Genomic DNA, 114,980 nt, shown 5'->3' with positions numbered 1-114,980 from the left:
GGGCGTCGCCGAGCGCCTCGGCCTCATCGGGGGTCAGCTCGACGACGAGTCGACCGCCGCCTTCGAGCGGAACGCGCATGACGATGCCCCGCCCCTCCTTGGTCACCTCGAGCGGACCATCGCCCGTCCGCGGCTTCATGGCCGCCATGCTCGTTCCCCTTCCTGAAACCAGCTCATCGTCTGCCGACGGCCCCCTGAAGGGCGGCCGCGCACCGAAACGGACACACGACACCGGCATCGAACACATTGCTTCCCAGCCATTATCCCGCATCCCCGGACCCGATGACCAACATCAGTAGGCATCGCTTGGGCAACGCGCGCGAGCAAAACCACCCAATTCGGGGATGTGGCTGCGATACTTCGCCACCGCGTGGACGCCCACGGCCGGAATCCGCCCCGGTTTTCTTTGACGCAGGTCACACGTCCGATCCGGGCCCCGGGCCGCGATCTCCGCCATGCTGTCCTTCACAGAGGTCGTACCGAGCGGTACGTCACCGCGTACTCACCACCCGCGACACCGGAGGGGACCCCATGGCCGACACCGTGCTCTACGAGGTGAGCGACGGACTCGCGACGATCACGCTGAACCGCCCAGAGGCGATGAACGCGCTGAACATCGCGACCAAGGTCGCTCTCCGGGACGCGGCGGAATCCGCGGCCGGGGACGACGCCGTACGGGCGATCCTGCTGACCGCCGCCGGGGACAGGGCCTTCTGCGTGGGCCAGGACCTCAAGGAACACATCGGGCTGCTGGCGGCGGACCGCGAGACCGGTTCCGGGCAGACCATGAGCACGGTCAAGGAGCACTACAACCCGATCGTCAAGGCGCTGGCCGGGGCGCCCAAGCCGGTCGTGGCCGCGGTGAACGGCGTCGCGGCCGGGGCCGGCTTCGGCTTCGCGCTCGCCGCGGACTACCGGGTGGTCGCGGAGACCGCGGCGTTCAACACCTCCTTCGCGGGGGTCGCGCTGACCGCCGACTCGGGCATCTCCTGGACGCTCCCCCGGGTCGTCGGCCCGGGCCGCGCCGCCGACCTGCTGCTCTTCCCGCGCAGCATCAGTGCGCAGGACGCGCTGGAGCTGGGCATCGCCAACCGGCTCGTTCCCTCCGCCGAGCTGCGCGCCGAGGCCGAGAAGGTGGCGCGGGCGCTGGCCCAGGGCCCGACGGTGGCGTACTCGGCGATCAAGGAGGCGGTGTCCTACGGGATGACGCACTCGCTCGCCGAGACCCTGGAGAAGGAGGACGAACTCCAGACCCGGGCCGGGCAGTCGGAGGACCACGCGATCGCCGTGCAGGCGTTCGTGAACAAGGAGAAGCCCAAGTACCTGGGCCGCTGAGGTTCGCCGCCCGCCTCCCCCGCGCCCCTCAGGGGGCGGTTCTGCTGACGCAGGTCGCCAGGTGGTCGTCGACCAGGCCGCAGGCCTGCATCAGGGCGTAGGCCGTGGTCGGGCCGACGAAGCGCAGGCCGCGCTTCTTCAGGTCCTTGGAGAGGGCGGTGGACTCGGGGGTCACGGCGGGCACGTCGTCCAGGGTCTTCGGGACCGGGCGGCCGGCCGGGTCGGGGGCGTGGGACCAGATCAGCCGGTCCAGGTCGCCCTCGGCCCAGTCGGCGAGCACGCGCGCGTTGGCGAGGGTGGCGTCGATCTTGGCGCGGTTGCGGATGATGCCCGGGTCGGCCAGCAGGCGCTCGCGGTCCTCGTCGGTGAAGGCCGCCACCTTCTCGATGTGGAACCCGGCGAAGGCCGTACGGAATCCGGGGCGGCGGCGCAGGATCGTGATCCAGCTCAGACCCGACTGGAAGGCCTCCAGGCTGATCCGCTCGAAGAGGGCGTCATCGCCGTGGACGGGGCGGCCCCACTCCTCGTCGTGGTACGTCACGTAGTCCTCGGTGGACAGGGCCCACGGGCAGCGCAGCGCCCCGTCGGCCCCGGCGAGGGCGCCTCGGGTGCTCACCGCTCCTCCTCGGGGCGCCGGTCCCGCGGGGCCTCGGCGGCCGCGCGGGCGCCTGCCAGCGCGGACTCCAGGTCGGCGATACGGGCGTCCCGCTCGGCGAGTTCGGCGGCGACGCGGCTCAGCACGTCGTCGACGTCCGCCATGCGGTAGCCGCGCGGGGCGACCGGGAAGCGCACGCTCTCCACGTCCGTTTCGCGCACCGGGCGGTCCGGGGGCAGCGGGTCCTGGAAGCGCTCCGGGGCCACCTCGGGCAGCGGGCCGCTCTCACCGCCGCCCAGCACGGCGAGGGTCACCGCGGCGACCACCACCACGAGGGCGACGACCAGGAACAAGAACATAACCATCGCTGAGGTCCCCACGCTCGATGTACCGGAAGCCGAATGTGTCAGGCTCCGATCGTGCCATGCGAGTCTGACAGTTAGGGTCACAGGCGGCCGTACCGCGGGACGGGACGGCACGCGAGCGGGACGCACGAGGAGAGGTCACAGGGGATGCTCAGGCTGGGCAAGCGGGAATTCGGGCCGCAGGAGCCGGTGATCATGGCGATCGTGAACCGGACCCCGGACTCCTTCTACGACCAGGGGGCCACGTTCCACGACGAGCCGGCGCTCGCGCGCGTGGAGCAGGCGGTGGCCGAGGGTGCGGCGATCGTCGACATCGGCGGGGTGAAGGCCGGGCCGGGCGAGGAGGTCTCCGCCGAGGAGGAGGTCCGGCGGACGGTCGGGTTCGTGGCCGAGGTACGGCGCCGGTTCCCCGAGGTGATCATCAGCGTGGACACGTGGCGGGCCGAGGTCGGCGCGGCGGTGTGCGAGGCCGGGGCGGACCTGCTGAACGACGCGTGGGGCGGGGTGGACCCGGGGCTCGCGGAGGTCGCCGGGCGTTACGGGGTGGGGCTGGTGTGCACGCACGCGGGAGGCGCCGAGCCGCGTACACGTCCGCACCGGGTCGCGTACGACGATGTCATGGCCGACATTCTGGACGTGACCGTCTCACTGGCCGAGCGTGCGGTGTCGCTCGGGGTGCCCCGGGAGTCCGTGCTGATCGATCCCGGGCACGACTTCGGGAAGAACACGCGGCACAGTCTGGAGGCGACGCGGCGGCTGGACGAGATGGTGGCCACCGGGTGGCCGGTGCTGGTGTCGCTGTCCAACAAGGACTTCGTCGGGGAGACGCTGGACCGGCCGGTGAAGGAGCGGTTGCTGGGGACGCTGGCGACGACAGCGGTGTCGGCGTGGCTCGGGGCGCGGGTGTACCGCGTCCACGAGGTCGCCGAGACCAGGCAGGTCCTGGACATGGTGGCATCCATCGCCGGCCACCGCCCGCCCACGGTGGCCCGACGGGGTCTGGCCTAGCCGGTCCGGGCAGCCCACCAACCGAAGCGCATACCTGCACAGCGGACCGAAACGCCCGTCGCCCGCTTCTCGACCGGCCGAGTCGGGTGGTGGGCGGGCAAAGGCCGGGGGTCCGGGGGCGGAGTCCCCCGGGGCGGGGGCGGCAACGCCGGGGCGGGGGCGGCAACGCCGGTGCCGGTGCCGGTGCCGGTGCCGGTGCCGGTGGAGCGAGGGTGCCCGGAACTACGGCGTGACCGCCGGAGGCCTCAGCGGCCCGCTTCCTTGGACATCAGGGCCACCGCCTCCTCCACCTCGTCCGTGACGTGGAACAGCAGCAGGTCCTTCTCCGCCGCCTTGCCCTGGGCGACCAGGGTGTCGCGGAGCCAGGACACCAGCCCGCCCCAGTACGCGGTGCCGAACAGGACGATCGGGAACCGGGTGACCTTCTGGGTCTGGACCAGGGTCAGCGCCTCGAAGAGTTCGTCGAGGGTGCCGAGCCCACCGGGCAGCACGACGAACCCCTGCGCGTACTTCACGAACATCATCTTCCGGACGAAGAAGTACCGGAAGTTCAGCCCGATGTCGACGTACGGGTTCAGCCCTTGCTCAAAGGGGAGTTCGATGCCGAGGCCGACCGAGGTGCCCCCGGCCTCCCAGGCGCCCTTGTTGGCGGCCTCCATGGCGCCCGGGCCACCGCCGGTGATGACGGCGAACCCGGCGTCCACCAGCCCTCGCCCGAGCCGCACCCCGGCGTCGTACTCCGTCGAGTCCACCGGCGTACGCGCCGAGCCGAACACACTGATCGCGGGCGGCAGTTCCGACAGCGTGCCGAAGCCCTCGATGAACTCCGACTGGATGCGCAGGACCCGCCAGGGGTCGGTGTGCACCCAGTCGGTCGGCGCCCGCTCGTCCAGCAGCCGCTGGTCCGTCGTGCTGGCCGACACCTGCCCCCGCCGTCGGAGGACCGGTCCGAGTCGCTGCTCGTCCGGCGGCTGCTTCTTCCCCTCGGGGTTGCCGGTAGGCATGTGCGCTCCCTCCGTTTGCCGGTAGTTCGACCTCAGCGTAGATCCACCCGGGTTACGGTGGGGGGAAGCCGCACTGCACGGCGCATGACCTTGCTGACCTTCCTCAGGCGGTCAGCCAGTTCCGGAGCCGTTCCTCGCCCGCGATGATCTTCGCCGTCTCCACCCGCTCGTCCCGCTTGTGCGCCAAGTGCGGGTTGCCGGGACCGTAGTTGACGGCGGGGATGCCGAGCGCGGAGAAACGGGACACGTCCGTCCAGCCGTACTTGGGCATCGGGGTCCCGCCGACCGCCTCGATGAAGGCCGCGGCGGCCGGCTGGGAGAGGCCGGGCAGCGCGCCGGGGCTGTGGTCGTCGACCACGAACTCCTCCACCCCGCAGTCGGCGAACACCTCGTGGACGTGCGCGAGCGCCTCCTCCTCGGAGCGGTCCGGGGCGTAGCGGAAGTTCACGGTCACGACGCACTCGTCCGGGATGACGTTGCCCGCCACTCCCCCGGAGATCCGCACGGCGTTCAGGCCCTCGCGGTACTCCAGCCCGTCGATCACCGGCCAGCGGGGCTCGTAGGAGGCCAGGCGGGCCAGGATCGGGGAGGCGGCGTGGATCGCGTTGGAGCCCATCCAGCCGCGCGCGGAGTGGGCGCGCTCGCCCTTCGTCCTCAGCAGGACCCGCAGGGTGCCCTGGCAGCCGCCCTCCACCTGGCCGTCGGAGGGCTCCAGCAGGATCGCGAAGTCGCCTCGCAACCAGTCGGGGTCGGCCTCGGCCACGTGTCGCAGACCGTTCCGCTCGGCCTCGACCTCCTCCTGGTCGTAGAAGACGAAGGTGAGGTCGCGGTTGGGAGCCGGCACGGTGGCCGCGATCCGCAGCTGGACCGCGACCCCGGACTTCATGTCGCAGGTGCCGCAGCCCCAGAGCACGCCGTCCTCGTCCAGCCGGGACGGCACGTTCCCGGCGATCGGGACGGTGTCGATGTGACCGGCCAGGATCACGCGCTCGGCGCGGCCCAGGTCCGTACGGGCGATCACGTTGTTGCCGTACCGGTCGACGGTGAGGTGCGGCAGTGCGCGCAGGGCGGTCTCGATCGCATCCGCGAGGGGCTTCTCGGAGCCGCTCTCGGAGGGGAAGTCGACGAGTCGCGCGGTGAGCGCGGCGGCGTCCAGCGTGAGGTCAAGCGAGGTGTCGGCCATGCCACCGACCCTAGCGCGCCCTCTCCTGACGGCCGTTTTTCCGAATCCCGTGGCACCGGAGGTGAGCGTTCCGGGGGGCTCAAGTACCTTGTACCGCGTGTCAGAGACGTCCCCCAACCGTCCCAAGCGCCGCGGCCGCCTCTTCCGTTTCGGCGCGGCCCTGTTGGTCCTGTGCGCCGTCGCCGCCTACCTCGTGGTGCAGTACGTCACCGGGGGCCCCGGCATGCGCGGGTGCAAGGTGGTCTCGGGCGCGACGACGGGCACGGGGTCGGGGTCGGGCACGGGGTCGGAGACGTCGTACGAGTTCACGCCCGAGCAGGCAGCGAACGCGGCGACGATCGCCGCCGTCGGCACCGGGCGCAACATGCCGGAGCGCGCGGTCACCATCGCGCTGGCGACCGCCCTGCAGGAGTCCGGGCTGCGCAACCTGGAGCACGGCGACCGGGATTCGCTCGGCCTGTTCCAGCAGCGGCCCTCGCAGGGCTGGGGCACCGAGCGGCAGATCATGGACCCGGCGTACGCGGCGGGCATCTTCTACGCCCATCTCGCCAAGGTGCCCGACTACACCCGGCTGCCGCTGACCGTGGCCGCACAGCGCGTGCAGCGCAGCGGTTACCCGGAGGCGTACGCCAAGCACGAGCCGGACGCCACGCTGCTGGCCGCCGCGTTGACCGGCCGCTCGGCGGCCGCGCTGACCTGCGACGGGCGTCCGGAGCGCACGGCGGAGGCGACCGGTCCGAACGCGGTGCGCGCCGCGCTGGTACGCGACTTCGGGCGGGACGCGCTGCAGGAGACGGGCGCCGAGGTGGGCGGCACGCCGGTGCCCTCGCCGACACCCGCACCGAGTGTCACCGCGACCGCGCACGGGCGGACGGTGACCGTCCCGGTGCCGCAGGGTGCCAAGCGGGACGCGGCGGGCCGCAGTGAGCGGGAGCGGGGCTGGCAGCTGGCGCAGTGGGCGGTGGCCAACTCCTCGGCGCTGCACATCCAGCGGGTGGCGTACGCGGGGCGGGAGTGGAGCGCCGGGAACACGGACACGCGATGGCGTGCCTCCGGCGGGCCGTCCGCGGCGGGGACCGGCACCGGGAGCGGGACGGGCAGTGGGGGCGGGTCCGGGGGTGCGGAGTCGTCCTTGGACGCGGTCCGGATAGTGACCGGACAGTAGTACGGGGCTTCACTCCGCCGGGTTGCGCGGGGGCGGTCGGCGCGGGTTCGCGGGCCGGTGCCGGGTGGCGCTCGGGATGCCTTGGGAATCAAGGGCCGGAAGGATTCTGCAGGGCTTTCCGTGGACGGTCTTTGCCCGTTTTTATCCACACCTGATAATGCGATGCGTTATCCATTCTTTACCTGAGGGGTCCGCAACCTTCGTCGGCTTCGAGCGGTAGTCACGGCGTCCGACCACGGACGACATCACGTTCTCTCCCGTCGAATGGAGCATCATGTCCCTCCCTCTGACCCGCCGGATCGCCCGTGCCGCGCTGCTTGTCGCAGCGGGAGCGGCTGCCGGGGTCGGTGCGGCCGGCTCCGCCAGCGCGGCCGCGAACCTTCCGACCGCCACTCCGAACCTGGGTGGTCTGAGCACCCTGGACACGGCGCACGTCGGTGACACCGTCGACGGTGCCGCCCAGAACGTCAGCGGGCTCGCGGGCAACGCGGGCAGCAACGCGCTGAAGCAGGCCGTGCCGGCGACGGGGCTGGCCGGTGGCGGTGCCGTGAAGAAGGCGGCGCCGACGGCGCAGCAGGCGGCGGGGGCCGCGGCTGGGGTGCTCGGGGGTGCCACGTCCAGTGCGAAGGGCGGGCTGCCGGTGCAGGGGTTGCCGCTGGGCGGCTGAGCGCCTGGCTTTGGCCACGCCGACGGGGTCCAGGGTGTTTCCTGGACCCCGTCGGCCTTTTGTTGTTCTACGTCGGTCCCGTCAGCGTCGATGGGACGGCACCCGGCGCCGCGGGCCGTGCCCAGCCGTTCCGCCCTGCGGAACGCCTGCCCACGGCGGGGGGGCGGGTTCGGCCGGCTCGGCGCGTGACGCCCCGCCGAGCCGGCGGGGGGCGGCGGCCGGCGGGGGGCGGTGGTCGGCGGGGGCGGCGGTCGGCCGGGGGGGGGCGGCAGCCGGCGGCGGGCGGCGGGCGGCGGGCGGCGGGCGGCGGGCGGCGGGGGCTGATTACTTTGTGAGGCGGTGGGCTGCTGTCTGGATTCGTTCGTCTGTTGCTGTCAGGGCTACTCGGACGAAGGTGGCGCCTGCGGGGCCGTAGAAGTCGCCGGGGGCTACCAGGATGCCCAGGTCGGCCAGGTGGGCGACGGTGGTCCAGCAGGGTTCGTCCCGGGTGGCCCAGAGGTAGAGGCTGGCCTCGCTGTGTTCGATGCGGAAGCCGTGGGCGAGGAGGGCGTCGCGCAGCGCCGTGCGGCGGGCCGCGTAGCGCGCGCGCTGCTCGTGGACGTGGGTGTCGTCCGCGAGGGCCGCCATGGTGGCCGCCTGGGTGGGCGCCGACGTCATCATGCCGCCGTGCTTGCGGATCTCCAGCAGCGGGCCGAGGACGGCCGGGTCACCGGCGGCGAAGGCGGCGCGGTAGCCGGCCAGGTTGGAGCGCTTGGAGAGCGAGTGGACGGCCACGATGCCGTCGTACGAGCCGCCGTTGACGTCGGGGTGCAGCACCGAGACAGGGTCGGCCTCCCAGCCCAGCTCGATGTAGCACTCGTCGGAGACGACCAGCACGCCGTGGGCGCGGGCCCAGCTGACGATCTCCGTCAGTTCTCGCTGGGACAGCACCTTGCCGGTGGGGTTCGACGGCGAGTTCAGCCACAGCAGCCTGAGGTTCGCCGGATCCAGGTCGCGCGGGTCGTCGTAGGCCTCGTACTCGGCGCGGGCGAGGCGGGCGCCGACCTCGTAGGTGGGGTAGGCCAGGCGCGGGTAGGCCACCTTGTCGCCGGGTCCCAGGCCGAGCTGGGTCGGCAGCCAGGCGACGAGTTCCTTGGAGCCAACGATCGGCAGCACGTGGTGGTGGGTGATTCCGCGGGCGCCCAGCCGGCGCTCCAGCCAGCCGGTGATCGCGTCGCGCAGCGCGGGCGTGCCCCAGACCGTCGGGTAGCCCGGCGAGTCGGCCGCGTCGACCAGGGCCTTCTGGACCAGTTCGGGGACCGGGTCGACCGGGGTGCCGACGGACAGGTCCACGATCCCGTCCGGGTGAGCGGCGGCCGTCTGCTTGTACGGGGCCAGCTTGTCCCAGGGGAAGGTGGGGAGCCGGTCGGAGACTGCGGACACGGTTCTTGCTCGCTTTCGTGGGTACGGCGCTCGCCGTCGGTACGGCGAACGCCTCGGTCCCGTGCGGCGGTGATCAAGGTGATCGGGCCGTACGGGACCGAGGCGGCGCGGTGTGCGGGGCCGCCGGGCGGTTACTCGGCCTGCGGCGGCAGCGCGGCGATGAAGGGGTGGTCCCGCTCGATCAGACCCAGCTTGCTGGCGCCGCCGGGCGAGCCGAGCTCGTCGAAGAACTCGACGTTCGCCTTGTAGTAGTCCTTCCACTCCTCCGGAGTGTCGTCCTCGTAGAAGATCGCCTCGACCGGGCAGACCGGCTCACAGGCACCACAGTCGACGCATTCGTCCGGGTGGATGTACAAGGACCGCTGGCCCTCGTAGATGCAGTCGACCGGGCACTCCTCGATGCACGCCTTGTCCTTGACGTCGACACAAGGCTGCGCGATGACGTAGGTCACGCTGTCGTTCCTCCTCGATTGGGCGCTGGCGGGCCTCCTCAGGCTCCGCCGCCTGGCGCGCGGGAGCGCGGCGTCGTCGATGCCCGCCCCTAGTATCTCCGTTCCGGGACATGATCCGAACAGGAGGGGTGAACTGACCAGTGGAAATCTCGGCGACAGGACGGCTTGAGGTCCGTATCACCCCTGCTGACGTGGGGAAACGAGTCTCGGTGCGGCGTTTGACCGAACTTGGGGGCGGGGCTGAGAAGTTCACCGACACGGTGGGTGTTCTCACATCATGGGACGACGGCGTGCTCATGATCACACGTCGGGACGGCGCGGGTGTCCGGATCGCGGAATCCGCGGTGGTCGCGGGCAAAGTCGTACCGGCCGCTCCGGCGCGTCGCCGCGGTCCGGCGGCGAGCTACCCGGAGCTGGCCCGGGTCACCGCGCGCGGCTGGCCGCCGCTGGAGAGCGAGCGGCTGGGCGACTGGGAGCTGCGGGCCTCCGGCGGGCACACGCGGCGGGCCAACAGTGTGCTGCCGCTGGGCGACCCCGGCATGCCGCTCGGCGAGGCGCTGGAGGTCGTACGACGCTGGTACGGCGAGCGGGGCCTACCCGCGTACGTGCAGGCCGCGACGGGTGCCGAGGGCACGCAGGAGCTGCTCTGCGCGGAGCTGGAGCGGCGCGGGTGGGTGCGCGAGGTGACCACCGACGTGTGGATCGGCGCGCTGGCGCCGCTCGCCGACCGGGCGGAGGGCTCCGGTGAGGGTGTGGTGCTCTCCCGGGAGGCCGACGAGGCGTGGCTCGCGCGGTACCGGAGCGGAGAGGTGGGCGAGGCGGCCCGGCAGGTGCTGGCCGGTGGGCCGTCAGTGGTGTTCGCGCAGGTGCCCGGCGCGACCGGTGCGGCTCCGGGCCCCGCGGCCCCGGCCGGTGCCGTTCCCGCGGCGATCGGGCGGTGCGTGGTGGACGGCCGTTGGGCGGGCTTCGCCGCGATCGAGGTGGATCCCGTGCGGCGCCGTGCGGGGCTGGCGACCCGGGTGATGGCGGCCCTGGCCGGGCGGGCCCTGGAGGAGGGCGCCTCTGCGGCCTGGCTGCAGGTCGAGCGGGACAACGAGGCGGCCCGGGGGCTGTACGCCGGTCTGGGTTTCACGCGGCACCACAGCTACCACCACTACCGCGCGCCCGAACCCTCCGGCACAGGGAGCTAGGAAGCCTCGTGGAAGGGCATGAGCCTGGCATGGGCCATCCGTACCTGCCGCCCCCGTACCCGCCCGGTCCCGAGCGGGCCGCCGAGGTGCGGCGGAGGTTCGGCGAGGAGGCGCGCTCCGAGCGGCCCGACCTGTCCGCCCTGTGCCTGCTGATCGGCGCGGCGGCGGACGGCTCGCTGGACGACGCCGGCCTCGACGCCGCGCAGCTGGAGCTGGACGAGCTGGCCGGGCAGCTGCCGTACCGGCCGGGCGGCCCGCGCGCGTGGGCGGAGGCGGTACGGCGGCTGCTGGGGACGCGGTACGACTTCGGCGGGACCCCGGCGGACTACCAGCGCCTGGAGTCCTCCCTGCTGCACGAGGTGCTGCGACGCCGGCGCGGGCTGCCGATCCTGCTGTCGGTGGTGTGGCTGGAGGTGACCCGCAGGGCGGGCGCGCCGGTGCACGGGGTCGCGCTGCCGGGGCACTTCGTGGTCGGTTTCGGGCCGCCGGAGGAGCAGGTGCTGGCCGATCCGTTCGAGGGCGGGCGGGTGCTGAGCGGGCCGGACGCCGAGGTCCTGGTGGCGGGGGCGACGGGGACGCCGCTGGAGCCCTCCATGCTGGTGCCCGCGACGCCGTTGCAGGTGGTCCAGCGGGTGCTCAACAACATGCGGGCGTGGGCTTCGGCCCGGCCCGAGCGGTCGGACGTCGCGCTGCTCGCCGTCGAGTTGGGCCTGCTGCTGCCGGCCCACCCGGCCCGGCTGCGCTACGAGCGGGGTCAGCTGCTCGTGCAGCGCGGCGAGTTCGTCGCGGGGGCGGCGGAACTGGAGGCGTACGCCGAGCTGGTCGGGGTGGTCGATCCGCACACCGAGGAGCGTGCCCGGGCGCAGGCGCGCGAGGCGCGGGCCCTGCTCAACTAGGAGCCGTTCCCACCAGGAGCAGTTCGCACTGGGCGCAGTTCCCACCGGGCACCGCTCTCACAGCCAGCCCTTCTCCCGCGCTATCCGTACCGCCTCCGCCCTGTTGCGTACGGCGAGTTTCTGGATGGCCGTGGAGAGGTAGTTGCGGACCGTGCCCTGGGAGAGGTGGAGGGCCGCCGCGAGTTCCGCGTTGGTGGAGCCGTCGGCCGCGGCGCGGAGGACCTCGCGCTCGCGGTCGGTGAGGGGGTTGGCGCCCTCGGCGAGGGCCGCCGCGGCGAGGGTGGGGTCGATGACCCGCTCCCCGGAGAGGACCTTGCGGACGGCCTCGGCGAGCTGGGCGGCGGGGGCGTCCTTGACGAGGAAGGCGTCGGCGCCGGCCTCCATGGCGCTGCGCAGGTAGCCGGGGCGCCCGAAGGTGGTGAGGACGACGAGCTTGACGTGCGGGAACGCGCGGTGCACCTGGGCCGCCGCCTCGATGCCGGTGCAGCCGGGCATCTCGATGTCGAGCAGGGCCACGTCCACGCCGTGCTCCCCGACCGCGGCCAGCACCTGGTCGCCCCGCGCGACCTGGGCGACGACCTCGATGTCGTCCTCCAGGCCGAGCAGGGCGGCCAGGGCCTCGCGGACCATCGACTGGTCCTCGGCGAGGAGAAGCTTGATCGCGCTCGTCATGCCCCGGATCCTACGTCCACCGACGTGGCCGTAGGGACGCGGGCGACCAGCCGGAATCCGCGCCTGGCCCGGCCCGCCTCCAGCGTGCCGCCGGCCTTCTCCAGGCGCTCGGCGAGGCCGGTCAGACCGTTGCCGGGGCCCGTGCCGGAACCGCCGGATCCGTTGTCCTCGACGCTGAGTTCGAGGCGGGGACCGTCCAGGGTCTGCCGGTGCAGGAGCTGTACGACGCACCGGTCGGCGCCGCTGTGCCGGACCACGTTGGTGACCGCCTCGCGCAGCACCCAGGCGAGCGCGGACTCGGCGTCCTCGCCGACGCCGGTGAGGTCGGGTTCGGCGGGCACCTCGGCGGTGACCCCGGCGGCGGTGAGCGCGACCCTGGTCCCGGCGAGTTCGGCGGCGAGGCGGGGGCGCCGGTAGCCGGTGACGGCCTCGCGGACGTCGACCAGGGCCTGTCGGCTGACCTGCTCGATGTCGGCGACCTGCTGGGCCGCCTTCGCCGGATCGCCGGGCAGCATCCGGCCGGCCAGCTCGCTCTTCAGCGTGATCAGCGACAGCGAGTGGCCGAGCAGGTCGTGCAGGTCGCGGGCGAGGCGCAGGCGCTCCTCGTTGGCGGCGAGCTGGGCGACGGTGGCCCGGGCCTCGCGCAGTTCGACGGTCGTCCGCACCAGCTGGCGGATGCCGGTCATCGCGAACCCGATGAGCAGCACCAGCACGACCAGGCCGATCGCCTGGTCCTCCCCGGCGTACAGGCCGACCAGGTACATCAGGGCCGCCGAGCCGGGGATGGCCCAGTAGGCGGCCCGCAGGGGCAGGGTGGCCCCGCAGGCGACCGAGAGGTAGACGAAGAGTCCCAGCCAGGGGGTGCCGAGTGTGCCGGCCAGGAAGACGGCGAGGACGCAGAGGACCGCGAGCAGGACGATCACGGCACGGGCGGAGAACGGCCGGCCCATGTTGCGGAACACGAGCGTCAGGTAGAACCCGACGAACGCGGTCAGGCCGGCCGAGCCGGCCACGGTGGCGCCGGTACCGTGGTCGCCGCTGATCAGGTCCTGGAGGGGAGAGCTGAGGAAGACCAGCCAGACGCCGATCCACAGCAGCTTGATCAGCAGGTCGCGCCGGTTGCGGGGCGGCCGGCCCACCCACATCCGGTCTTCCGGCCGGTGGGTGCCGGTGCGCGGGTCTTCCGTCATGGTGCTCACGCCTTCAGCGTGTCCTTCCGGTACAGCCAGGCCGCGCCGCCCGCGAAGAGGACGAAGGAGACGGCGAGGACGGCGATGTCCTGGGCGCTCGGCGACTGGCTCTGCTCGACCGCACGCCCGAGGGAAGCGTACGCGTGACTGGGCAGCCACTTGGCGATGTCCTGCAGCCACTGCGGGAAGTTCGTGGACGGCATCCACAGGCCGCCGAGCAGCGACAGACCAAAGTAGATGATCATCGTGATGGGCCGGACCGCGTCCCCGGAGGCGAGGTAGCCGATGGCGACGCCGAGCGCGGCGAAGACGAGGCTGCCCGCCCAGATGACCCCGGTGAGCGCGAGCCACTGCCAGGTGTCCAGGCGTACGTCCTTCACGACGGCGGCGACGACGAACACGAAGACGATGGACGGCAGGCTCACCACGGCGGCGCTGGCCGTCTTGGCGAGGACGTAGCCGCGCCCGGGCAGGGAGGTCAGCCGCAGCTGCCGTACCCAGCCGCTCTCGCGCTCCTTGGCGATGCGCTCGCTGTTGCCCATCAGCACTGCGGTCAGCGCGCCGAAGGAGGCCATGGAGACCATCAGGTAGGTGGCGACGGTCAGCCCGGTGCCGTCGACCTTCTCGCTCGTGCCGGCGCTGCCGCTGAAGATCAGGAACAGGATCGAGGGGTAGAGGACCGAGAAGAACAGGAACTTGCGGTTGCGCAGGGCGCGGGCGAGTTCGAGCTTGATCAGACTGTTCATGACTGCTTGGCCTCCTCGGCCTCCGTGATGGCGACGAAGGCCTGCTCCAGACCGAGGCCGGCGACTTCGAGGTTGCGGGGGTAGACACCGGAGCCGTACAGGGCGTGGACGGTGGCGTCGGCGTCGGAGGACTGGATGCGGACGGTCTGGCCGGAGACGTCGAGGGAGGTGAGGAAGGGCAGGTCGCGCAGGGCGGCGTGGTCGATGGTCCCCTCCAGGTCGAAGGAGACCCGGCGGGCGCCGGCCTTGGCCTTGATCTCCGCCGCGGTGCCGTCGGCGAGGAGCCGGCCCCGGTGCAGCACGAGCACCCGGTCGGCGATGGCGTCGGCCTCTTCGAGGTAGTGGGTGGCGAAGAGGACCGTACGGCCCTGGTCGGCCTGTTCCCGCATGGTGGCCCAGAACGCCTGGCGGGCGCTGACGTCCATGCCGGTGGTCGGCTCGTCCAGCACGATCAGGTCGCTGTCGCCGGCGGTGGCGAGGGCGAAGCGGACACGCTGGGCCTGTCCGCCGGACAGCTTGTTGACCTTGCGGTCGGCGATCTGGGTGACGCCCGCGCGGGCCATCACGTCGGCGGCCCGGTACGGCTTCGGGTGCAGGGCGCAGGCCAGCTTCACCAGCTCCTCGACCGTGACCTCGTCCATCAGGCCGCCGCTCTGCAGCATGGCGCCGACGTGGCCGCGGACGATGGCGTCACGCGGGCTGGTGCCGAACACCTCGACCGTGCCGCTGTCGGCCTGCTTGAGGCCGAGCAGCAGGTCCAGTGTGGTGGACTTGCCGGCGCCGTTCGGCCCCAGCAGGGCGACGGTCTCACCGGGGTGCAGGCGGAGGGAGAGCCCGTCGACGGCCCGTACGTCGCCGTACGTCTTGGTCACCTGGTCGAACCCGACCACAGCGGTGGCGGTGTCGGGTACGGCTGTCGTTGTCATGCGGTAATGCTCGCTGCTGAGCTCTGCGTGCGTGCAGTGTCGGGGGTCCTGAGTGCGGGATGACGAATGTCATGGTGCGCGGGGGTCGGGTGTCATCCGCGGGCCGGTGGGGCTTCTCGCGCCCACGCGGCGGAGCCGCATATGGACCGGGCCCCGCGCCCCTTTCAGGGCGCCGCCGTCGAGCCCCGTAAGGGGCGCGGGGAACTGCGCGATCGGCCACGACGCGGCCGCAGCCGACCGACCACGCAGCGCCCCCCTAGTTGGGCGTCGTGCTGATGACCGCAACCCTGTTGGTCTTGCTGACCAGCGCCTGCCGCAGCGCCACATACACGTCCTGCGGCGTCACAGCCGTCTTCTTGCCGCTGGCCCGCGTGATCAGCACGTTGTCGAACGCGTGGCCGTACAACTGCTGGAGCGCGTTCAGGTCGGGCTTGTCGGTCAGCTTGCCGTCGGGCGTGGCCGCCACCCTGAGGAACTTCCACAGGGACTTCTGCGGGCTCATCCGGACCGAGTGCGCCGCGTCCGTCTGCACGGTCACTATCCCCGACATGGCCGGCTCGGCGAACGCCTTCATCTCGCGGTCGACCTCGACCTTGGAGACCGTCGGCTGCTTGGTGGTCGTCGGGACGGTCACCGGCGTCACCGTGCCGGTCTCCACCTGCGTGCGGTACGCCTGTTCGACCGCCCGGGTCGACTGGGCCGCGTCGATGGCCTTGCCGGCCTTGCCGTACACGGCGACGGCCTGGCCCGACTTGAACTCGATGCCGCCCTCGGTGACGGAGCCCGAGCCGCCGCCCGCCTGCTGGAGCGCGACCTGGAGCTTCTCCTCGTCGACCGGCATGGCGGGGTCGACGGTCCGCTGCTGCCCGAAGAGGTTGCCGATCACGGAGACCGGGTTGTAGTCGTTCGTCGCGGCCTTGCCGACCGTGGCCTGGAAGTCGAACTGCAGGCCCGCGTTCTCCGGGGTGAGGGAGACGGTCTTGCCGCCCACGGACAGCTTCAGCGGCTTGTTGACCCGGCTGCCGAAGGCGTCGTCGAGCTTCTTGACCGCGTCGTCCCGGGTGCCGCCGCCGATGTCGACACCGAGGACGGTCGTGCCCTTGGGCACGTCGGTGTGGTTCATCAGCAGCCCGGCGCCGTAGGCACCGCTCGCGAGGACCACCACGCCGACGCAGAGCAGGACGAGCTTGCTGCGGCCCTTCTTCTTCTGCGGCTTGGCCTCCGCCTTGGGCGGCGCGACCGGCTCGGGCAGCTTGGGCGCGGTGTGCGGGCCCTGGCCCTCGGCGCGGGCGCCCTGGCCGAACGGGGAGTTGCCCGCGGACGGGACGACCGGGATGCCGCTGGTGACGGTGTGCCCGGAGACGTTGTCCGCCGGGGAGCCGTAGCCGGGGGTGCCGTCCGGGGCCGGCTTCTGGGGCGTGAGGATCGCGGTGTCGTCGCTGAGCGCGGCGCCGGGGGCGAACGGGCCGCCGTGGCCGCCCAGTCCGTTCGCCTCGCCGGGAGCGTCGTACGCGCCGGAGCCTGCCGGGGCGTCGAAGCCTGAGGGGACGTCGAAACCACCCATGTCGGTGAAGGACTCGCCGGACCGCAGGTCGATGTCGCCGGTGTCGCCGAGGCCGCCCGGGCCGCCGACGGGCGGGATGACGGGGCCGTCGCCGGTGACCGGGCCGCTGGTCGGGCCCGTGGGGCCCTGCGGGCCGCCGGAACCGCCCAGGCCGTTCGGGCCGTTGAAGCCGCTGCGGCCGCCGGTACCGCCCGCGCCGCCACCCGGCACACCGGGTCCAGGGGCACCGCCAGGTCCGCCGGCCGGGCCGAAGCCCGCGGTGCCGGACGGCGCGCCGGGCAGGCCCGGACCGTCGCCGCGGCCGGTGCCGCCGTTCTCGGCGAAGTACGGCAGGTCGTCGCGGCGCGGTTCGTCGCCGCCGCTCGCGCCGGGGCGGGAGCCGCCCAGCGGTCCCGCGTTCAGTGCCTCGGTCACGTCGAAGGAGCCGGTGCCGCCGCCGTGCCCCGGGGCCACGGGGCCACCGGTGGCGCCGGGCAGCCCCGCGCCGTTCGTGCCGCCCGGGCGGGAGGTGCCCGGCACGCTCATGGAGCCGACCACGCCACCGGGACGGCCGCCGCCCGGGCGTGCTCCGGTGCCGCCGGCCGTGGGAGCGGAGGCGGGGCCCGCCTTACCCGGCGAGCCGGGCGCCCCCGAGGCGCTCGACGTGCCGGTCGTGCCGGATCCCGCGGCCGAACCGCCGGGCATCCCTGCCCCGTTCGTACCGCTTCCGCCAGGACCGCCCTTGTTCGCGCCGGACTTGCGGGGAGCGAACCAGTCGCTGGTCCGCTCCTCGGCCGGGGCCGCGGGCTCGTCGGGAACCTCGGGAGCGGCGGCGGGCGCGGGGGCCGGGGTCTGAGGACGCGGGTCGGCGCCGGTGTCGACGGCGGCGGCGCCTTCGGTGTCCCCCATGGGCTTGCGCACGACGACCGGCGGAATCGGCCGGGACCCTGGGATGTTGATCCGGATCCGGGTCGTCAGCGTCGTCTCGGTCTTGCGTTCCTCCGGCTGCGCGGGCGAAGGGCCCGCGTCCGAACCGTCGCCGGAAGCCATGGGGGTCCCGTACGGCGGGGTGCCGGAGGGGTATGCGGCTCCGCCGCGCCCGTTGGGCCCGGAGGACGGAGTGTCAGTTTCACGACTCAAGGCAGGTTCTCCCGGTTGGCTCCGCCGCCCGTCACGACCTCACGCGGGCACCTCGGCGGCGCGCACCACCATACTGGCCGCGTCTGCCGGGTATCCCGGGACCGATGCGGAAACCCACACCGGACTCGCACCTGAGCGGTACGGCGAGGTTGCGGCGAAGTGGTACGTCACTTGCCAAGTCGGGCAGGGCCGGCCCCGGGCCGCCCCACCGGAGCAAGGGTGGCGCAGATCACAGCCGAGGTCATGCCGCCGAGCAGGAAGAGGTACGAGCTGATCCCCGCCCCGTACAGGAAGTCCCCCTCGGGCCGGGAGGCGACGAGCAGAAGCGCGGCGATGATCCAGCCCGCCACCGGCGCGACCGCCCCGGCGCGGCGCCCGGTCGCGTACGCCCCGCCGAGGAACAGTCCGGTGGCACCGGCGAGGGCCAGCAGCAGCCCGCCGGGGAGCCAGGCGGCCTGCACCAGGGCCCCGGCGAGGGCGACGACCGCGCCGAGCAGGAACAGCCCCGAGTAGGCGGCGGCCCGGCCCGCGGAGGGGGGCTTCAGCGGCTGGGCCATCATCGGTCCGCGGCCTGCCGTACTCATGACGCCTCCTGGGTGCTGCCGTGGGTTGCGGTACCCGTGCCCGCGTCCGTGCCGAGGCCCGCGAACAGGTCGGTCTCGCCGGCTCCGGCCGCCTCGCCGCGGACCAACTCGTAGTACTCGGTGGTGAACAGGGGCTGGGCCAGCTCGTTGGAGAGCACGAAGTACCGTCCGGCCACGGTGATCTGGGTGGCGTGGGCGCGCATCGCCGCCGCCTTGGCGTCCGCGTGCGCGGTGCCGTCGACCGTGGCGGTGATCCTCGCGTCGTCCACGACTCCGGGTACGTCGTCCACGGCGGCGCTCTTCTCGAACGGCAGGGCGGGCAGCTCGTCCCGGAGGCGCGCGAAGGCGGACTCGGCGACGGAGCGCGGCACGCGGTTGACGTACACCTTGTCGATCCGGTGGCCGGCTTCGGCGGCCAGTTCGACGGCCCGCAGGGCGACGCGGTGGGCCTGGATGTGGTCCGGGTGGCCGTAGCCGCCGTCGTCGTCGTAGGTGACGAGGACCTGGGGGCGGGTCTCCAGGATCACCTCGACGAGGTGTCCGGCGGCCTCGTCGACGTCGGCCTGCCAGAAGCAGTCCGGGTCGTCGTTGTCGGCGATGCCCATCATTCCGGAGTCGCCGTAGCGGCCCGCGCCGCCGAGGTGGCGGACGTCCGTCACGCCCAGCTCTCGGGCGGCGGCGGCCAGCTCGCCGCGGCGGTGCGCGCCCAGCGCGGCACCGCCGAGGTGCCGCAGCCGGGGCGGGATGACCTCGCCGCGCTCACCGAGCGTGCAGGTGACCAGGGTCACGTGGGCGCCCTCGGCCGCGTACTTGGCCATCGTCGCGCCGTTGTTGATCGACTCGTCGTCCGGGTGCGCGTGCACCAGGAGCAGACGGCGAGCTGGGAGTTCCGTCATGGGCCCAGCCTACGAGGCGGGACCGACAGCGCCGCGCACCCGGGGGCGGCCCCGGTCAGAACTTGATACTGCCGATCATGCTGGCGACGTTCGTGGTCAGGTCGGTGATCGTGGGCGCGACGGTCGAGGAGGCGAGGTAGAACCCGAGCAGCATGCAGACCACCGCGTGGCCGCCCTTCAGCCCTGACTTCTTGATGAGCAGGAAGACGACGATCGCCAGCAGCACCACCGCCGAAATCGAGAGTGCCACGGCGGCTCACCTCCAAAGTTCCCGGGGACGAGGGCGGGTACGCACACGGGGGTTGCGTCTCGGTTGTGTCGTGGTTGTGGACCGGCAAGGCAAAGCCATGCGGATGCCAGCAGGTTCATACCCACTCAGCGGTAGTGATCATAACTATCCGTGCTCGCGCATCGCTCGGCGCACGGCCGCACAAGGGGGCGCATGGCCAATATGGTCGAGGCATGACGACCGAGGCTGACTCCTTCCCCCGTCGGCACGCCCGCACCCAGCGGTTCACGCTCGGCGCGCCGCGCGCGTTCACCGTGGCGCCCGACGGTTCACGTGTCACGTTCCTGCGCTCCTCCTCCGGCACCGACCGGGCCAACTCCCTGTGGGTGCTGGACCTTCCGGACGGCCCGGAGCGGGTGGCGGCCGACCCCGGCGCCCTGCTCGGGGGCGCCGCCGAACAGCTCTCGCCCGCGGAACGGGCACGCCGGGAGCGCAGTCGCGAGGGAGGCGCCGGCATCGTCGGCTACGCCACCGACGCGGCCGCGGAGTCGGCGGCCTTCGCCCTGTCCGGACGGCTGTTCACGGCCGATCTGCGCGCCGGCGCCGAGGCCGGCGCGACCCGCGAACTGCGGGTCCCGGGACCGGTGATCGACCCGCGTCCGGCCCCGGACGGGCGGCACGTCGCGTACGTCTCCGGCGGCGCGCTGCGCGTGGTGGAGGCCGGAGGCGAGGGCGACCGGGCGCTGGCGGAGCCGGAGTCGGACAACGTCACCTACGGTCTCGCCGAGTTCGTCGCGGCCGAGGAGATGGGGCGCGCGCGGGGCTTCTGGTGGGCGCCGGAGTCGGACCGGCTGCTGGTGGCGCGCGTCGACGACACGCCGGTGAACCGGTGGTGGATCGCGGACCCGGCCCATCCCGGCCGGGAGCCGAACCTGGTCGCGTACCCCGCGGCGGGCACGGACAACGCGGAGGTACGGCTGTTCGTGCTGGGCCTCGGCGGGGAGCGCACGGAGGTCGCGTGGGACCGGGCGCGCTACCCGTACCTGGCGCGTGTGCACTGGTCGGGGGCGGGTGCGCCGCTGCTCCTGGTGCAGTCCCGGGACCAGCGCGGCCAGGTGTTCCTGGCGGTCGACCCGGAATCGGGCGCGACCCGGATGGTGCACGCCGACGAAGATCCGGCTTGGCTGGAACTGTTCCCCGGGGTGCCGTGCTGGAGCCCGTCGGGGCAGCTCGTGCGGATCGCGGACGAGGGCGGTGCGCGCCGCCTGGCGGTGGGCGAACGGCCGCTGACCGGCCCGCAGTTGCACATCCGTGCGGTGCTGGACGTGACCGCCGACGACGTCCTGGTGTCGGCGTCCGCGGGCCAGGAGGCGCAGTCCCCCGAGACGGGCGAGATCCATGTGTACCGGGTGAACGAGCTGGGCGTGGAGCGCGTGTCGCAGGAGCCCGGTGTGCACTCGGCGGTGCGCGCCGGGGGCGTGACCGTGCTGGTGTCCTCGGTACTGGACAGTCCGGGCGCCCGTGTCCAGGTGCTGCGTGACGGAAAACTGACGGCGACTGTCCGGTCTTACGCCGAAGATCCCGGTATGTCCCCCCGCGTGACGCTCACCCGCGGGGGCGCACGCAAAATTCCGTGCGCCGTGCTTATGCCTACGGACTACTCCGGCGACACTCCCCTCCCGGTCCTGATGGATCCCTACGGCGGCCCGCACGGCCAGCGGGTGGTGGCCGCGCACAACCCCCACCTGACCTCGCAGTGGTTCGCCGACCAGGGCTTCGCGGTGGTCGTCGCCGACGGCCGGGGCACCCCCGGCCACTCCCCCGCCTGGGAGAAGGCGGTCCGGGACGAGGTGGCCGCGGTGGCCCTTCAGGATCAGGTCGACGCCCTCCACGCGCTCGCCGGCGACTTCCCGCTGGACCTGGGCCGGGTGGCGATCCGGGGCTGGTCCTTCGGCGGCTACCTCGCGGCACTGGCCGTGCTGCGGCGCCCCGATGTCTTCCGCGCGGCAGTGGTGGGCGCACCGGTCACGGACATGCGGTTGTACGACACGCACTACAAGGAGCGTTACCTGGGGCACCCGGACGAGCAGCCGGAGGTCTACCGCCGCAACTCGGTGATCGACGACGCGGGCCTGGTCGACGCGGCCGAGCCGCACCGCCCGATGATGATCATCCACGGGCTGGCCGACGACAACGTGGTCGTCGCGCACTCCCTGCGGCTGTCCTCCGCCCTGCTGGCCGACGGCCGCCCGCACGAGTTGCTGCCGCTGTCCGGGGTGACCCACATGACCCCGCAGGAGACGGTCGCGGAGAACCTGCTGCGGCTGCAGCTGGACTTCCTCAGGCGCTCGCTGTCCCTGAACACGCCCACGGGGCAGACTGGTTAAGCGGGACAGGCCGGTTAACACGCGGGCAACGCGCCCGACGCCGTACCGATATAAGGACCGGAAAGGCTGACGGGCGTACGGCTGGTGCGGATGCCGTAGCGAGCGGGCCGGGGCGGCACCACGCACCCCGGCCCGCGGCCGCACGGCGAAGCCGTCTCGCTTAGGCCCTTCGCCGGTCTCACGCCGGCCCGTCACCCTTCCACGCCGTCGATCCGTTGCCCGGCTCCCGCGGCCGGTCGGCCGGGGCGTCGGGCGGGGGCTGTGTCGTCTCCTCCGGTGGCACCACCCGCTTCTCCTCGGCGAAGTGGCAGGCCGAGGGGTGGACGGCCGGGCCGCTCGCGCCCCGGAACGCCTCCGGCACGGCCAGCAGCGGCACCTCCTCCGCACAGCGCTCCCGCGCCTTCCAGCAGCGGGTGCGGAAACGGCACCCGGACGGGATGTTCGTCGGCGACGGCACGTCACCCGTGAGGATGATCCGCTCCCGGTGTTCGCGGGCCTCGGGGTCGGGAACGGGCACCGCGGAGAGCAGCGCCTGGGTATAGGGGTGCGTCGGATGGTCGTAGATCTCGGCGTCGCGGCCGATCTCCACGATGCGGCCCAGATACATGACGCCGACCCGGTCGGAGATGTGCCGGACGATCGAGAGGTCGTGCGCGATGAAGACGTAGGAGAGGTCGAAGTCCGACTGGAGCCGGTCCAGCAGGTTGATCACCTGGGCCTGCACGGAGACGTCCAGGGCGGAGACCGGCTCGTCGGCGACGATCACCTCGGGGCGCAGGGCCAGTCCGCGCGCGATGCCGATGCGCTGGCGCTGGCCGCCGGAGAACTGGTGCGGGTAGCGGTTGACGTACTCCGGGTTGAGGCCGACCACGTCCAGCAGTTCCTGGACCCGGCGGCGCCGGTCGCCCTTGGGCGCGACCTCGGGGTGGATGTCGTACGGCTCCCCGATGATGTCGCCCACGGTCATGCGGGGGTTGAGGGAGGTGTAGGGGTCCTGGAAGACCATCTGGACGTTGCGGCGCACGGCCTTCAGGGCCCGCCCGGACAGCTTGGTGACGTCCTCGCCCTTGAAGCGGATCGCGCCGGCCGTGGGCCGCTCCAGGTGGCAGAGCATCTTGGCGACGGTCGACTTGCCGCAGCCGGACTCGCCGACGATGCCGAGGGTTTCGCCGCGGCCGAGGGTGAAGTCGACGCCGTCGACCGCCTTGACCGCGCCGACCTGCTTCTTGAACAGGATGCCCTGGGTGAGCGGATAGTGCTTGACGAGGCCGCTGACCTCCAGGACGGGCTCACCGGTCGACGTCATGCAGGCACTCCCTCCAGAAGTGGCAGGCGCTGCCGCGGTCGCCGGACACCTCGTACAGCGGGGGCACGTCGGTGCGGCACACGTCCTGGGCCATCGGGCAGCGGGGGTGGAAGGCGCAGCCGGGCGGGATGTGCATGAGGTTCGGCGGCAGTCCCTTGATGGCGTACAGTTCCTGGCCCTTCTGGTCGAGGCGCGGGATGGAGTCCAGCAGACCGCGGGTGTAGGGGTGGGCGGGCGCCTTGTAGATGTCGAGGACGGGGGCCGACTCGACGATCTTCCCCGCGTACATGACCGCGATCCGGTCGGCGACGTCCGCGACGACGCCGAGGTCGTGGGTGATGAGGATGAGCCCCATGTGGTACTCGCGCTGCAACTCCGCGAGCAGGTCCATGACCTGGGCCTGGACGGTGACGTCGAGGGCGGTGGTGGGCTCGTCGGCGATGATGAGGGCGGGCTCCAGGGCCAGCGCCATGGCGATCATGATGCGCTGGCGCATGCCGCCGGAGAACTGGTGGGGGTAGTCGCGGACCCGCTGGGCGGCGGCCGGGATGCGCACCCGGTCCATCAGCTCGACGGCCTTGGCCCGCGCGTCCTTCTTCGACATGCCGCGGTGGACGGTGAACATCTCGCCGAGCTGCTCGCCGACGGAGAGCACGGGGTTGAGGGACGACAGCGCGTCCTGGAAGATCATCGCCATTCCGGCGCCCCGGACCTTCCGCCGCTCCTCCCCCTTCATCTTCAGCAGGTCCTTGCCCTGGAAGAGGATCTCCCCGCCGGTGATCCGTCCCGGCGGCATGTCGAGGATGCCCATCACGGCCTGCGCGGTGACGGACTTCCCGGAGCCGGACTCGCCGAGCACCGCGAGGGTCTCCCCCGCGTCGACGGCGTACGACACCCCGTTGACGGCGTGGGCGACGCCGTCCCGGGTGCGGAACTCCACGTGCAGGTCGCGGACGTCGAGCAGCATGGCGCTCTCACCTCAGCTTCGGGTCGAGGGCGTCGCGCACCGCGTCGCCGAGCATGATGAAGGCCAGGACGGTGATCGCGAGCGCGCCGGCCGGCCACAGCAGGGCGTGCGGGGCGTTGCGGATGTAGGGGGAGGCGGCGGAGATGTCGATGCCCCAGGAGACGCTGGGCGGTTTGAGACCGACGCCGAGGTAGGACAGGGTCGCCTCCAGGGCGATGTAGGTGCCCAGCGCGATGGTCGCGACGACGATGACGGGGGCGACGGCGTTCGGGGCGATGTGCCGCAGCAGGATGCGGGTGTTGGAGGCGCCGAGGGCGCGGGCGGCCTGGACGTAGTCGTTCTGTTTGGCGGTGATGACGGAGCCGCGGGCGATGCGGGAGATCTGCGGCCAGCCGAGCAGGACGATGAACCCGACGACCGGCCAGACCGTGTTGCTGGTGACGACGGACAGCAGGACGAGTCCGCCGAGGACGACCGGGATGGCGAAGAAGATGTCGGTGCCCCGGGACAGCACCGAGTCCCAGATGCCGCCGACGTATCCGGCGAGCCCGCCGAGCACGGACCCGAGGATCGCCACCCCGAGGGTGCTGCACACACCCACCGTGACGGACGCCCGGGCGCCGTACACGGTCCGCGTGTAGACGTCGCAGCCCTGGCCGTCGAAGCCGAACGGGTGGCCCGGCTGGGAGCCCTGCTGGGCCTTGGCGAGGTCGCACTTGAGGGGGCTGCCGGAGGCGATGACCGAGGGCCACAGGGAGATGAAGATGAGGAACAGGATGACGAGGGCGGAGATCAGGAAGACGGGGTTGCGTCTGAGGTCCCGCCAGGCGTCGGACCACAGCGACCTCGGCTTCTCGGCCGGCCCGGTGCCCTCCGGTCCTCCTGGTGCCCGTCCGCCGGAGGCGGCTGATGGATGCTGCTCCAGGGTGATGGCCTCGCTCGCCCCGAGGTCCATGGCCCCGCCCATGCCGGTGCCCGCGATGGCGCGCTCGGGCTCGTAGGGCTCTTCAGGCATAGCGGATCCTCGGGTCGAGTACGGCGTACAGGAGGTCCACGAGCAGGTTGGCGACCAGGAAGATCAGCACGAGGACGGTCACGAAGCCGACCACGGTCTGGCTGTTCTGCCGCAGGATGCCCTGGTAGAGCTGGTAGCCGACGCCGTGGATGTTGAAGATCCGCTCGGTGACGATCGCGCCGCCCATCAGCGCGCCGATGTCGGTGCCGATGAAGGTGACGACGGGGATGAGGGAGTTGCGCAGCAGGTGCCGGGTGATGACCCGGCGCCGGGGCAGGCCCTTGGCGATGGCGGTGCGGACGTAGTCGGAACGCCGGTTCTCCGCGATGGAGGTCCGGGTCAGCCGGGTGACGTAGGCGAGCGAGACGGAGGCCAGGACGAGGCCGGGCAGGATCAGCTCGTCGAAGGTGGCCTCCGGGGACACCGAGGGGCTGATCCAGCCCCACTCGACGCCGAGCAGCAGCTGGAGCAGCAGACCGGTGACGAACGTGGGGACGGAGATCACGACGAGGGTGGTCAGCAGTACGCCCGTGTCTACGGGCCGGCCTCGCCGCAGACCGGTGACGACACCGAGGGCGATGCCGATGACGATCTCGAAGATGATCGCCACGATGGTCAGCCGGATGGTGACGGGGAACGCCGTTCCCATCAGCTCGGTGACCTTCTGCCCGTTGAACGCCGTACCGAAGTCACCGGTGAACACGTTCCCCATGTAGGTGAGGTACTGCTGGGGGAAGACCGGCTGGTCGAGGCCGAACTGGTGCTTCAGCTGGCCGGCGGTCGCCGGGTCGCACTGCCGCTCCCCGCAGAGTCCCGCGATGGGGTCGCCCATCACGTTGACCATGAGGAAGATCAGCAGGGTGGACCCGATGAACACCGGGATCATCTGGAGCAGTCGCCGGACGACATAGCGTCCCATGGCGGGTCAGCTGACCTTGATCTCGTTGTAGACCGGGACGCTGAACGGGTTGAGCGCCACGTTGGACAGCCGCTGGGAGTAGCCCGCACTGCCGTTCTGGTACCAGAGCGGGATGGCGGCCATGTTGTCCCGGACGACTCCCTCGGCCTTCTGGAAGGTGGAGACGGCCTTGGAGATGTCGGTCTCGGCGTTGGCCTGGTCGACGAGCTGGTCGAACTGCTTGTTGGACCACTTGCCGTCGTTGGAGGAGGCGTCGGTGTAGTAGAGCGGCTGCAGGAAGTCCTGGATGAGCGGGTAGTCCATCTGCCAGCCCGCCCGGAACGGGCCGGTCATCTTGTGCTGCCCGATCTGGTTGCGGAAGTCGGCGAAGGTACCGATCGGGTTGCCGACGCAGGCCTTGTCGTTGCCGAGCGCGTTGTTGATGGAGTTGCAGACGGCGTTGACCCAGTCGCGGTGCGAGCCGGTGTCCGCGTTGTAGGAGATCTTGACCTGGCCGCCGGGGAGCCCGCCGCCCTCGTTGATGAGCTTCTTGGCCTCGGTGGGGTTGTAGTCACAGGCCTTGCCGCACAGGCCCGACTGGTAGCCGCCGGCCGAGCCGAGGACCGGCGAGGTCCAGTCGGTGGCCGGGGTGCGGGTGTTGTTGAAGATCGTCTGCGTGATCTGTTTGCGGTCGATGGCCATGGACAGGCCGGTGCGCACCTTCTGGGCCCCGGAGGTGTTCCAGTTCTTGTCGTAGAAGGGGAAGGCGAGGGTCTGGATGATGCCGGCCGGGGTGTTGATGTAGCGGTCGCCGAGATCGCTCTTGACGTTCTTCAGCTGGGAGGCGGGAATGTCGTCGACGAGGTCGAGGTTGCCGGCCATGAGGTCGGTGTAGGCGGTGTTGTTGTCGGTGTAGACCTTCAGGGTCACGCCGTCGTTCTGGGCGGCGTCCGGGCCCTTGTAGCCGGTCCACTTCTTCAGCTGCATCTGCGAGCCCTTGGTGTAGGACTCGATCGTGTAGGGCCCGTCGCCGACCGGCTTGTTCAGCCAGGCCGCGTGGTCGGTGAAGAACGTCTGGGGCAGCGGGGCGAAGGCCGCGTAGCCGAGGGTGACCGGGAAGCCGGAGAACTTCTGGTTCAGCTTGACGGTGAAGGTGTGGTCGTCGACGACCTTCAGGCCGGACAGGGTGTCGGCGCTCTGCTTGCCGCTCTCGGGGTGCACCTTGTCGTAGCCGTCGATGTAGCCGAAGAAGTACGCGTTCTTCTGGTTGTTCTTCAGGCTCGCGCCGTAGTTCCAGGCGTCCACGAAGGAGCGGGCGGTCACCTTCTCCCCGTTGGAGAAGGTCCAGCCGTCCTTGAGCTTGATGGTGAAGTTCTGCGAGTCCTTGGTGTCGATGGACTGGGCGATCATGTTCTCGGCCTTGGCGGTCTTCGGGTTGTACCGCACCAGCCCCCGGAAGATCATGTCGAGCACCTTGCCGCCCTGCACCTCGTTGGTGTTGGCCGGCTCCAGCGGGTTCTGCGGGTCGCCCCAGGAGGAGCTGAGCACCCCGCCGCCACTGCCGCTCCCGCCGCCGCTGTCGCTCGAACCACCCCCGCAGCCCGTCGCGGCGAGCGCGACCGCCACCGCGCCGGCGGCCCATCGGGCGTGCGTGATTCCCCGCATGGCGTGCCTCCTCCGTGATCACCGAACCGTTACCGGTAAATATCAACCCATAAGGTGCACATCGCACGCGCGCCGCCCCCTTGAGGGGGCCCTCGTACGGCCTTTAGGGGGACGTCGGGGTGACCCCGGGGGATGACTCACCCGAACGCGGGCACGATCTTGGGACGTCTTTGGTGATCTTGAGACCGAGGCGCAATGGATCTCCGGGCAACGATGCCGAAACGTTGGATTCCGGCGCGCTCGTGTACGCATTTCGACACATCGGCGTCCGCATATCGAACTCCTTGCCGGAATTGTCTAGTTAGTCCGATGTGAAGCACAGTTTGGTTACATCGCGCTACCTGCCCCACTACGGAACGGTCAAGCCCGAGCAAAAAAGGTAAAGACGCAACCAAGGCGACCGAGAATTTATTGACCTTGAATGAATTGCGTTGAAAAAGTCCGGCGTAGCCCGTAGGGGAGTGCCCTGCGGAGTCATCAGACCCTCCCTTGGGCCAGGAGCACCATGACCCTCCCAACTCCATCTGCGGCTGTACCCCTCGAAGTCACCGAAGGGACCGTTGAGAAGTCGACCACTTCCGGCGGCCCGAAGGGCGGCGAGGGGCGTTCTCCCGGGCGTCTCGCCTGGAAGCGCTTCAAGCGCGACAAGACCGGCGTCGTATCCGCGTACATCGTGATCTTCTTCTTCGTGATCGGGATCGCGGCGCCGCTCATATCCAAGCTGTACGGCAAGAACCCGTACACCACCTACGCGAGCCAGGACCCGAGCCTGCTCAACGCCTTCGCCTACCCCTCGGGGCCGAACGGCGGCATGAGCGGCGACTTCTGGTTCGGCATCGAGCCCCAGCTCGGCCGGGACGTGTTCTCGTTCCTGCTCTACGCGATCCGCAACTCCCTCGGCATCGCCGTCGCCGCCGCCCTGCTCACCACGATCCTCGGTGTGGTCATCGGCGTCACGGCCGGCTACCTGGGTGGCAAGACGGACTACCTCGTCGGCCGGGTCATCGACATCCTGCTGTCGTTCCCGTCCACGCTCTTCTTCATCGCGTTCATGCCGGTCGTCTACGGCATCTTCATCAAGCCCGACGACAACGTGCCGACGTGGCTGACGGCGTTCGCCCTGATCGTCGTGCTGTCCGCCTTCGGCTGGGCCTCCCTCGCCCGTCTGCTGCGCGGTCAGGTACTCGGCCTGCGCGAACGGGAGTTCGTCGAGGCGGCGAAGGTCACGGGTGCGTCTCCGATGCGCATCGTCTTCAAGGAACTGCTGCCCAACCTGTGGACTCCGATCATCATTCAGTCCACGCTGATGCTTCCGGCGTACGTGACCGCCGAGGCGGGCCTGTCCTTCCTCGGTGTCGGTGTGACCGACCCCACCCCTGACTGGGGCGTGATGATCGCCCGGGGTGCCCAGTTCTACACCGAGGACCTCACCTTCATGCTCTTCCCGGGCCTGGCCATGGTGATCTTCGTTCTCGCCTTCAACCTGCTCGGCGACTCGGTGCGCGACGCGCTCGACCCGAAGTCAAAGCGGTAACAACGCAGTTCCACCCGGCACGGGGCGGTGACACCCGGCTGGTCCATCAAGATCCGACCAACCTCCTAGGCAGGCTCAAGCATGTCTTTTTCCCGTAGAAACTTCATGATCGCCACCGGTGTGGCCGCGGCCTCCACCACGGTGCTGAGCGCCTGCAGCAGCGGTGACTCCAAGGGCTCCGGCAGCGACAAGGTGCCCTCGGTGTCCGGCTCCAAGGCCGTGAACATCACGGTCGGCACCAAGGCGGACTCGGTCGGTCCGGCTCCCGAGGTCAAGGGCGCGGTCAAGGGCGGGACGATCTACTCGCTCGACCAGTTCGACATGGACCACCTGGACCCGGCGCAGGTCTACGTCTCCACCGAGATCTGCATCACCGCCCCGATCATGCGCGGCCTGACCAACTACAAGATCGACGAGAAGGGCGGCTGCACCCTCGTCGGTGACGCGGCCACCGACGCCGGCACCATGAAGAACGGCGGCAAGACCTGGTCGTTCACGCTCAAGGACGGGCTGAAGTGGGAGGACGGCTCCGACGTCTCCATGGACGACGTCCAGCACACCTTCGAGCGCCTCTTCGCCGACTTCGTCACCGAGGGTCCGCGCTACGTCCAGCAGTTCCTGGTCGGCGGCGACAAGTACAAGGGCCCGTACGAGGGCAAGCACCTCGACTCGGTCGAGATCTCCGGGAAGACGATCACCTTCCACCTCAACGAGGCGCGCACCGACTTCAACTTCACGCTCGCCGAGCGTGCGTACTCCCTGGTGTCCAAGAAGCAGGACACCAAGCAGAAGTACGACAAGCGTCCGTTCTCCTGCGGTCCGTACAAGATCGGTGACCGCAAGATCGGCAAGTCGATGACCTACGTGCGCAACGAGCACTGGGACGCGAAGACGGACCCGATCCGCAACGCCTACCCGGACAAGTACCTCTTCCAGTTCGGCTTCGAGCTGGTCGCCTCCACCGACCGCTACATCGCGGACCAGGGCAACGACCAGTACACGATGTCGGTCTTCAACGAGGTCGCGCCCGAGCGCATCGCGCAGGTCCTCACCAACGCCAAGCTCAAGCAGCGCGTGCTCACGCAGGTCGACACGGTCACCTACTACTGGCCGATCAACATGACCCGCGTCAAGGACGTCAAGGTCCGTCAGGCCATCAACTGGGCCTGGCCGCACCAGCAGCTGCAGACCATCCGCGGCGGCAAGGCCACCAGCGAGCTGGCCACCACGATCCTCAGCCCGGTGACCCCCGGCTACCAGAAGTTCGACCTCTACGGGACGGACAAGAAGCCCGGTGGCGACCCGGCCAAGGCCAAGGCCCTGCTGAAGGAGGCCGGCAAGCTCGGTCAGAAGCTGGTCATCGCCTACCAGCACTCCGACAACTCGGTGAAGCAGGCCGTCGCGATCAAGAACGCCCTGGAGGCCGCCGGCTTCACGGTCGTCAACAAGCAGGTCGACAAGTCGACCTTCTACACCCAGATCGGCAAGATCGACAACGGCTACGACCTGTTCGCCGCTGGCTGGAGCCCGGACTGGCCGGGCGGCTACTCGGTGTTCTACCCCTGCTGGGACGGCAAGAACATCGGTGACGGCCGCAGCAACTACGCGCAGCTGAACGACCCGAGCGTCAACAAGGCGATCGACGCGGCGTCGAAGATCGGTGACCCGGAGCAGGCCAACAAGGCCTGGGGCGACATCGACCGCCAGATCATGGAGCTGGCCCCCGTGGTCCCGGACTACCACTCCATCCGCAACTGGATGCACGGCTCGAAGGTCGGCAACGTCATCTTCGACCCGGGCAACACCTGCATCGCGGTCTGCAAGATGTACGCGATGAAGTAAGAGCGTTCGACGCTCCGGGGGCGGCCACGATCTGGCCGCCCCCTCCGGCCCACTCCCCTCACCCCGGCGACGGCGCCCCGTCCGGAAAGTCACGCCCTCATGCTCCGCTTCCTTGTCCGCCGAGTCCTCGGCGCGCTGGTCATCCTGTTGATCATCAGCGCAGTCACCTTCTGGCTCTTCTACGCCATCCCGCGTGACCCCGCCATGATGTCGTGCGGCAAGAACTGCACGCCCGACATGCTCGCCAAGGTCCGGCACAACCTGGGCATCGACCACCCGGTCCCGGTCCAGTACTGGTACTGGCTCAAGGGCATCTTCGTCGGCCGCAGCTACGGCGACTTCGGCGATTGCAGCGCGCCGTGCCTCGGCTACTCGTTCGCCAACAACCAGCCCGTCCTCGGCACGATCATGGACCGGCTGCCCCTGACCCTCTCCCTCGCCTTCGGCGCGGCCGTGGTCTTCCTCATCATCGGCGTCGGCGCGGGCATGATCGCCGCCGTCAGGCAGGGCAAGTGGCAGGACAAGCTGGCCACCTCCGCCTCCCTGCTCGGTGCCTCCCTGCAGATCTACTTCGTCGGGTACATCGCGCTGTACTTCCTCGTCTTCAAGCTGGGCGTTCTCGACAACCCGTCGTACACCCCGCTCACCGAGAACCCGGCCAAGTGGATCTCCGGTCTGCTGCTGCCGTGGATCGTCCTCGCCATCATCTTCACTGCGAACTACACCCGTATGTCCCGTTCGCAGCTCGTCGAGCAGCTCAGCGAGGACTACGTGCGCACCGCCCGCGCCAAGGGTCTGTCCCGCGCCAACGTCTTCTTCCGCTTCGCCTGGCGCGGCGCGATGGGCCCGATCGTCACCATCTTCGGTGTGGACCTCGGCACGCTCATCGGCGGCGCGATCATCACGGAGACCGTCTTCAGCCTCCAGGGCGTGGGCCGGCTCGCACTCGACTCCGTGAACAAGAGCGACCTGCCCATGGTGCTGGGTGTGACCGTGCTGGCGGCCGGGGCGATCGTGATCTTCAACATCATCGTCGACGCCGTCTACGCCCTCATCGACCCGCGGATCCGGCTCGCCTGACCTCCGCCCCACCCCCGACCCTCGCATCACCCCCAGGAGCGTCCCCGTGACGAGCACCGATCAGCAGCCGTTCCTCTCCGTCAAGGACCTCAAAGTCCACTTCTCCACCGAGGACGGCACCGTCAAGGCCGTCGACGGACTCAGCTTCGACCTCGCCAAGGGGCAGACCCTCGGCATCGTGGGTGAGTCGGGCTCGGGCAAGTCCGTCACCAACCTGACGATCCTGGGTCTGCACGACCCGGCGCACACCTCGATCGACGGCGAGATCGTGCTGGACGGCAAGGAGCTTCTCACCGCCAGCGAGAAGGAGCTGGAGCGGCTCCGCGGCAACAAGATGGCCATGATCTTCCAGGACGCCCTGGCCTCGCTGTCGCCGTACCACACCATCGGCACGCAGATCGCCGAGACGTACCGCAAGCACACCGGCGCCTCCAAGTCCGAGTCCCGCAAGCGCGCGATCGAGATGCTGCGCCGGGTCGGCATCCCGCAGCCTGACATGCGGGTGGACGACTACCCGCACCAGTTCTCCGGCGGTATGCGCCAGCGCGCGATGATCGCCATGGCCCTGGTCTGCGACCCCGAACTGCTGATCGCCGACGAGCCGACGACCGCCCTCGACGTGACGGTCCAGGCCCAGATCATGGACCTCCTCAAGGACCTCCAGCAGGAGTTCGGCACCGCGATCATCTTCATCACGCACGACCTCGGCGTCATCGCCGACATCGCGGACGACGTGCTGGTGATGTACGGCGGCCGGTGCGTGGAGCGCGGCACCAAGAAGGAGGTGCTGAGCGACCCCCAGCACCCCTACACGGTCGGCCTGCTCAACTCCATGCCGAGCCTGAACGGCCCGGTGGACGTGCCGCTGTCGCCGATCCCCGGCTCGCCGCCCTCGCTGCTCAACCCGCCGTCCGGCTGCCGCTTCCACCCCCGCTGTGCCTTCACCGAGCAGGTGTCGGGCAACCGGTGCTCCGGTGAGCAGCCGGCGCTGGAGGTCATCGAGGGCCGGGGCTCCGCCTGCCACCTCACCCAGGAGCAGAAGCAGGAACTTTTCACCGACTACGCCGCGACCCGGCACAACTGACGGACACGAGACGGGACTTCACGACCATGAGCAACAACCCCCTCCTGGACGTCTCCGGGCTGACGAAACACTTCCCCATCAAGGGCGGCTTCCCGATCCGGCGGACCGTCGGTGCGGTGCAGGCGGTGGACGGCCTGGACTTCCAGGTCGCCGAGGGCGAGAGCCTGGGCCTCGTCGGTGAGTCGGGCTGCGGCAAGTCGACCACGGGCCGGCTGATCACGCGCCTGCTGGAGCCGACCGGCGGCAAGATCCTCTACAAGGGCCAGGACATCACCTATGCGGGCCGCAAGGGTCTGGCGCCGATCAGGTCCGAGATCCAGATGATCTTCCAGGACCCGTACGCCTCCCTGAACCCCCGCCAGACGGTCGGCAAGATCATCTCCGGGCCGATGGAGATCAACGGCATCAACCCGGCCGGGGGCCGGGAGGCGCGCGTCCGTGAGCTGCTGGAAATCGTCGGCCTCAACCCCGAGCACTACAACCGCTTCCCGCACGAGTTCTCGGGCGGCCAGCGCCAGCGCATCGGTGTGGCCCGCGCGCTCGCCCTGGAGCCGAAGCTGATCGTGGCGGACGAGCCGGTCTCGGCCCTGGACGTCTCGATCCAGGCGCAGGTCGTCAACCTCCTCCAGAAGGTCCAGAACGAGCTGGGCATCGCCTTCGTCTTCATCGCCCACGACCTCGCGATCGTCCGGCACTTCTCCCAGCGCGTCGCGGTCATGTACCTCGGCAAGATCGTGGAGATCGCCGACCGCGCGGACATCTACGACAACCCGCGCCACCCGTACACCCGGGCCCTGCTCTCCGCGGTCCCCGAGGCGACGGTGGACGAGGAGCCCCGTGAGCGCATCCGCCTGGTCGGTGACGTCCCGTCCCCGATCAACCCGCCGTCCGGCTGCCGCTTCCGCACCCGCTGCTGGAAGGCGACGGAGAAGTGCGCGACCGAGGCCCCGCCGCTGGTGCAGGTCGAGGGCAACAAGCCGGGCCACCTGACGGCCTGCCACTACCCCGAGACCGGCGAGACGGTTCCGGCCCCCCGCGCCTCCACGGAGACTCTGGGCAAGACCCTCTCCTAGAACCCCGAGGCGGCGGCCGGCACACCCCTTTACCGCCGGCCGCCCCTTACGGAACGGACCTTCCCGGCCCATTGACCCGAGCCCAAGAACGTCCGCTCCAGGGGACGAAGACCCGCGCTTACCCAGGCGCGGGTCTTCTTCTTGTCCGGGCGGCGGCCACGCACATTCTTGAACGCGTTCAAAAATTCTGGGATGCTGGGGCGCGAGAGGGCGGTACGAACGGTAGGAGCCGGTCATGGTGAGTTCGCTGTTGATGCCGCGCGGGCAGGTCCGGGCGGTCGGCGTCGCGGGCCGTGCGGTGCCCGGCGGTACGGTGCCGACGCCGGTACTCGACTGGGAGCATCCCCGGGTCCTGGCCGCCGTACGGAGCATCGGGGGCCCAGCGGACGGTGAGCCCACCGTGGCCACTCTCCGCCGTGCGCACCGGTGGATATCCGCGGAGGTACGGCCGGTGTACTCGGTGGAGGAGGCACGGCCGGTCTCGGAGGTCCTGCGGCTCGGACGGGGCTCGTGCAGTCAGCGGATGGCCGCCCTGGAGGCGGTGGCCAGGGCCTGGGGCGTGCCCACCCGGGTTCGCGGTCTCGTCGTGGACGGCACGTTCTGGTACCCCCGTTTTCCCCGGCTCCGCCGCCTCGTCCCCCGTCAGGTGCTGCTGGCCTGGCCCGAGTTCCGAGTCGACGGGGAATGGCTGCCTGTGTCCCAGCTCTTCGCCGAGACCGCCGCCGCCCGACCCACCGGGGGCTTCACGAACTCCGGCACCGAGACCCTCTTCGAGGCGCTGTCGCGGACCGGTATCGACTGGGACGGGGACGGATCGAGCGCCTGCCCGGCATCAGCCGGCCGCTGCGACCTCTCGGCCCATCTCCGCCTCGACCTCGGCCGGTTCGACTCCCGCGACGAACTCTTCACCCGACACGGCCAGACGCTGTGCGGCACAGCGCGCTTCCTGGCCGAACCGGTCCTGGGCCGACGGGCGGCCGGCGTGTGAGAGGAAGGTCTGGGCCGGCCCTGACTCCCCCGGTGGTGTCGATCCCGGCGTACCCCGACGCCCCTGCCCGGTCCACGTGCACCTCGGCCCCGAGAGTCTCCCCCCACCACCGGGCGGAAGTTTCGGGGTCGTCGGCGAACACCATGACGGCCCGCACGCCTCGGACTGTGATGGTCGATGCCTCATTAGTCGTGATCAGATCATCGGGCCTGGCCGCCTCCACCGGCCAGTTGATCGGCTCGCGGCATCGGCGCCGGGCCCTCGTGGTATCCCCCGTCCGCGAACAGGAGGGTCCGGCTGGTCGTGCGGGAGTGGTGTTCGACCGTGCCCAGGATCAGGAGGTGGTCGCCGGCCGGTACGACGTCGTGGCGGCGGCAGCAGAGCAGGGCGGCGGTGCCGGGGAGGAGGGGTTCCCCGTGCGGGCCGGGACGCGTCACCAGGTCCCGGAAGCGGTCGCCGGGGGCGGTGAAGCGGGCGGCCAGGGGGCGTTGGTCCGCCGCCAGGACGTTGACCGCGAAGTACTCGGCCGTCGTGAAGGCGGATCTGCTGCGGGAGGACAGGGCCAGGCACCAGAGGATGAGGGGCGGGGTCAGGGACACCGACGTGAAGGAGTTCACCGTCACCCCGGCGGGGGCGTGCTGCGGACCGCCCGCGCAGGTGACGACGGTGACTCCGGTCGCGTACCGGCCGAGGACGTCACGCAGTGCCCGCGCGCCCGTACCCCCCGGCGCGACCCGCCGCGGCGCGACCGAGCCGGTCCCCACCACCGAGCCGGTCCCCTGCGCCGGCTGGGTCGCGGTCCCGGCCTCCACCCCCGCCGCCGCCTCGGGCGCCGCCCCCGCCTCCACCCCCGGTGCCGTCGTCACGCCGCGTCCGGGGCGCGCAGTGCGGCCAGGGCCTCGGTGATCTCCGGGTCCTCCGGGTCGAGTACGGCGGCGAGTTCCAGGTCGGCGAGGGCCTCGTCACGGTGGCCGGCCTCCTGGTGGAGCAGGGCCCGGTTGTAGCGCAGGGCGGGGTCCTTGGGGTCGAGGTCGACGGCCCGGGTGAGGTCGGCCAGGGCCTTGTCGCGGTGGCCCGACTCGTAGTGTACGGCGGCCCGGCCGGAGAGGGCGCTGACCAGCGTGGGGTCGGCGTCGATCGCGCGGTCGTACGACGCCTCCGCCTCGGCGAGTTCACCGGTCTCGGCGAGGGCCTGGCCGGCGGCGGCGTGCAGGTAGGCGTTGGCCGGGTCGAGGAGGAGGCCGGTGCGGGCGTCGGCGAGGGCCGCGGCCTGGTCGCCGGCGTCGAGGTGGATGCCGGCGCGGTTGATGTAGGCGTCCACGAACTCGGGGTCCTGCTCGATGACGTAGCTGAAGTCGGCCAGCGCGCCCTCCACGTCCCCTTCGGTCAGGCGCAGGTCGCCCCGGTTGTAGTAGATCTCCGGGAAGGGCGGGGAGAGCGTGAGCGCGCGGGTGTAGTCCGCGAGCGCCTCCTCGCCCCGGCCCTGGCGGCGGTACAGGTTGCCGCGTTCCAGGTAGTGCTCGGCGTGGTTCGGGTCCTGCTCGATGACGACCGCGTAGTCGGTGAGGGCTTCTTCGATCCGGCCGAGGCCCGAGTAGACCCTGGCCCTGTTGTTCCGCAACACCGAGCGGTGCAGGCGGTGTTCGTCGGGGGTGAGGCGGCGGTCGAGGTCGTCGATGCACTCGGTGACCAGCCGCAGTGCCTCCAGCGGGTCGCCCAGGTTGACCTCCACGAGGGCGCGGCCGTTCTTGTAGAAGGCGCTCTGAAAGGCCCGGGCCACCCGGTCGGGCAGCAGCGAGGCGGTGGCGATGGCGCCGTTGAGCAGGGACTTGGCCTTGTTCTCGTCCCGGTCGGCGGGGTCGTTGTGGCGGGTGTAGAGCATGGCGGTGGAGTAGGCGCACGCCATGTGCACGGCCGGGTCGGTCGACAGCAGCCGCGCCTTGTCGTAGACGGCCTCGGCCTCCTTGGTCTCGCCGAGGATGGACAGGGCGAGGCCCAGTTGGACGGCGAACTTCCACCACTGGGCGGTGTCCTCGCGGCCGTCGACGAGTTGGTGGCCCCTGCGGTCGTAGTCGACGACGGCGGTGTAGAAGCCGTTGACGAGGCAGTGGTCCGAGGCGGCCCAGAGCGCGGGGAGGGCCTCGGTGGCCGGTGCGGTGCCGCGCTCCAGGTGGTACGGGAGCGCGCCCAGGGTGAGGGTGAACTCCGCCGCCTCGCGGAGTTCGGCCGCCCTGCGGTCGTGGAGGGCCGCGCGGTCGCCGGCCGGGAGTGCCTCGTAGGCGGTGCGGGCGGCCTCGCCGGAGGGGCCGTCGAGCAGGCCGTCGGCGGCCACCCACTGCAAGGCGGGGGCGTCCGTCGGCTGCGCCGGACCAGGCCCTGCCGGGGGTACCGGTACGGCCGTCGTGTGGCGCTCCAGCGCGGGCGCCAGGTCGCCGTCCGGGTCGGGGGCCTCGGCGCCGCACAGGACGACGGTCAGGGTGTCCGGGGCGACCCGGCGGATCAGCGTGGCCAGGAACTCCTGGTCGGTGGTCTCGGCGTGCTCGGCGTTCTCCAGCACCAGGCGGCGGGGGCCGTCGTGGCCGAGGGCCGGCAGGGCGTCGCGGACGAACTCCGCCAGGCCGTTGGCGATGCGCCGGGTGCGCAGGCGGGCGTAGAAGCGGGTGCGCTCGGCGGGCAGCGCCATCGAGGTCAGCGTCTCGCGGGAGTTGGGCACGATCGACGACAACTCGGGTGCTGCCGACAGGAGTTCGATGTCGTGGCGGCGTACCAGGTCGGGGTCGGCGGCGAGTACGGCGGGCACGAGGGCGCGGGCGATGGTGCCGGCCGCGGTGTACGGGCCGCGCAGCCGCCGGTGGCAGTCGACCGGGGGCAGCAGCGCGGGGAGGACCGGGGGCGGGAGCGGGAGGCCGTCGACAGCGGCGGCCCGGTCGTGCCGCGTGCCGCCCTGGAGCCTGAGGTGGGCGAGGGGCGCCGAGTCAGCCTGCTGCATGTGCGGTCTCCTTTGCGGTGGTGGCCGGGGCCTGTGTGCGGCGCCGCCATGCGCGGAGCGCCAGGTAGGCGGCGAAGACCGGCTCCCAGAAGTTGAGGGTGAGGAAGGTGAGGACGTCGGCGACGTTGGCCGGGGAGAGGTCGCTGCCGAGCTTGTGCACGGCCACCTCGGTCAGGCGGATCCCGGTGGGGATCGCCGCGGTCAGCAGCGTGACGGTGAGGAAGAGGTAGCCGGCCGGCAGCAGCCACTGGTACCAGCGTGCGATCTGCCGGTCGCGTGTCCCCCAGGTGCTCTCGTCCACGAGCCGGTCGGGCCGGCGGAGCAGGCGCATCACGCGGTTGCGCAGCATCTGGCGGGCGGTGGTCTGCAGGTCGTTGCAGCCGAGCACGGTGATGGCGAGGTAGTACAGGTCGGTGCGCAGGAAGAAGTAGAACTGCCAGACGAGCCGGAGGACGACGGCGAACGCCATGGACAGCAGCAGCCGGTGGACCACCCCCGCGGCGCCGCCGCTGTCCGGTACGGCGGCCGCTCCGAGGGTCAGGCCGCTGATGACGAGTACGTCGACGATCATTCCGGCGAGCATCGGCAGGTACCGCTTGCGGCGGGGTACGGCGACCAGGCCGTCGAGCGCGGTCACGAAGACGACGTAGTAGAAGCGGCGGCTGATCGACAGGGTGGAGTTGAGGCCGAGGCGGCGTCCGGCGAGTGCGTGGGCGGCCTCGTGCAGCAGGATCCACGGCACCTGGCCGAGGACGATGCCGAGCGTGAGCAGCACCAGTGAGCTGCGGGTGAAGAACAGGTTCTGGTAGTGCGGTGCCAGTTCGGGCCGGCGGACCATGGCGACGAGGGCGGCGATCACGAGGGCGCCGTAGAGGACCCAGGCCACCGGGGAGAACACGGCGGCGCCGAGGCGCTGCCAGCGCACCGGGCCCGTCGGCGCGGCCACTTGTTCGCCGTCCTTGACCACGAGTTCCAGTTCCTCCAGTACTTCGAGGAACTCGGCCATGTCGACCTGCTCGCCGTACTGCTCGGTGTACCACCGCGCGGCCTCGTTGGGCGGTGTGCCGGCCTCCAGGCGGCGCAGCAGTTCGGCGCCGTCGGGCGGGAAGAGGCCGTAGGAGTCGATGTCGGCCCGGCCGACGGTGACTTCCTCGCCCTCCTCCAGGTAGGTGAGCGGGTGCAGTCGCACGGGCTGGTCGAGATCCGGGGACGGCGTGGTGGTCACTGCCTCACCTCACTGGTCGGGGGCCGGTGCGCGGTGCGCGCCGGGCCCGGGGGCCCGGCGCGCACCTGCCTGGGATCAGGCGGTCTGGGTACCGCAGCAGTACGTCGACGCGGCGGCGGAGGTCAGACGGACGGTCCCGGCCTTGCGCACGGCGATCTTCTTCATGGGGATCTCCTTCTCTGTGAAGTGGTGCACAGCGCCGCCGGGGTTCCGGACGGCGTACCCGATGTCTCGGGTGCTCTTGGGAGTTGGCGAGAAGGAGTACCGGGAATTACACGGAAGCCGCACGGACACTTGCGCTGGAGAATCCGCTCGGGTATTGAACGAAGTGAACTCATCGAACGAGCCGAATGCAATGCGCAGGAGCCGAAATAACCACCGGGATTCCCGCCCCCCGATTCAACGTTCGACAGCTTTGCACCGGCTGGACAGGCATGTCAACGGGCCGAACGCGCAGTCGTGAGCGCAGCGTTAGGCGCCTGAACCACCCTCGCGGAAAAGGGGAATTCAACGTTCAGTTAAGGGCGCAGGTGGCCGGTTCGCATACGACGGCCGTCTCATGTGGTTTCACGGAAAGCACGGAGGGCCGGGGATACGGAATAGGGGAATCCCGGCTCGGAATGGGGGGCGATGATGAAATACGAGCTGGCCGGGCGGCTGGTGCCGGACGGAATGTGGAGCCTGGTCGAGCCGCTGCTGCCCGGGTTCGCCGGGCGCCGGCAGGGAGGCGGCACGGCGCCGCTGGACGAGCGGCGGACGTTCACGGCGGTGGTCTACGTGCTCTCGTCGGGCTGCGCCTGGCGGGACCTGCCGCCGTGGTTCGGGGTCTCCACGGCCACGGCGCACCGGCGGTTCACCCTGTGGACCCACGCCGACCTGTGGGGTGACCTGGAGCGGGCCGCCGTCGGTCATGCCGACGAACTGTGGATCGGTGACGTCGCGGCCGCCGCCCACCGGAGGGCCGCCTCGCGGCCGCTTCGGACCGCCCCGCACGCCACCACGTGAGATGCCCGTTATGGGCAGTGGTGCCGGACTCTCGAACAGGCGCCGGAGGCGGTGTGCGCCGGGCGGCCGCCGGGAGTCGGCCACCTCGTCACCATCCGTGGCCGGTTCCGATCGGTCGGGCGGCCGGCGGGAGCGTCTCCTACCCTCAACCGCCTGTCCACATAGAGAGATTGAGAACTGGGTGGATCCTGACGCGCCGATCAGCAAGGTGTGTCAGACTGCCGCGGTGGTAGATCATTCGTTCGCCGATCTTTCGCTCGCCGCGTTGTACGACAGTCTCAATCCCTGGGGACCGGGGGACGACTTCTACCTGGGCCTGGTGCGGGACGCCGGGTCCGTGCTGGACGTCGGCTGCGGCACCGGGCAGGTGCTGCGCAGGGCCCGGGGCGAGGGGCACGGGGGCCGGCTCGTCGGGCTCGATCCGGCCGCCGCCATGCTCGTACAGGCGCGTCGGGCGGAACCGGGCGTCGAGTGGGTGCTCGGGGATCTGCGGACGCGGTTATGGGAGGCCGAGTTCGACCTCGTCGTCATGACCGGGCACGCGTTCCAGGTGCTGGTCGGTGACGAGGAGTTGCGGGACGCACTCCAGGCCGTGCGGGGCGCGCTCGCGCCGGGCGGCCGGTTCGTGTTCGAGACCCGGAATCAGGCCGCGCGGGCGTGGGAGGCGTGGACGCCGGACCGGGTGCGCGAGGTGACCACGCCGGACGGGGCCGTCGTACGCGTCCGGCACGAGGTGCTCTCGGCTCCCGCCGGGGACGGGGACCGGTTGACATTCTGCGAGACCTACACCGGCGAGGGCTGGGACGGGGACCGGGTGAGTACGACCACCCTGCGCTTCCTGGGCGCACCAGCCCTCGGTGACTTCCTCAGCGAGGCCGGGCTCACCGTCGTGGAACAGTACGGGGACTGGGGGCGTACGGCCCTCTCCCCCACCTCACCCGAGATCATCACGGTGGCCGAGCGGGCGTGAGTCCGGTGCGGACGTGAAGCGGCGCCCTCGCTCCGCCCCCGGCGAGGGGCGGGCAGGGGCGCCGCTGTCCATCAGGGGCTACGGCCGTTCAGTGGCGGCCAGGACGGCCCCGCTTCGCACGGAACAGGACGACGCCGGCCGCCAGGAGCACCGCGGCGGCGGCTGCGGCGAGCCCGATCTGGGTGCCGGTGTCGGCGAGGCCGCCTCCGTCACCGTTCGATCCGCCGTCGCCCCGGGGCGGGACGGTGGCCGGCGGGCTCTGGTGGCCGGGGCTGCTCGGCGCCGGGCTGCCCGGGGTGTGCGAGGGCTGCGGGGTCGGCTTGCCCGAGGGGGTCGGGGTCGGCGTCGGGCTGGGCGGTGTCGTACCGCCGTGGTCGCCCTTCGCGGCCCCGTTGCCGCCGAAGTACCCGGTGTAGGTGCTGCGGTAGCCGGTCTCCTCGCGCAGCGAGCGCTTGGTGGTCTTGTCCAGGGACGGGTGCTCCACCGTGAAGCGGGCCTTGCTGATCTTCTTCTCGGGCTGCTTGGAGAAGTCGACGCCGCCCACGCCCTGGTTGTAGACCTTGCCGCCGTAGCGGAGTTCGAACCAGTCGATGCCCTCGCGCAGGGACTTCAGGTACTTCTGGTAGGTGTCCTGCTTGGTCCAGTTCTGGTTGGGGGCGCGCAGCGGCCACCGGCCCACGTTGTTGCTGTTGATGATCGGCCGGAAGTCGGTGGCCTTCTTGGCGTCCTGCTGGCGGATGAACTCGGCGGCCACGCGGGACTTGTAGACGCGGCGCAGGTCGGCGTACCCGGCGCCGGTGTTGACCTCCTTGTCGACCCGCGGGATCACGAACTGGCGCAGCAGGGCCTCGCTGGCGCGCTTCTCCGGTGCGGTGAGGTCGCAGACGCGGGCGCCCGGCGGGTGGTACTTGACGTCCATCCACTCGGTGGACACCTTCAGCGGGGCGTCGAGGATGTAGATGCCGCCGTCCTGCTCACGGACCTTCGCGGGCTTGGGCTCGATCCACAGTCGTACGGAGGGGAAGCAGGGTGTGCCGTCGCGGCGCGGTGCGGTGTCCCAGAACTTCTTCGCGTCCGGGTTCTTGTTGGGGTTCATGGCGTGCGCGAAGTCGGCCTTCATCGCGAAGTCGGACTCCAGCAGGACCCGGCCGGCGTCGGTCTTCGCGAACGTGGAGTCCATGATCTTGTCGGGCTGGTCCGGGTTGAGGTTGACCCAGAACTTGTCCGGTGTGAGGGCGAGCCAGGTGAACATGGCGTCGGAGGCGAGCTGGAGCTTGGCCCGGCCGCCGTAGCCCGGGGTGGTGTCCTCGTCGTCCACGTAGTCGGCCTTGAACGAGTAGTCCAGGGCCTTGCCCTTGACGGGGTTGCCGACGTACTGGAGTTCCAGGGTGGTGAAGTCGACGCCGCCGGGTCCGCGGCCGAGCGCGGAGCGGGTGTTGACGGCCTGGTACTGGCGCTGGATGGCCTTCGCCTCGGCCGGGGTCTTGCCGGAGCCGAACGCGAGGTCGTCGATGGGACCGGCCGACCCCTGCTTGGGGTTGGGGTTCATCACGTCGTACGTCTTGGAGTACTTCGTGGTGGGGTAGACGCCCTGGCCGGTGGCGTTGCGCTGGTAGATGCGGACCGGGTTGCCGGTCGTGCCGCGCTCGGCCTGCAGTTCGCGGTTCAGCTGCCCGTACTTGCTGACGGTGCCCTTGCTGGCCTTCTCACCGCCGTAGACGGTGAGCTTGCTCTTGGTGAAGTCGTGGTTGGCGTCCTTGTGCCGCAGGACGACGCTGTCGTCGCGGAACTGCTTGGACCGGTACTTCGCGGTGGACTTGAACTCGCCGAAGTCGACCTTCGTCCGCTGGTTGTACGTGTCGTACTTGCGGCGGGCGATGACCTTGCCGTCCTTGTCCTTGATCTCGACCGTGACCTCGCACAGCCAGTCCGGGCCGATCAGGTTGTAGTCGCGGACGGTCTTGGCCTCGAAGGAGGAACCCTTGCGGTTGTTCTTCTGGTTGAGGATGAGCCGGTTCTTCAGCCAGTTGCCCCAGCCGATGTTGGGGTTCTTCGCCGTCGCCTTGAACCGGCCGTAGCGGGCGTAGATGGCCCGCTTCATGTCGTCGGCGTCCTTGGACTTGGCGTACTCGGCGTCCCACTTGTCGATGTCGGCGTCCGTGTTGCCGGCCTCGGAGAGGTCGCCGGGGCTGGGGGCGGGGAGGTTGTCCCAGCCCTTGAAGGTGTTGTCGTAGAAGTACTGGCCGGGCGGGCCGCTGTAGGCCTCCTCGAACTGGCCGCCGCCGACGGGCGCGCCGGAGTTCGGCGGGGTCGTGGCGTACCTCTTGCCGAGGTGGTATTCGTCGCAGCGTTTGCCGCCGATGATCTGCGCGGTGTCGCCGGGTGCGGCGTGGGCGAGAGTGGGCGGCAGTCCGACCAGCATCATGCCGGCCGCCGAGGCGACCGCGAACGCGGTCGCCAGCCGGCGGCTCAGCCGGACTCTGATGGGTGTGCTCAATGTCTGTCCCGGGTGGGGGGCACAGGGGACGTGGTCGGTGGGCGGGGATAGGGCCCCCGTGACATGTCTCCGCCCACTTCACCTCCCACACTAGAACCACAGCCAACGCACAGCGCAACGATTTCCGGCGCTTCGGCGCGTCAACTCACAAATAATTCACGGGTGTTGATCGTCAACGGATCGTCAGCCCGGACGGTTCGCTACGGTGGCCCACCATGACCACCTCCGCGCATCACGGCATGGACCCCATCCGGCACCCCTCGCTCCTCGCCTGGCTGACCGAGCGCCGCGAGGCGTTCGAGGCATGGGCGAAGCAGACCGGCGCCGCCGGCCGACTCGACTTCGGCGCCGGCTCCCTGGACGCGCTGGAGGCCCGCCTCCGGGACACGTTCACCTCGGACGTCGAGATCCGCGCCCGCCGGCTCGACCCCTTCGTCCAGGGCGCCGTCTGGTACCTCGGCGAAGCGATCTGCCGCACCAGGGGCACGGTGTGGAAGTACGAACGGGACGCCGACCTGCCCGCCGACGCCCCGATGCCGCCCCTGTTCGCCCCGGGCGCGCCTACGGGCGTGCTCGACACCCCCTGCGTGGCGCTCCCGGAGAACGGACCCGACCGTGCCCTGTATCCCCTGAACATCCTGTGCCGGGCCCTTGTCACTCAGGATGAGCTGGGCGAGCCGCTGGAGGAACACTTGCGGGACGCGCTCGCAGAAAACTACCTGGACGAGGAGGAGAACGAGGACGAGGTCGACCTCGGCGAGGAGTGAGGTTCGCTGTAACGTGCCGCGCCGTTGGGGCTGGCCGCGCAGTTCCCCGCGCCCCTTCGGGCGCCCCTCAGCCGGTCTTTCCAGGCTCGGCTGGGTCCTCGAGTGCCGCCAGTGCCGGGTCCAGGATGATGTCCTCGGAGCGGGCCTCCGTGGTGGGGTCCTCGGGGAAGTGGCAGGCGGTGAGGTGGGTGGGGCCGTTGCCGGAGAGCTGGATCAGGGGGGGTTCCTCGGTGGCGCAGCGGTCCTGGGCCTTCCAGCAGCGGGTGCGGAAGCGGCAGCCGGAGGGCGGGGAGATGGGGGACGGGACGTCGCCGGCCAGGCGGATGCGTTCGCGGCGTTCGTCCTCGCCGTCGGTGAGGTTGACCTCGGGTACGGCGGACAGCAGGGCGTGGGTGTAGGGGTGGCGGGGGCGGGTGTAGATGGACTCGCGGTCGCCCACCTCGATGATCTTGCCGAGGTACATCACCGCCACGCGCTGGGAGAAGTGCCGGACGACGGCCAGGTCGTGGGCGATGAAGAGGAACGCGATGCCCAGCTCGTTCTGGACCTTCTGGAGGAGGTTGACCACCTGGGCCTGGATGGAGACGTCCAGGGCCGAGACGGGTTCGTCGGCGATGATCAGTTTCGGTTCGAGGGCGAGCGCGCGGGCGACGCCGATGCGCTGGCGCTGGCCGCCGGAGAACTCGTGCGGGAAGCGGTTGTAGTGCTCGGGGTTGAGGCCGACGATCTCCAGGAGTTCGCGGACCCGCTTCTCGCGGCCGCCGGGCGGATTGATGCCGTTGATCTCCATCGGCCCGGAGATGATCTTGCCGACCGTCTGGCGGGGGTTCAGGGAGGAGTACGGGTCCTGGAAGATCATCTGGATCTCGGAGCGGATCGGCGCCAGCTCCCTGCGGGAGGCGTGGCTGATGTCGCGGCCCCGGTAGGAGATCGTGCCGCTCGTCGGCTCCATGAGGCGGGTGATCAGCCGGCCGGTGGTCGACTTGCCGCACCCGGACTCGCCGACCAGGCCGAAGCTCTCGCCGACGTGCACGGTCAGGTCGATGCCGTCGACGGCCTGGACGTGGCCGACGGTCCGGCGGATCGGGAAGCCGCCCTTGACCGGGAAGTGCTTCACCAGGTGCGAGACCTCCAGCAGCGGCTCGCCGTCCGCGCCGGCGGCCGTCTCCCGCGGGGCGGGGAGGACCAGGTCCTCTTTCATGCGGTGTCCTCCTCGGACAGAGGGACTGACGGACAGGCCAGGAGAAGGGGTCAGCCCAGGCGGGGTCTGATCTCCTCGGTGAAGATGGTCCGCTTCTGCTCGGCGGTCAGATGGCAGGCCGACGCCCGGTCGGGAGCCAGCAGGGGCTGCTCCGACACACAGCGCCCGCTGCCCTCCACCCGGTCCTGGAACGTGCAGCGCGGATGGAAGCGGCACCCGGACGGCGGGGTGAGCAGGGACGGCGGGGTGCCCGGGATGGGCGCCAGCGGGGCGGTGAGGTCGGAGTCCAGGCGGGGCATGGAGTTGAGCAGGCCCCAGGTGTACGGGTGCTGGGGTGCGCGCAGCACCTCCTCCACCGTGCCCCGCTCCACCGCGCCGCCCGCGTACATCACCATGATGTCGTCGGCCATGTCCGCGATCACCCCCAAGTCGTGGGTGATGAAAATGATGCCGGATCCGAACTCCTGTTGCAGGTTCTTGAGCAGATCCAGGATCTGGGCCTGGACGGTCACGTCCAGCGCGGTGGTCGGCTCGTCGGCGATCAGCAGGTCGGGGTCGCAGACCAGGGCCATGGCGATCATCGCGCGCTGGCGCATACCGCCGGAGAACTGGTGCGGGTAGTCCTTGGCCCGCTCGCGCGGGTTGGGGATGCCGACCTTGCCGAGCATCTCCACGGCGCGTTCCCAGCCCTCCTTCTTGGAGGCCCGGTTGTGCTTGATGTACGGCTCGGCGATCTGCCGGCCGACGGTGTAGTAAGGGGAGAGCGCGGTCAGCGGGTCCTGGAAGATCATGGCGACCTTGTTGCCGCGCAGCTTCTCCAGTTCGGACTCGCGTGCCGTCGTCAGCTCCTGGCCGTCGAGCAGGATCTCGCCCTCGACGGTGGTGAACACGGGGTTGTGCAGGCCGAGGATGGTCAGGTTGGTGACCGACTTCCCCGAGCCCGACTCCCCCACGATCCCGAGGGTCTTGCCGCGCCGGACGTCGAAGGAGAGCCCGTCCACGGCCCGCACGACGCCGTCCTCGGTCTTGAAGCTGACGTGCAGGTCCCGTACCGAGAGCAGGGGGCCGGTGCCGGCCGGGTCCGTGGTCCCGGACTCCTTGGTCACAGTGGTCACGACAGCGCTCCTAGGACAGCCGCACGCGCGGGTCGATGAAGGCGTAGGCGGCGTCGACGATGATGTTGAACAGCAGGATCATGGCGGCGGAGAAGAGCATGACGCCGAGCAGCAGCGGCAGGTCGCTGAAGAAGACCGCCTGAACGGCGAGCTGGCCGAGTCCGGGCAGGCTGAACGTGGTCTCGGTGATGATCGCGCCGCCGAGCAGGGAGCCCAGGTCGATGCCGAAGATGGTGACGATGGGGATCAGCGAGCCCCGCCAGGCGTAGCGGAAGAAGACGTACCGCCGGGACATGCCCTTGGCGCGGGCGGTGCGGACGTGTTCCTCCTGGAGCTGTTCGATCATCGAGGAGCGGGCCATACGGGTGTACTGCGCGGCGAAGATCGTGGAGAGGACCACCCAGGGGATGATCAGTCCGCTGAACCAGGTGACGGGGTCGGCGGTGAAGTTGTTGTAGGCCGGCTTGTCGAACCAGTGGGTCTGGTAGACGAGGACCGCGAGGGCCAGCGGGCCGAGGAAGTAGATCTGCATCGAGCTGAGCACCATCGCGCCGGCGGTGGCCGTCTTGTCGATGACCGTGCCGCGCCGCCAGGCCGCCAGCAGGCCGGCCCCGAGGCCGACGATCAGGAAGCAGATCGCGCCGCCCAGCGTCAGCGAGAAGGTGGTGGGCAGGCGGTCCATCAGGGTCGCCCAGACCTGCTCGTTGGTGTGGTACGAGTACCCGAAGCAGGGGGCGGGACAGGGACCCTGGGCGAACTGGCTGCTGCCCAGGACGAGGTTGTGCAGGAAGATCCAGTACTGCTCGGGGATCGACTTGTCCAGGCCGAGCACATGGTGGATGTTCGCGATGGCGCCGGGGTTGCAGGTCTTGCCGCACATCAGCAGCGCCGGGTCCCGGGGCATCCCGAAGAAGATGAGGAACGCGACGATGCTGAGCAGGAACAGGATGACGACGGCACCGAGGGTCCGGCGGACGAGGAAGCGCAGCATGGCAGGGGCAGCTCTCTGACGTCGGCGGTCCGGCCGGTACCCGGCGCTCCCCCTGGTGGGCGGTGCGCCGGGTACCGGGCGGGGACGGTTACTTGATGTAGAGGCGACGCGCGTCGACGCCGCCGATCACGTCGTCGTAGACGAGGCCGCCGACCTTGGAACCGGCGATCTGGGTCTGCTTGTAGTACGCGGTCGGGACGACGTTGACGACGTCCTTCACCAGGTACTGGTCGACCTTCTCCCACTCGGCCGCCGACTTGACCGGGTCGGTGATCTTGTTGATCCGGTCGATGTCGCTGTTGACCTTCGGGTCGTTGATCTGCGAGTAGTTCGTCGCGCCGTCGGCGATCGCGCGGCCGTCGTACAGCGGCGGGATCACGGTGGAGGCGGACGGCCAGTCGGCACCCCACGCGGTGTGGAAGATGTCGTAGTTGTTGTTCAGCTTGGAGACCTGGTCGTAGAAGGTCTCGGCGGGGATCTCCTGGCGCTGGACGTCGAAGCCGGCCTTCTTCAGGCCCGCCGCCATGGCGGTGGAGTACTGCTGGCCCTCGGGGGTGTTGATGTAGCCGAAGGTGAGCTTCATGCCGACCTTGCCGGCCTTCTTCAGCAGCGCCTTGGCCTTGGCCGGGTCACCGGCGGGCTTCTTCTTCTTGCCCCACGGGTCGAACGTCGGGTCGTAGCCGGAGACGGTCGGCGAGATCAGTCCGCCGGCGACCTCCATCGCGTCGGTGCCGCCGTAGGCGCGGACGAACGGGGTGATGGGCAGCGCGTAGGCGATGGCCTCGCGGACCGTCTTGTCCTGCATGGCCTTGTGGCTCATGTTGATGTTCATCTGGCCGACGTACGGCTGGTAGCCGGAGACCGTGCGGGACTTCATCTTCGGGTCGCGCAGCACCTGGGACAGGTTGCCCGCGTCGACCTGGTTGTTGAAGCTGATGCCGGTCCTGTCGGCGCCGGTGTCCGCCAGCAGGGCCTTGGTGGAGGTCTCGAACTGCTGGTTGAACGTGAAGTTGAACTGGTTGATGTACTGGTGGCGGATCGGGTCCGTCTTCGGGTCCCAGTTGGTGTTCTTCACCAGCACCATGGACTTGCCGGACTTGAACGACTGGATCTTGTACGGCCCGGTCGCCAGCGGCGCGCGGTCGTACTTCTGCTTGGTGTCGCCCTTCTCGGAGACGATCGAGTAGCCCGCCATGGCCAGCGCGTACGGCAGGTCGGGGTGCGGGGTCTTGAAGTGGAAGACGATCGTCTTGGCGTCGGGGGTCGACAGGACCGAGTCGGGCAGGTGCTTGCCCTTGTACGGGCCGTCCTTGAGGAGCGAGCGGTACTTGGCACCCGGGGTGTCCGCCAGCCACTGCTGGAGGTAGGTGGGGCCCTGGTTGATGAAGGGGGCGAAGAGGCGCTCGACGGTGTGCCGGACGTCCTTGGAGGTGATCGGCGTGCCGTCCTGGAACTTGATGCCGTCCTTGAGGGTGTACTTCCAGGTCCTGCCGCCGTCGGTGGTGGTGCCGGAGTCGGTGGCGAGGTCGCCGACGACCTCGTGCTCGTGGCCGTCATTGCTCGTCGACTTGTAGCCGGTGAGGCCTCTGTGCAGCAGCTGCGCGACCGACATCTCGTCGGAGACGTAGATCTGCCCCGGGTCCAGGTGCGCGTAGCTGTCGCGCTGGAGCACCTCCATGGTGCCGCCCGGTTTGGCCCCGGGCACGGCGGCCGCGGGGCCCGTGGAGTCCGACGCGTCGCCGAACTTGATGGAGGCCTGCTGGCGTTTGGCGCTCTGCTGGTCCTTCTTGCTGTCACCGCCGGTGTCGCTGCCGCCCTTGCTGCAACCGGTGAGCACAAGAGCTCCGGCCGCGAGCACGGAGAGCGCGCCGTATGCGTGGCGTCCGCCCCTACTCATCACGAGGATTCCCACCCATCTGTGTGTCACCAGTGCGATCTGCGTGTCACCAGTGCGAATGAATGACGTGCGAATGAATGACGTGCGCGTGAAACGACGTGCGCACGAACGAGTTGCCGTGCGATCCGAGCCGGTCTGCGGTGCAAGTGCCGGGTCAGCGAGCCGACTTGGGGTCGAAGGCATCCCTGACCGAGTCCCCGAGCAGGTTGAACGCGACGATGAAGATGATCATCGAGACGCCGGGGAAGAACATGTAGGTGATGTCGTTCTGCATCACCAGCTCCGTGGAGGCCTTGGAGAACATCTGGCCCCAGTCGGGCGTGGGTTCGACGATGCCCACCCCCAGGAAGGACAGCCCCGCCTCGGCGGTCACGAAGCCGGGCAGCAGGTACGTCGCCTGCACCAGCAGCGGGGTGACCACGTTGGGCAGCATCTCCCTGCGGATGATCCGCCAGGGGGAGGCGCCGCTCACCTTGGCCGCCTCGATGAACTCCCGTTCCCGCAGGGCGAGCGCGGTGCCGCGCAGGATGCGGCCGAGGCCCATCCAGCCGAGGAACCACTGGACGAGGATCAGGGCGACCACCCGGACGTAGGTGGGTGTCTCGTCGCGCGGGCTCACGAAGAGGGAGACCACGACCGGCATGCTCGCGATGAAGAACAGCTGGGCCGGGAAGGCGAGGAGGAAGTCGATGACCCGGCCGATGAAGTAGTCGGTCTTGCCGCCGGCGTAGCCGGCCGTGACGCCCAGCAGGATGGCGGTCACGACGACCGCGATGGTGACGGCGACCGAGATCATCAGCGAGGTGCGGATGCCGTAGATGAGCTTGGTGAAGACGTCGTAACCGTTGCCGGGTTCGAGGCCGAACCAGAACTCGCCGCTGATGCCGCCGTTGGGCTGCACCGGCACACCCGCGCTGTCGAACAGTTCCGGACGCTCGTCGGCGTAGACGGTGTAAGGATTCTTCCCGTAGAGCTTGGCGATGAGCGGTGCGCAGAGCCCGACCAGGAAGAAGAAGCCCACGACGTAGGCCGAGATGACGCCCGTGCGGTCACGTTTGAAGCGCGTCCACATGAGCCGGCCGGGAGACCGGCCTTCGAGCTTGACGTCCTCGGGCTTCGTCTTCGGCTGTGGTTCGCCGTCGACGACGACCGAAGTCCCGCCGCCCTCAATGTCGATAGGACTTGTCACGGTTCATCCGTTTCACAGGTATGAGTGTGAGAGGTGCCCGGGTACTCCGAGTACGCGCGAAATCCCTGTCGGACGCGCGTAGTTGAACGGCCGCACTAAACGGCCGGGCTACTCCTCACCCACCTGGCGTTCGTGACACCGCGCATGGGGGTTCCTCCTCATGACTTCACGTGTTCACCGACAGGAGGGGGTTCGACGTCTGCCCTCCGTCACCCCTGACGGAGGGTCAAACACCCCCTGGTGCTCGTGAGTCGGCGCTGTCCCCACAGCGCGAGACCCATTGACCCGAGCGCTACGCGGCTAACTATCTGCCATGAGCCAGGTGGCGACCACCGGTCGTAGATCTCAATTCAGTCACAGCTGACGCCTGGATCTTCCGAAAAATGGACAAACTGTTCGCCGGGAGAAGGCCACGAAACGGACGTGTTGCCTGACTAGCGGGCCTGGAAGTCCGCATTCCGGACAATGATCGCGTGCCGGGCGCGAAAAACGGGTTGCAAAAAGCCCGGGCACCCCCATCATGGGGGCACCCGGGCTCAGGGGCCTGGTCGATCAGCCGTGCTTGGCGCGGCTCGCGGCGCGGGCGCGCTCGCGGGCGTCCAGGTTCACCTTGCGGATGCGAACGGCCTCCGGGGTCACCTCGACGCACTCGTCGTCGCGGCAGAACTCCAGCGACTGCTCCAGCGACAGCTTGCGCGGCGGCACGATCGACTCCGCCACGTCGGCCGTCGAGGACCGCATGTTGGTGAGCTTCTTCTCCTTGGTGATGTTGACGTCCATGTCGTCGGAGCGGGAGTTCTCTCCGACGATCATGCCCTCGTACACCTCGGTGCCCGGCTCCACGAACAGCACGCCGCGCTCCTGAAGGTTCGTCATCGCGAACGCGGTGACGGCACCGGCGCGGTCGGCGACCAGCGAGCCGTTGTTGCGCGTCGTCAGCGTGCCGAACCAGGGCTCGTGACCCTCGTGGATCGAGTGGCCGATGCCGGTGCCGCGCGTCTGGGTCAGGAACTCGGTCCGGAAACCGATGAGACCGCGCGACGGCACGACGAACTCCATGCGCACCCAGCCCGAGCCGTGGTTGGACATGTTGTCCATCCGACCCTTGCGGACGCCCATGAGCTGGGTGACCGCACCCATGTGCTCCTCGGGCACGTCGATCGTCATGCGCTCGACCGGCTCGTACGTCTTGCCGTCCACGTCCTTGGTGACGACCTGCGGCTTGCCGACCGTCAGCTCGTAGCCCTCCCGGCGCATGGTCTCCACCAGGATGGCAAGCGCCAGCTCACCGCGGCCCTGCACCTCCCAGGCGTCGGGGCGGTCGGTCTCCAGCACGCGCAGCGAGACGTTACCGATCAGCTCGCGGTCGAGGCGGTCCTTGACCTGGCGGGCGGTGACCTTGCGGTCCTTGACGGCGGACTTCGCGTCGGCGCCCTTGCCGGTGCCGCCCCGGCCGACCAGCGGCGAGGTGTTCGTGCCGATCGTCATCGAGATCGCGGGCTCGTCGACCGTGATCAGCGGCAGCGGGACCGGGTTCTCGGTGTCGGCCAGGGTCTCGCCGATCATGATGTCCGGGATACCGGCGACCGCGCAGATGTCACCCGGGCCGGCCTTCTCGGCGGGCTTGCGGGTGAGCGCCTCGGTCATCATCAGCTCGGAGATGCGGACGTTGCTGACGCTGCCGTCCCGCTTGATCCAGGCGACCGTCTGGCCCTTGCGCAGCTCGCCCTGCTCGACGCGGAGCAGCGCGATACGGCCGAGGAAGTTGTCGGCGTCCAGGTTGGTGACGTGCGCCTGGAGCGGAGCGGCCTCGTCGTAGGTGGGGGCCGGGATGTGCTCCAGGATCGTGGAGAAGAACGGCTCCAGGCTGGTGGAGTCGGTCGGCACCGTGCCGTCGTCCGGCTTGGTCAGCGAGGCGACGCCGTCCCGGCCGCAGGCGTAGACGATCGGGAACTCGATCTGCTCCTCGTCCGCGTCCAGGTCCAGGAACAGGTCGTACGTCTCGTTGACGACCTCGTCGATCCGGGAGTCGGGGCGGTCCGTCTTGTTGATGCACAGGATGACGGGCAGGCGCTGCTGGAGCGCCTTGCGCAGCACGAACCGGGTCTGCGGGAGGGGGCCCTCGGAGGCGTCCACCAGCAGCACGACACCGTCGACCATCGACAGGCCGCGCTCGACCTCGCCGCCGAAGTCGGCGTGGCCGGGGGTGTCGATGATGTTGATGGTGATGACATCCCCGCCGTCCTTGGGGTGATACTTCACCGCCGTGTTCTTGGCGAGGATCGTGATGCCCTTCTCACGCTCCAGGTCGTTCGAGTCCATCACCCGGTCGTCGACCTGGTCGAGCTGGTGGGCGGCGAACGCGCCGGCCTGCTTCAGCATGCCGTCGACGATGGTGGTCTTGCCGTGGTCGACGTGGGCGACGATGGCGACGTTGCGGATGTCGTGGCGCGTGGCCATAGTGCGGCGAACTCCCAGAGTGGTGAGGAGGCCCTGCTGAGTACGTCCGTGTGACGCGGGCCTGCCGGGCTGGACACGCCACGGCCTCACCCCATGGTACGGGTCCGCCGCCGCGGGGGCTCGCCGGGTGGGGTCTTCCCAGTTCAGCCCTGTTGTACCGGCACCCGGCGCTGATGGCTGTGCCCACCCTCCCCCACTCTCGGCTTCGCTCGAGCGGGGGACCCCCATCGCCCTGCGGAACGATTGCCCACAGCGGTGGCGAGCACCTGTCAGCGCCGGTCAGCTGCACCCACCCAGGGGCGCGGGGAACTGCGCGAACGGCCCCCACCGGTCCGCACCCGGCGACGAAACCGCACCCTCTACTTCTTTGCCGGGCCGGCGGCCGGAATCTTCGCGCCCTTCTTCAGGAAGCCCATGTCCTCGTACACCGGCGTCTGGAAGCCGAACGCGCCCACGTTGACCAGAGTGGCGCGGGCCGCGACGAGTTGGGGCCGCTGGTAGAGGGGAATCGACCCCGCCTCCGCCCAGATGCGGGAGTCCGCCTTGCGGATCAGGTCCCGCGCCTCGTCCTCGTCCAGCGTCGCCCCCGCCTGTTCGAACAGTTGATCGACCTGGTCGGTGCCGACCCGCGTGTAGTTCTGCCCGATGTTCACCGAGCCGTCGGCCGCCGGCACCGGCTTCGCGAAGATCGGCCGGGCGTCGGTCGCCGGGAACGCGGAGGCCGGCCAGGAGAACAGGGCGAGGTCGTAGTCCCCTGCGGCGATGTGGTCCTTGAAGTAGCTGTCGTCCGGCACCTTGCTGATCGTCGTGCGGATGCCGACCTGCTCCAGCATCGCCGAGATCCGCTCGGCCACCGTGTTCAGCGTCTGCGAGCCCGGTCCGGACGGCAGCACGAACCGCAGGTTCAGCGCCTTGCCGTCCTTGGCGAGCGGCGCGGCCGGGGCGCCGGCCGGGGCCGCGGTGCCCTTCGGGGCGTACGCGCCCGGCGCGCCCCCCTTCTTCAGGTCCCCGGAGTACTGCTTGCCGTCCTGCGCGAGGTGCTTGCCGCCCTCGTCGCCTCGCTCGCCCTCGTCGCCTCGCTCGCCCTTGTCGTCCTCGCCGACGATGTACGTGCCGTCGTCGTCGCCGGACGCCTTGGAGCCCTTCTTGCCGGACGCCTTGGAGTCCTTGTCCTCCGGGCCGGCCGCCTTCTCGCCCTTCTTCTCCTGCTTCACCGGCCCGCCGGACACCCAGCCCGCGTCGGCGAGGAGCGCCGCGGCCTGCTTGGTGTCCTGGTCGCCGAGGGCGTCGCTGTCGTCGGCGTAGTCGTACTGGCCGGACAGCGCGAGGTGGCTGCCGACCGGGACGGCGGGCAGGCCCAGCGGGGTCAGCACCACCTTGGCCAGTTCCTCGCGGTCCAGGGCGCGGGCGACGGCCCGGCGGACCCGCTCGTCGGTGAGGGGTCCCGCGGAGCCGTTGAGGGCGAGCTGGGTGTAGGCGGGCGCCAGCGACTTGCGCACGTCGACCGCGCGCAGCGCGTCCTGCTGCTCGAGGTAGGTGCTGATGGTGTGCCGCAGCTTGTCGGTGCTGTGCGGGATCCTGTCGGAGTCGAAGCCGTGGGCGAGCGCCCAGGAGCGGAGCTTCTTCGCGGAGGTCTTGCCACCTCCCGTCAGCGGGCCCTGGTTGCCCTTCTTCCCGGCGGCGAGGTTGATCCGCTCGGCGTCGGCGGCGTCGATGTCGGCGACGTCCACGGTGCCGTCGGCGAGCGCGGCGGCCCGCTTGTCGCGGGGCACGGCGTGCAGCACGATCTCGGACAGTTTCGGGGCCTCGCCCCACCAGCGCGGGTTGCGGGTGAGGACGACGTCCTTGTCGGCGGTGTCGACCTTGTCCACCTTGAAGGGTCCGGCGGTGACCTTCAGCTTGCGCCGGGCACCGTCGTTGAAGGCGTCCGGGGTGCCCATGACGTCCTTCGGGTACAGCGGGGAGAACAGCGACTTCCAGTCGGCGTAGGGGCGGCTGAAGGTGACCCGGACCTCCAGGGCGCTGGCTCCCTGCTCGATCTTGGAGATGCGGTCGTACCCGGCGTTGCGGGCGGTCCAGTAGGCGCTGTCCTTGCCGGACAGGGCGCGCCACTGGGCGACGAAGTCGGCGGCGCCGATCTCGCGGCCGTCGCTCCACACCGCCTGCTGGTTCAGCTTGTACAGGACGACCTGGCGGGGTTCGGTCTCGATGACCTTGGCGGACTCCAGGTAGTCGGCGTCGCGCACCGGCCGGCCGCTCGCGTCGGTGCGGAACATGGCCGGCAGCACGGCCTGGGCGATCCGGGTGGTGCCGGCGTCGGCGTCGGCCTGGAAGGCGTTGAGGGTCTCCGGTACGGCGTCCACGGCCCACTTCAGCGTGCCGCCGTCGGCGACCAGGTTGCGGGCCGCGGGCACGATGTCCTGGGCGGCGAGCGGCTTGCTCGTCTCCTCGTCGGAGCCGCAGCCGGCGAGCAGGGGCACCGCGAGCGCTCCCGCGGTGAGGAAGGCGACCGAACGCGAGACCGCGCGCAGGCCGACGCCGTCGTGGGACATCTCTGCTACCTCCGGAGAACCGCTTCCGCCGCTGTCATGGGTGGGTTATGTTCACATTTGGCGGTATTTTGGAGTTGATCAGATCTATGGACGGGACCTACTGAAGGGGAAGGGGTTCGTCCGCCGGGCGCGACACGGCGACGGCGGGCCCCGAAGCCACCCGTGCGGCGCAACGCGGCGCACGGACGGAGGGAAGTGGCGCAAGGCGGAGGCACGGGACGGATGTGCGATCCGCCAATCGCTGCACATCCCTTCACAGCGGCAGGTGTGGCGCGCAACACTCGCAGGCGCATGAACGTCGCCACGTAGGGCCGAGAGGTCCGCGGAAATGAGGTACGTCATGTCCGTGCACGACGAACTGACATCGGTCCAGCGCAGTCTCGACGAGCTGTCCCGGTCCGTCAGCCGCCTCGAACAGCAGCTCGGGCGCGGTGGGCTGGAGATGCGCCGCGTCCGCGCCGACGCCGACCGGCTGCGCGAGAGCGTGGCGCTGTTGCGGGACGCGGCCCCGGGCCCGTCCCAGCCCCGGCGCCCCGAACTCGTCACCATCTCCGACACGCCGTACGACATCAGCCTGTGGACGGACTCCGACGACGAGGGTCTCGGCGCCCGCGACCGTCACGCTCCCTGAGCGCTGACCGCAGGCGGCCCCCAACCCCTCGCCCGACCGGAGTCAAAGAGTTGGCCACTGGTACGGAACCCCAACAGAACAGCGGCGGCGTACGGTCCGCGACCCGCGCCGCGATCGACGCACCCCATCTGCGGACCGACCGGTGGTGGCTGGCGCCCGCCGCCACCGCGGCCGGTCTGCTCGCCTTCGTCGTCTACTCGACGTGGCGGGCCTTCGCGAACGCGGACTACTACTCGGCGCCCTACGTGTCGCCGTTCTACTCGCCGTGCCTGGCGGACAACTGCCGGACGATGCACGCGGGCCCGAACTACGACCTGTTCGGGGCGTGGTGGGCGATCTCCCCGGCGATCATCATCCTGATCTTCCCGCTGGGCTTCCGCCTGACCTGCTACTACTACCGCAAGGCCTACTACCGGGGCTTCTGGGCCTCGCCCCCGGCCTGCGCGGTCGCCGAACCGCACGCGAAGTACTCCGGTGAGACCCGCTTCCCGCTGATCCTCCAGAACATCCACCGGTACTTCTTCTACGCCGCGATCCTCGTCGCCGCCGTCCTGACCTACGACACCGTGCTGTCCTTCCGGGACACGCACTACCACTGGGGCCACATGGGCCTCGGCACCGTCGTCTTCCTGGTCAACATCACGCTGATCTGGGCGTACACCATCTCCTGCCACTCCTGCCGGCACATCGTCGGGGGCAAGCTCAAACACTTCTCCAAGCACCCGGTGCGGTACAAGGCCTGGCAGTTCGTGGGGAAGCTCAACGCCCGCCACATGCAGCTGGCCTGGGCGTCGCTGCTGAGCGTGGCGCTCGCCGACTTCTACGTGTACCTGGTGGCGTCCGGTGTCTTCGACGATCCGCGCTTCTTCTAGACGAGTGGGGCTGTACTGATGTCCGTGGTGGACCGGCAGGAGTGGGACGTCGTCGTGGTCGGTGCCGGGGGCGCCGGGCTGCGGGCCGCGATCGAGGCGCGCGAGCGGGGCGCCCGTACGGCGGTGATCTGCAAGTCCCTGTTCGGCAAGGCGCACACGGTGATGGCCGAGGGCGGCATCGCGGCGTCGATGGGCAACGCCAACCCGCACGACAACTGGCAGGTCCACTTCCGCGACACGATGCGCGGCGGGAAGTTCCTCAACCAGTGGCGGATGGCCGAGCTGCACGCCAAGGAGGCCCCCGACCGGGTGTGGGAGCTGGAGACCTGGGGCGCGCTGTTCGACCGTACGAAGGAAGGAAAGATCTCCCAGCGCAACTTCGGCGGCCACGAGTACCCGCGCCTCGCCCATGTGGGTGACCGCACGGGCCTGGAGCTGATCCGCACCCTCCAGCAGAAGATCGTCTCGCTCCAGCAGGAGGACCACCGGGAGACCGGCGACTACGAGTCCCGGCTGAAGGTCTTCCAGGAGTGCACGGTCACCCGGGTCCTCAAGGACGGTTCGCGGGTCTCCGGAGTGTTCGCCTACGAGCGCGAGACCGGCCGCTTCTTCGTCCTGGAGGCCCCCGCCGTGGTCCTCTCCACCGGCGGGATCGGCAAGTCCTTCAAGGTGACGTCGAACTCGTGGGAGTACACCGGCGACGGCCACGCGCTCGCGCTGCTGGCCGGGGCACCGCTGCTGAACATGGAGTTCGTGCAGTTCCACCCGACGGGCATGGTCTGGCCGCCGTCCGTGAAGGGCATCCTCGTCACCGAGTCGGTGCGCGGCGACGGCGGGGTGCTGCGCAACTCCGAGGGCAAGCGGTTCATGTTCGACTACGTCCCGGACGTCTTCAAGGAGCAGTACGCCGAGTCGGAGGACGAGGGCGACCGCTGGTACGACGACCCCGACAACAACCGGCGCCCCCCGGAGCTGCTCCCTCGCGACGAGGTGGCCCGCGCCATCAACGCCGAGGTCAAGGCGGGCCGCGGCTCGCCGCACGGCGGGGTCTTCCTGGACGTGTCCACGCGGATGCCCGCCGAGGTCGTACGGCGCCGGCTGCCGTCCATGTACCACCAGTTCAAGGAGCTGGCGGACGTCGACATCACCGCGGAGCCCATGGAGGTCGGGCCGACCTGCCACTACGTCATGGGCGGCATCGCCGTCGAGTCGGACACGGCCGCCGCGCGCGGGGTGCCCGGCCTGTACGCGGCCGGTGAGGTCGCCGGCGGCATGCACGGCTCCAACCGGCTCGGCGGGAACTCGCTGTCCGACCTGCTGGTCTTCGGGCGCCGGGCCGGCTGGCACGCGGCCGAGTACGCGCAGGGACTGGCGTACGAACGGCCGCCCGTCGACGACGCCCAGGTCAACACGGCCGCCGCGGAGGCCCTGCGCCCCTTCTCGGCGGAGAACGAGGGCGAGGAGGGCCCGCCGGAGAACCCGTACACCCTGCACCAGGAACTCCAGCAGACCATGAACGACCTGGTCGGCATCATCCGCCGCGAGGGCGAGATGGCCGAGGCGCTGGAGCGGCTGGCGGCGCTGCGGGTCCGGGCGCGCCGGGCCGGGGTGGAGGGGCACCGGCAGTTCAACCCCGGCTGGCACCTCTCCCTGGACCTCAGGAACATGCTGCTGGTCAGCGAGTGCGTGGCGCGGGCCGCGCTGGAGCGCACCGAGTCGCGCGGCGGCCACACCCGCGAGGACTTCTCCGCGATGGACCGCGCCTGGCGCAACGTGAACCTGCTGTGCACCCTCACCGATCCCACCGGCGGCCTGGCCGCCACCGACCCGCGCCGGGGCCAGATCACCCTGACCCGCGAGACCACCGATCCCGTCCGCGCCGACCTGCTCGCCCTCTTCGAGAAGGAGGAGCTGGTCAAGTACCTCGCCGAAGAGGAGCTGTACGAATGAGCAGCTACGAGGCCCGCTTCAAGGTGTGGCGGGGCGACGACGAGGGCGGCGGCCTGGAGGACTTCGAGGTCGAGGTGAACGACGGCGAGGTCGTCCTCGACATCATCCACCGGCTCCAGGCCACCCAGGTCCCCGACCTCGCCGTCCGCTGGAACTGCAAGGCCGGCAAGTGCGGTTCGTGTTCGGCGGAGATCAACGGGCGGCCCCGGCTGATGTGCATGACCCGCATGTCGGTGTTCGAGCGCGACGAGACCATCACGGTGACGCCGATGCGCACCTTCCCGGTGATCCGGGATCTGGTGACCGACGTCGGCTTCAACTACTCCAAGGCCCGCGAGATCCCCGCGTTCGTCCCGCCGGCCGGGGTGGGGCCCGGTGAGTACCGGATGATGCAGGAGGACGTGGACCGCCCGCAGGAGTTCCGCAAGTGCATCGAGTGCTACCTGTGCCAGAACGTGTGCCACGTCGTCCGTGACCACGAGGACAACAAGGAGGCCTACGCCGGCCCCCGCTTCCTCATGCGGATCGCCGAACTGGACATGCACCCGCTGGACGCGGCGGCGGACACCGGCCTGGACCGCAGGGCCACCGCCCAGGACGACCACGGGCTCGGCTACTGCAACATCACCAAGTGCTGCACGGAGGTCTGCCCCGAAGGCATCAAGATCACGGACAACGCGCTGATCCCGCTCAAGGAGCGGGTCGCGGACCGCAAGTACGACCCGCTGGTGTGGCTGGGCTCGAAGATCAGGCGCCGCTGACCCAGCCGTCCCGGTAGGCCCGCCAGTCCGCTTCGGTCGCCGCGAAGTCCACGTACAGGGCGACGCCGAAGCGGGCCCGGTCCGCGTCGGTGCGGGACAGGCCGAGGCGTACGCCGCGCACGGCGGCCGGGACGGTCTCCGCGTGACCCCAGTGGCCGAACCGGTTCTCGTGGTAGAAGGGCAGGCCCATCAGCAGGTCGGTGCTCTTCGGGGTGACCTCCAGGGCGAGGCTGGTCTGCTCGGCGACGTACCCGCCGTAGAGGCTCTGCAGCGGCTGCATGGTGTCGTACGACATCACCGCGATCTGGTCGACCCTGCGGGCCACCTGCCCGAAGTAGGCCTGCGACCACCACTTGGGATGGCCGGTCGTCGTGCCCCAGAAGGAGTGGAAGGCGGGCAGCGGGTCGATCTGGTGGGCGGCGACGGAGAGGAGGGCGTGCCGGGAGTGGGTGAGGGCGTGCAGGCGGTCGAGGAGGTTCAGGTAGTTCCGGTCGCCTGAGTGCAGGGGCTCCAGGTCGAAGTGGGTGCCCTGGAAGCCGGCGTCGAGGATGTCCTTCGCCGAGGCGACGATCGCGTCCCTTGTGGCCTCGCGCTCCAGGTGCATGCCGTCGGGGCTCTCGGTGGCGAGGACGTCGCCGAGCCAGGCCTGGACCCTGATGCCGGGGAGTTCGCGGTGCAGGGTCTCTATCAGCCATGGCGCCTTCCGGTACGCCTGCTGCGGGAGCGTTCCGTCGTGTTCGAGGGGGCCCGCGTGGACGTACAGGTCCTTGATTCCGGTGGTTCTCAGGCGGCCCGCGAGCTTCTTGACGTCCTTGTCGGTCTTCCGGCCGTCCACCCAGGCGTGGCCCAGCCAGAGGGCGTCGCGGTGGCGGGTGTGTGTGCCGGGTCTCGGGTCGCCGGTGTAGTTGAGGCGGAGGGCGGTTTCGGCGGTGAGGAGGGGGAGGAGGAGAGCCAGGAGGGCGGCGAGGAGGGTACGGCGCGTTCGGCGCGGCCAGTGCCGGGTGCGTGTCGCCTCCGCTTCGCCTTCGGCTCGTTCTTCGTTCCCGCCCGCTCCACCCGTGCCACTTTCGTCGTCGGGTGCGGGTGGTCCCGGTGGGGACTGCTCGCCGTCGGCGGGTGCGGGTGGGTGGGGAGGCCTTTCGTTGTCCATTGCGTCTCCCTTTGCTGCGTCCCCCGGGCGTATCCGTCCCGGTCGCGGTGGCGTCTGGCTGGTCATACGCTCCGGAATGTGACGTCCTCCCAGTTCCGGGGCCGGTCCCGGTGTGCCGCACTGGGTGTCGTCGTCGGAGCCGGGTGGCTGGTGTTGCCGGTGATGACGATCAGCGCCCAAGATCCGGTTCCCGTCGCCGCGGCGGGGCCGGTCGCCGGTGCGGCCGCACCGCGGCAGGACGAGACGTCCGGTACCGACTACGTCCTGCCTGTCGCCGTGGTCGCCGCGGCCGGCGTGCTGGCCGGATACGGCTACCTGAGGCGCACCCGGCGGGCCCGGACCCGGACGACCCCCGGGCTCGTGTCCGCGCGGCCCGCCACCCCCACCCCCGCCGAGTCCGAACGGCAGGCCCGGGCCGCGCTGGTCCTCGCCGACGACTGCGTGCGCACCAGCCGGGAGGAACTGTCCTTCGTGGCCGAGCGGTTCGGCGAGGCGGACACCGAGCCGTACCGGCACGCCCTCGGGAGCGCCGGGACCGAGCTGTCGGCCGCGTTCGCGATATGGCGGCGCTACGAGGAGGGCACACCCGAGGACCCGGCGGCCCGGCGGCAGGCGCTGGTGGGTGTCGTCGGGCGGTGTGCGGAGGCGGGGCGGCTGCTGGACGCGGAGGCGGACGGTCTCGACCGGCTCCGGGGGCTGGTGGAGGACGTGGGGGCGGCACTGGAGGTCTGCGAGGGGCGGTTCAGGGAGCTGACCGTGCGGACGGCACGCGCACGGGAGACCGAGGCGGAGCTGCGTGGACGATTCAAGCCCTCGGGTGTCGCCGCCGTCACCGGGTACGTCGAACAGGCCCAGGACCGGCTGGTGTTCGCCACCACCCACCTCAACGCCGCCCGGCAGAGCACCGATTCCGGTGACTTCCGGCGCGCGGCCCGGGATCTGCGCGCCGCGGAGGGCGCTGTCGCGCAGGCCGGGGTGCTCGTCGGCGGGGTGGAGCGGCTCGCGGCCGAGCTGCGAGAGGCGGCCGCACTGGTGCCGGCGGCACTGACGGGCGGGGAGGCGGCGATCGCTGCGGCGCGGAAGGGGGGTGCGCCGGCGTCCCTGGCGCCGGGTGAGCTGCACGCCCGGCTCGCCCGCGCCGACGGCGTGCTGGGTGCCGTACGGGAGGAGCTGACCGGGGGGCCGTACGACCCGCTGGACGCGCTGCGCCGGATCGCGCGGGCGGTCGAACGGCTGGAGACAGGGGCGTCCGGGGTGGTGGAGGCGGCGGCGCTGCTGGTGGCACGGAGTGCGGTCGCGGGGGCGGAGGAGTTCGTCACGGTGCATCGGGGGCCGGTGGACGCGGAGGCGCGGGCGCTGCTCGCGGAGGCGGCGCGGGGGGTCGGGGCCGGCCGGGCTGACGAGGCTGACGTTCTCGCACGTCGGGCGCGGGAGCTGGCCGAGCGGGACGTGCGGGCCCACGGGAACCCGTATGCCGGGGGCGGGGCGGACTCCGTCGGGATCGGTGGGGCCGTACTGGGCGGGGTCCTTCTGGCCGAGGATCCCTGCGGGGGGCCGCCGGCGAGTTTCGGTGGGCCGGGGACTCGTGGGCGCCGCGGGGTCACTGAGCCTCCGGGGGCCTAGCGTCGTCCGTTCGGATGCCGCGCCGTCGTGGCCGGTCGCGCCCACGCGGCGGAGCCGCACATAGACACAGCCCCGCGCCCCTACCGGGGCCCGCAGCGTCCTCGTTCGGATGCCGCGCCGTCGTGGCCGGTCGCGCCCACGCGGCGGAGCCGCACATAGACACAGCCCCGCGCCCCTTCGGGGCGCTGGTCAGAACAGGCTCAGCAACGCCTCCGCCGGGTCTGTCAGGGTGGTTTCTGCTCCGGGGAGGGGGAGTTCGAACCAGACTGTTTTGCCTCGGGGGGTGCGGCGGGAGCCCCACGCGGCGCTGAGGAGGCCGACGAGTTGGAGGCCGCGGCCGCCCTCGTCGGTGTCGCGGGCGCGGCGGCGGCGGGGCTGGACCAGGCCGGAGTCCCAGACCTCGCAGACCAGGGTGCGGTCGAGGAGGAGACGGAGTCTGATCTCACCCTCGCCGTAGCGCAGGGCGTTGGTGACCAGTTCGCTGACGAGGAGTTCCGTCGTGTCGACGAGGGGCTCCAGGTCCCAGTCGAGGAGTTGTGCGCGGGCGTACTCGCGGGCGCGGCCCACGCTGCGCGGTTCGCGCGGCAGCGTCCAGTCGCCGACGGACTCGGCGGGCAGACCCTGGACGCGGGCCATCAGGAGGGCGATGTCGTCCTCGCCGTGGTGGGTGTCGAGGGTGCTGAGGACGTGGTCGCAGACGTCCTCCAGGTCGCGGTGGGTGGCCGTGCGCGACGGTGACGCCGGGGTCGAGGGGTGGGCGGGGTCGGTGAGCGCCCCCACGAACGCCTGGAGGCCCTCGTCCAGGGGGTGGTCGCGGGACTCGACCAGGCCGTCGGTGTAGAGGGCGAGGAGGGCGCCCTCGGGGAGTTCGACCTCCACCTCCTCGAAGGGTTCGCCGCCGACACCGAGCGGCATCCCGGGCGGCACGTCGAGCATGAGCGCGGCCTCGCCGGGTTCGACCAGGACGGGCGGCAGGTGGCCCGCGTTGGCGAAGGTGCACCGCCGGGTCACCGAGTCGTAGACGGCGTACACGCACGTCGCCAGGTAGACCTCGGACAGGTCTGCGTCGCGGGGCTGGCGGGCGGTGCGGGTGGCCTGCTGGACGCCGCCGGGGGTGCCGAGGCCGCGGGCGATCTCGTCCAGCGCGGAGAGTACCTCCGCCGGTTCGAGGTCCAGCAGGGCCAGGGTGCGTACGGCCGTGCGGAGTTCGCCCATGGCGACGGCCGCGCGCAGGCCGCGGCCCATCACGTCGCCGACGACGAGGGCGGTGCGGTGGCCGGGGAGTTCGATGACGTCGAACCAGTCGCCGCCGACCTCGGTGGCCGCGTTGCCGGGGAGGTAGCGGCAGGCGATGTCCAGGCCGGAGGCCTCGGGGTCGCCGGGCGGCAGCAGGGACCGTTGCAGTATCAACGCCCGTTCGTGCTCGCGGCGGTACAGGCGCGCGTTGTCGATGCAGACGGCGGCGCGCGCGGCCAGTTCGACGGCGAGGTCCCGGTCGCGGTCCCCGAACGGTTCGCTGCCCTTGGTCCGGGAGAACTGGGCGAGTCCCACGACGGTGTCGTGGGCGACCATCGGCACGGCCAGCGTGGACTGCACGAGCCCGCCCTCCTCGGCGGGGATGCGCTGCGGGCGTGCGGTGCGCAGGGCGTCCGCGCAGGGCGAGTTGAAGGGGTAGTGGTGGACGGCGCCGACCCTGACCGGTTCCCCGGAGGCGCTGAAGGGCGCGTCGGAGACGGCGCTGGCGAAGGCGACCCGGCGCAGTTCCGCGCTGCCGTCGGCGCGGCCGGGCGGGTTCTCGTCGCCGGCCAGCAGTCCCTGGTAGAGGTCGACGGTGGCGAGGTCGCAGAAGCCGGGGACGACGACGTCGAGGAGTTCCCGGGCGGTGGTCTCCAGGTCGAGGGAGTTGCCGATGCGGGCGCCGGCGTCGTTCAGCAGGGCGAGGTTGCGGCGGGCGGCGGCGGCCTCGCGGGCGGCGGCGCGGCGGGCGGTGATGTCGGTGCCGAGCCAGGCGATGCCGATGGGCCGGCCGCTGCCGCTGTGCACGCGGTAGAGGTTGACGGACCAGTGCCGGCGTTCGTCGGAGCCCGGGACGTGCCCGGTGACGTGCATGTCAGTGATGGAGTCGCCGGTGTCCAGCACCCGCCGTAGCGTGGCCGAAACCCGCTCGGCCTCGGGGCGCGGCAGGTAGTCGTGAACTCCCTTGCCGCGGTGGTCGTCGGGGGTTCCGCCGAAGGTGGAGGCGAACCGCATGTTGGCGCGGCGCACCCGCAGGTCCGGGTCGATCAGCAGGAAGCCGAACGGTGATTGGCCGAATATGGCCTGTGAGGCGGCGAGGTCAGTCTCGATGCTGCGCAGGGTGCGGACGTCGACGACGATGCAGACGGCGGCCTTCTCGCCCTCCACGGTCCGGGTCGGCATGACGTAGACCTCGGCGAGCCCTTCCTCGCCGCGCTGCCCGTCGGGCCGGTCCGGCATCCGGAACGGGACGACTCCGGTCCACTCCCGGCCGTCGAGGATCTCGGCCATCTTGCGCTGGCCGCGCTCGCGCAGGTCGGGATCGATGAACGCCTCTATGGGGTCCGTGCCGACGGCGCGTTCGGCGGGGATGCCGAAGAGCTGCTCGGCGCGCAGGCTCCACTGCTCGACGAGGCCGTCGGAGCCGATCGCGAACGAGGCGACCTTGATGTAGTCGTAGATCGAGCCGGGCGGACTGCTCTGCCACATGGCTTCGCCGGGTGCCGCGGCAGCCTCCGCGGCCCGCGTCCTCGCGCCGTCCGACGGGTCCTCGGACTCCGTGGCCTTCGCTGGTATCTCGCTCACGCGAACCGTCCCCTCCAGCTCACCGCGTCCGGTACCGGTCACCGAAAGGCGGCTGCCCGCAGTATCCAGCACTACGGGGCCGCACGACACGGTGTTCACGATCACAGCTCGGTCCAGGCTTTTTTCGGACCGTGCCGCGACAACACTTCCAGTCTTCTAACCAGGGAACACGCCCTCGAATCTCCTACGGGGTCCCTGTTGTGGACCTTGTTGCCGGCCCGGTGCGCGCCGGGGACGGTCCGCGGACGTCCGTGACAGCGCGCCGGGGCCGGGAGGGCGGCCCTTTCTCACTCCGGGACCGCCAGCTCGAACCACACGGTCTTGCCGTTCGTGCCGGGCCGGGTGCCCCAGCTTTGGGAGGCGCCGGCGACCAGTTGCAGGCCGCGCCCGCCCTCGTCCTCGGGGCGGGCGACGCGTTCGCGCGGCGGGTCGGGAAGCGGGTCGGAGACCTCCACGCGCAGGGCGTCGGCGAGTGCGGCGGGGCGGACCAGCCGTACGCCGATGGGCCCGGTGGCGTGCCGCAGGGAGTTGGTCACCAGCTCGCTGACCAGCAGGGCCGTCAGATCGGCGAGGCCGTCGAGGTCCCAGCCGCGCAGTTGGTCGCGGACGGCGACCCGGGCGGAGCGCACGGCACCCGGTTCCGCGGGGAACGTCCACTCGGCGCAGTCGCCTTCGGTGTCGATCACGCCGATCACTTCCCTGGCCGGCCGGCCCACCCATGTCCGTTTTCATGGGATTAATGGGCACATACCCGATATCCGGGGCGCAGTACCGCGCGAAGGGGCACACTGTGGCGCGAACGGCGTACGACTGGTTCGGCACCCGCCGGGGTGCGCTCAGTACGCCTGCGCGGCGAGGCGGGCGGCGACCTCGCGGACGGCCGGGACGTCCTGGTCGAGCCAGGGCACGTCCCAGAGTTGGGCGGGGTTGAGCCAGCGCAGTTCGTCGTGGTCCTGGAGGGGGCGGGGCGCCTCGGACCCGGGGAGCAGCCGGACGATCCAGACCTGAAGGACGTACGGCGGCTTCAGCGGCCACTCCCCCGGCACACGCTCGACGGCTTCCGTCTCGACGCCGAGTTCCTCCCGGAGTTCGCGTACGACCGCGTCCTCGGTCCGCTCACCGGCCTCGACCTTGCCGCCCGGCAACTCCCAGCGTCCGGCCAGTTCGGGGGGCGCGCTGCGGCGCGCGGCGAGCAGGCGGCCGGCGTCGAGCAGGGCGGCTCCCACCACCACGATCCGTTCCGTCATGAGGCGGAGCCTACGGCAGCGCCGCACACCGCAGTTGCGCCCACAACCCGGACACCCGCGCCCGGGCCACCGACATCGCCCGGGTCACCGAGCGGCCCCGTCCCGCCTCCGGGTCCGGGCGGGGCGCGACGGTCAGCAGCGGTTCCGATCGCGTCCCCGTGCCGGCCCGATGGGCAGCGCCGGCCCCGATTCCGGGTCCGAGTCCGGGCGCTGTCGGATCGGATGGCGGCACCGGCGTCCGTTCCCGGCGTGATCGGTCGTCGGCCGCCTTCCGGCTGCCGGTCCCTTCCGGCTGCCGACCCCTTCCGGCTGCCGGTGCGTCCCGGCTGCCGGTCCGTTCCGCCGGCGGTCAGTTTCGGCTGCCGTCTCCGTTGTGGGTGATTCGCTCGACCCAGTAGAGCTGCTTGTGGCCCCGGTCGTCGAGGCTGTCGGCGATTCTCTGGGCCTCGGCGCGTGTCGCGTACCGGCCGACCCGGTAGCGGTTGCCGTTGTCGTCCTGCCGTATCACGAGCCAGGGCAGCGAGACCGTGCCCTCACTCATCGCCCCCACCGTTCCTTCTCGCACCGCCCCACCCTCCCCCGGGCCCCCGCCCCGTCCGGCCTAAGGAAACCCCAATCCGCATATGCCCGAGCGTACGCCCAACCTTTACGGAGCGAATACGCCTTTTCACAAAGAGGTACGCAACCAGCCAGAACAGTGGGGGCGCACGTGACCGAATGCGCCGTCTCCCACCCCGCTGCCTTCAGCGGAGGCGTGACGGAGGGACGGCGGGTCACCTGCGAGAACGGCTGGATTCCAGCGGCCCGGCGGGACGCCGGACAGGGTCGCGCACGGGTGCGGCGAAGAAGGGGGTGCGCGGTGTGTGCGCTACCTCACGCGGGTGACCCGGTTCCGGTCGGCCCGCGCGGCGCTCACTTGACGGGCAGGTGGTACGCCACCCGGTACCGGTCGGCCGGGATCACCACGTCGGCCGCCTCGACGGGACGTCCGGAGGCGAAGTAGGTCCGCTGGATCACCAGGACCACGTGTCCGGGGACGCCTCCCAGCAGGTGGAGTTCCTCGGCGAGGCCGGGACGGGCGCCGACCTCCTCGGTGACGTTGTCCACGATGACATCGATGGCGCGCATGCGTTCGACGACACCCATGCCGCCGAGCGGCCCCTCCTCGGGCAGCATCACCGGGGTGCGGCCGGTGACGGCGAGCGGCTCCCATGAGGTGGAGAGCATCATCGGCTCACCCGCCTCGCGGAAGACGTACTTGGTGCGCATGACCCGGTCGCCTGGTCTGATGCCCAGCCGGTCGGCCAGGGCGACCCCGGCCTCGGCCTGCTCACTGCTGGACTCCCAGGTGCCCCGCACCCCGGCGTCGGCCTGCTCCTGACGGAACGGCGTGGCTCCGGCGGCCGGCCGGTATCCGGAGCGGGCAACCCGCCTGGGCACGGGCCGCTCGCGCACATAGGTGCCCGACCCCGAACGGCCCTCGACCAGCCCCTCGGCCATCAGCACCTTGCGCGCCTCCAGCGCGACGGTGTCCGAGACGCCGTACTCCTCGCGGATGCGGGCCTGCGAGGGGAGGCGCGTGTGGGGCGGCAGTGAACCGTCGACGATCTTCTTGCGGAGATCACCCGCGACGCGCAGGTACGCCGGCTGCTCACCGAATGTCACGGGCCGCTCCCATCAGGTTGTACAGACAGCAACAGCGTGGCAACCGTGGGTTGGCCATGCAAGCAAAGGCCAGAGAATCACTCGATGTGATGACATGCGCCCCCGGAGGGCTTTACGCAGGCACTTCTTTCCGCTTATAGCCGCGATCACACCTCCATTACGCCGCCCGCCCCGGCCCGGCCGCCGGTACCGTGTCCCTCCGGGGAACGGGGGGCGGAATGCGGGTGGGGACAGCCACGGTCCGGGCGGTCAACGGACTCACGGCGCGCTGGGCGGCGACCGCGGGCGACGGCGGCACGGTGTTCTCGGCGGCCGGTGTGTGGCCGCTGCTGGGATTCCTCGCGGACGGCGCTGCGGGCCCGGCGCGCGCGGAGCTGGCGGAGGCACTGGGCATGCCAGCGGACCGGGCGGCCGACGCGGCACGGGAGTTGCTCGCCGGGCTGGGGGCGACGCGCGGTCTTCACAGCGCCGTGGGCCTGTGGACCAGGAGGACCCTGGAACTGCGCGAGGCCTGGTCGGCGGGGCTCCCGGCCGACGCGCACGGCGTGCTCACCGGCAACGAGACGGCGGACCGGCGGGCCCTGGACGCCTGGGCGAAGACCCGTACCGGCGGGCTGATCGAGCGGATGCCGGTGCGGTCGACGGAGAAACGTCGACCTAATCCTCGCGAACGCGCTGGCGCTGCGCACGCGGTGGCAGAGCCCGTTCGACGAGGTCGCGCTCGACACGGCGTACGAGCCCTGGGCCACCACGGAGCGGCAGGGCCTGCGGCGCCGTTCCGCCGTACTGGACCGGATCGGCGTGGCCGGCACCCCGCAGGGCCACGTCACCGAACTGAAGGTGCTCGGCGACAACGCCCTCGACGTCCATCTGCTGCTCGGCGAGGAGGGGATGACACCGGGCCAGGTGCTGGGGGCGGGAGTCGGCGTCCTCGCGGGCGCGCACCCGGTCGTGTCCGGCCCGCTGCTCCCCCAAGGCGAGGTGGGACCGGGAATCACGGTGCGCAGGGGGCGCAGTACGACCCCGGACCCGCCCCTGCTCGACGTGACGACGGTGGCGTACGACATGACGGCGCGCCACGATCTGCTGGCGCTGCACGGGTTGTTCGGGCTGACCACGGCACGGGACGACAGCCGCGGCCACTTCCCCGGCGTCAGCGCGTCTCCGGCGGCCGTCGGGGCGGCCGAGCAGGCGGCCATGGCCCGGTTCGGGACGCTGGGCTTCCGGGCGGCGGCGGTGACGGCGTTCGCCGCGGTCCCCGGCGGCATGCCTCCTCCCGTCCGCTACCTCACCACCACGGTCGAGGCCCGTTTCGACCGGCCATTCGGCTTCCTCGCCCTGGAGCGCCACTCTCGGCTGGTGCTGGCGGCCGGCTGGGTGACGGATCCGCTGCCGCTGCGCGCGGAGCCGTAACGAGGCTTCCCCACGCCCTATCCACGCCCCCGCCCCGCCGTCCGGTGACGTGGGGGCAGGGGCGCGGCGCGGGCGGGCCTCTCAGCCCTCGAAGCCCTGGTCGCGAAGGATCTTGTCGATGCGGATGCGGTGGGCCTCTTCCCAGGCGTCGAGGCTCTCGCCGGCCTCCTTGGCCAGCTTGGCCCGGGCCGCATCCATGACCTCCGCCGCGCGCTGCGCGGGAACGGCCACGACGCCCTCCTCGTCGGCGACCACGATGTCACCGGCGTTCACCGCCACCCCGCCGCAGCGGACCTCGGTGTTGAGCGGTTCGACCGCCTTCTTGCCGCCCGGGATGGGGATCACACCGCGCGCGAAGACGGGGAAGGCCATCTCGCGGACCTCGCCGAGGTCGCGGATCAGACCGTCCGCGACGAAGCCCACGACGCCCCGGCGCCGCGCGACCGCGCACACGTTGCCGCCGGCCAGCGCGTGGTCCAGGTCGCCCGACTCGACGACGATGACCGAGCCCGGCGCGGCGCGGTGGATGGCCGCGTGCAGCATGAGGTTGTCGCCCACCGGGCACCGCACGGTGAACGCCGGTCCGGCGATGCGGGGCACCGGCTGCCACAGCGGGCGGATGCCGATGTCCATGACCTTCTCGCGGCCCAGGACGTCGGCGAGGGTGGTGGTCGGGATGTCCGCGAATTCGAGGTCGGCGGCTTCGTTGACGTCTGCCATGTCTCCCCTGTTCATCGTTGCTGTCGCTGCGGACGCGCGGCCGCGTCCTTCTCCGGGCTGTAGAAGTGCTGTTCCCAGGTGGCCCCGCCGTCCGGCGTCGACAGTACTGTGCCCTCGTCGCCGACGATCCACGTGCGCAGCGGGGAGGCGACGTGCACGGCCCACAGGGACATGCCCGAGCCGGTGGTGCCGGTGCGCCAGGTCTCGCCGCCGTCGTCGGTGAGCAGCACGGTGTCGCTGCGGCCCACGGCCCGTCCGGTGCGGCCGTCGGGTGAGAAGTGCACGGCGTTGAGGCTCTGGACGGTGCCGGTGGTCCGGCGGCGCCAGGTGCGGCCGGCGTCGTGGCTGCCGAGGACGGTGCCGTCGTCGCCGACGGCCCAGCAGGTGTGCCCGTCGAGGACGCACAGGCCGATGAGGTCGGCGGTGGTTCCGCTGTCCTGCGGCCGCCAGGTGCGGCCGGCGTCGTCGGTGGTGAGGACGGTGCCGCCCGCGCCCACCGTCCAGCCGGTGCGGTCGTCGGCGAACTGCACGGCCCACAGGGCGGCTTCGCCCGGTCCGCCGGCCTGGGGGCGCCAGGTCTGCCCGCCGTCGCCGGTGTGCAGGATCGTGCCCTGGTCGCCGACGACCCAGCCGGTGCGGCCGTCCGGGCGGACGTGCACCGACAGCAGGTCCTTGATGGTGTCCGTCCGCTGGGTCCGCCAGGTGGCGCCCGCGTCCCGGGTGGCCAGCACGGTGCCGCCGCGTCCGGCCACCCAGGCCCGGTCGGGGTCCGGTGCCGCGATGCCGTACAGGTTGGTGGCGACGCCCGGGGGCCGCGGGGTCCACCGTCCGCTCGCGCGGCAGGAGAGGACCGTACCGCCGTCGCCGACGATCCAGCCGCCGCTCGCGTCGGGGAAGACGTGCACGCCGTAGAGGTTCTTGCCGGTGCCGGAGACGTGCGCCCGCCAGGTCCGCCCGGCGTCCTCGCTGCCGAGGACCAGTCCGCCGTCGCCGACGGCCGTGACGCCCTTGCCGTCGGGTGCGGCCCACACGCCCTTGAGGTTGTTGGCGACGGCGGCGTCCTGGGTGTGCCAGGTGGCGCCGGAGTCGGAGGTGGCGAGGACGGTGCCCGAGTCGCCCACCGCCCAGCCGTGTTCGCCGGACGCGGTGAAGGCGACGCCCCACAGCACGGTGTCCGTGCCGCCGGCACGGCGTTCCCAGGTGGCGCCGCCGTCGTGCGTGACCAGGAGCGTGCCGGCGCGGCCCGACGCCCAGGCCGTCGCCGCGTCCACGGCGTGCACGCCGGTCAGGGTGGGCGTGCCGGCCGGGGTGTCGCACAGCCGCCAGGTGGTGCCGCCGTCGGCCGTGGCGAGGACGGTGCCGGACTCCCCCACCGCCCACGCGTGCCGCCCGTCGGCCGTGCCGTGCACGGCGTGCAGGTGAGCCGTGGCCGGGGTGTCCCGAAGCTGCCAGGTCAGGCCCTCGTCGGCCGTGACGAGAACGGTGCCGGACTCGCCCACCGCCCAGCCGGCCGGTCCGGCGAGGTGGACGGCGTGCAGCGCGGCGCCGGTCGGGACGTCCCGGCGCTGCCAGGTCGCGCCGCCGTCGGCGGTGGCGAGGACGGTGCCGGACTCGCCCACCGCCCAGGCGCGCAGCCCGTCGTCGAGGCCGTGCACGGCCCACAACAGGCAGGCGGCATCCGCGGGGCCGGCGGCGGTGCCGCTCTGCCAGGAGGCGCCGCCGTCGGTCGTCACGGCCACGGTGCCGTCCTGGCCGGTCACCCAGCGGACCGGGCCCGCGCCGTGCACGCCGACCAGGTCCTTGTGCATGCCGTTGAGCTGCGGGTGCCAGCTGCGGCCGCCGTCCTCGGTGGCCAGGACGAGGCCGTCGTCGCCGGCGGCCCAGCCGCGCAGCGCGTCCGGGGTGAAGGCGAGCGTGACGACGTCCTTGCCGGTGCCGCTGCTCTGCGGCGCGAAGGTGCGGCCGCCGTCCTCCGAGGCGAGGATCATGCCGTCGTCGCCGGAGACGCGTACCGTGCGCCCGTCGGGTGCCGCCCAGAGGCCGTAGACGTCCAGTTCGGTGCCGCTGTCACCGTGGTTCCAGGTGGTGCCGCCGTCGGTGCTCCACAGCACGGTGCCGCCGCGTCCCACGGCCCAGCACAGGTCGCGGGTGAGCGCGAAGACACCGCGCAGGTCGGCGTCGGTGCCGGTGTGCTGCGGCGTCCAGGTGGCGCCGCCGTCGGTGGTCGCGAGGACGTGGCCCTTCTTGCCGGCGATCCAGGCCGCATCGTCGCCCAGGGCGAAGCAGCGCGTGAAGTGCGCGCCGGCCGGGGCGGTCTGCGGCCGCCAGCTAACCCCGCCGTCGCGCGAGACGAGGACGGTGCCGCCGTCGCCGACGGCCCAGCCCGTGCGTCCGGACGGGGCGAACGCGATGCCGTAGAGGTTGCGTTCGGTGCCGGAGTCCTGGCCGTGCCAGTGCGCGCCGCCGTCGTCGGTGCGCAGGATCGTGCCGTCGCGTCCGGCCACCCAGCCGCGCCGGGTGTCGGCGAAGGCGACCGCCCGCAGGTCCTTGTCGGTGTCCCCCTGGGGAGTCCAGCGGGTGCCGCCGTCGCGCGTGGCCAGGATCATGCCGCCGTCGCCGACGGCCCAGGCGTGCGCCCGGCCCACCCGGCAGACGCCCTGGAGGTTCACACTGCGCGGTGCGACGTTCCACATGGTCATGACGCAGCTGCCCACCTTTCGCACGTGGTGCTCGGAAGTCGTACGTCGTACTGGGAGTTCGTACGTCGTACGCGGAGTCGGTACGTCGTACTGGGAGTTCGTACGCCGTACGCGGAGTCGGTACGTCGTGCTCGGAATTCGTACGGCGTGCCCGCCGACGGAGTGGCGAGCGGTCCCCGGCGCCGGCGCGGGCCGCTCAGCCGGCCGGGGTCACCTCGCCGGCCGTGCTCCCGGCACCCTCGCCCTCGCCCTCGCCCGCGGCGGCGCGGGTGCGCAGGCCGCGGGAGACGACGGCCGGCATGGCCGCACCCAGGAGGGCGAACGCCCCGGCCAGCACGACCCAGCCGAGCGCCCCGTGGTCGAGGACCAGCCAGGTGAAGACGGCCGGCGCGATCATCTTGCCGATGTCGGCGCCCATGGCGTGGGTGGCCTGGTACTGGCCCTGGGCGTGGTCCGGGGCCAGCTCGAACGCGATGCCCCAGCTGCCCGCCGCCTGCCGCACCTCGCCCAGCGCGTGCCCGACGGCGCCCACCACCAGCAGCAGGCAGGCCGGCAGCAGGGCCGCCCCGTCGCTCAGCGCGAACACCAGGCAGGCGCCGGCCACGCAGCCCGCGCCCTGGAGGCTCACCCGGGCGGCCGACCGCGGATCGTCCGCGCCCCGGGCCGCCCAGGTCTGCACGGTCACCACCAGGATGGTGTTGACCAGCAGGATCACCGCGCTCATCCAGCGCGGCGCGCCCGTGTGCCGCAGCACCCACAGCGGCAGCACCACGTCGAGCAGGATGGCGTGCGTGGTCAGCAGCCCGTCCAGCGCGGCGAAGCTGAGGAACGGCACGTCCCGCAGGACCCCGAGGGCGGGGCCCGCCGAGGCCGGGACCGGCGGCACGGCCGGCTCCTTCATGGTGAGCAGGCCGGTGATCAGGAAGGTGAGCGCGATGAAGCCCACGGCCCCCTGGTAGGCCACGCGGGAGCCCACGGCGAGGACGAGGCCGGCCAGGCACGCGCCGACCGACACGCTCGCGTTGGAGGCGGCCCGGATCTGGGCGAGCACGGTGACCCGGTTCGCCGACGGGATGAGGCCGGCCAGCATGGCCTTGCGGGCGCTGCGGCCGGACCGGTAGGCGATGCCCTGCAGGGAGACGACGACCAGATATGGCCAGAAGTCGGTGGCGAACAGCAGCGCGCAGGTCAGTACGGTCAGCACCAGGAACGACCACATCTGGACCGTGCGCGGGCCGGCCCGGTCGGCCAGGTGCCCGAGCGGGATGCTGCACAGCAGGACGATCGCGGCGGCGACGCTCACACTGATGCCGAGCTGCCCCGTCGTCAGGTGCAGCACGGTGACGGCGTAGATCGCGCTGAGCGCCATCCACAGCCCCTGACCCAGTGTCATCACCATCGTGATGACCGCGAGGAGTCGCGCGGGGCCGGGCGGCGGCAGGAGGGATCTCATCGTGGGGGCACTCCTCGCTGGTTCGTCCCGGCGAGGCTAGGTCACCCGGTCCCGGCGGGGCGGTCTTGCGCGCACAAACGGAATTGACCGCGAAAAGCCGATTCTGCTCACTGTGCGCGTTGATTGCGTGGCGGAAGCACAAAGCCTGTGCGCAGAAGGGGATTTGCTGGCTTAAGGAGCAGTGCGCTCGCAACGGCGCGGACGGCCCGGGGCACGGCTAGCGTCTGTCCGGCTTCCCGTCACCGTCAGTTCGGACCGACATGACCACAGCACTCGACCGGCGTCTCGGCGCCGGCCTGCTCCACCACGCGAGCACCCAGCCGGGCCGCGTCGCCCTGACCCTCGGGCGCCGCGCCTACACCTACGAGGAGACCGCGCTCACCGCGCGCCGCTGGGCCGCCGCCCTCGTCGACGCGGCCGGGCGCCGGCCCGAGCGGGTCGGGGTGTTCGCCCACCGCAGCGAGGTCTCCTACCTGGGCGTGGCCGCGGCGCTGTTCGCGGGCGCCGCGTTCGTCCCGCTCAACCGGAAGTTCCCGCAGGAGCGGACCCGGACCATGCTGGAACGCGCGGACGTCGACGCCGTCCTGGTGGACGCCGCCTCCGCGCCCCAGCTCGCCGAGCTGCTGCCGCGGCTGCCGAAGCCGCCGGTTGTGCTGCTGCCGGACGCCCGCCGCGCCGACGTGCCAGGGTTCGCCGGGTACCGGGTGCTGGACGCGGCGGACCTCGCGGCGTTCTCCCCGCTCGACGAGCTGCCCGCGCCCGGGCCGGACGACCCCGCCTACCTGCTGTTCACCTCGGGCAGCACCGGGGTGCCGAAGGGGGTGCCGGTCACGCACGCCAACGCGCGGGCGTTCCTCGACGTCAACCAGGACCGCTACCGGCTCACCCCCGACGACCGGCTCACCCAGACGTTCGACCAGACCTTCGACCTGTCGGTGTTCGACCTCTTCATGGCCTGGGAGAACGGTGCGGCGGTCTGCGCGATGGACCCCATCGAGCTGCTCGCCCCCTTCCGCTACCTGGAGCGCAACGGCGTCACCGTCTGGTTCTCCGTGCCCTCGGTGGCGGCCGTGCTGCGCCGGCGCGGGGTGCTGGGGCCCGGCACCATGCCGACCCTGCGCTGGAGCCTGTTCTGCGGGGAGGCGCTGCCCCGGGCCACCGCCGAGGCGTGGCAGGCGGCGGCGCCGTACTCCACGGTGGAGAACCTGTACGGGCCGACCGAGCTGACCATCGCCTGCACCGTGCACCGCTGGGACCCGGTGACGTCGCCGGCCGCGTGCGTCCACGACAACGTGCCCATCGGGCGCCCCTACCCGGGGCTGCACGCCCTGGTGGTGGACGAGGGGCTGGCCGAGGTCGGCGACGGCGAGGCGGGCGAGCTGTGCGTGGCCGGCCCGCAGACCACGCCGGGCTACTGGCGGGCGCCGGGGCTGACGGCCGAGCGGTACTTCGAGCGCGACGGCCGCACCTACTACCGCACCGGCGACCTGGTACGGCACCTGGACGGGCAGTACGTCTGCCTCGGCCGCAACGACCAGCAGGTCAAGGTCGGCGGTCACCGGGTCGAGCTGGGCGAGATCGAGGCCGTGCTGCGCCGGGCCGGGGCCACGGAGGCGGTCTGCCTGCTCTCGCCGGCCGACCAGGCGATCACGGCGGTGGTCTCCGGCACCGGGGACACCGAGGCGCTGGCCGCGGCCTGCGCCGCCGGTCTGCCGTCGTACATGGTGCCGAAGTCCCTGCGGGTCGTCGCGGAGATGCCGGTCAACGCCAACGGCAAGGTGGACCGCGCCGCGCTCCGCGACCGGCTCGGGGAGCACACGGCCGACGACCGCCCCGCCCCGCCGGAGGAGACGGCCGGCCACCGCTGAGCCCCGCCCCGGCACGGAGCCGGCCCAACACGGTCCCGCACGCTCCGGTCCCGGCGCGGTCCCGTCGGCGCACGCGGCCGACCGCCGCCGGCCCGACGGGCACCGCCCACGACACCCGCGCACGACCCCCGCACACGACCCCACACAGGAGGGGAACCATGAGCAGCGTCGACGCCCTCATCGCCCACACCCTGGGCATCGGCGAGGACCGCGTCACCAGCGCCCTCGAATACCAGTCGATCCGGGAGTGGGACTCGCTCGGCCACGTCTCGCTGATGGCGGCGCTCGAAGCGGCGTACGGGGTGACGATCGACGACGAACTCACCCTCGCGCTGCGCTCGGTGCCGGCGATCCGCGCGTTCGCCGAGGGCAGCACCCCCGGCACGGCACCGGCACCGCTGTCCGCGGCCGCGTCCGAGGCCCCGCAGGCGCACACCGTGCACCGGGGCCTGGACGGCGTCCGCTTCGACCGGACGACCATCACCCGCATCGACGGTGCCGAGGGCGTCCTGGAGTACCGCGGCTACAGCATCCACGACCTCGCCGGGCGCGCCTCCTTCGAGGAGGTGGCGTACCTCCTGGTGTACGGCCGGCTGCCCGACGCCGACGCCCTGAGGGCGTTCGAGAAGGAGCTGCGGGCCGCCCGGGAGCTGCCCCGGCCGGTGCTCGACCTGGCCCGCTCGCTGGCCGGCGCCCACCCCATGGACGCGCTGCGCACGTGTGTCTCGGCGCTCGGCGCGTTCGGCCCGCGGCGCCCGGCGGACACCGACGAGTCGCTGGAGGAGGCGCGGGAGACCGGCATCGCGCTGATCGCCCGGATCCCGATGATCGTCGCCGCCCACCACGCCTACCGCAGCGGGCGGGAGCCGTCGATCCCGGCGGAGGAGACCTCGTACGCGGACGCCTTCCTCACCGCGCTGCTCGGCGAGCGGCCCACGGCGGCGGCCGTGCGGTTCATCAACAAGGGCTTCATCGTCCACGCCGACCACAGCTCCAACGCGTCGGCGTTCGCCGCCCGCGTGGCCGTCGGCTCGCGCGCGGGGATGACGGCCGCCCTCACGGCGGCCGTCGCCACCTTCGCCGGTTCGGTGCACGGCGGGGCCGCCGAGCGGGTGGTCCGGCTGGTGGACCAGGTCGGCTCGCCCGAGCGGGCCGCCGAGTACGTGGCCGAACTGCGCGGCCGGGGCGAGCCGGTGATGGGTTTCGGCCACCGCGTGTACCGCACGGAGGACCCGCGGGTACGTCATCTGCGCGACACGGTCGTGGAGTTGAGCCGGGAGCGGGGCGACAGCGGCGGGCTCGACATCCTCGACGCCGTGGCCGAGGCGATGCGCCCCTACGGCCGCTACGGTCTCGCGCCCAACGTGGACCTGTACGCCGGTCTCGCCTACCGCCTGCTCGGTCTGCCCGACGACCTCGCCGTACCGCTGTTCGTGGTCGGCCGCACCGCGGGCTGGGTGGCCCAGGCCCTGGAGCAGCAGTCCAACAACGTGCTCATCCGGCCGCTGCTGGAGTACGTCGGCCCGCGCGGCCTGCGGTACCCCGCCGACCGGACGGTGGCGGGCCGATGACGGCGCCGGCCGGGACGCCGCTCGCCGGACGGGACGCCGAGCAGTACGGGCTGCCCGCGTTCGCCGCGGGGGCGGGCTTCGACCTGGACGCCGTCCCGTACACCGGGCGGGTGCTGCTGGAGTCGCTGCTGCGGGCGGGTGACACCGCCGCGGCGGCCGGGCTCGGCAAGCGGCTCGCGGCAGGCGAGGAGCCGGGCCTGGAGATGCCGTTCGTGCCCGCGCGGATCCTGGTCCAGGACTACACCGGTATCCCCCTGCTGGTGGATCTCGCCGCGCTGCGCGACCGGGTGGACCGGCCCGGCCTCGTCCATCCGGCGCTGCCCGTCGACGTGGTCGTCGACCACTCCGTGCAGACCGACTTCGCGGGGCGGGCGGACGCGCTGGCCCGCAACGAGGCGCTGGAGCTGGAGCGCAACCGGGAGCGGTACGCGTTCCTGAAGTGGGCCGAGGGCGCGTTCGACGGGCTGCGGGTGGTCCCGCCGGGCAGCGGCATCGTGCACCAGGTCAACCTGGAGCGGCTGGCGACCGTGGTCGCGCAGGGCCCGGACGGTGTGCTCTTCCCGGACACCGTGATCGGCACCGACAGCCACACCACCATGGTCAACGGGCTCGGTGTCCTCGGCTGGGGGGTCGGCGGGCTGGAGGCGGAGGCCCTGCTGCTGGGGCTGGCCCGGCCGGTCCGCGTGCCGGCCGTGGTGGGTGTGCGCCTGACCGGCGCCCCGCGTCCGGGCACCTCGCCGTCCGACATCGTCCTCGCGCTGACCGAGCGGCTGCGCCGGGAGGGCGTACGCGGACTGATGCTGGAGTTCACCGGCCCGGCCATGGGCGCCCTGTCGGCCCCGGACCGCTGCACGATCGCCAACATGGCGCCCGAGTACGGTGCCATGACCGCGTTCTTCCCGGTGGACGCCGAGACCCTCGACTACCTGCGGCGCACCGGCCGTTCTGAGGCGCGGACGGCCCGCGTCGCGGAGTACTGCCGCCGGCAGCGCCTGTTCCGCGAGGACGGCGCCCCGGAACCCCGGTTCGGCCGCGTCATCGAGTTCGACCTGACCGAGGTGGGCCCCAACCTGGCCGGCCCCAGCCGCCCCGACCAGCGCATCTCCCTCGCGGAACTCCCGGCGTCCTTCGAGGCGCTGCGGTCCGCCGGGGACGGGGGCGAGACCGACCCCGTTGACGCGGCTCCGGGCCGGGTCCGGGACGGGGATCTCGTCATCGCGTCGATCACCTCGTGCACCAGCACCTCCAACCCGAGGGCGATGCTGGCGGCCGGGGTGCTGGCGCGGCGGGCCGTCGAGCGGGGTCTGACCGTTCCCGGGCATGTGAAGACGAGTCTGGCGCCCGGCTCCCGGGCCGTCACCCGGTATCTGCGCGAGGCGGGTCTGCTCGCGGACCTGGAGAAGCTGGGCTTCCATGTCACGGGGTACGGCTGCATGACGTGCAACGGCGGCAGCGGACCGCTGAACGAGGGCGTCGGGGAGGCCGTGGACGAGGGCGGTCCGACTGTCGCGGCGGTGCTCAGCGGCAACCGCAACTTCGAGGGCCGGGTGCACGCCCAGGTCCGCGCCGGATACCTGGCCTCGCCGGCCCTGGTCGTCGCGCTGGCCCTCGTCGGGCACGTCCGCGCCGACCTGGACCGCGAACCGCTGGGCACGGACCCGGGCGGCGAGCCGGTGATGCTGCGCGACCTGTGGCCGGACGACAGAGAACTCGGGCGGCTGGAGGCGGAGTTCGTCACCCCGACCGTCTTCGCCGAGGACCCGGCGGCCCGGGCCGGCTGGGACGCCGTACCCGCGTCGCGCGCGGAGGTGTTCGCCTGGGACCCGGACTCCACCTACATCCGGCCCCCGGCGTACACCGACGCCGCCCCCCGCACCGGTTCGCCGACCGGCGCGCGGGCGCTGCTCGCGCTCGGCGACGACGTCAGCACCGACCACATCTCCCCCGTCGGCGCGATCGCTCCGGACTCCCCGGCCGGCCGGTACCTGGCCGAACGCGGCGTACGGCGGCGGGACTTCAACTCCTACGGCTCGCGGCGCGGCAACCACGAGGTGATGGCCCGCGGCACCTTCGGCAACCCCCGGCTGCGCAACCGGCTGGTGGGCACCGGCGACAGCGGCGGCACGACGCTGCACCTGCCGAGCGGCGACCGGCTGCCGGTGTACGAGGCGGCCTGCCGCTACGCCGCAGAGGACACCCCGCTGATCGTGCTGGCGGGCCGCTCCTACGGCATGGGCTCCTCCCGGGACTGGGCGGCCAAGGGCCCCTGGCTGCTGGGGGTGCGGGCGGTCCTCGCCGAGAGCTTCGAGCGCATCCACCGCGCCAACCTGTGCGCCATGGGCATCCTGCCGCTGCTGCTGCCCGAGGGCCGCGGCTGGGCGGACCTGGGGCTGACCGGGCACGAGGAGTTCCGGCTGGCGCTGGACGACGTCCGGGAGACCGGCACGGCGGAGGTCACCGCGGGCACCGTCTCCTTCACCGTGCGCGCCGACGTGCACTCCGGGGAGTGGGACGTGCTGCGGGCCGGCGGCACCCTGCCCCACCTGCTGCGCCGGCTGCGGACCGGGGAGGCCCGGTGAACGGCACGGACCTGCCGGACGGCCAGGGCGGACGCGCCCGGCCGGCCGGGCGGCTGCTGGACGAGCTGGGGCTGCGCTCCGCCGTCGGGGCGGACGCGCTCGCGGCCGGCGAGAAGACGTTCAGCCCGGTCCACCTCGGCACCCAGGACGTGCCGATCGGTGCCCTGCTCGACGCGCTGCGCCGCGACCCGGACCTGCTGCCGCCACGCACCGGGCACCTCGGCAACTGGGAGGACATCGCGCTCGGCCGGTCGGGCCCGATGGACTTCAACACCGCGATCTGCGGCGGCGGTCACGGCTATCCGCTGATCTACGGCTTCACCCGCACCGAGGCCGCCACGGAGGGCGGCGACGAGGGGTACCGGCCGGGCTCGCTGATCGAGCAGGGCAAGCGGGACACCCTCGACCTGTACACCTGGGACGGGCGGGCCTTCGTACGGCGCGACCGCGACCGCCCGCTGTTCTGCCCGCTGACCCAGGCCGGGGTCGACGGCGGCCTGGTGCCGCTCGTCGACCTGCACTGGCGCCGGATGCGCACGATCCCCGGCTACCGCTTCCGGCAGTGGGCCACCGTCCTGGTCGAACACGGCCCGCTGGTCACGGACATGCTCACGCTGCTCATCGAGCAGGCGGACGCCACGGCGAAGCAGGGCACCCGGCTGGCGGAGCTGATCAGCCAGGCGGTCCGGCTGGACGGCGACGTGGCCCGCTGCGACCTGGCGGCGGACGGCCCGGGATACGTGCTGGACGGGTACCGCTACCCGTCCGCCCGCGCGCTCGCCGAGGCCGCGATGGTCCTGGTGCGGGCCCTGACCGACCCGGCGGCCTTCTTCGAGCAGCTGCCCGGCCTGCCGCCGGTGCTGCCGGTGATGTCGCTTCAGCTGACCAACGTGCTGTTCGGCCTGCTGGACACCCACCGCCCGGACCGCCCGGCCGGTGCCCCGGAGTCCCCCTTCATCACGCATGTGCACTGGGGGGCGCGGGCCATGGCCGGCTGCCCGCCCCGGCGCGGCGGCTATCTGACGCGCCGGTCCACGGTCCGCTCCCTGCGGGCGATCGCCAGCCCGCTGGTGCGCCGTTTCGAGCAGGCCGCCCCGGTGGCGTTCGTGCTGCTGCCCGCGCAGGTCTTCATGCTCTGCCCGCCCAGCACCTCCCCGGCCGACGCGGACCTCCTCGCGGACCTGTTCCGCACGGTGCGCGCGGCCCGGCCCGACGCCGCCCACCCGACCGCGCTCGGCTGGCTCGGGGAGCACGGGGAGCGGCTCTCGCCGTACCTGCGCGGCCGGTTCAGGCCGGGTACCGGTGTCCCCTCGGACGGGGTGCCGCGCGAGCCGGCCCTGCCGGTGGAGCCGGACGGCTTCCGGGAGCTGACGTTCCGGCAGGCCAGCGCCCTGGTCGCGGCCTTCGAGGAGGTGCTGGGATGAGGTTCGCGCACCGCACGGTGACCATCGCGCTCAAGGAGCCGTTCGCCAGCAACACGGGCGTGACCACGGAGGTACGGCAGTGCGTCGTCGAGCTGGACTGGGAGGGGCTGCGCGGCTACGGCACCGCGCGCGGCGCCGACCCGGCCGAGGTCGGCGCGTGCGCCCCGCTGCTGGCGGACGTCTCCTCGCCGTACGAGCTGCGGCGGGTCATGGACCGGCTGGCCGGGGCCGGGATCGGGCCGGCCGCCCGGTGCGCCGTGGACCTGGCGCTGCACGACCTGCTGGGCAAGGCGTGCGGGCAGCCCCTGCACCGGCTGTGGGGCCTGGCCGGTCTGCCCGTGCCGCCGACGGCCCTGTCGATCGGCGCCTGCCCGGACGGCGAACTGCGCTCCCGGGCCCGGGAGCTGGCCGGCTGGCCGGTGCTGAAGCTGAAGCTCACCCCGGAGGACGACGGCAGCCGCGCCGGGGTGCTCGCCTCGGTGTACGGCGGCCGTATCCGGGTCGACGGCAACGGCTCGTGGAGCCCGGACCGGGCGCTGAAGGTGGCCCGCACCCTGCACCGCCACGGCGTGGAGATCCTGGAGCAGCCGGTCCCGCCCGGCGACCCGGACGCGCTGCGCTACGTGCACGAGCGGTCCCCGGTACCGGTGTACGCCGACGAGGACTGCGCCGGACCCGAGGACATCGGGCGGCTGCGCGGCCGGGTGAGCGGGGTCAACGTCAAGCTGGTCAAGTGCGGCGGCCTCCTCGCGGCCCGCGAGACGGTGACGCTGGCGCGGCGCGCCGGCCTGCGGGTGATGCTCGGCTGCAAGCTGGAGAGCGCCCTCGGGGTGAGCGCCATGACCCAGCTGGCGCCGCTCGCCGACGAACTGGACCTGGACGGCCATCTCTCTCTGGTCGGCGACCCGTTCGGCGGCCCGGCCGTCGAACGTGGTGAGATCGGCCTGCCGACGGCCCCCGGCCTCGGCGCGATCACTACCGGCACCGACTACGGAGACAACTGACATGCGACTGCGCTGTGCCGTCCTCGACGACTTCCAGGACGCGGCCCTCGGCTCGGCCGACTGGAGCCCCGTCGAGGACCGGGTCGAGGTCGTCATCTTCCGCGACCACCTCACCGACGAGGACGAACTCGCCGCCCGCCTCGCCGACTTCGACATCGTCGTCACCCTGCGCGAGCGGGTCCGGTTCCCGGCCGCGCTGCTGGACCGGCTGCCCCGGCTCCGGCTGCTCGTCGCCTCGGGCATGCGCAACTCGGTGATCGACTACGCGGCCGCCGAGCGGAACGGGGTCACGGTGTGCGGCACCGCCAGCTCCTCCACCCCGCCGGTGGAGCTGACCTGGGCGCTGCTGCTCGGCCTGGCCCGCGACCTGGTCGCCGAGAACACCGCGCTGCGCACCGGAGGGCCCTGGCAGTCCTCGGTCGGCGCCGATCTGAACGGCCGCCGGCTGGGCCTGCTGGGCCTGGGCAAGATCGGCGCCCGGGTCGCCCAGGTCGGCCTGGCCTTCGGCATGCGGGTCAGCGCCTGGAGCCAGAACCTGACGAAGGAGCGCGCCGACGAGGTGGGGGTGGAACTCGTCGCGTCGAAGGAGGAGTTGCTGCGGACCAGCGACTTCGTCTCCATCCACCTCAAGCTCGGCGACCGCACCCGGGGCCTGGTCGGTGCCGCCGAACTCGCCCTGTTCAAGCCCTCCGCCTACCTGGTCAACACCTCCCGCGCGGCAATCGTCGACCAGGACGCGCTGCTCGCCGCGCTGCACGAGGGCCGGATCGCGGGCGCGGGCCTCGACGTGTTCGACGTCGAGCCGCTGCCCGCCGGCCACCCCGTGCGCACCGCACCCCGGCTCCTCGCCACCCCGCACCTCGGCTATGTCTCGCAGAGCAACTACGCGACGTACTACAGCCACGCCGTCGAGGACATCCAGGCGTTCCTCGCGGGCGAGCCGGTCCGCCGGCTCGGCTGACCGGACGCCGCGCACGGCCGGCCCCCGCCGGCCGGCCGTGCCCGGGGGTGCCCCCTCGTAGTCCGTACCCTGCACCTTGGAGATCCACGTGAGCGCGCAACGCCGCATGATGAAGCTCGGCGCCTTCCTGCCCGCGCCGGGGCACCACGTCGCCGCCTGGCGCCATCCGGACGCCCGGCCCGACGGCGGACTCGACTTCGACTACTACCGCGGTCTGGTGCAGACCGCCGAGCGCGGCCTGTTCGACATGGTGTTCCTCTCCGACGGGGCGGGCGTGCGCACCAAGTACCGGGACGCCGACGAGCTGAGCCGGCAGGGCCGGATGGTGCACTTCGAGCCGCTGACGCTGCTGTCGGCGCTCGCCGTGCACACCACGCACATCGGACTGGCGGCCACCGCCTCCACGACCTACAACGAGCCCTTCAACGTGGCCCGCTCGTTCGCGTCCCTGGACCACCTGAGCGGAGGCCGCTCGGGCTGGAACGTGGTCACCTCGGCGACCGACGCGGAGGCCCGCAACTTCAACCTGGACAAGCAGCCCGCACACGCCGCCCGCTACCACCGGGCGCGCGAGTTCATGGAGGTCGTGACCGGGCTGTGGGACAGCTGGGAGGACGACGCCTTCCTCTACGACAAGGAGTCGGGGCGTTTCTTCGACCCGGAGAAGCTGCACATCCTCGGTCACGAGGGAGAGCACTTCAAGGTCCGCGGCCCCCTCAACGTGGCCCGGCCCCCGCAGGGTCACCCGGTGATCGTGCAGGCCGGGTCGTCCCCGGACGGGCAGGACTTCGCCGCCCGCTGGGCCGAGGTCGTCTTCACGGTGCAGCAGACCCTGGACGGGGCGCAGACCTACTACCGCGGGCTGAAGAAGCAGGTCGCCGACCACGGCCGGGACCCGGACGAGGTGAAGATCCTGCCCGGCGCGTTCATCGTCGTCGGCCGCACCCAGGCGGAGGCCGAGGACAAGTACGCCACGCTCCAGGAGCTGGTCGACCCGGTCGTCGGGCTCGGCATGCTCTCGTACCAGCTCGGCATGGTCGACATATCCGGCTACGACCTCGACGGGCCGCTGCCCGAACTGCCGCCCACCGAGGGCTCGACCAGCAAGCAGCAGCTGCTGTACGAGAAGGCCCGCCGGGAGGGGCTGACCATCCGGGAGCTGTACCTGTCCGTGGCCGCCGGACGCGGGCACCGCTTCCTGCTGGGCACGCCGGAGACGATCGCGGACGCGCTGGAGGAGTGGTTCACGGCGGAGGCCGCCGACGGCTTCAACATCATGCCGGACTACCACCCGGGCGGCCTGGACGCGATCGTCGAGCTGCTGGTGCCGGAGCTGCAACGGCGGGGGCTGATGCGCACCGCCTACGAGGGCACCACGCTGCGGGAGAACCTGGGCCTGACCCGGCCGGCGTTCCGCACGACGGCGGGGGCCACTCCGTGACCGTCGAGGCCACGGCCCTCAGGTCGGTGCTGCGCGCGCACGCCTCCGGCGTCACCGTGCTCACCGCCCGGGGGCCCGCCGGGCCGGCCGGCGTCACCATCACCTCGTTCACCTCGCTCAGCGCGAGCCCGGCACTGGTGTCCTTCGCGCTGGCCGAGACCTCCAGCACCTGGGAACTGGTCCAGGACGCGCGGTGGTTCGGGGTGCAGTTGCTGGGCGCCCACCAGGCGGACCTGGCCGAGCGGTTCGCGACCCGGGGCGCCGACCGGTTCGCCCCGCCCACCGGCTGGCACCACGGCCCGCACGGGGTGCCGCTGCTCGACGACTGCCTGGGCTGGCTCGTGTGCGCCGCGCGGGAACGGATCAGGGTCGGCGACCACCACCTGGTGGTCGCCGCGGTCGAGCAGGTACGCGAAGGCGGCCCCGGGGACAGCCTCGTCCACCTCCACGGGCGGCTGCGGCCGGTCACCTCCACCACCGTGTCAAGGATCTGAGAGCCATGCCGAAAGTCCTGCTGTTCTCCCGCCAGCCGCTCACCGGCCGCCCGCTGCACGAGTGGCTGGACGACACCGCCGACAGCGTCATCCTCGTCACCACGCCCAAGGCCGTCGAGGGCGCCGAGGACGTCCTCGCCGAGCACTTCCCGATGCACCGGCTGGTGCCGGACTACCACTCCTGGGCCACCGAGCGGGTCGCCGAGGAGGCCGCGCGCGCGTACGGCGCCGACCTGGTCGCGAGCACCAGTGAGAGCGACGTGCTGCGGGCGGCCCGGCTGCGAGCCCGGCTGGGACTGCCCGGTCAGCTGCCCGACTCCGCCACCGCCTACCGCGACAAGGTCGTCATGAAGCGGATCGCCGGCGAGGCCGGCATCCGGGTGCCCGCGTTCACGGCGGTGGACAGCGTGGCGGACCTGCTGGACTTCCTGGACCGCACGGGCTGGCCTGCGGTCGTCAAGCCGCGCTTCGGCGCGGGCTCCGAGGGCGTGGCCGTGCTGCGCGGCCCGGCGGACGTCGCCGCGTTCCTGGACCGGCAGCGCGCGGCCGACGTGCCGTACCTGCCGGGGCAGTGGATGGCGGAGAGCTTCGTGCACGGGGACTTCTTCCACGTGGACGGCATCATGCGGGACGGCCGCGTGGTGCACTCCTGGCCGGCGCGGTACAACGGCGGCGGGATCGCGCAGCGGGTGTGGGACGACTCGCACGTCAGCAGCGTCATGCTCGACCCGGACGACCCCGCCTTCACGCCGCTGGCCGGCCTGACCCGGGACGTGGTCGCGGCCCTGCCGGCCGCGCCGCACCCGCTCGCCTTCCACCTGGAGGCGTGGATCGGCACCGACGGCGAGCCGGTGCTGTGCGAGATCGCCAGCCGGGCCGGGGGCGCGCTGATCGCCGAGGCGTACGAGCGGGTCTTCGGCGTGCAGCTCGCGAGGGAGGGCCTGCGCGCCCAGTGCGGCAGCGCGCTCACCCTGGCCGGGCAGCCGGCCGCACCGGCGGAGCTGGCCGGCTGGATCCTGTACCCGCCGGGCTACGGCGCGTTCGTGCCGCCGGCCGGTCCCTGCCCGGTGCCCACGGCACAGCTGACGCACGCGATGGCGCCGGGCGCGGTGGGCCGCGGGGTGGAGCACCTGACCCAGGCGGCCGCCACCGCCCTGGTGGCGGCCGGGTCGGCGGAGGAGGTCCGCAAGGACATGGAGGAACTGACGCGCTGGTGGTACGACGCCACCGACTGGGTCCGCGGGCCCGACGCGTCCGACGCGTCCGACGCGTCCTGATGACATCGGGTGACATCGGTGAGAGGAACTGTCATGTCTGAGCACGTCCTGGTCGTCGGGACCGGCCGCGACTTCCCGGCCCGGCTGCGCGCCGCCCGGCCGGGCACCGAGACCACGGTGATGGTCCAGCTGGACTACATCGGCAAGGTGCGCGAACCGGGCGGCAACGCCCGGGTGATGGGGGTGCGCGGGGACGCCCCGGACGCGGAGTGGATCGCGCTGGCGCGGGCCGCGCACGCGCTGCGCCCGTTCACCCGGATCGCCACCTTCGGGGAGCGGGACCAGGACCGGTACGCGGCGATCGGCGAGGCCCTCGGCCTGGCGTGCCACAGCGTGAAGACGGTCGGGCTGGTGCACGACAAGGAGGCCATGCGGGACCGGCTGGCCGAGGCGGGCGCCGACACCACCGCGCACGCCCGGGTGGCCGACGTGGAGGCGCTGCGCGCGTTCGTGGTCGCGCACGGGACCTGCGTGGTCAAGCCGGTCTCCGGGTCGGGCAGCGCGGGCGTCGCCCGGGTGACCGCCGACAGCGACCTGGCCGCCGCCTTCGAGCGGGCCGGCGGCAGCTATCTGGGGCTGGCCAACCCCGGTGTGCTGGTGGAGGAGTTCATCGAGGGCACCCAGTACAGCGTGGAGGCGGTCTCGGAGGACGGCGAGCACCAGGTGGTCGCCGTCACCCGCAAGTACTCGGACCCGGCGACCTTCGTGGAGCTGGGCCACGTCTCCCCGGCCGTGCTGCCCGAGGAGCGGCGCGCGGAGATCGCGGCCTGCGTGACCGGTGTCCTGGACGCGCTGGGGGTGACCTTCGGGGTGACGCACACGGAGGTGGTGCTCGGCGGCGCCGGCCCGCGGGTGATCGAGACGCACGTACGGATGGGCGGCGACGACATCCCGGGGCTGACCCTGGACTCGACCGGTGTCGACCTCGACGAGTGCGCTCTGCGCCAGACGCTCGGAGAGCGGGTGCTGCCGGACGTGCGGGCCGCGCTGACCGCGGCGGACGGCCGGCCAAGTTCGGCGATCTGGTTCGCGGTGCTGGCCGGACGCGGGGTGCTGGGTGAGGTCGGCGGCCTGGCCGAGGCGCGTGCGGTGCCCGGTGTGTCGGCGGTGCAGGTGACCGCCCGCGAGGGCGCGGAGGTCGGCGGGCTGACCTCCTCCGATTCCCGGGTGGCGTACGTCCGTGCGCTCGGCGGCAGCGCCGAGGAGGCGGTGGAGGCCGCCCGTGGAGCCGTCGCCCACCTGGAGTTCCAGCTCCGGGTGCGCGACGCGGGTGGCCCGGCGGTGTGAGCCGCCGGGCCGCCCGGCCCCTGGTGCCGCCCGCCAGTTCGGCGGGCGGGCGGCACCATCAGCCGGCCGAGTAGTGGTGCTCGGGGCGGCCGCTGTCCCCGTACTTCAGGGTCAGCCGCAGCCGGCCCTGTTCCTCCAGGTACTTCAGGTACCGCTGGGCGGTGGACCGGCTGACCCGGGCGTGTTCCGACACCTCGCCGGCGGACACGGGGCCGCCGGCCCGGGTGACGATCTGCCGGATCAGCTCGGCCGTGCGCTGCGTGTACCCCTTGGGCATCGGGCTGACGGCGGCCGAGGCACGCAGGGTGCCGAGGACCCGGTCGATCTTGTCCTGGTCCAACTCGGTGTCGTCGAGGGCGCCGCGCAACTGCGCGTACGCCTCCAGCTTTCCGCGCAGCCCGTCGAAGGTGAACGGTTTGACGATGTACTGGAGCACGCCGGCCCGCAGCGCCTCCTGGACGGAGGCGGGCCGGTTGTCCGCGGTCACCATGATGACGTCGACGGCCGGCCCCTCCCGGCGCAGCCGGCGGGTGAGCGAGAGGCCGCTCTCGTCGGGCAGGTAGTGGTCGAGGAGGACCAGGTCGATGCCGCCGGACTGGACGGCCTCGAACGCGGCGGCGGCGTCGTGCGCCCGTCCGGCGACCCGGAAGCCGGGCACCCGGGACACGTACCGGGCGTTGATGCCGGCCACGTGGAAGTCGTCGTCGACGACGAGTACGCCGATCACGAGGCCTCCCGCCCGCCGGTACACCCCGCCGTCCTCGGCAGCCGTACGGTGAACTGCGCTCCGCCGCCGCGTCGTTCGGTCACGGCGACCGTGCCGCCGTGCTCGCGCAGCACGTCGGAGACGAGGGCCAGGCCGAGACCGCGGTGGCCCGCTCCGGTGTGCCGCTTGGTGGAGGCGCCCTCGACGAAGATCCACCGCCGGCGCCCCGGCGGAACTCCGGGGCCGTTGTCCGCCACCCGGAGTTCGGTGACGGGACCGCGTTCGTCCAGGGTGACCTCGATGCGGGGGCCGTCCTGGGCGGCCGCCCGGTGTCCGAGGAGGGCGTCCACGGCGTTGTCGATCAGGTTGCCCAGGACGGTCACCAGGCCGTCCGCGGTTCCCGGTCGCGGATCGAGCCGCGAGGTCCGGCTGACCGACAGTTCGATGCCGTGGGCCGCCGCGGTCACGGTCTTGCCGACGAGGAGGGCACGGACGAGTGGTTCGCGGACCCGTCCGGTGATGTCCTCCCAGTCGTGCGCGGCCAGTTCGAGCAGGCCGACCAGGGTGTGCAGCGCATTGCGGCGTTCGTGTTTGTGCGCGTTGTCCCGTATACGTGCTGGTGAATTCAGAGCAGGCATGTGATGGGTCACCCAGCCTCTTTCGAGTCTCCCCCGTGCGCGAGATCCGGACATCGTGGCCGAATCACGCACGGCTCATCAGGCCAGCGCGGAGCGGTTGTTGACCGCTTAACCACACTGAGGGCGGTTTCAACCGCCACCGGAATTCATTGATTCCGATCGGCGGTGACGGCAGCAAGTCCTGTTGAGTAAAGAGATTGATTTTACCAACTACTTACCTCCGGAACGTACAGGTGAATTCCGGTCACAGCCCGTACGGCCGGTGCGCTCCCCCGCGAAATCGGCGAAACGGCATGTCACACGGGTGCTCAGAGCAGGGAAAGGATCTCCTCCGCCGACGTGCTGCCGGGCGTCCGGCCCTGCTCCGCCGCCGCGTTCGCCAGCGAGAGCAGCGTCTCGTTGACCGGGGTGGGCACTGAGTGCAGCCTGCCGAGCAGCACGAACTCGCCGTTGATGTAGTCCGCTTCGACCGAACCGGCGCCACGGGCCAGGCTCTGCCACGTCGACCCCAGCGCGCGCTCGCCGTCGGGCACCGGCTGCGGCTCCACGGCGCCCTCGCGCAGCGCGGCCAGTTCGGCGGCCTCGGCGAAGCCGGTCCCGGCCGCCTTCAGCACCGCCGTACCCTCGGCGCGGGCCCGCGCGGCCAGTTCGGCGGCGGCCGAGCCGGGCGCCACCGGACCGCACAGGGCCTCGACGGTCTGCGCGAGGTTGCCCAGCAGTTTGGTGTACTTGAAGCGCATGACGTCCGGTACGACCGGGGCGCGGAACACCGAGTCCTCCAGGTCCGCGGCGACGGCCCGGACCGTGTCGTCGGCGCCGTCGGGATAGCCTCCGAGCACCAGGACCCCGGTGTAGGGGCCGCAGGCCGCGGTGACCGCGCCGGGGCGCAGGAACGCGGCCGGCAGGACCACGCACACCCCGTACACCCGGCGGAACAGGCGCAGCGCCAGCCGCTCGTTCTCCACGCCGTTCTGCGCGCACAGCAGCGGCAGCACCTCCCCCGCCGTACCGCCCCCCGCGACCGGCCGGCGCGCCCAGCGGGCCAGCGCGTCCGCCGTGTGCTGGGTCTTCACGGCCAGGACGAGCACGTCGTCCGGGCGCAGTTCGACGTCCTCGGGGCCGCCGGCCACCGGGATGCGCACCTGCCGGGTGCCCTCGGGGGTGGTGAAGCGCAGCCCGTCGGCGCGCAGCACCGCCGCGTGCTCCCCCCGGGCCACCAGGACGACGTCCCGGCCGCTCTCGTGCAGCCGCCCGCCCAGGGAACCCCCGACGGCACCGGCCCCGATCACGATGTACCGCATCACTGCTCTCCGCTTCCCTCGTGCTGCTCGCCCGGCGGACCGTCCCGCCGTCACCGGGTCCATTCAACCGAGGTGCCGTACCAGGCCGCGAGTTCCCCCACCCGCTGCTCCACCTCGGCGGCGTCCCGGCCCGTCACGACGTAACCGGCCAGGTACACACCGGACTTCTCGCCCCCCTCGTACCGAATGCCGACGCGGCCGCGCAGCCGCTGCTCGACGACGTACGGCGGCGGGTCGGCGGGCAGCGCGGCGAGGGTGCCGGCCTCCGGGTAGAAGACGACCCAGCCGGCCGAGCGGCCCGGGGCCGCCCCGGTCACCTCGCGCACCCGGTGCGCGGCACCCTCGACCTGGGCCAGGAACCACTCCTCGTCCAGGTCGAGGCCGCTCGCGGCGCGCACGGCCGCGCCGGTCAGGGCGCCCCCGGTGCGGCTGGCCACCTCGCACAGCACCAGGTCGTCGCCGGGCGTGCGGAACACCTCCAGGTGGAAGGTGGTGCACGCGGGCGTCGGCAGCGCGTCCAGCACCCGCCGGGCGTATCCGGCCAGCCGGTCCACGAGCGGGTCGTCCCGGGTCAGCTGGACCGAGCCCAGGTGGGCACCGCTGCGGTAGGACAGGCAGTCGTTCAGGTAGCGGGAGACGAACACCGCGCGGGGGCGGCCGTCCACGACGAGGCCGTCCACCACGTACATGTCCCCGTCGACGAACTCCTCGGCCTGCGCGTGCTCGGGCAGCCCGGCGGCGAGCAGTTCCGCGAGGTCCGCGTCGTCGCGCAGCACCCGCGTGCCCGTGGAACCCGAGCCGAAGGCCGGTTTGACGACCACCGGGTACGGGTGCTCGCGCAGGAAGGCGAGGAGGTCGACGACCAGTCGCACCGGGGCGAACTCCGGGACGCGCACCCCCTGTTCCCGCAGCAGCGATTTCATCAGCACCTTGTCCCGGAACGCGAGCGCGCCGGCGAAGTCCTGGCCGTCCGCGCCGACCAGCTCGCGCAGCCGGGCCGCGCGCAGCACGTCGGCCTCCGAGCGGGCCACCACCGTCCGGGGCCGGAGCGCCAGCACGGCCCGCTCCACCTCGCCGCCGGTGGCGTACGCGTCGAAGGACCGGGCGCCCGGGATGTGGCGGTACTGGGGGTACCGGCGCGCCGAGACCAGCAGCGAGGGCCGGATCCCGGCCTCGGCGGACCACTTGTCGTACGGGGTGTCGGCGTAGTCGCTGTCGACGAGGACGACGAGCGGTCCGCCGGTGCGGTCCTCGGGGCGGGCGCCGTCTGCCGGTCGCACACCGTCCGTCGGTCGTATGCCGTCTGCGGGTGGCATCGCTTCTCCTCCGCTTCGCAGGCCGCCTGCAGAGTAGGTCACCGCCGGTGGCCGCAGAGGTTTTGGGAAAGACCCCGGCGCAATGGGCACAACGAGATTTTCGAAGGGAAGAACGCGTTGTGCCCACAACCGTGGACCGGCGGGAACCCTTGGCTACCGTCCCCTTCCGGGTCGCGTATGCAAAGGGGGATTCGCAGATGACGCGGACACCGGACCGCAGGCTCCGTCTCGGGGCTTTCCTGGTCGCGCCGGGCTATCACATAGCGTCCTGGCGCCACCCGCACGCCCACGCCGACGGAGGACTCGACTTCGGCCACTACCGCGATCTCGTGCGGACCGCCGAGCGCGGCCTGTTCGACATGGTGTTCCTCTCCGACGGGGTCGGCATCCGCATCCCGTTCCGGGACGCCGACGAACTGAGCCGGCAGGGCCGGATCGTGCAGTTCGAGCCGGTCTCGCTGCTGTCGGCGCTCGCCGTGCACACCACGCACATCGGACTGGCGGCCACCGCCTCCACCACCTACAACGAACCCTTCAACCTGGCACGGAAGTTCGCCTCCCTGGACCACCTGAGCGCGGGCCGGTCCGGCTGGAACGTGGTCACCTCCGTCACGGACGCCGAGGCCCGCAACTTCAACCTGGACCAGCAGCCCGAACACGCCGCCCGCTACCACCGGGCACGCGAGTTCATGGAGGTCGTCACCGGGCTGTGGGACAGCTGGGAGGACGACGCCTTCCTCTACGACAAGGAGTCCGGCCGCTTCTTCGACCCCGAGAAGCTGCACATCCTCGGTCACGAGGGAGAGCACTTCACGGTCCGCGGCCCCCTCAACGTCGCCCGGCCGCCCCAGGGTTACCCGGTGATCGTGCAGGCCGGCGCCTCCGCGGACGGGCAGGACTTCGCCGCCCGCTGGGCCGAGGTCGTCTTCACCGCCGCCCAGGACGCCGAGCAGGCACGGGCGTTCTGCCGGGGCATCAAGGAGCGGGCCGCCGGCTACGGCCGCGACCCCGAGCAGGTCAAGGTGCTGCCGGGCATCTTCCCGGTCGTCGGCCGCACCCGGGCGGAGGCGGAGGACAAGTACGCCACGCTCCAGGAGCTGGTCGACCCGGTCGTCGGGCTCGGACTGCTCAAACTGCTGCTCGGGGACACCGACATCTCCGGGCACCCGGTGGACGGCCCGCTGCCCGAGCTGCCACGCACCGAGGGCAGCACCAGCCGCCAGCAGCTCGTCTACGACAAGGCGCGCCGGGAGGGGCTGACGATCCGCGAGCTGTACCAGTCGATCTCCGGCGGGCGCGGCCACCGTATCGTCATCGGCACTCCTGAGAGCATCGCCGACGAACTGGAGGAGTGGTTCACGACCGGCGCGGCCGACGGCTTCAACATCATGCCCGCGGTCCTGCCCGACGGCCTCGACGACTTCGTCGCCCTGGTGGTGCCGGAGCTGCAGCGCAGGGGCCTGTTCCGGACGGAGTACGAGGGCACCACCCTGCGCGAGAACCTCGGCCTCGACCGCCCGTCCTGGGGCGCGGCCCGAGCGGTACCCGCGTCCGTCCCACCCACCGCCTCCACCCCCGACTAGGAGCATCTCCATGCCCTCCTTCGGTCGTTCGCTGACCGAAATCCCCCCGTCGCCGCTCGTCGCGGTCGAACGGCTGCTGCGGGCCCACGGGCACGAGGTGCCGGTCCGCCTGCACCAGGGGAAGACCGTCTTCCCGCCGTGTGCCGAGCCGCGCACCTGGGACCGCGCCGAGTTCGGGATCGCCCCGCACGAACACGCCCCACCGGTCGGCGTGCCCGCGCTGCGCGAGCGGCTCGCCCAGACGGCGAGCGCCCGCCGCGGCCTCCCGGTCGACACCGACCGGATTCTCGTGACCGCCGGGGCGACCCACGCCATCGCCGTCGTCCTGCACGCGATCCTGAGCCCGGGCGACGACGTCCTCGTGCTGTCCCCGCAGTGGCTGTTCGCCACCGGCCTGGTCCACGCGGCGGGGGGTGTGCCGCGCGAGGTCCCGGTGTTCCTGGAGCTGTCCGAGGACGCCGGCTTCGACTTCGTCTCCGTCGTCGAGGCCGCCGTCGGCCCCCGCACCCGCGCTATCTACTTCAACAACCCCAACAATCCCACCGGTTACCGCCTCGACGAGACCCAGCTGGCCGCTCTGACCGCTGTCGCGGAGCGGCACGACCTGTGGCTGATCGCCGACAACGCCTACGAGAACTACGACTTCTCGCCGGACGGTTTCACCGAGCCGGCCACCGTCGGCGCCGCCGACGCGCGCACCTTCTCGGTGCACTCGTGCAGCAAGACGTACGCGATGCCCGGTGCCCGCGCCGGATACCTGATCTCCCCGCCCGGCTGCACCGAGATCCTGACCAAGTGGTCGCTGCACACCCTGTACTCGGTGCCCACGGCCGCCCAGTTCGCCGCCTTCGAGGCGCTGGCCACCGCGCCGGAGGAGCTGGCCGCCCGCCGCCGGCTCGCCGCCCAGGCCCGCGACCTCGCGGACGGGGCCCTGGAGATCCCGCACACCCGCGTCGCCGGGGGCCTCTACACCTTCCTGGACCTGCGGGCCTACCGCGACGGCGACGGGGCCGGGTTCGTCCGCCGCTGCGCGGAGGAGGGGGTGGGACTCGCGCCCGGCGAGGTCTTCGGGGCGCACTGCGCCGCCTGGGCCCGCCTCTGCTTCACCGCCGCGCCGCCCCAGGCCGTGCGGGAGGCCGTCGACCGCATCCACAAGGTCTACCAGGAGGGCGCCGCGTGACCGCCGACCTGACCGCGCCGCCCGTCGTCGGTGCGCTAGCGCCCTACCTGCGGCGCTACACCTCACCGGCCCAGCTCGGCGTGAAGATCAACGCCTACCGCGGCTACGAGATCGAGGGCCTGGCCGAGGCCCTGGCCGTCCCCGACCTGGCCGACAGCCCCGTCGAGTGCGTCATGGTGGGCGACTCGTACTTCATGACCCACCTGGGCCGGCCCGGAACCGTCATGTCCGGCGCGGCGGAACGCGACTGGGCGCTCACGACGATGGCCGGCCTGGTCGACGAGGTGCGCGACGCCCTGGACCGGCACTTCACGCCCGACCGGGTCCCGTTCCTGCTCGCCGACCTGCCCGACGGCGCCACCGCGAGCCCGACCGCCGCCCGGCAGGCCGCGGCCCGGTTCCGCGCCTCGGGCGCCGACGCCGTGAAGATCGAGGTGGCGGGCGACGCCGAACTGGCCTGCGTCGAGGCCGTCGCCGCGACCGGCCTGCCCGTCCTCGCCCACCTCGGCTACACCCCCCAGCTCACAACGCTGACCCGGCACGGCGACGCCGTGGACGACGCCCTCGGCCTGTTCGCGCAGGCCCGCCGGGCGCGGGACGCGGGGGCGTGCGGGCTGGTCGTGGAGATGGTCAGCGAGCCGGTCAACCAGGCGCTCAGCCGCCCGCACCCGGCCGGGCTGCCGCTGTACTCCGTGTTCAGCGGCCGGGCCCGCTGGGGCGGGCAGAGCCTCAACCTGTGGGACGCGGTGGTGCGCCCCGCCCGGCCCGGCCGCTACTTCCCGCCGACGCCCGTCCTGGACGCGGCCGACGTGCCCGCCGCCTACACCCCCGGCCTCATCGCCGACCGGATGCGGGAACTGGTCCGGCTCACCCTCGCGGGCTGGTTCCCGCTCTCCCCGCGTACCGCGCTGGGCGCCCAGCAGGCCGCGCGGATCGCCGACACCGATCCCTGGAGCGTGTCATGACCGTCACCGACCCGGCGCCCGCCGCCGCCCCGGCCGTCTTCGACGAGCTGGAGTCCGCCGTACGGACGTACTGCCGCCGCTTCCCGGCCGTCTTCACCCGTGCCTCGGGCCACCTGATGTGGGACGAACAGGGCCGGGAGTACGTCGACTTCCTCTCCGGCGCCGGCGCCCTGAACTACGGCCACAACCCGGCCGGCGCGAAGGCCGCCCTCGTCGACTACCTGCTCGCCGACGGCCCCGCGCACGGCCTGGACCTGCACACCTCGGCCAAGGCCCGGTTCCTGGAGCGGTTCCGGGAGGTCGTCCTCGCCCCCCGCGGGCTCGACCACCGCGTCCAGTTCACCGGCCCCACCGGCACCAACGCCGTCGAGGCCGCCTTCAAGACGGCCCGCCGGGTCACCGGCCGCACCGACATCGTCGCGTTCACCGGCGGCTTCCACGGGCTCTCCCTCGGCGCGCTCGCCGCCTCCGCGACCGCCTTCAAGCGCGGCGCGGCCGGCGTGCCGCTCGGCCATGTCACGCGCATGCCGTACGAGGGCTACTTCGGCCCGGACACCGACACCGTGGACCACCTCACCCGGCTCCTGGACGACCCGGGCAGCGGCGTCGACAAGCCGGCCGCGGTGATCGTGGAGACCGTGCAGGGCGAGGGCGGGCTGGCCGTGGCGAGCCCCGGCTGGCTGCGCCGGCTCGCCGAGGCCGTCCGGGAGCGGGACATCCTGCTGATCGTCGACGACATCCAGGCGGGCTGCGGCCGTACCGGCACCTTCTTCAGCTTCGAGGAAGCCGGCATCGTGCCCGACCTGGTCTGCCTGTCCAAGTCGGTCAGCGGCTACGGGATGCCGATGGCGCTCACTCTGATCCGCCCCGACCTCGACCGGCTCGGCCCCGGCGAGCACAGCGGCACCTTCCGCGGCAACAACCTGGCCTTCGTCACCGCCGCGGCCTGCCTGGAGCACTGGGCCGACCCCGAGTTCACGGCCCGGGTCCGCGCGCACGCCTCCGTCCTGGACGGCCTCCTCACCGAACTGGCCGCCCGGCACCCGGAACTGGGCTGTGCACCGCGCGGCCGGGGCCTGATCCGCGGGCTCGCCTTCACCGACGACACCACCGCCGACCGGGTCTCCCGGGCTGCCTTCGAGCGGGGGCTGCTGGTGGAGACCTCCGGCGCCCGCGGCCAGGTCCTGAAGCTCATGCCGCCCCTCGTCACCGGTGAGGAGGATCTGCGCCACGGCGTCCGCATCCTCGCCGGCGCCCTCGAATCGGTCTCGGCACAGTCCCCCCAGGAGGAACGACAGTGACCGTTCTGCACGAGCACACCGGTGACCCCGTCGACACCGGCGAGGAGTACGGCCACATCGACGAGGCCGTGCTGCGCCGGATCGCGGACTCCTGGCCGCGCCGCGCGACCATCCGCACCGACCTCGACCGCATCTCCGAGCCCGAGGAGTACGACGAGGCGCTCCCCGACTACCCGGTACGGCTGCTGCCGTTCGCCGAACACCCGCTGTTCCTCGCGGCCACCCCGGAGCAGCGGCAGCGGGTGCTGACGATGGCCTGGCTCGTCTACAACGAGCGGGTCATCGCCGCCGAGGAGCACGTCGCCAACCCCACCTTCGCCATGATCATGCACGGCACCTTCCCGGGCGCCGACGGCATCCACCTGAAGCGGGCCGTGCAGCAGACCCATGTCGACGAGGTCTGGCACACGTACATGCACATGGTCGCCATGCAGCGCACCCGCGAGGTCCGGGCGGTGACCACCGAGCCGTCGTACCCGCACACGGTCACCTACCGCCGGCTGCTGGAGGCCGACGCGCGCGCGACCGAGCGGTGGGAGCGCGACCTGCTCAAGCTGGTGTGGACGACCGTCTCCGAGATCAGCGTCAACGCCTACCTGGAGCTGCTCTCACGCGACGAGACCGTCCAGCCGCTGCACGCCCTCGTCCCCCGGCTGCACGCCCGTGACGAGTCCGCGCACTCCTCGGTCATGGTGGAGGTCGCCAAGGCGCTCTACCTCCACCTCAACGAGGAGCAGCGCCGGGCGTTCACCGCGTACCTGCCGAAGGCTCTGCTCGCCTTCGTGGAGCAGGACTTCGAGGTGTGGCCCGGTGTCCTGCGGCACGCGGGCATCGAGCGGGCGGACGAGATCGTCGCCGACTGCCGCGCCCGGAGCGGCAACGGCCTGCTGGTCCGCGACTTCTCCGGCATCCGGCGGATCGTCCGCGAGATGGAGCTGGAGGACCTCGTGGACTTCGACTTCGGATCGGACTGACATGCGGCTCAGCGGTCTTCCCGCGGGCGGCGGCCGCCTCGCCGCGGCCGCCCTGGTCCAGTCCCTCGGCATCGGCCTCTTCATGGCGTCCTCCATGGCGTTCTTCACCCGCCAGGTCGGACTGTCCGCGAACCAGGTCGGCGCGGGCCTGGCCGGCGCGGGGGCCGTGGCGCTCGCCGTGTCCCTGTACGGCGGTGAACTCGCCGACCGGTACGGGGCGCGGCGCGTGCTGGCCGGGCTGTACGCGGCCCGCGCGGTGTGCTGCGTGGTCTACGCGTTCGTCACGTCGTTCTGGCAGTTCCTGGCCGTCACCCTGTTCGCGGTGTGCGTGGACCGGGCCGCCCCTCCGGTGCTCCAGGCGCTGGTCGCCGGGTCGGTTCCCGACCAGCGGGACCGGACCCGGGTGCTGGCCGTGGTCAACGTGGTGCGCAACGTCGGGCTCGGCGCCGGTGCCATGGCCGCGGGGGCCGCGCTGGTCAGCGACACGCTGCTGGCCTACCAGCTCACCCTGTCGGCGATCGGCCTCGCCTTCCTCGGCGGCGCCGCGCTGGTGCTGCGGGTGACGGAGGCGGAGCGTCCCGCGGTGCGCGCGAAGCCCGCCTGGGCACTGCCCCACCGGGGCTATCTCGCGCTGACCGGGCTGAACTTCCTGCTGATGTTCTTCGACACCCTGCTGCTCGTGGCCATGCCGGTGTGGGTCCTGGAGCACACGGACGCGCCCCGCATCACGGTGTCCGTGCTGTTCACGCTGAACACCGCGCTCGTCGTCGTCTTGCAGATCCCGGTCAGCCGGTTCGCCGACGGACTGCGCCGCACCAGCCGGCTGATGGCCGGCGCCGGGGCGGTGCTCGCCGTGGCGGGCCTGTGCTTCGCGGCGGCGGGCGGCGCGGGCGGCTGGGTCGCGGTGGGCTGGCTGGGCGCGGCCGTCGTAGCGCTGTCGCTGGGTGAGGTCATGGCCAACTCGGCGGGCTGGGAGCTGTCCATCGCCCTCGCCCCGGCCGAGGTGCGCGGCCGCTACCTGGCGGTGTTCAACCTCGGCCTGTCCGCCGAGCGGGTGCTCGGCCCGATCGTGGTCACCGGGCTGCTGCTGAGCGCGGGCACGGCCGGCTGGATCGGCGCGGCGGCGGTCTTCCTGCTGGCGGGCGTGACCGGCGAACGGGTCGCACTCGGCACGGGCACACGGGAGGCGGCACAACCGGTGGAGGTGTGAGGGGTGCCTGCGGCTCGGCCGGGCGGATGGCCCGACGGGCACACGACCCACGGGCGGGTGACCCGGCGGACGGGTGACCGACGGGCCAGTGGCCCGACGAGCGGGTGGCCCACGAACAGGTGGCCCGACACAGGCAGGTGGCCCGGCTGGCGGGTGACCCGCGGACAGGTGGCCGGCGGGCAGACGAACGGCCCGACGGGCGGGTGGCCGGGCACGACCGCGATCGTGTGCGGGGTGTCCTGACGAGGTGTACTGACGAGAAGAAAGGGTTCCAACCATGCGGGTGGGTTTCGCCGGACTCGGGGCCATGGGCGGCGGGATGTGCCGCCGGCTGGCCGACCGCGGATTCGAGGTGACCGTCTACGACCTCGACGCCGACGTCCTGCGCCGGGCGGCGGAGCATCCGGGCGTCACCGCGGCGGCGGACGTGCCGGGGCTGGCCGCACCGGTCGTCGTCACGATGCTGCCGGACGGCGCCGCCGTACGACGGGTCGCCGACGCCCTGCTGCCCGCCCTGGGGCCCGGCGCGCTGATCCTGGACACCGGTTCCTCGGCCCCGGCCGACACCCTCGAACTCGCGCGCGTCGCCGCGAAGTCGGGCACGGCGGTGGTGGACGCCCCGGTCTCCGGGAGCCCCGCCGCCGCCCGCTCCGGCGAGCTGACGCTGATGGCCGCCGGGGACGACGAGGCCCTCGACCGCGCCGAACCCGTGCTGTCCGCCCTCGGCCGGATCCACCGGGTCGGTCCGTCGGGCGCCGGGCACGCGCTGAAGGCGCTGAACAACCTGCTGTCGGCGGTGAACCTGGCCGCCGTAGCCGAAGTCATGCTCGCGGGGCGGGCGTTCGGACTGGAGCCCGCGGTCATGCTGGAGGTGATCAACGCCTCCACCGGCCGCAACCACGCCTCCCAGACCAAGCTGCCCGACCACGTGCTGCCGGGTAGTTTCGACTCGGGCTTCGCGCTGCGCCTGATGCTGAAGGACATCCGCATCGCCGCCGGACTCCAGGCGGAGGCAGGCGGTCCCGCCCCCTTCGGCACCGCCTGCCGGGAGCTGTGGGAGCGGGCGGAGGCGGACCTTCCGCAGGGGGCGGACAACGTCGAGGTCGTGCGCTGGCTGGAAGAGGCCGCGGGACGGGAGCTGCGGGGATGACCGGCACCAGGCGCATCGCGATCATCGGCGGCACTCCGGCCGCGCTGCGCAAGGCGCGCGCCGCGGGCTTCGAGGTGGTCTGGGTCCACCACCCCCATGAGCTGGCCGCCGGCGGCCTCGCGGAGGTGTCCGAGGCCCTGCTGACGGACTACAGGGAACCGGCCGCCGTAGCCGAACTCCTGCGCGCGGTCCACGCCCGGCGCCCCGTCGAGCGGGTCGTGTCGATGATCGAGGACGGTCTGGAGACGGCCGCCACGGCGACGGACGCGCTCGGCCTGCCCGGCACCGGCACCGCTGTCGTGGGGCTCCTCCAGGACAAGCTCGCCTTCCGGTCCCTGCTGAGCGCACGGGCCGTGGACCCGACGGCCGCCCGGATCGGCCACGGCGAGCAGGACCTGCGCACGTTCGTGGAGACGTACGGGCCCACGGTCGTCAAGCCGCGCTACGGCTCCGGAAGCATCGGCGTCCGCGTGGTGCACGGACCGGACGAGGTGCCCGAAGTGGCGTCCTGGGCGGCCGGGTTCGGGCTGCACACCTTTCTGATGGAGGAGTACCTGCGCGGTCCGGAGATCAGCGTGGAGGCGTTCTCCTACGCCGGGCGCCACGTCGCACTCGCGCACACCGCCAAGGAGACGCTCGACTCGCTGGTGGAGATCGCGCACGTCCAGCCCGCCGCCCTGACCCCGGAACTCACCGCGGCCGTCGACGATCTCGTCGTCCGCATGCTCGACGCGGTCGGCCTGCGGGACGGCCCGTCCCACACTGAGGTCAAGCTGACCCCGGACGGCCCCCGGCTCGTCGAGTCGCACAACCGGCGCGGCGGGGACCGCATCGCCGACCTCGTGGGCGAGGTGTACGGCATCGACATCGACGCGCTGGCCTGGCTCTGGTACGCGGGCCGGACCGAGCCGGTGGCACCCGGTGAGCCCCGGTGCGGCGCCGCGGTGCGCTTCCTGACCGCCGAGCCGGGTGTCGTCGAGGCCGTGACCGGGGCCGACGCCGTGCGCGCCGACCCGCACGTGGTCGACCTGCAGATCTCGGTGGGTCCCGGCGACGCGGTGCACCCCATCGCCTGGTCCTACGACCGCTCGGGCCTCGTCATCGTACGGGGCGCGGACGCCGACGACGCCCGGGAGCGGGCCGCCGAGCTGGCCGACTCGGTCGTCATCCGCACCACCCCGCACGAGGGGCCGCCGCCCGACCGGTCCATCGCGGCGGTGGCACCGCGCCCGGACCGGCTGCTCGGGCCGTCGGAGGTGAGCGGCTGATGGGCAAGCTGTACGAGGTGCTGACACCCGCGCTGCGGGCCTTCCTCGCCGAGGCGCCGGTGTTCTTCGTGGCCACGGCACCGCTCGCCGCCGACGGCAGGGTCAACGTCTCCCCTAAGGGCGGCATGGACACCCTGACCGTGCTCGACGACACCACGGTCGCCTACCTCGACCTCATCGGCTCGGGTGCGGAGACCATCGCCCACCTGAGGGAGAACCGGCGCATCACCCTGATGTTCTGCTCCTTCACCGCCCGCCCCAAGACGCTCCGGCTCTACGGCGAGGGCCGCTGCGTCTTCCCCGGCGACCCGGAATGGGACGCGCTCGTCGGCCGCTTCGGCTCGCACCCCATCCCCCGCTCGATCGTCGTGGTCTCCCTCGACCGCATCACCGACTCCTGCGGCTTCACCGTCCCGGAGATGGCCCTGGTCCGCGAACGCGACCTCCAGGACAAGTGGGGTGAGCGCAAGACCCCGCCCCAACTGGAGTCGTACATGCGCGAGAAGAACTCCCGCAGCATCGACGGCCTGCCGGCCCGCCCGCACCAGGAGTCGGCCCCGATCACCTGACGCGCACCGTCTCCGTCAGCCTGCCCTCGCGGCTCCCGCCGAACGCCGGTTGCGCCACCGGGTGACCAGCCACAGCACGTTGACGCCGCCCAGGACCACCAGGACCGTCACCGAGTCGGCGTTGCGGGCGAGGCTGTGCCCGGGGCCCAGTCCCCGGGCGGCGCGGACCAGCAGGGTGAGGTCGGCGGGCAGGGTGACGGCGGCCATGAACGCCAGGCAGGCCGCCGTACCGGCGACGAGGACGACGCTGTAGAGGCGTACGGCGCGGCGCTCGTGCGGGGGGAGGCGGGTGCTGGGGTCGGGGGTGCCGGGTTGGCGGCGCTGGGTCGATGGGAAGAGCAGGCGCCGGAAGCGGTGGCGGGCGTAGGCGAGGCCGTCGCCGTACAGGTTGCGGCAGCCAGTGAGGTCCTGGAGGACGAAGTAGAGGTCGGTACGGGTGAACACCATGAGCTGGAACGGCAACGGCATCAGGGCCAGCAGCAGGCCGGCGGCCAGCAGCCGGTGGACCGTCGTCCCGGTGCTGGTGGTGACGAGGACCAGGAGGATGCAGGAGGCGACGGACAGGTTCAGGGCGATGCCGGCGAGGTAGGCCGTCAGGCGGTGTCGGCGGGGCGCCAGTTCGATGCCGCTGATGTCGGTCTGCATGACCAGGAACTGAAGCCGGGTGCCGAGCCGCATCCGCCCCGGCACTCCGGCGGCGCGCGCGGTGGCCAGGTGTGCCAGCTCGTGCGCCAGCAGCAGCGTCCACCCGGCGGCCGCTCCGGTCAGCAGGACCAGGCTGCCGTGCCGGCTCCACAACAGGTCGCGGTAGCCGGGAAGCAGGCGGGGGTGGCGGACCAGGGCCACGACGGCCGCCGTCAGCAGCAGGCCGACGAGCACATGGAGCGCCGGGTGCAGGGTGAACCGCACATGGCCGGGCCGCAGCCACGGCAGTGACGCGGGTGGCGGGTCGCCGTCCGGGACCGGGTGGTCGCCGATCCGCGCCACGAACCCCAGGGCGGCCAGGTCCCTGACGAAGTCCGGGATCTCGAAGTCCTCGCCGGTCTCCGCGCGCAGCGTCTCTGCCGTCCGTCCCACGCTGAGCCCCTCGCCGAGCAGTTCCACCGCGCGCGCTCCGGCGGCCGGCAGGGCGACGAAGGTCCGGTTGGTCATCCGGCCCACGATCCACTCGTCGTCCCGGTCCCGCCGTACCTCCAGGTCGTGCAGCAGGACGCGGGTCGACGTCCCGATCGGGGGCTCTTCACGGGCGGCGGTGTCCGTCACGGGTACTCCCCCGGTCCGGCGCTCACCGCCGGTCGCGGTCCGCAGGCGGGGCAGTCGGGGCGCCGGGGCGAGCGCTGCATGACCGGGTCGCCGGGCACCATGAGGTTGAGCCCGGACCGGTAGCCGGGCTCGACCGGCGGGATGCCGCACAGCAGGGTGAGCGCGGCGTGGGCCAGCAGGCTGCCGGACAGGCCCGCGGTGACGGCGTTGACCGGGTTCCACGGCATGCGGGGCGAGGCGGCGTCCTCGTCCTGGCCGGGTGCGAGCCGCAGGTCGCGCCGCTCGATCTCGGCGCTTCGCAGACACTCCCAGCACGCGCCCCGGCCGGGCGCGAACACCCCGACGCTCACGAGCGGGCCGCGGTATCCGGCTTCGGCCCACGGGGTGCCGGAGGCGAGGCAGACGCGGTTGGCCCATCTGCGGATGGCGGTGGGCCGGTCGGCGGCGAGCAGCAGCACGTCGTATGACGCTCCGCCGCCGGGCGTACCGGTCAGCAGGTCTTCGAGATCCTCCCGCCCGCGTACCTCACGCCGCTCGCCCGTGACCGTGACGTCCGAGTTCAGTGCCCGCAACGCGGCCAGCGCGGCGTCGGCCTTGGGCGTACCCAGGTCGTCTTCGCGAAAGAGTGTCTGCCGGTTGAGGTTGGACAGCTCGACGACGTCCGGTTCGACGCAGTGCACCAGTCCCACTCCGGAGGCCACCAGGTCGCGTGCGGCGGCCCCGCCGGTACCGCCGACGCCGACCAGCAGCACCCGGGCTCGGCGCAGCCGCAGTTGCGGCTCCCAGGCGCTCTCCCGTGGCCGGAGGTCCATCCAGCGCAGCAGGGTCATGCCCCTGCTGTACCGCTCGCGTTCCCGCTCGGTCAGTTCCGCCGGCGGCTCGGCACCGGCGTCCTCCACGTATCCGGCGAGGGTCAGGTCGGTCATCGCCTGGACGATGTCGGTGTCGGGCAGCCGCAGTTCGGGGTGGCGGCGGGTCACCTCGGCGACGACGTCCTCGGTGCCGCGGGTGCCGTCCATCGCCTCGACCAGCGTCCACACCCAGCCGTCGGGGTCCGTCACCTCGGCGCCGATGCCGTAGACGACGCTGCCGATCCTGAGGTGGCCATCGACCGTCCGGTAGGCCCGGTGTTCCGGTTTGATGCGGGGCCGCCGCATCGCGTGCACCGTCACCGTCATCCGTGCGCCATTCCCGTCAGTCCCAACTCCCCCGGAACACCACCGACATTGACAACACTGACCGGATGAGCGAAGTCTGACAAGAGCACGTCGGCCGACGAACGTCACCATCCGCCACCGGAAGGACACGCCATGCCGAACAAGATCGAGATCCGCCCGCTGGACAAGAAGGAGACCACCGGCGACAGCGGTGGCAACGGCGGTTCCTGACCGGACGCGACCGGTGGACCGCTATCCCACGGTCGCGGAGGTCAACGACGCGGCGCGGCGGCTGGTCTCCCGGTTCCCCGGAACCGGCCGCCTGCACCGCATCGGAACGTCCCGCGCGGGCCGTCCGCTCCTGATGCTGTCCGTGGGACACGGGCCCCGCCACATCCTCGTGGTCGCCCGCCCGCACTCCGACGAGCCGGTGGGCGGCGCGACGGCACTCGCGCTGGCGTCTCTCCTGGTACACGGCGCCACAGGAACGGGGAATCGGCTGTCCGGTGCCCACCAGCGGCATCCCTCCCCCGCGACCGACCTGACCCGCGTCACCTGGGACATCGTCCTGTGCCTGGACCCGGACGGCGCCGCACTGAGCGAGGGAATCGAGGAGGCGACGGCTCGTCCCGCCCCCACCCTGGAGAGCTACTACGGCACCGCGTTCCGCCCGGTCGCGGCGGAGCAGCCGGAATGGGCGCCGATCGAGGGGCGTCAACTCCCGGAGAGTCAGGCCCTGTTCGACGTCATCGAGGAATTCCATCCGGTCCTCCAGTGCTCGTTGCACAGCGTCGACGCGGGCGGCACCTGGATCCAGTCGACCCGCCACCTCCCCGGACTCGCCGCCCCCTTCGAGACCTCCGCGAGGCACCTGGGCATCCCGGTCCAGCACGGCACCTACGACGCCCTGTACTGGGAGAACCCCAGCCCCGGCATCCACGTCCTGCCCCCACCGGACAGCACCGCCCGGCTGGCGGCCGGCTCCGAGAACATCGCCCGCTCCACCTGGTGCGCACCGCAGCGGTACGGGGGCAGCACGGTGATCGTAGAAGTACCCCTGTGGGCCACGGCCCGGGCCGCCTCCCTGTCCCCCCACCCGGGCCCGGCCCCCGCGCTGCGCGCCCTGTCGGCCCGGGTCCGGGACACCGGAGCACAGGTGACCGCCGTCTTCGACAAGGCACGCGACTTCCTGCCACCGGCCCGGGACGACGCTCGGGTCCGCGTACTGGAGTGGATGGCCGACGACCTGTACGACCTCGTCGCCGACTCCTGGCACCCGCTGACCCACCAAACCCCCACCCCGCACGGCGTGACAACGGCCCAGATCTCCGCCCTGGACGTCGTGGCCCGCCGCCAGCCCCTCCGCGCGGCAGGCCTCCTCCTACGACTCCTGCGCACAGCGACCGACCCCGCGGCCCCCGCCCTCCACCACACCCTGAACGCCCTCTTCACCACCTGGTGCACGGACTTCCACGATTCCCTCCACCTGCACTGGGTCCCGGTGGCCCACCAGGTCCGGCACCAGACACACACGGTGCTGGCGGCGGCGGAGAGCGCACTGGCCGGGCACTGAACCGGGACGTCGACCACAAGGCCGCCACCTGCGAGGAAGAGCGATCGCCCTTGACGATGCGATGGCCCGGGCCTGGCCCAGTCGCTACGGTTGGTCCATGACCGCACTGCCCGACTGGATGCGCCCGCCGCGCGAGGAAGGCTGGTTCGCGGAGGACCTGGACCGCCTCCCCGAAGCACCCCGCCACACCGAGCTGATCGACGGAGCGCTTGTCTTCATGATGTCGCCGCAGCGGTCCTGGCACGGCCGCCTCGTCACTTCCCTCACCACCACGCTCATGGCGGCCGCGCCCGCCGGTTTCGAGGTCGAGCGGGAAATGACCATCCGCCTCGACGACCGCAACCGGCCGGAACCGGATCTGCTCGTCACGACCGCCCCCTACGATCCGGACCGCACGTGGTACGCACCGGACGAGGTCCAGCTCGTCGTCGAGGTCGTCTCGCCAGAGTCCGCCCACCGTGACCGCACCGTGAAGCTGCACAAGTACACCGACGCCAACATCCCGCACTACTGGTGTGTCGAGGAAGAGAGCGGCGTCCCCGTCGTCCATGTCTACGAACTCGACGAACCGACCCGCGCCTACGCGCCCGCCGGAATCTTCCGAGGCACCCTGAAGCGCCCTGTGCCGTTCGAGATCAACCTCGACCTCGACAGGCTCATCCCACCGCGGAACAACTAGAACCAGTTGCCCGCGTGTGACGTGCGGGCCGAAAAGGCCGCCCGAGCCGCTTCGTCGCGGGTCAGGCGGCCTGTTGTCGGGCGGGTCAGACGTTGAAGCGGAACTCCACCACATCGCCGTCCTGCATGACGTAGTCCTTGCCTTCCATGCGGGCCTTGCCCTTGGCTCGGGCCTCGGGGACCGAGCCGGTTTCGACGAGGTCGGGGAAGGAGATGACCTCGGCCTTGATGAAGCCCTTCTGGAAGTCGGTGTGGATGACACCGGCCGCCTCGGGGGCCGTGGCGCCCTTCTTGATGGTCCAGGCGCGGGACTCCTTGGGGCCGGCCGTGAGGTAGGTCTGCAGGCCGAGGGTGTTGAAGCCGACGCGGGCGAGGGTGGCGAGGCCCGGCTCGTGCTGGCCTACGGACTCCAGGAGTTCCAGGGCCTCCTCCTCGTCCAGCTCGGCGAGGTCGGCCTCCAGCTTGGCGTTGAGGAAGATCGCCTCGGCGGGGGCGACCAGGGCGCGCTGCTCGTTCTTGAAGTCCTCGTCGACCAGTTCGTCCTCGTCGACGTTGAAGACGTAGAGGAAGGGCTTGGTCGTCAGGAGGTGGAGGTCGTGGAGCAGCTCGTTGCGGTCGGTGCCCTGGACGATGCCGTGGGCGAAGAGCGTGTCGCCCTTCTCCAGGATCTCCTTGGCCTCCTCGACCGCCTTGACCTTGGGGGCGAGGTCCTTCTTGATGCGCGACTCCTTCTGGAGGCGCGGCAGGACCTTCTCGATCGTCTGGAGGTCGGCGAGGATCAGCTCGGTGTTGATCGTCTCGATGTCGTCCTTCGGGGACACCTTGCCGTCGACGTGGACGACGTTCTCGTCCTTGAAGGCGCGGATGACCTGGCAGATCGCGTCGGACTCGCGGATGTTCGCCAGGAACTTGTTGCCCAGGCCCTCGCCCTCGGAGGCGCCGCGCACGATGCCGGCGATGTCCACGAAGTCGACCGTGGCCGGGAGGATGCGCTCCGACTTGAAGATCGACGCCAGCTTGGCGAGCCGGCCGTCGGGGACGCCGACCACGCCGACGTTCGGCTCGATCGTGGCGAACGGGTAGTTGGCCGCCAGCACGTCGTTCTTGGTCAGGGCGTTGAACAGGGTCGACTTGCCGACATTCGGCAGGCCGACGATTCCGATCGTGAGCGACACGTTGCGACTTCCCGTGGATGAGAGGGATGGGAGCAGGGGGTGAGGGGGCGGGCCAGGAGTTGCGGGGGCCGGGGAGACACCGGCCGATCCACCAGTTTACGGCGTCGGGCGGAGCGGCCTCCCGCCAGCGTCGAACCCTTGGCCGGGCTCCGGGCCCCGGCGTGTCTGATGGGCTATTCGACACATAAACAGACCTAAGTTGGTCCAGTGGAGCAACACGGAACGCGACCCCCGAACGACGGACGGCGACGCGGCGCGCCACCGCCTGCGTCGCTGCCTCCCCAGGCCCGGCGCCGGCCGCCCGGAGAGCGCGCGCTCGCGCAGGCCGCGGGCCCGGCGGCTCCCGACGGATGGGGGCGTCCCCGGCTCACCGGGCTCGGCGGGGGGCTGTTCTGCGGCCTGGCGATGTTCCTCCTCGGCTGCCTGGACGAACTGCTGTTCGGCGCCTCCCTGACGGTGTACGGCGTGCTGTTCCTGCCGGTGTGCGCGCTGACCGCGCTGTGGGTGCGCGCGGGTGACGTGCTGACCGCGCCCGTCGTCGTGCCGATCGCGTTCGTCGTCGGGCTGCTGCCGGTCGCGGACGGCGGCGGCGGGGTGCTGGGCCGGGTGATGGGCCTGGTCACGGGGCTCGCCACCCAGGCCGGCTGGCTGTACGGGGGGACGCTCGCCGCCGGGGTGATCGTGCTGGTGCGCCGGGTGCGGTGGGTACGGCGGCGCCGGCGGCGCACCTGACGGGGCGCCCCTGGGGTCAGCGGTGCTGGTCCTGGGCCGCTCTCATCGCCGCCCCGACGATCCCCGCGTTGTTCTGCAGCTGCGCCGGTACGACCTCGGCCCTGATGCCCTCGATGTAGTGCAGGAACTTGGCCGCCTTGCGGCTGACCCCGCCGCCGATGACGAACAGCTCGGGCGAGAACAGCATCTCCACGTGGGCCAGGTATTTCTGGACGCGCCGCGCCCACCGCTCCCAGCTGAGGTCGTGGTCCTCCTTGGCCTTGCTGGAGGCCCGCTTCTCCGCGTCGTGACCGTGCAGCTCCAGGTGGCCCAGCTCGGTGTTGGGGACCAGCAGGCCGTCGGTGAAGACGGCGCTGCCGATGCCGGTGCCGAAGGTGAGCAGGACGACCGTGCCCCGTCTGTCCCGGCCGGCGCCGAACTGCATCTCGGCGACGCCCGCCGCGTCCGCGTCGTTGACGACCGTCACCGGCAGGCCGCCCAGTCGGCCCGAGAACAACGCGCGCGCGTCCGTGTCGATCCAGCTCTGGTCGACGTTGGCCGCCGTACGCACCGTGGCGCCGCCGGTGACCACCCCGGGGAAGGTGAGCCCGACGGGGCCGGTCCAGCCGAAGTGGTCCACGACTTGCCGCACCCCGTCGGCCACGCCGTCGGGCGTCGCCGGGTTCGGGGTGAGCACCTTGTGGCGCTCCTGGGCCAGGTCGCCCTTGTCCAGGTCCACGGGGGCGCCCTTGATCCCGGATCCGCCGATGTCCACGCCGAAGAGCTGCATGGCACTACGTTACGACGGGCGACTGACAGTCACGCCCCGATCGGCGCGAGGGTGGGGCTCACGCCTCGGGCGTGCCCGAACCGCCGCGCTCCGCCGTCAGGGCCGCCGCCTCCTCGCGCAGGTCGCGGCGCAGCTCCTTGGGCAGCGAGAAGGTGATGGACTCCTCGGCCGCCTTGACGATCTCCACGTCCGCGTAGCCGCGCGCGGCGAGCCACTCCAGCACCTGCTCGACGAGGACGTCCGGGACGGAGGCGCCGGAGGTGACGCCGACCGTGCCGACGCCGTCCAGCCAGGCCTCGTCGATCTCGTCGGCGAAGTCGACCAGGTAGGCCTCGCGGGCGCCCGCGAGCTTGGCGACCTCCACCAGCCGCTTGGAGTTGGAGGAGTTGCGGGAGCCGACCACGATGACCAGGTCGGACTCGGTGCCCATCTGCTTCACGGCGAGCTGGCGGTTCTGCGTGGCGTAGCAGATGTCGTCGCTGGGCGGGGAGACGAGGCCGGGGAACTTCGTCTTCAGGGCGTCGACGGTCTCCATCGTCTCGTCCACGGAGAGGGTGGTCTGGGACAGCCAGACGACCTTCGAGGGGTCGCGGACCTCGACCTTGGCGACGTCCTCGGGGCCGTCGACGAGCTGGATGTGGTCGGGGGCCTCGCCGGAGGTGCCGATGACCTCCTCGTGGCCCTCGTGGCCGATGAGGAGGATGTCGTAGTCCTCGCCCGCGTACCGGACGGCTTCCTTGTGGACCTTGGTGACCAGCGGACAGGTCGCGTCGATGGTGGCGAGCCGGCCGCGCTCGGCCTCCTCGTGCACGGCGGGGGCGACACCGTGCGCGGAGAACATCACGATGTTGCCCGGCGGCACCTCCTCCGTCCGCTCGACGAAGATCGCGCCCTTCTTCTCCAGGGTCTGCACGACGTACTTGTTGTGGACGATCTCGTGCCGGACGTAGATCGGGGCCCCGTACTGTTCGAGGGCCTTCTCGACGGCGATCACGGCGCGGTCCACACCGGCGCAGTAGCCCCGGGGGGCGGCGAGCAGGACACGGCGGCCAGACGAAGCGGTCATGGGTCCCATCGTAACGACCTGGGGAGCGACAGGGGGCGGAGGAAGGAGCGGCGTCCGGTGCGGTCGATCGCAAGGCGCCGGAACGCCCTCGTAGCGGAGCTACTAGGGCGTTTCGGCAACGCCGCGAGCGGCCGTGCCGGGCGTCGCGACGCCGCCCCCTGTCGCTTCCCAGGTCGTAAGGGTGCGGGCCCCGGACCTCGGCCGGGTCGCGACGGTGCGGCCGCGTTGTCACAGGCGGCCGTTAGTCTCGGGCGCATGGCTGTGAACACCTCTCCGGAATCCCCGTTGCCCGTCGGTGACGTGTCGCGGCTGATCGGGGGCTGGATCGACCGGCTCGGCGCGGTGTGGGTCGAGGGGCAGATCACGCAGTTGTCGCGGCGGCCCGGCGCCGGGGTGGTCTTCCTGACGCTGCGCGATCCGTCGTACGACATCTCGGTCAGCGTGACCTGTTTCCGGCAGGTGTTCGACGAGGTGGCCGATGTCGTCGGCGAGGGCGCCCGGGTCGTCGTCCTGGCGAAGCCGGAGTGGTACGCCCCGCGCGGGCAGCTGTCGCTGCGGGCCGCCGAGATAAGGCCGGTCGGCGTGGGCGAGCTGCTGGCCAGGCTTGAGCAACTGAAGAAGAGGCTCGGGGCGGAGGGCCTGTTCGCGGCGGACCGCAAGAAGCCGCTGCCGTTCCTGCCGCAGCTGATCGGGCTGGTCTGCGGGCGTGCCTCGGCCGCGGAGCGGGACGTGCTGGAGAACGCCCGGCACCGCTGGCCGGCGGTCCGTTTCGAGGTGCGCAACGTCGCGGTGCAGGGGGTGCACGCGGTGCCGCAGGTCGTGCAGGCCGTGAAGGAGCTGGATGCGGTCGACGACATCGACGTGATCATCGTGGCCCGGGGCGGCGGCAGCGTCGAGGACCTGCTGCCGTTCTCCGACGAGCAGCTGGTGCGCGCGGTGGCCCAGTGCCGTACGCCCGTGGTGTCGGCCATCGGGCACGAGCCGGACACCCCGCTGCTGGACTACGTGGCGGACCTGCGGGCCTCCACGCCGACGGACGCGGCCAAGAAGGTCGTACCGGACGTGGGCGAGGAGTTCGAGCGGGTCCGGATGCTGCGGGACCGGGCGCGGCGCTGCGCCACGGCGCTGGTGGAGCGGGAGGAGCGCGGGCTGGCGCACGCGCTGGGGCGGCCCTGCATGGAGGATCCGCACCGGATGCTGGACGAGCGCGCGGACCACGTGGCCGCGGTGCTGGAGCGCGGCCGGCGCACCCTCGGCCACCTCCTGGACCGCGCGGACAGCGAGCTGACGCACACGCACGCGCGCGTGGTGGCCCTCTCCCCCGCGGCGACGCTGCGGCGGGGCTACGCGGTGCTGCAGAAACCGGACGGGCACGTGGTGCGCGGCCCGGACGAGGTGACGGCGGGCGAGGCGCTGCGGGCGCGGGTCGCCGACGGTGAATTCACGGTGAAGGTGGGCGAATGACCGGCAGGACCGAAGAGGCGCTCTCGTACGAGCAGGCGCGGGACGAGCTGATCGAGGTCGTACGGCGGCTGGAGGCGGGCGGCACGTCGCTGGAGGAGTCCCTCGCCCTGTGGGAGCGGGGGGAGGAGCTGGCCAAGGTGTGCCGGCGGTGGCTGGAGGGGGCGCGGGCCCGTCTGGACGCCGCGCTGGCGGAGGAAGAGGGGGAAGAGGGCACCGATTGAGGGGGGTGCGGGTGGCGCGCCCCTTGGGGGCGCGGGGAACTGCGCGACCAGCCCCCACCGGCCCGCGGACGTACGACTGCCCGCTCCGGTCACTTCATCTGCAGGGCCGCCGCCATCGCCGTCAGCTGCGTGAAGGGGCCCGTGCCCGCGACGACCGTCGTGGAGCCCGGCGTGTTCTGGAGGACCAGCGCGTCGTAGCGGCCGCCGGTGTAGCGCGTCCAGGTGTGCTCGCCGATCTTCTCCGTCTTCTTCGTCGCGGAGGCGCCCTGGCTGGCGTCGTCGATGAAGTCGGCGGTCTTCTGGGTGGACTGCTCGACCTGGACGTACTGTCCGCCGGGCGCCTGGAAGCCGAGGTGCCAGTGGTCGCCGTTCTCTCCCTGGTAGCGCACCGAGGTGGCCTTCCAGCTCTGCGGCAGACCCTCGGGCGCGGCCACCGGGTAGCTCGCGCTGCGGCGTGCCGTGAGCAGTTCGACCCGGTAGTCGACCCGCTTGAGGTCGGGGGCGTGATCGTCGTGCGGGATGCCGAGGAAGTACACGACCGCCGCCGCGATGCCGATCAGGGCCAGGGAGAGGATCATGTCCCGGGCCGTCTTCTGCTTGCCGTTCGAACCTGCCACGCCCCTATCGTCGCAGGTGCCCGGAGCGCTCATCCGTGGGGTCCCCTGCTCATTTTGTCTGCCTGACGATAGAGTCTGGACCACACCCTCATCCGGCCGTCGTCGTATCAGAAAGGTGCGCTCCGATGACCGAAAATCATCACTTGCCGTCCGAGCTCGATGTTCCGTCCGAGGCCCCCGACCGCAACCTCGCCCTGGAACTCGTCCGGGTCACCGAGGCCGCCGCCATGGCCGCGGGCCGCTGGGTCGGCCGCGGCGACAAGAACGGTGCCGACGGCGCCGCGGTGCGTGCCATGCGGACCCTCGTCTCCACCGTCTCCATGAACGGTGTCGTCGTCATCGGCGAGGGCGAGAAGGACGAGGCGCCGATGCTCTTCAACGGAGAGCGGGTGGGCGACGGCACCGGCCCCGAGGTCGACATCGCCGTCGACCCGATCGACGGCACCACCCTGACGGCCAAGGGCATGCCCAACGCCATCGCCGTCCTCGCCGCCGCCGAGCGCGGCGCCATGTTCGACCCGTCCGCCGTGTTCTACATGGACAAGCTGGTCACGGGCCCCGAGGCGGCCGACTTCGTCGACATCGACGCGCCGGTGGCCGTCAACATCAAGCGGATCGCGAAGGCCAAGAAGTCCGCGCCCGAGGACGTCACCGTCGTCATCCTCGACCGGCCGCGGCACCAGGGCCTGATCAAGGAGGTCCGGGAGGCCGGCGCGCGCATCAAGCTGATCTCGGACGGCGATGTCGCCGGGTCGATCTACGCGCTGCGCGAGGGCACCGGCGTCGACCTGCTGCTCGGCGTCGGCGGCACCCCCGAGGGCATCATCTCCGCCTGCGCGGTGAAGTGCCTCGGCGGCACCATCCAGGGCAAGCTGTGGCCCAAGGACGACGAGGAGCGGGCCCGGGCGATCGACGCGGGGCACGATCTGGACCGGGTGCTGACGACGGAGGACCTGGTGACCGGGGAGAACGTGTTCTTCGTGGCGACCGGGATCACCGACGGTGAGCTGCTGCGGGGTGTGCGGTACCGGTCGGAGACCGCGCTCACCGAGTCGATCGTGATGCGGTCCAAGTCGGGGACGGTGCGGCGGATCGACTCCGAGCATCGGCTGCGCAAGCTTCGGGCCTACAGTGCGATCGACTTCGACCGGGCCAAGTAGCTTCGCGGGGTTTGGGCTTGTCGCGCAGTTCCCCGGGGCCCCGCCGGGGGGGGGGGGGGGGGGGGGGGGTAAAGGAGCCCCCCCGGCGGGGGGGGGATCGGTAGTGCATCGTGTAAAAAACACGGAAAA

General features: G+C 71.8%; 96 protein-coding genes and 1 pseudogene (1 of these 97 running past the window's edge). 47 read left to right on the top strand and 50 right to left on the bottom strand.

Annotated features, from left to right (window positions below):
- Nucleotides 1–148 carry the 5' portion of a DUF3117 domain-containing protein gene (locus tag ABZ854_RS12825; protein WP_018544333.1) on the bottom strand. 20 nt of this gene lie to the left of the window's left edge, so the window shows 148 of its 168 coding nt (coding positions 1–148); the start codon lies at nt 146–148; its stop codon lies beyond the left edge, outside the window.
- A 383-nt stretch (nt 149–531) separates the two neighbouring features.
- Between ABZ854_RS12825 and ABZ854_RS12820 the strand changes: the two genes are divergently transcribed.
- Complete coding sequence (locus tag ABZ854_RS12820; RefSeq protein WP_361208591.1) at nt 532–1,335, top strand: enoyl-CoA hydratase-related protein; 804 nt, start codon at nt 532–534, stop codon at nt 1,333–1,335.
- A 28-nt stretch (nt 1,336–1,363) separates the two neighbouring features.
- Here ABZ854_RS12820 and ABZ854_RS12815 read toward each other — a convergent pair whose 3' ends face one another.
- Both ABZ854_RS12815 and ABZ854_RS12810 read right to left on the bottom strand, forming a co-directional pair.
- On the bottom strand, nt 1,364–1,951 hold the full coding sequence (locus ABZ854_RS12815) for a DNA-3-methyladenine glycosylase I (protein ID WP_361208588.1): 588 nt from the start codon (nt 1,949–1,951) through the stop codon (nt 1,364–1,366).
- Nucleotides 1,948–2,295, bottom strand: coding sequence for a DivIVA domain-containing protein (locus tag ABZ854_RS12810; RefSeq protein WP_361208585.1), 348 nt, complete (start codon nt 2,293–2,295; stop codon nt 1,948–1,950). Before ABZ854_RS12810 ends, ABZ854_RS12815 begins: the two co-directional genes overlap by 4 nt.
- A gap of 147 nt (nt 2,296–2,442) precedes the next feature.
- Between ABZ854_RS12810 and folP the strand changes: the two genes are divergently transcribed.
- A complete protein-coding gene (gene folP, locus ABZ854_RS12805) occupies nt 2,443–3,303 on the top strand; it encodes a dihydropteroate synthase (protein ID WP_361208584.1) in 861 nt (286 codons plus the stop codon).
- A 245-nt stretch (nt 3,304–3,548) separates the two neighbouring features.
- On the opposite strand, the gene ABZ854_RS12800 is transcribed toward folP, so the two are convergent.
- Both ABZ854_RS12800 and dapE read right to left on the bottom strand, forming a co-directional pair.
- Nucleotides 3,549–4,307, bottom strand: coding sequence for a TIGR00730 family Rossman fold protein (locus tag ABZ854_RS12800; RefSeq protein ID WP_361208581.1), 759 nt, complete (start codon nt 4,305–4,307; stop codon nt 3,549–3,551).
- 103 nt (nt 4,308–4,410) lie between these two features.
- The gene (gene dapE / locus ABZ854_RS12795) at nt 4,411–5,490 is read right to left on the bottom strand and encodes a succinyl-diaminopimelate desuccinylase (RefSeq protein WP_361208578.1); all 1,080 of its coding nucleotides are present in this window, start codon (nt 5,488–5,490) and stop codon (nt 4,411–4,413) included.
- Between the two features lie 97 nt (nt 5,491–5,587).
- On the opposite strand from dapE, the gene ABZ854_RS12790 reads away from it, so the two are divergent.
- Together ABZ854_RS12790 and ABZ854_RS12785 are read left to right on the top strand one after the other, a co-directional pair.
- Nucleotides 5,588–6,655: a heavy metal transporter gene (locus ABZ854_RS12790; protein WP_361208575.1), complete on the top strand. Its 1,068-nt coding sequence runs from the start codon at nt 5,588–5,590 to the stop codon at nt 6,653–6,655.
- Nucleotides 6,656–6,929: 274 nt separating this feature from the next.
- Entirely contained in the window at nt 6,930–7,322 is a 393-nt protein-coding gene (locus tag ABZ854_RS12785) for an ATP-binding protein (protein WP_129306830.1), read from the top strand.
- A gap of 324 nt (nt 7,323–7,646) precedes the next feature.
- Here the strand turns inward: ABZ854_RS12785 and ABZ854_RS12780 are convergent, their stop codons facing one another.
- Nucleotides 7,647–8,744, bottom strand: coding sequence for a bifunctional succinyldiaminopimelate transaminase/glutamate-prephenate aminotransferase (locus ABZ854_RS12780; protein WP_361208572.1), 1,098 nt, complete (start codon nt 8,742–8,744; stop codon nt 7,647–7,649).
- A gap of 131 nt (nt 8,745–8,875) precedes the next feature.
- A complete protein-coding gene (gene fdxA, locus ABZ854_RS12775) occupies nt 8,876–9,196 on the bottom strand; it encodes a ferredoxin (RefSeq protein ID WP_030929316.1) in 321 nt (106 codons plus the stop codon).
- Between the two features lie 140 nt (nt 9,197–9,336).
- Between fdxA and ABZ854_RS12770 the strand changes: the two genes are divergently transcribed.
- The gene (locus ABZ854_RS12770) at nt 9,337–10,386 is read left to right on the top strand and encodes a GNAT family N-acetyltransferase (RefSeq protein WP_361208569.1); all 1,050 of its coding nucleotides are present in this window, start codon (nt 9,337–9,339) and stop codon (nt 10,384–10,386) included.
- A 29-nt stretch (nt 10,387–10,415) separates the two neighbouring features.
- A complete protein-coding gene (locus ABZ854_RS12765) occupies nt 10,416–11,282 on the top strand; it encodes a transglutaminase-like domain-containing protein (protein WP_361208566.1) in 867 nt (288 codons plus the stop codon).
- A 57-nt stretch (nt 11,283–11,339) separates the two neighbouring features.
- Here ABZ854_RS12765 and ABZ854_RS12760 read toward each other — a convergent pair whose 3' ends face one another.
- From ABZ854_RS12760 to ABZ854_RS12725, 8 genes are all read right to left on the bottom strand, one after another.
- Nucleotides 11,340–11,954, bottom strand: coding sequence for a response regulator transcription factor (locus tag ABZ854_RS12760; protein WP_361208563.1), 615 nt, complete (start codon nt 11,952–11,954; stop codon nt 11,340–11,342).
- Nucleotides 11,951–13,144: a histidine kinase gene (locus tag ABZ854_RS12755; RefSeq protein WP_361208736.1), complete on the bottom strand. Its 1,194-nt coding sequence runs from the start codon at nt 13,142–13,144 to the stop codon at nt 11,951–11,953. Before ABZ854_RS12755 ends, ABZ854_RS12760 begins: the two co-directional genes overlap by 4 nt.
- A 5-nt stretch (nt 13,145–13,149) precedes the next feature.
- A complete protein-coding gene (locus tag ABZ854_RS12750; RefSeq protein ID WP_361208560.1) occupies nt 13,150–13,890 on the bottom strand; it encodes an ABC transporter permease in 741 nt (246 codons plus the stop codon).
- Complete coding sequence (locus tag ABZ854_RS12745; RefSeq protein ID WP_361208558.1) at nt 13,887–14,816, bottom strand: ABC transporter ATP-binding protein; 930 nt, start codon at nt 14,814–14,816, stop codon at nt 13,887–13,889. Before ABZ854_RS12745 ends, ABZ854_RS12750 begins: the two co-directional genes overlap by 4 nt.
- A gap of 256 nt (nt 14,817–15,072) precedes the next feature.
- The gene (locus ABZ854_RS12740) at nt 15,073–17,499 is read right to left on the bottom strand and encodes a hypothetical protein (RefSeq protein ID WP_361208555.1); all 2,427 of its coding nucleotides are present in this window, start codon (nt 17,497–17,499) and stop codon (nt 15,073–15,075) included.
- Nucleotides 17,500–17,666: 167 nt separating this feature from the next.
- The gene (locus tag ABZ854_RS12735) at nt 17,667–18,083 is read right to left on the bottom strand and encodes a DUF6113 family protein (RefSeq protein WP_361208552.1); all 417 of its coding nucleotides are present in this window, start codon (nt 18,081–18,083) and stop codon (nt 17,667–17,669) included.
- Complete coding sequence (gene mshB / locus ABZ854_RS12730) at nt 18,080–18,979, bottom strand: N-acetyl-1-D-myo-inositol-2-amino-2-deoxy-alpha-D-glucopyranoside deacetylase (RefSeq protein WP_361208549.1); 900 nt, start codon at nt 18,977–18,979, stop codon at nt 18,080–18,082. The genes ABZ854_RS12735 and mshB overlap by 4 nt, the downstream gene beginning before the upstream one ends.
- Before the next feature lie 55 nt (nt 18,980–19,034).
- Complete coding sequence (locus tag ABZ854_RS12725) at nt 19,035–19,229, bottom strand: hypothetical protein (protein WP_129306851.1); 195 nt, start codon at nt 19,227–19,229, stop codon at nt 19,035–19,037.
- A 212-nt stretch (nt 19,230–19,441) separates the two neighbouring features.
- Here ABZ854_RS12725 and ABZ854_RS12720 point away from each other — a divergent pair, with 212 nt between their 5' ends.
- Nucleotides 19,442–21,595: a prolyl oligopeptidase family serine peptidase gene (locus ABZ854_RS12720; protein WP_361208546.1), complete on the top strand. Its 2,154-nt coding sequence runs from the start codon at nt 19,442–19,444 to the stop codon at nt 21,593–21,595.
- Nucleotides 21,596–21,773: 178 nt separating this feature from the next.
- Here ABZ854_RS12720 and ABZ854_RS12715 read toward each other — a convergent pair whose 3' ends face one another.
- The 5 genes from ABZ854_RS12715 to ABZ854_RS12695 are packed head-to-tail and all read right to left on the bottom strand — an operon-like array spanning nt 21,774 to nt 27,446.
- Nucleotides 21,774–22,901 (bottom strand): dipeptide ABC transporter ATP-binding protein, encoded by a 1,128-nt coding sequence (locus tag ABZ854_RS12715; protein ID WP_361208543.1) that lies wholly within the window; start codon nt 22,899–22,901, stop codon nt 21,774–21,776.
- Nucleotides 22,885–23,868: an ABC transporter ATP-binding protein gene (locus ABZ854_RS12710; protein ID WP_361208540.1), complete on the bottom strand. Its 984-nt coding sequence runs from the start codon at nt 23,866–23,868 to the stop codon at nt 22,885–22,887. Before ABZ854_RS12710 ends, ABZ854_RS12715 begins: the two co-directional genes overlap by 17 nt.
- A gap of 7 nt (nt 23,869–23,875) precedes the next feature.
- Nucleotides 23,876–24,883, bottom strand: a complete 1,008-nt coding sequence (locus ABZ854_RS12705) for an ABC transporter permease (RefSeq protein ID WP_361208537.1) — start codon at nt 24,881–24,883, stop codon at nt 23,876–23,878.
- Nucleotides 24,876–25,802: an ABC transporter permease gene (locus tag ABZ854_RS12700; RefSeq protein ID WP_361208535.1), complete on the bottom strand. Its 927-nt coding sequence runs from the start codon at nt 25,800–25,802 to the stop codon at nt 24,876–24,878. Before ABZ854_RS12700 ends, ABZ854_RS12705 begins: the two co-directional genes overlap by 8 nt.
- A 6-nt stretch (nt 25,803–25,808) precedes the next feature.
- Nucleotides 25,809–27,446, bottom strand: a complete 1,638-nt coding sequence (locus ABZ854_RS12695; RefSeq protein ID WP_361208532.1) for an ABC transporter substrate-binding protein — start codon at nt 27,444–27,446, stop codon at nt 25,809–25,811.
- A 505-nt stretch (nt 27,447–27,951) separates the two neighbouring features.
- Here ABZ854_RS12695 and ABZ854_RS12690 point away from each other — a divergent pair.
- The 6 genes from ABZ854_RS12690 (at nt 27,952) to ABZ854_RS12665 (ending at nt 35,047) form a co-directional block, all read left to right on the top strand.
- Nucleotides 27,952–28,980, top strand: coding sequence for an ABC transporter permease (locus ABZ854_RS12690; RefSeq protein ID WP_361208526.1), 1,029 nt, complete (start codon nt 27,952–27,954; stop codon nt 28,978–28,980).
- Nucleotides 28,981–29,061: 81 nt separating this feature from the next.
- Nucleotides 29,062–30,822 carry an ABC transporter substrate-binding protein gene (locus ABZ854_RS12685; protein WP_361208523.1) on the top strand — a complete coding sequence of 587 codons (1,761 nt, stop codon included), beginning with the start codon at nt 29,062–29,064 and terminating at the stop codon, nt 30,820–30,822.
- Nucleotides 30,823–30,921: 99 nt separating this feature from the next.
- Complete coding sequence (locus tag ABZ854_RS12680; RefSeq protein ID WP_361208520.1) at nt 30,922–31,902, top strand: ABC transporter permease; 981 nt, start codon at nt 30,922–30,924, stop codon at nt 31,900–31,902.
- Nucleotides 31,903–31,948: 46 nt separating this feature from the next.
- Nucleotides 31,949–32,986, top strand: a complete 1,038-nt coding sequence (locus tag ABZ854_RS12675) for an ABC transporter ATP-binding protein (protein WP_361208517.1) — start codon at nt 31,949–31,951, stop codon at nt 32,984–32,986.
- A gap of 26 nt (nt 32,987–33,012) precedes the next feature.
- Nucleotides 33,013–34,059 carry a dipeptide ABC transporter ATP-binding protein gene (locus tag ABZ854_RS12670; protein WP_361208514.1) on the top strand — a complete coding sequence of 349 codons (1,047 nt, stop codon included), beginning with the start codon at nt 33,013–33,015 and terminating at the stop codon, nt 34,057–34,059.
- 235 nt (nt 34,060–34,294) lie between these two features.
- Nucleotides 34,295–35,047 (top strand): transglutaminase domain-containing protein, encoded by a 753-nt coding sequence (locus ABZ854_RS12665; RefSeq protein WP_361208511.1) that lies wholly within the window; start codon nt 34,295–34,297, stop codon nt 35,045–35,047.
- Nucleotides 35,048–35,247: 200 nt separating this feature from the next.
- Here the strand turns inward: ABZ854_RS12665 and ABZ854_RS12660 are convergent, their stop codons facing one another.
- The 3 genes from ABZ854_RS12660 to ABZ854_RS12650 are packed head-to-tail and all read right to left on the bottom strand — an operon-like array spanning nt 35,248 to nt 39,261.
- The gene (locus ABZ854_RS12660) at nt 35,248–35,913 is read right to left on the bottom strand and encodes a flavin reductase family protein (protein WP_361208508.1); all 666 of its coding nucleotides are present in this window, start codon (nt 35,911–35,913) and stop codon (nt 35,248–35,250) included.
- A complete protein-coding gene (locus tag ABZ854_RS12655) occupies nt 35,910–38,036 on the bottom strand; it encodes a tetratricopeptide repeat protein (protein WP_361208505.1) in 2,127 nt (708 codons plus the stop codon). Before ABZ854_RS12655 ends, ABZ854_RS12660 begins: the two co-directional genes overlap by 4 nt.
- Nucleotides 38,023–39,261 carry a hypothetical protein gene (locus ABZ854_RS12650; RefSeq protein WP_361208502.1) on the bottom strand — a complete coding sequence of 413 codons (1,239 nt, stop codon included), beginning with the start codon at nt 39,259–39,261 and terminating at the stop codon, nt 38,023–38,025. The genes ABZ854_RS12655 and ABZ854_RS12650 overlap by 14 nt, the downstream gene beginning before the upstream one ends.
- A 630-nt stretch (nt 39,262–39,891) precedes the next feature.
- Here ABZ854_RS12650 and ABZ854_RS12645 point away from each other — a divergent pair.
- Nucleotides 39,892–40,266 (top strand): transposase, encoded by a 375-nt coding sequence (locus ABZ854_RS12645; RefSeq protein WP_361208499.1) that lies wholly within the window; start codon nt 39,892–39,894, stop codon nt 40,264–40,266.
- Between the two features lie 226 nt (nt 40,267–40,492).
- Nucleotides 40,493–41,236: a class I SAM-dependent methyltransferase gene (locus ABZ854_RS12640; protein WP_361208496.1), complete on the top strand. Its 744-nt coding sequence runs from the start codon at nt 40,493–40,495 to the stop codon at nt 41,234–41,236.
- A gap of 88 nt (nt 41,237–41,324) precedes the next feature.
- Here the strand turns inward: ABZ854_RS12640 and ABZ854_RS12635 are convergent, their stop codons facing one another.
- Complete coding sequence (locus ABZ854_RS12635; protein WP_361208493.1) at nt 41,325–43,733, bottom strand: hypothetical protein; 2,409 nt, start codon at nt 43,731–43,733, stop codon at nt 41,325–41,327.
- 215 nt (nt 43,734–43,948) lie between these two features.
- Between ABZ854_RS12635 and ABZ854_RS12630 the strand changes: the two genes are divergently transcribed.
- Nucleotides 43,949–44,500 (top strand): hypothetical protein, encoded by a 552-nt coding sequence (locus tag ABZ854_RS12630; protein WP_361208490.1) that lies wholly within the window; start codon nt 43,949–43,951, stop codon nt 44,498–44,500.
- Nucleotides 44,501–44,567: 67 nt separating this feature from the next.
- Here the strand turns inward: ABZ854_RS12630 and ABZ854_RS12625 are convergent, their stop codons facing one another.
- From ABZ854_RS12625 to ABZ854_RS12595, 7 genes are all read right to left on the bottom strand, one after another.
- The gene (locus ABZ854_RS12625) at nt 44,568–45,701 is read right to left on the bottom strand and encodes a dipeptide ABC transporter ATP-binding protein (RefSeq protein ID WP_361208488.1); all 1,134 of its coding nucleotides are present in this window, start codon (nt 45,699–45,701) and stop codon (nt 44,568–44,570) included.
- Between the two features lie 50 nt (nt 45,702–45,751).
- Complete coding sequence (locus ABZ854_RS12620; protein ID WP_361208484.1) at nt 45,752–46,816, bottom strand: ABC transporter ATP-binding protein; 1,065 nt, start codon at nt 46,814–46,816, stop codon at nt 45,752–45,754.
- A 10-nt stretch (nt 46,817–46,826) separates the two neighbouring features.
- On the bottom strand, nt 46,827–47,807 hold the full coding sequence (locus tag ABZ854_RS12615) for an ABC transporter permease (RefSeq protein WP_129306902.1): 981 nt from the start codon (nt 47,805–47,807) through the stop codon (nt 46,827–46,829).
- A gap of 88 nt (nt 47,808–47,895) precedes the next feature.
- Nucleotides 47,896–49,704: an ABC transporter substrate-binding protein gene (locus ABZ854_RS12610; RefSeq protein ID WP_361208481.1), complete on the bottom strand. Its 1,809-nt coding sequence runs from the start codon at nt 49,702–49,704 to the stop codon at nt 47,896–47,898.
- A gap of 154 nt (nt 49,705–49,858) precedes the next feature.
- Complete coding sequence (locus ABZ854_RS12605; RefSeq protein ID WP_361208478.1) at nt 49,859–50,893, bottom strand: ABC transporter permease; 1,035 nt, start codon at nt 50,891–50,893, stop codon at nt 49,859–49,861.
- 552 nt (nt 50,894–51,445) lie between these two features.
- The gene (gene typA, locus ABZ854_RS12600; RefSeq protein ID WP_361208475.1) at nt 51,446–53,353 is read right to left on the bottom strand and encodes a translational GTPase TypA; all 1,908 of its coding nucleotides are present in this window, start codon (nt 53,351–53,353) and stop codon (nt 51,446–51,448) included.
- A gap of 359 nt (nt 53,354–53,712) precedes the next feature.
- Nucleotides 53,713–55,905, bottom strand: coding sequence for an ABC transporter family substrate-binding protein (locus ABZ854_RS12595; protein ID WP_361208472.1), 2,193 nt, complete (start codon nt 55,903–55,905; stop codon nt 53,713–53,715).
- Nucleotides 55,906–56,245: 340 nt separating this feature from the next.
- Here ABZ854_RS12595 and ABZ854_RS12590 point away from each other — a divergent pair, with 340 nt between their 5' ends.
- The 4 genes from ABZ854_RS12590 to ABZ854_RS12575 are packed head-to-tail and all read left to right on the top strand — an operon-like array spanning nt 56,246 to nt 60,119.
- Nucleotides 56,246–56,536, top strand: a complete 291-nt coding sequence (locus ABZ854_RS12590; RefSeq protein ID WP_361208469.1) for a hypothetical protein — start codon at nt 56,246–56,248, stop codon at nt 56,534–56,536.
- A gap of 50 nt (nt 56,537–56,586) precedes the next feature.
- Nucleotides 56,587–57,408: a hypothetical protein gene (locus ABZ854_RS12585; protein ID WP_361208466.1), complete on the top strand. Its 822-nt coding sequence runs from the start codon at nt 56,587–56,589 to the stop codon at nt 57,406–57,408.
- 18 nt (nt 57,409–57,426) lie between these two features.
- A complete protein-coding gene (locus ABZ854_RS12580; RefSeq protein WP_361208463.1) occupies nt 57,427–59,358 on the top strand; it encodes a fumarate reductase/succinate dehydrogenase flavoprotein subunit in 1,932 nt (643 codons plus the stop codon).
- A complete protein-coding gene (locus ABZ854_RS12575; RefSeq protein ID WP_361208460.1) occupies nt 59,355–60,119 on the top strand; it encodes a succinate dehydrogenase/fumarate reductase iron-sulfur subunit in 765 nt (254 codons plus the stop codon). The genes ABZ854_RS12580 and ABZ854_RS12575 overlap by 4 nt, the downstream gene beginning before the upstream one ends.
- Here the strand turns inward: ABZ854_RS12575 and ABZ854_RS12570 are convergent.
- Entirely contained in the window at nt 60,106–61,269 is a 1,164-nt protein-coding gene (locus ABZ854_RS12570; protein WP_361208457.1) for a hypothetical protein, read from the bottom strand. The genes ABZ854_RS12575 and ABZ854_RS12570 overlap by 14 nt on opposite strands.
- A 78-nt stretch (nt 61,270–61,347) precedes the next feature.
- On the opposite strand from ABZ854_RS12570, the gene ABZ854_RS12565 reads away from it, so the two are divergent.
- Complete coding sequence (locus tag ABZ854_RS12565; RefSeq protein ID WP_361208454.1) at nt 61,348–62,892, top strand: hypothetical protein; 1,545 nt, start codon at nt 61,348–61,350, stop codon at nt 62,890–62,892.
- A 189-nt stretch (nt 62,893–63,081) separates the two neighbouring features.
- Here ABZ854_RS12565 and ABZ854_RS12560 read toward each other — a convergent pair whose 3' ends face one another.
- The 5 genes from ABZ854_RS12560 to ABZ854_RS12540 form a co-directional block, all read right to left on the bottom strand.
- Complete coding sequence (locus ABZ854_RS12560; protein WP_361208451.1) at nt 63,082–65,712, bottom strand: SpoIIE family protein phosphatase; 2,631 nt, start codon at nt 65,710–65,712, stop codon at nt 63,082–63,084.
- Nucleotides 65,713–65,999: 287 nt separating this feature from the next.
- Entirely contained in the window at nt 66,000–66,428 is a 429-nt protein-coding gene (locus ABZ854_RS12555; RefSeq protein ID WP_361208448.1) for an ATP-binding protein, read from the bottom strand.
- Between the two features lie 120 nt (nt 66,429–66,548).
- Nucleotides 66,549–66,959 (bottom strand): (deoxy)nucleoside triphosphate pyrophosphohydrolase, encoded by a 411-nt coding sequence (locus tag ABZ854_RS12550; RefSeq protein ID WP_361208445.1) that lies wholly within the window; start codon nt 66,957–66,959, stop codon nt 66,549–66,551.
- A gap of 349 nt (nt 66,960–67,308) precedes the next feature.
- Nucleotides 67,309–67,500, bottom strand: a complete 192-nt coding sequence (locus ABZ854_RS12545; protein ID WP_361208442.1) for an SPOR domain-containing protein — start codon at nt 67,498–67,500, stop codon at nt 67,309–67,311.
- Nucleotides 67,501–67,871: 371 nt separating this feature from the next.
- Nucleotides 67,872–68,624, bottom strand: a complete 753-nt coding sequence (locus ABZ854_RS12540; protein ID WP_361208439.1) for a GntR family transcriptional regulator — start codon at nt 68,622–68,624, stop codon at nt 67,872–67,874.
- Nucleotides 68,625–68,842: 218 nt separating this feature from the next.
- On the opposite strand from ABZ854_RS12540, the pseudogene ABZ854_RS12535 reads away from it, so the two are divergent.
- Nucleotides 68,843–70,037, top strand: a pseudogene (locus ABZ854_RS12535) (serpin family protein).
- An 81-nt stretch (nt 70,038–70,118) separates the two neighbouring features.
- Here ABZ854_RS12535 and ABZ854_RS12530 read toward each other — a convergent pair.
- The 3 genes from ABZ854_RS12530 to ABZ854_RS12520 form a co-directional block, all read right to left on the bottom strand.
- Nucleotides 70,119–70,757 carry an RraA family protein gene (locus ABZ854_RS12530; RefSeq protein WP_361208436.1) on the bottom strand — a complete coding sequence of 213 codons (639 nt, stop codon included), beginning with the start codon at nt 70,755–70,757 and terminating at the stop codon, nt 70,119–70,121.
- Between the two features lie 11 nt (nt 70,758–70,768).
- Nucleotides 70,769–73,456 carry a YCF48-related protein gene (locus ABZ854_RS12525; RefSeq protein WP_361208433.1) on the bottom strand — a complete coding sequence of 896 codons (2,688 nt, stop codon included), beginning with the start codon at nt 73,454–73,456 and terminating at the stop codon, nt 70,769–70,771.
- A 196-nt stretch (nt 73,457–73,652) separates the two neighbouring features.
- On the bottom strand, nt 73,653–74,909 hold the full coding sequence (locus ABZ854_RS12520) for an MFS transporter (protein WP_361208430.1): 1,257 nt from the start codon (nt 74,907–74,909) through the stop codon (nt 73,653–73,655).
- Nucleotides 74,910–75,169: 260 nt separating this feature from the next.
- Here ABZ854_RS12520 and ABZ854_RS12515 point away from each other — a divergent pair, with 260 nt between their 5' ends.
- The 10 genes from ABZ854_RS12515 (at nt 75,170) to ABZ854_RS12470 (ending at nt 88,815) form a co-directional block, all read left to right on the top strand.
- On the top strand, nt 75,170–76,777 hold the full coding sequence (locus tag ABZ854_RS12515; protein ID WP_361208427.1) for an amino acid adenylation domain-containing protein: 1,608 nt from the start codon (nt 75,170–75,172) through the stop codon (nt 76,775–76,777).
- 158 nt (nt 76,778–76,935) lie between these two features.
- Nucleotides 76,936–78,348, top strand: coding sequence for a citrate/2-methylcitrate synthase (locus tag ABZ854_RS12510; protein WP_361208425.1), 1,413 nt, complete (start codon nt 76,936–76,938; stop codon nt 78,346–78,348).
- Nucleotides 78,345–80,927, top strand: a complete 2,583-nt coding sequence (gene acnA / locus ABZ854_RS12505) for an aconitate hydratase AcnA (protein ID WP_361208422.1) — start codon at nt 78,345–78,347, stop codon at nt 80,925–80,927. Before ABZ854_RS12510 ends, acnA begins: the two co-directional genes overlap by 4 nt.
- On the top strand, nt 80,924–82,351 hold the full coding sequence (locus ABZ854_RS12500; protein ID WP_361208419.1) for a DUF6025 family protein: 1,428 nt from the start codon (nt 80,924–80,926) through the stop codon (nt 82,349–82,351). Before acnA ends, ABZ854_RS12500 begins: the two co-directional genes overlap by 4 nt.
- Complete coding sequence (locus ABZ854_RS12495) at nt 82,348–83,355, top strand: dipeptide epimerase (protein ID WP_361208416.1); 1,008 nt, start codon at nt 82,348–82,350, stop codon at nt 83,353–83,355. Before ABZ854_RS12500 ends, ABZ854_RS12495 begins: the two co-directional genes overlap by 4 nt.
- A 1-nt stretch (nt 83,356) precedes the next feature.
- Nucleotides 83,357–84,316 (top strand): D-2-hydroxyacid dehydrogenase family protein, encoded by a 960-nt coding sequence (locus tag ABZ854_RS12490; protein ID WP_361208413.1) that lies wholly within the window; start codon nt 83,357–83,359, stop codon nt 84,314–84,316.
- 88 nt (nt 84,317–84,404) lie between these two features.
- Nucleotides 84,405–85,757, top strand: coding sequence for an LLM class flavin-dependent oxidoreductase (locus ABZ854_RS12485; RefSeq protein ID WP_361208411.1), 1,353 nt, complete (start codon nt 84,405–84,407; stop codon nt 85,755–85,757).
- Nucleotides 85,754–86,251, top strand: a complete 498-nt coding sequence (locus ABZ854_RS12480) for a flavin reductase family protein (RefSeq protein WP_361208408.1) — start codon at nt 85,754–85,756, stop codon at nt 86,249–86,251. Before ABZ854_RS12485 ends, ABZ854_RS12480 begins: the two co-directional genes overlap by 4 nt.
- Before the next feature lie 5 nt (nt 86,252–86,256).
- Nucleotides 86,257–87,528, top strand: coding sequence for a hypothetical protein (locus ABZ854_RS12475; RefSeq protein ID WP_361208405.1), 1,272 nt, complete (start codon nt 86,257–86,259; stop codon nt 87,526–87,528).
- A 33-nt stretch (nt 87,529–87,561) separates the two neighbouring features.
- The gene (locus tag ABZ854_RS12470; RefSeq protein WP_361208402.1) at nt 87,562–88,815 is read left to right on the top strand and encodes an ATP-grasp domain-containing protein; all 1,254 of its coding nucleotides are present in this window, start codon (nt 87,562–87,564) and stop codon (nt 88,813–88,815) included.
- 58 nt (nt 88,816–88,873) lie between these two features.
- Here the strand turns inward: ABZ854_RS12470 and ABZ854_RS12465 are convergent, their stop codons facing one another.
- The 4 genes from ABZ854_RS12465 to ABZ854_RS12450 form a co-directional block, all read right to left on the bottom strand.
- Entirely contained in the window at nt 88,874–89,542 is a 669-nt protein-coding gene (locus ABZ854_RS12465) for a response regulator (protein ID WP_361208399.1), read from the bottom strand.
- Nucleotides 89,539–90,159 (bottom strand): ATP-binding protein, encoded by a 621-nt coding sequence (locus ABZ854_RS12460; RefSeq protein WP_361208396.1) that lies wholly within the window; start codon nt 90,157–90,159, stop codon nt 89,539–89,541. The genes ABZ854_RS12465 and ABZ854_RS12460 overlap by 4 nt, the downstream gene beginning before the upstream one ends.
- A 308-nt stretch (nt 90,160–90,467) precedes the next feature.
- Nucleotides 90,468–91,460, bottom strand: a complete 993-nt coding sequence (locus tag ABZ854_RS12455; RefSeq protein ID WP_361208393.1) for a 2-dehydropantoate 2-reductase N-terminal domain-containing protein — start codon at nt 91,458–91,460, stop codon at nt 90,468–90,470.
- A 50-nt stretch (nt 91,461–91,510) separates the two neighbouring features.
- A complete protein-coding gene (locus ABZ854_RS12450; protein ID WP_361208390.1) occupies nt 91,511–92,776 on the bottom strand; it encodes an ATP-grasp domain-containing protein in 1,266 nt (421 codons plus the stop codon).
- Between the two features lie 197 nt (nt 92,777–92,973).
- On the opposite strand from ABZ854_RS12450, the gene ABZ854_RS12445 reads away from it, so the two are divergent.
- From ABZ854_RS12445 to ABZ854_RS12405, 9 genes are all read left to right on the top strand, one after another.
- Nucleotides 92,974–94,359: an LLM class flavin-dependent oxidoreductase gene (locus ABZ854_RS12445; RefSeq protein WP_361208387.1), complete on the top strand. Its 1,386-nt coding sequence runs from the start codon at nt 92,974–92,976 to the stop codon at nt 94,357–94,359.
- Between the two features lie 10 nt (nt 94,360–94,369).
- Nucleotides 94,370–95,539 (top strand): pyridoxal phosphate-dependent aminotransferase, encoded by a 1,170-nt coding sequence (locus ABZ854_RS12440; protein ID WP_361208384.1) that lies wholly within the window; start codon nt 94,370–94,372, stop codon nt 95,537–95,539.
- Nucleotides 95,536–96,504 (top strand): 3-methyl-2-oxobutanoate hydroxymethyltransferase, encoded by a 969-nt coding sequence (locus ABZ854_RS12435; RefSeq protein ID WP_361208381.1) that lies wholly within the window; start codon nt 95,536–95,538, stop codon nt 96,502–96,504. The genes ABZ854_RS12440 and ABZ854_RS12435 overlap by 4 nt, the downstream gene beginning before the upstream one ends.
- Complete coding sequence (gene ectB / locus ABZ854_RS12430) at nt 96,501–97,805, top strand: diaminobutyrate--2-oxoglutarate transaminase (RefSeq protein WP_361208378.1); 1,305 nt, start codon at nt 96,501–96,503, stop codon at nt 97,803–97,805. The genes ABZ854_RS12435 and ectB overlap by 4 nt, the downstream gene beginning before the upstream one ends.
- Nucleotides 97,802–98,779, top strand: coding sequence for a diiron oxygenase (locus tag ABZ854_RS12425; RefSeq protein ID WP_361208375.1), 978 nt, complete (start codon nt 97,802–97,804; stop codon nt 98,777–98,779). The genes ectB and ABZ854_RS12425 overlap by 4 nt, the downstream gene beginning before the upstream one ends.
- 1 nt (nt 98,780) lies before the next feature.
- A complete protein-coding gene (locus tag ABZ854_RS12420; protein ID WP_361208372.1) occupies nt 98,781–99,989 on the top strand; it encodes an MFS transporter in 1,209 nt (402 codons plus the stop codon).
- Between the two features lie 277 nt (nt 99,990–100,266).
- On the top strand, nt 100,267–101,139 hold the full coding sequence (locus ABZ854_RS12415; protein WP_361208369.1) for an NAD(P)-dependent oxidoreductase: 873 nt from the start codon (nt 100,267–100,269) through the stop codon (nt 101,137–101,139).
- Complete coding sequence (locus ABZ854_RS12410; protein ID WP_361208366.1) at nt 101,136–102,407, top strand: ATP-grasp domain-containing protein; 1,272 nt, start codon at nt 101,136–101,138, stop codon at nt 102,405–102,407. The genes ABZ854_RS12415 and ABZ854_RS12410 overlap by 4 nt, the downstream gene beginning before the upstream one ends.
- Nucleotides 102,407–102,976, top strand: coding sequence for a pyridoxamine 5'-phosphate oxidase family protein (locus ABZ854_RS12405; RefSeq protein WP_361208363.1), 570 nt, complete (start codon nt 102,407–102,409; stop codon nt 102,974–102,976). The genes ABZ854_RS12410 and ABZ854_RS12405 overlap by 1 nt, the downstream gene beginning before the upstream one ends.
- Before the next feature lie 15 nt (nt 102,977–102,991).
- On the opposite strand, the gene ABZ854_RS12400 is transcribed toward ABZ854_RS12405, so the two are convergent.
- Together ABZ854_RS12400 and ABZ854_RS12395 are read right to left on the bottom strand one after the other, a co-directional pair.
- Nucleotides 102,992–104,239, bottom strand: coding sequence for a hypothetical protein (locus tag ABZ854_RS12400; RefSeq protein WP_361208360.1), 1,248 nt, complete (start codon nt 104,237–104,239; stop codon nt 102,992–102,994).
- Complete coding sequence (locus tag ABZ854_RS12395; protein ID WP_361208357.1) at nt 104,236–105,417, bottom strand: ThiF family adenylyltransferase; 1,182 nt, start codon at nt 105,415–105,417, stop codon at nt 104,236–104,238. Before ABZ854_RS12395 ends, ABZ854_RS12400 begins: the two co-directional genes overlap by 4 nt.
- 223 nt (nt 105,418–105,640) lie before the next feature.
- On the opposite strand from ABZ854_RS12395, the gene ABZ854_RS12390 reads away from it, so the two are divergent.
- Nucleotides 105,641–106,969 (top strand): M14 family zinc carboxypeptidase, encoded by a 1,329-nt coding sequence (locus ABZ854_RS12390; RefSeq protein WP_361208354.1) that lies wholly within the window; start codon nt 105,641–105,643, stop codon nt 106,967–106,969.
- 97 nt (nt 106,970–107,066) lie between these two features.
- Nucleotides 107,067–107,648, top strand: coding sequence for a Uma2 family endonuclease (locus ABZ854_RS12385; protein ID WP_361208351.1), 582 nt, complete (start codon nt 107,067–107,069; stop codon nt 107,646–107,648).
- Between the two features lie 85 nt (nt 107,649–107,733).
- On the opposite strand, the gene ychF is transcribed toward ABZ854_RS12385, so the two are convergent.
- On the bottom strand, nt 107,734–108,822 hold the full coding sequence (ychF, locus tag ABZ854_RS12380; protein WP_361208348.1) for a redox-regulated ATPase YchF: 1,089 nt from the start codon (nt 108,820–108,822) through the stop codon (nt 107,734–107,736).
- Nucleotides 108,823–109,029: 207 nt separating this feature from the next.
- Between ychF and ABZ854_RS12375 the strand changes: the two genes are divergently transcribed.
- Entirely contained in the window at nt 109,030–109,554 is a 525-nt protein-coding gene (locus tag ABZ854_RS12375) for a DUF6542 domain-containing protein (RefSeq protein WP_361208345.1), read from the top strand.
- A gap of 16 nt (nt 109,555–109,570) precedes the next feature.
- Here ABZ854_RS12375 and ppgK read toward each other — a convergent pair whose 3' ends face one another.
- The gene (ppgK, locus tag ABZ854_RS12370; RefSeq protein ID WP_361208342.1) at nt 109,571–110,323 is read right to left on the bottom strand and encodes a polyphosphate--glucose phosphotransferase; all 753 of its coding nucleotides are present in this window, start codon (nt 110,321–110,323) and stop codon (nt 109,571–109,573) included.
- A gap of 58 nt (nt 110,324–110,381) precedes the next feature.
- Entirely contained in the window at nt 110,382–111,398 is a 1,017-nt protein-coding gene (locus ABZ854_RS12365) for a 4-hydroxy-3-methylbut-2-enyl diphosphate reductase (protein ID WP_361208339.1), read from the bottom strand.
- A gap of 246 nt (nt 111,399–111,644) precedes the next feature.
- On the opposite strand from ABZ854_RS12365, the gene xseA reads away from it, so the two are divergent.
- Nucleotides 111,645–112,853: an exodeoxyribonuclease VII large subunit gene (gene xseA / locus ABZ854_RS12360; RefSeq protein ID WP_361208335.1), complete on the top strand. Its 1,209-nt coding sequence runs from the start codon at nt 111,645–111,647 to the stop codon at nt 112,851–112,853.
- A complete protein-coding gene (locus ABZ854_RS12355; RefSeq protein WP_361208332.1) occupies nt 112,850–113,074 on the top strand; it encodes an exodeoxyribonuclease VII small subunit in 225 nt (74 codons plus the stop codon). Before xseA ends, ABZ854_RS12355 begins: the two co-directional genes overlap by 4 nt.
- A gap of 89 nt (nt 113,075–113,163) precedes the next feature.
- Here the strand turns inward: ABZ854_RS12355 and ABZ854_RS12350 are convergent, their stop codons facing one another.
- On the bottom strand, nt 113,164–113,691 hold the full coding sequence (locus ABZ854_RS12350) for a DUF4245 domain-containing protein (RefSeq protein ID WP_361208329.1): 528 nt from the start codon (nt 113,689–113,691) through the stop codon (nt 113,164–113,166).
- Nucleotides 113,692–113,816: 125 nt separating this feature from the next.
- Between ABZ854_RS12350 and glpX the strand changes: the two genes are divergently transcribed.
- On the top strand, nt 113,817–114,851 hold the full coding sequence (gene glpX / locus ABZ854_RS12345; RefSeq protein WP_129307022.1) for a class II fructose-bisphosphatase: 1,035 nt from the start codon (nt 113,817–113,819) through the stop codon (nt 114,849–114,851).
- Nucleotides 114,852–114,980 lie beyond the last annotated feature (129 nt).

Source organism: Streptomyces sp. NPDC047028, from assembly GCF_040644095.1.
Lineage (GTDB): Bacteria > Actinomycetota > Actinomycetes > Streptomycetales > Streptomycetaceae > Streptomyces.
The sequence above is the reverse complement of the archived record's forward strand: the minus strand, read 5'-3'. Positions and strand labels throughout refer to the sequence as shown.

Bases quoted from the DNA above. Each gene is read 5' to 3' on its own strand.
- ABZ854_RS12755 (WP_361208736.1), bottom strand. From the start codon at position 13,144: ATGACGGAAGACCCGCGCACCGGCACCCACCGGCCGGAAGACCGGATG.
- folP (WP_361208584.1), top strand. From the start codon at position 2,443: ATGCTCAGGCTGGGCAAGCGGGAATTCGGGCCGCAGGAGCCGGTGATC.
- ABZ854_RS12495 (WP_361208416.1), top strand. From the start codon at position 82,348: ATGAGGTTCGCGCACCGCACGGTGACCATCGCGCTCAAGGAGCCGTTC.
- ABZ854_RS12420 (WP_361208372.1), top strand. From the start codon at position 98,781: ATGCGGCTCAGCGGTCTTCCCGCGGGCGGCGGCCGCCTCGCCGCGGCC.
- ABZ854_RS12440 (WP_361208384.1), top strand. From the start codon at position 94,370: ATGCCCTCCTTCGGTCGTTCGCTGACCGAAATCCCCCCGTCGCCGCTC.
- typA (WP_361208475.1), bottom strand. From the start codon at position 53,353: ATGGCCACGCGCCACGACATCCGCAACGTCGCCATCGTCGCCCACGTC.
- ABZ854_RS12515 (WP_361208427.1), top strand. From the start codon at position 75,170: ATGACCACAGCACTCGACCGGCGTCTCGGCGCCGGCCTGCTCCACCAC.
- ABZ854_RS12785 (WP_129306830.1), top strand. From the start codon at position 6,930: ATGTCCCTCCCTCTGACCCGCCGGATCGCCCGTGCCGCGCTGCTTGTC.
- ABZ854_RS12615 (WP_129306902.1), bottom strand. From the start codon at position 47,807: ATGCTGCGCTTCCTCGTCCGCCGGACCCTCGGTGCCGTCGTCATCCTG.
- ABZ854_RS12745 (WP_361208558.1), bottom strand. From the start codon at position 14,816: ATGACAACGACAGCCGTACCCGACACCGCCACCGCTGTGGTCGGGTTC.
- ABZ854_RS12455 (WP_361208393.1), bottom strand. From the start codon at position 91,460: ATGCGGTACATCGTGATCGGGGCCGGTGCCGTCGGGGGTTCCCTGGGC.
- ABZ854_RS12680 (WP_361208520.1), top strand. From the start codon at position 30,922: ATGCTCCGCTTCCTTGTCCGCCGAGTCCTCGGCGCGCTGGTCATCCTG.
- ABZ854_RS12810 (WP_361208585.1), bottom strand. From the start codon at position 2,295: ATGGTTATGTTCTTGTTCCTGGTCGTCGCCCTCGTGGTGGTGGTCGCC.
- ABZ854_RS12410 (WP_361208366.1), top strand. From the start codon at position 101,136: ATGACCGGCACCAGGCGCATCGCGATCATCGGCGGCACTCCGGCCGCG.
- ABZ854_RS12580 (WP_361208463.1), top strand. From the start codon at position 57,427: ATGTCCGTGGTGGACCGGCAGGAGTGGGACGTCGTCGTGGTCGGTGCC.
- ABZ854_RS12625 (WP_361208488.1), bottom strand. From the start codon at position 45,701: ATGAAAGAGGACCTGGTCCTCCCCGCCCCGCGGGAGACGGCCGCCGGC.
- ABZ854_RS12630 (WP_361208490.1), top strand. From the start codon at position 43,949: ATGACCACCTCCGCGCATCACGGCATGGACCCCATCCGGCACCCCTCG.
- ABZ854_RS12490 (WP_361208413.1), top strand. From the start codon at position 83,357: ATGCGACTGCGCTGTGCCGTCCTCGACGACTTCCAGGACGCGGCCCTC.
- ABZ854_RS12610 (WP_361208481.1), bottom strand. From the start codon at position 49,704: ATGAGTAGGGGCGGACGCCACGCATACGGCGCGCTCTCCGTGCTCGCG.
- ABZ854_RS12525 (WP_361208433.1), bottom strand. From the start codon at position 73,456: ATGACCATGTGGAACGTCGCACCGCGCAGTGTGAACCTCCAGGGCGTC.
- ABZ854_RS12710 (WP_361208540.1), bottom strand. From the start codon at position 23,868: ATGCTGCTCGACGTCCGCGACCTGCACGTGGAGTTCCGCACCCGGGAC.
- ABZ854_RS12690 (WP_361208526.1), top strand. From the start codon at position 27,952: ATGACCCTCCCAACTCCATCTGCGGCTGTACCCCTCGAAGTCACCGAA.
- ABZ854_RS12510 (WP_361208425.1), top strand. From the start codon at position 76,936: ATGAGCAGCGTCGACGCCCTCATCGCCCACACCCTGGGCATCGGCGAG.
- ABZ854_RS12820 (WP_361208591.1), top strand. From the start codon at position 532: ATGGCCGACACCGTGCTCTACGAGGTGAGCGACGGACTCGCGACGATC.
- ectB (WP_361208378.1), top strand. From the start codon at position 96,501: ATGACCGTCACCGACCCGGCGCCCGCCGCCGCCCCGGCCGTCTTCGAC.
- dapE (WP_361208578.1), bottom strand. From the start codon at position 5,490: ATGGCCGACACCTCGCTTGACCTCACGCTGGACGCCGCCGCGCTCACC.
- ABZ854_RS12645 (WP_361208499.1), top strand. From the start codon at position 39,892: ATGATGAAATACGAGCTGGCCGGGCGGCTGGTGCCGGACGGAATGTGG.
- ABZ854_RS12575 (WP_361208460.1), top strand. From the start codon at position 59,355: ATGAGCAGCTACGAGGCCCGCTTCAAGGTGTGGCGGGGCGACGACGAG.
- ABZ854_RS12550 (WP_361208445.1), bottom strand. From the start codon at position 66,959: ATGACGGAACGGATCGTGGTGGTGGGAGCCGCCCTGCTCGACGCCGGC.
- ABZ854_RS12665 (WP_361208511.1), top strand. From the start codon at position 34,295: ATGGTGAGTTCGCTGTTGATGCCGCGCGGGCAGGTCCGGGCGGTCGGC.
- ABZ854_RS12655 (WP_361208505.1), bottom strand. From the start codon at position 38,036: ATGCAGCAGGCTGACTCGGCGCCCCTCGCCCACCTCAGGCTCCAGGGC.
- ABZ854_RS12670 (WP_361208514.1), top strand. From the start codon at position 33,013: ATGAGCAACAACCCCCTCCTGGACGTCTCCGGGCTGACGAAACACTTC.
- ABZ854_RS12475 (WP_361208405.1), top strand. From the start codon at position 86,257: ATGCCGAAAGTCCTGCTGTTCTCCCGCCAGCCGCTCACCGGCCGCCCG.
- ABZ854_RS12460 (WP_361208396.1), bottom strand. From the start codon at position 90,159: ATGCCTGCTCTGAATTCACCAGCACGTATACGGGACAACGCGCACAAA.
- ABZ854_RS12450 (WP_361208390.1), bottom strand. From the start codon at position 92,776: ATGCCACCCGCAGACGGCATACGACCGACGGACGGTGTGCGACCGGCA.
- ABZ854_RS12355 (WP_361208332.1), top strand. From the start codon at position 112,850: ATGACCGGCAGGACCGAAGAGGCGCTCTCGTACGAGCAGGCGCGGGAC.
- ABZ854_RS12800 (WP_361208581.1), bottom strand. From the start codon at position 4,307: ATGCCTACCGGCAACCCCGAGGGGAAGAAGCAGCCGCCGGACGAGCAG.
- ABZ854_RS12520 (WP_361208430.1), bottom strand. From the start codon at position 74,909: ATGAGATCCCTCCTGCCGCCGCCCGGCCCCGCGCGACTCCTCGCGGTC.
- mshB (WP_361208549.1), bottom strand. From the start codon at position 18,979: ATGACGGAACTCCCAGCTCGCCGTCTGCTCCTGGTGCACGCGCACCCG.
- ABZ854_RS12470 (WP_361208402.1), top strand. From the start codon at position 87,562: ATGTCTGAGCACGTCCTGGTCGTCGGGACCGGCCGCGACTTCCCGGCC.
- glpX (WP_129307022.1), top strand. From the start codon at position 113,817: ATGACCGAAAATCATCACTTGCCGTCCGAGCTCGATGTTCCGTCCGAG.
- ABZ854_RS12720 (WP_361208546.1), top strand. From the start codon at position 19,442: ATGACGACCGAGGCTGACTCCTTCCCCCGTCGGCACGCCCGCACCCAG.
- ABZ854_RS12735 (WP_361208552.1), bottom strand. From the start codon at position 18,083: ATGAGTACGGCAGGCCGCGGACCGATGATGGCCCAGCCGCTGAAGCCC.
- ABZ854_RS12545 (WP_361208442.1), bottom strand. From the start codon at position 67,500: ATGAGTGAGGGCACGGTCTCGCTGCCCTGGCTCGTGATACGGCAGGAC.
- ABZ854_RS12750 (WP_361208560.1), bottom strand. From the start codon at position 13,890: ATGAACAGTCTGATCAAGCTCGAACTCGCCCGCGCCCTGCGCAACCGC.
- ABZ854_RS12760 (WP_361208563.1), bottom strand. From the start codon at position 11,954: ATGACGAGCGCGATCAAGCTTCTCCTCGCCGAGGACCAGTCGATGGTC.
- ABZ854_RS12590 (WP_361208469.1), top strand. From the start codon at position 56,246: ATGTCCGTGCACGACGAACTGACATCGGTCCAGCGCAGTCTCGACGAG.
- ABZ854_RS12705 (WP_361208537.1), bottom strand. From the start codon at position 24,883: ATGCCTGAAGAGCCCTACGAGCCCGAGCGCGCCATCGCGGGCACCGGC.
- ABZ854_RS12595 (WP_361208472.1), bottom strand. From the start codon at position 55,905: ATGTCCCACGACGGCGTCGGCCTGCGCGCGGTCTCGCGTTCGGTCGCC.
- ABZ854_RS12570 (WP_361208457.1), bottom strand. From the start codon at position 61,269: ATGGACAACGAAAGGCCTCCCCACCCACCCGCACCCGCCGACGGCGAG.
- ABZ854_RS12395 (WP_361208357.1), bottom strand. From the start codon at position 105,417: ATGACGGTGACGGTGCACGCGATGCGGCGGCCCCGCATCAAACCGGAA.
- xseA (WP_361208335.1), top strand. From the start codon at position 111,645: ATGGCTGTGAACACCTCTCCGGAATCCCCGTTGCCCGTCGGTGACGTG.
- ABZ854_RS12695 (WP_361208532.1), bottom strand. From the start codon at position 27,446: ATGCGGGGAATCACGCACGCCCGATGGGCCGCCGGCGCGGTGGCGGTC.
- ppgK (WP_361208342.1), bottom strand. From the start codon at position 110,323: ATGCAGCTCTTCGGCGTGGACATCGGCGGATCCGGGATCAAGGGCGCC.
- ABZ854_RS12530 (WP_361208436.1), bottom strand. From the start codon at position 70,757: ATGGCAGACGTCAACGAAGCCGCCGACCTCGAATTCGCGGACATCCCG.
- ABZ854_RS12365 (WP_361208339.1), bottom strand. From the start codon at position 111,398: ATGGGACCCATGACCGCTTCGTCTGGCCGCCGTGTCCTGCTCGCCGCC.
- ABZ854_RS12385 (WP_361208351.1), top strand. From the start codon at position 107,067: ATGACCGCACTGCCCGACTGGATGCGCCCGCCGCGCGAGGAAGGCTGG.
- ABZ854_RS12405 (WP_361208363.1), top strand. From the start codon at position 102,407: ATGGGCAAGCTGTACGAGGTGCTGACACCCGCGCTGCGGGCCTTCCTC.
- acnA (WP_361208422.1), top strand. From the start codon at position 78,345: ATGACGGCGCCGGCCGGGACGCCGCTCGCCGGACGGGACGCCGAGCAG.
- ABZ854_RS12715 (WP_361208543.1), bottom strand. From the start codon at position 22,901: ATGACGTCGACCGGTGAGCCCGTCCTGGAGGTCAGCGGCCTCGTCAAG.
- ABZ854_RS12685 (WP_361208523.1), top strand. From the start codon at position 29,062: ATGTCTTTTTCCCGTAGAAACTTCATGATCGCCACCGGTGTGGCCGCG.
- ABZ854_RS12445 (WP_361208387.1), top strand. From the start codon at position 92,974: ATGACGCGGACACCGGACCGCAGGCTCCGTCTCGGGGCTTTCCTGGTC.
- ABZ854_RS12700 (WP_361208535.1), bottom strand. From the start codon at position 25,802: ATGGGACGCTATGTCGTCCGGCGACTGCTCCAGATGATCCCGGTGTTC.
- ABZ854_RS12765 (WP_361208566.1), top strand. From the start codon at position 10,416: ATGGGCCATCCGTACCTGCCGCCCCCGTACCCGCCCGGTCCCGAGCGG.
- ABZ854_RS12415 (WP_361208369.1), top strand. From the start codon at position 100,267: ATGCGGGTGGGTTTCGCCGGACTCGGGGCCATGGGCGGCGGGATGTGC.